General features: G+C 40.4%; 82 protein-coding genes and 9 pseudogenes (1 of these 91 only partly in view). 39 read left to right on the top strand and 52 right to left on the bottom strand.

The genetic code is table 11. The annotated features are described in order from the left end of the window. The 3 genes from AVJ20_RS03835 to dxs all read right to left on the bottom strand — a co-directional run. Nucleotides 1-1347, bottom strand: a 1347-nt coding sequence (locus AVJ20_RS03835; protein ID WP_111884199.1) for a DEAD/DEAH box helicase, incomplete at its 3' end; no start/stop codon positions are given. A gap of 457 nt (nucleotides 1348-1804) precedes the next feature. Then, nucleotides 1805-2635 carry an inositol monophosphatase family protein gene (locus AVJ20_RS03830; protein ID WP_078189303.1) on the bottom strand — a complete coding sequence of 277 codons (831 nt, stop codon included), beginning with the start codon at nucleotides 2633-2635 and terminating at the stop codon, nucleotides 1805-1807. A 108-nt stretch (nucleotides 2636-2743) separates the two neighbouring features. Beyond that, complete coding sequence (dxs, locus tag AVJ20_RS03825) at nucleotides 2744-4654, bottom strand: 1-deoxy-D-xylulose-5-phosphate synthase (protein WP_111884198.1); 1911 nt, start codon at nucleotides 4652-4654, stop codon at nucleotides 2744-2746. A gap of 311 nt (nucleotides 4655-4965) precedes the next feature. On the opposite strand from dxs, the pseudogene ribA reads away from it, so the two are divergent. Continuing rightward, nucleotides 4966-5567: pseudogene (gene ribA, locus AVJ20_RS03820) on the top strand (GTP cyclohydrolase II). A gap of 94 nt (nucleotides 5568-5661) precedes the next feature. Here the strand turns inward: ribA and hemN are convergent. Then, nucleotides 5662-7035: an oxygen-independent coproporphyrinogen III oxidase gene (gene hemN / locus AVJ20_RS03815; protein ID WP_111884197.1), complete on the bottom strand. Its 1374-nt coding sequence runs from the start codon at nucleotides 7033-7035 to the stop codon at nucleotides 5662-5664. Nucleotides 7036-7312: 277 nt separating this feature from the next. Here hemN and hemF point away from each other — a divergent pair, with 277 nt between their 5' ends. From hemF to aroE, 3 genes are all read left to right on the top strand, one after another. Next, nucleotides 7313-8254, top strand: coding sequence for an oxygen-dependent coproporphyrinogen oxidase (hemF, locus tag AVJ20_RS03810; RefSeq protein ID WP_111884196.1), 942 nt, complete (start codon nucleotides 7313-7315; stop codon nucleotides 8252-8254). Nucleotides 8255-8485: 231 nt separating this feature from the next. Continuing rightward, complete coding sequence (locus tag AVJ20_RS03805) at nucleotides 8486-8707, top strand: hypothetical protein (protein ID WP_111884195.1); 222 nt, start codon at nucleotides 8486-8488, stop codon at nucleotides 8705-8707. Nucleotides 8708-8809: 102 nt separating this feature from the next. Continuing rightward, nucleotides 8810-9598 carry a shikimate dehydrogenase gene (aroE, locus tag AVJ20_RS03800; protein WP_111884194.1) on the top strand — a complete coding sequence of 263 codons (789 nt, stop codon included), beginning with the start codon at nucleotides 8810-8812 and terminating at the stop codon, nucleotides 9596-9598. An 84-nt stretch (nucleotides 9599-9682) separates the two neighbouring features. Here the strand turns inward: aroE and AVJ20_RS03795 are convergent, their stop codons facing one another. After that, a complete protein-coding gene (locus AVJ20_RS03795) occupies nucleotides 9683-12193 on the bottom strand; it encodes a hypothetical protein (protein ID WP_111884193.1) in 2511 nt (836 codons plus the stop codon). 230 nt (nucleotides 12194-12423) lie between these two features. On the opposite strand from AVJ20_RS03795, the gene AVJ20_RS03790 reads away from it, so the two are divergent. After that, nucleotides 12424-14247, top strand: a complete 1824-nt coding sequence (locus tag AVJ20_RS03790) for an acyl-CoA dehydrogenase C-terminal domain-containing protein (protein WP_111884192.1) — start codon at nucleotides 12424-12426, stop codon at nucleotides 14245-14247. Nucleotides 14248-14600: 353 nt separating this feature from the next. Beyond that, the gene (locus tag AVJ20_RS03785; protein ID WP_228157150.1) at nucleotides 14601-14891 is read left to right on the top strand and encodes a hypothetical protein; all 291 of its coding nucleotides are present in this window, start codon (nucleotides 14601-14603) and stop codon (nucleotides 14889-14891) included. Between the two features lie 41 nt (nucleotides 14892-14932). Here the strand turns inward: AVJ20_RS03785 and AVJ20_RS03780 are convergent, their stop codons facing one another. Together AVJ20_RS03780 and hemW are read right to left on the bottom strand one after the other, a co-directional pair. Continuing rightward, nucleotides 14933-15340, bottom strand: a complete 408-nt coding sequence (locus AVJ20_RS03780) for a hypothetical protein (RefSeq protein WP_111884191.1) — start codon at nucleotides 15338-15340, stop codon at nucleotides 14933-14935. A 133-nt stretch (nucleotides 15341-15473) separates the two neighbouring features. Continuing rightward, nucleotides 15474-16628 (bottom strand): radical SAM family heme chaperone HemW, encoded by a 1155-nt coding sequence (gene hemW, locus AVJ20_RS03775; RefSeq protein WP_111884190.1) that lies wholly within the window; start codon nucleotides 16626-16628, stop codon nucleotides 15474-15476. Between the two features lie 124 nt (nucleotides 16629-16752). Here hemW and AVJ20_RS03770 point away from each other — a divergent pair, with 124 nt between their 5' ends. From AVJ20_RS03770 to AVJ20_RS03760, 3 genes are all read left to right on the top strand, one after another. Then, nucleotides 16753-17211: a DMT family transporter gene (locus AVJ20_RS03770; RefSeq protein ID WP_111884189.1), complete on the top strand. Its 459-nt coding sequence runs from the start codon at nucleotides 16753-16755 to the stop codon at nucleotides 17209-17211. A 41-nt stretch (nucleotides 17212-17252) separates the two neighbouring features. Continuing rightward, nucleotides 17253-18611, top strand: coding sequence for an MATE family efflux transporter (locus AVJ20_RS03765; RefSeq protein WP_111884188.1), 1359 nt, complete (start codon nucleotides 17253-17255; stop codon nucleotides 18609-18611). A 122-nt stretch (nucleotides 18612-18733) separates the two neighbouring features. Continuing rightward, the gene (locus AVJ20_RS03760) at nucleotides 18734-19159 is read left to right on the top strand and encodes a hypothetical protein (protein ID WP_162689723.1); all 426 of its coding nucleotides are present in this window, start codon (nucleotides 18734-18736) and stop codon (nucleotides 19157-19159) included. A 361-nt stretch (nucleotides 19160-19520) separates the two neighbouring features. On the opposite strand, the gene AVJ20_RS03755 is transcribed toward AVJ20_RS03760, so the two are convergent. Next, nucleotides 19521-19733, bottom strand: coding sequence for a DUF1737 domain-containing protein (locus tag AVJ20_RS03755; protein WP_078189319.1), 213 nt, complete (start codon nucleotides 19731-19733; stop codon nucleotides 19521-19523). A gap of 201 nt (nucleotides 19734-19934) precedes the next feature. Between AVJ20_RS03755 and AVJ20_RS03750 the strand changes: the two genes are divergently transcribed. Together AVJ20_RS03750 and AVJ20_RS03745 are read left to right on the top strand one after the other, a co-directional pair. After that, nucleotides 19935-21233: an ABC1 kinase family protein gene (locus tag AVJ20_RS03750; RefSeq protein WP_111884186.1), complete on the top strand. Its 1299-nt coding sequence runs from the start codon at nucleotides 19935-19937 to the stop codon at nucleotides 21231-21233. 104 nt (nucleotides 21234-21337) lie between these two features. Then, entirely contained in the window at nucleotides 21338-21592 is a 255-nt protein-coding gene (locus AVJ20_RS03745) for a type B 50S ribosomal protein L31 (protein WP_078189321.1), read from the top strand. Between the two features lie 121 nt (nucleotides 21593-21713). Here the strand turns inward: AVJ20_RS03745 and crcB are convergent, their stop codons facing one another. Beyond that, nucleotides 21714-22097 (bottom strand): fluoride efflux transporter CrcB, encoded by a 384-nt coding sequence (crcB, locus tag AVJ20_RS03740; protein WP_111884185.1) that lies wholly within the window; start codon nucleotides 22095-22097, stop codon nucleotides 21714-21716. A gap of 168 nt (nucleotides 22098-22265) precedes the next feature. On the opposite strand from crcB, the gene AVJ20_RS03735 reads away from it, so the two are divergent. Next, a complete protein-coding gene (locus AVJ20_RS03735; RefSeq protein ID WP_078192490.1) occupies nucleotides 22266-22598 on the top strand; it encodes a HopJ type III effector protein in 333 nt (110 codons plus the stop codon). An 89-nt stretch (nucleotides 22599-22687) separates the two neighbouring features. Here the strand turns inward: AVJ20_RS03735 and AVJ20_RS03730 are convergent, their stop codons facing one another. Continuing rightward, nucleotides 22688-23137: a protease inhibitor I42 family protein gene (locus AVJ20_RS03730; RefSeq protein ID WP_228157149.1), complete on the bottom strand. Its 450-nt coding sequence runs from the start codon at nucleotides 23135-23137 to the stop codon at nucleotides 22688-22690. Nucleotides 23138-23209: 72 nt separating this feature from the next. Continuing rightward, the gene (locus AVJ20_RS03725) at nucleotides 23210-23770 is read right to left on the bottom strand and encodes a hypothetical protein (RefSeq protein ID WP_111884184.1); all 561 of its coding nucleotides are present in this window, start codon (nucleotides 23768-23770) and stop codon (nucleotides 23210-23212) included. 283 nt (nucleotides 23771-24053) lie between these two features. Here AVJ20_RS03725 and AVJ20_RS03720 point away from each other — a divergent pair, with 283 nt between their 5' ends. Further along, nucleotides 24054-24680: a class I SAM-dependent methyltransferase gene (locus AVJ20_RS03720; RefSeq protein WP_111884183.1), complete on the top strand. Its 627-nt coding sequence runs from the start codon at nucleotides 24054-24056 to the stop codon at nucleotides 24678-24680. A gap of 47 nt (nucleotides 24681-24727) precedes the next feature. Here the strand turns inward: AVJ20_RS03720 and AVJ20_RS03715 are convergent, their stop codons facing one another. Both AVJ20_RS03715 and AVJ20_RS03710 read right to left on the bottom strand, forming a co-directional pair. Beyond that, nucleotides 24728-25321 (bottom strand): hypothetical protein, encoded by a 594-nt coding sequence (locus AVJ20_RS03715; protein WP_111884182.1) that lies wholly within the window; start codon nucleotides 25319-25321, stop codon nucleotides 24728-24730. Nucleotides 25322-25376: 55 nt separating this feature from the next. After that, entirely contained in the window at nucleotides 25377-25847 is a 471-nt protein-coding gene (locus AVJ20_RS03710; RefSeq protein ID WP_078192492.1) for a Holliday junction resolvase-like protein, read from the bottom strand. A 132-nt stretch (nucleotides 25848-25979) separates the two neighbouring features. On the opposite strand from AVJ20_RS03710, the gene AVJ20_RS03705 reads away from it, so the two are divergent. The 6 genes from AVJ20_RS03705 to AVJ20_RS03680 all read left to right on the top strand — a co-directional run bounded on the left by AVJ20_RS03705 (nucleotide 25980) and on the right by AVJ20_RS03680 (nucleotide 31864). Further along, on the top strand, nucleotides 25980-26624 hold the full coding sequence (locus tag AVJ20_RS03705; RefSeq protein ID WP_078192493.1) for a ParA family protein: 645 nt from the start codon (nucleotides 25980-25982) through the stop codon (nucleotides 26622-26624). Between the two features lie 150 nt (nucleotides 26625-26774). Beyond that, nucleotides 26775-27896 carry an AI-2E family transporter gene (locus tag AVJ20_RS03700; RefSeq protein ID WP_162689724.1) on the top strand — a complete coding sequence of 374 codons (1122 nt, stop codon included), beginning with the start codon at nucleotides 26775-26777 and terminating at the stop codon, nucleotides 27894-27896. Between the two features lie 116 nt (nucleotides 27897-28012). Continuing rightward, nucleotides 28013-28561 carry a superoxide dismutase family protein gene (gene sodC, locus AVJ20_RS03695; protein ID WP_111884180.1) on the top strand — a complete coding sequence of 183 codons (549 nt, stop codon included), beginning with the start codon at nucleotides 28013-28015 and terminating at the stop codon, nucleotides 28559-28561. A gap of 124 nt (nucleotides 28562-28685) precedes the next feature. Continuing rightward, entirely contained in the window at nucleotides 28686-30836 is a 2151-nt protein-coding gene (yccS, locus tag AVJ20_RS03690; protein ID WP_416240532.1) for a YccS family putative transporter, read from the top strand. Between the two features lie 286 nt (nucleotides 30837-31122). Beyond that, nucleotides 31123-31329 carry a hypothetical protein gene (locus AVJ20_RS03685; protein ID WP_111884178.1) on the top strand — a complete coding sequence of 69 codons (207 nt, stop codon included), beginning with the start codon at nucleotides 31123-31125 and terminating at the stop codon, nucleotides 31327-31329. Nucleotides 31330-31564: 235 nt separating this feature from the next. Then, complete coding sequence (locus AVJ20_RS03680; protein ID WP_078189335.1) at nucleotides 31565-31864, top strand: DUF3817 domain-containing protein; 300 nt, start codon at nucleotides 31565-31567, stop codon at nucleotides 31862-31864. Nucleotides 31865-31943: 79 nt separating this feature from the next. Here AVJ20_RS03680 and AVJ20_RS03675 read toward each other — a convergent pair whose 3' ends face one another. From AVJ20_RS03675 to AVJ20_RS03660, 4 genes are all read right to left on the bottom strand, one after another. After that, nucleotides 31944-33173: an MFS transporter gene (locus AVJ20_RS03675; protein ID WP_111884177.1), complete on the bottom strand. Its 1230-nt coding sequence runs from the start codon at nucleotides 33171-33173 to the stop codon at nucleotides 31944-31946. Between the two features lie 250 nt (nucleotides 33174-33423). Continuing rightward, on the bottom strand, nucleotides 33424-34305 hold the full coding sequence (locus AVJ20_RS03670; protein WP_111884203.1) for a pirin family protein: 882 nt from the start codon (nucleotides 34303-34305) through the stop codon (nucleotides 33424-33426). A 344-nt stretch (nucleotides 34306-34649) separates the two neighbouring features. After that, nucleotides 34650-35021, bottom strand: a complete 372-nt coding sequence (locus tag AVJ20_RS03665; RefSeq protein ID WP_111884176.1) for a hypothetical protein — start codon at nucleotides 35019-35021, stop codon at nucleotides 34650-34652. Between the two features lie 190 nt (nucleotides 35022-35211). Next, entirely contained in the window at nucleotides 35212-36621 is a 1410-nt protein-coding gene (locus AVJ20_RS03660; RefSeq protein ID WP_111884202.1) for an FAD-binding oxidoreductase, read from the bottom strand. 372 nt (nucleotides 36622-36993) lie between these two features. Here AVJ20_RS03660 and serA point away from each other — a divergent pair, with 372 nt between their 5' ends. The 3 genes from serA to AVJ20_RS03645 all read left to right on the top strand — a co-directional run bounded on the left by serA (nucleotide 36994) and on the right by AVJ20_RS03645 (nucleotide 40311). After that, on the top strand, nucleotides 36994-38226 hold the full coding sequence (serA, locus tag AVJ20_RS03655) for a phosphoglycerate dehydrogenase (RefSeq protein ID WP_078192852.1): 1233 nt from the start codon (nucleotides 36994-36996) through the stop codon (nucleotides 38224-38226). A gap of 117 nt (nucleotides 38227-38343) precedes the next feature. Further along, nucleotides 38344-39213, top strand: coding sequence for an EamA family transporter (locus tag AVJ20_RS03650; protein ID WP_111884175.1), 870 nt, complete (start codon nucleotides 38344-38346; stop codon nucleotides 39211-39213). Nucleotides 39214-39432: 219 nt separating this feature from the next. Further along, nucleotides 39433-40311 (top strand): EamA family transporter, encoded by an 879-nt coding sequence (locus AVJ20_RS03645; protein ID WP_111884174.1) that lies wholly within the window; start codon nucleotides 39433-39435, stop codon nucleotides 40309-40311. Nucleotides 40312-40393: 82 nt separating this feature from the next. Here AVJ20_RS03645 and AVJ20_RS03640 read toward each other — a convergent pair whose 3' ends face one another. From AVJ20_RS03640 to truB, 3 genes are all read right to left on the bottom strand, one after another. After that, nucleotides 40394-40855, bottom strand: coding sequence for a hemerythrin domain-containing protein (locus AVJ20_RS03640; RefSeq protein ID WP_078192502.1), 462 nt, complete (start codon nucleotides 40853-40855; stop codon nucleotides 40394-40396). Nucleotides 40856-40990: 135 nt separating this feature from the next. Beyond that, a complete protein-coding gene (locus AVJ20_RS03635; RefSeq protein WP_111884173.1) occupies nucleotides 40991-41764 on the bottom strand; it encodes a sulfite exporter TauE/SafE family protein in 774 nt (257 codons plus the stop codon). A gap of 26 nt (nucleotides 41765-41790) precedes the next feature. Then, nucleotides 41791-42699, bottom strand: a complete 909-nt coding sequence (gene truB, locus AVJ20_RS03630) for a tRNA pseudouridine(55) synthase TruB (RefSeq protein ID WP_111884172.1) — start codon at nucleotides 42697-42699, stop codon at nucleotides 41791-41793. A gap of 153 nt (nucleotides 42700-42852) precedes the next feature. Here truB and AVJ20_RS03625 point away from each other — a divergent pair, with 153 nt between their 5' ends. The 5 genes and pseudogenes from AVJ20_RS03625 (at nucleotide 42853) to AVJ20_RS03605 (ending at nucleotide 48633) form a co-directional block, all read left to right on the top strand. After that, on the top strand, nucleotides 42853-43881 hold the full coding sequence (locus AVJ20_RS03625) for a lipase secretion chaperone (protein ID WP_111884171.1): 1029 nt from the start codon (nucleotides 42853-42855) through the stop codon (nucleotides 43879-43881). Nucleotides 43882-43959: 78 nt separating this feature from the next. Further along, on the top strand, nucleotides 43960-44904 hold the full coding sequence (locus tag AVJ20_RS03620) for a lipase family alpha/beta hydrolase (protein WP_228157148.1): 945 nt from the start codon (nucleotides 43960-43962) through the stop codon (nucleotides 44902-44904). Between the two features lie 366 nt (nucleotides 44905-45270). Next, a pseudogene (locus tag AVJ20_RS03615) lies at nucleotides 45271-46281 on the top strand (esterase/lipase family protein). 202 nt (nucleotides 46282-46483) lie between these two features. Beyond that, a complete protein-coding gene (locus tag AVJ20_RS03610; protein ID WP_111884169.1) occupies nucleotides 46484-47449 on the top strand; it encodes an esterase/lipase family protein in 966 nt (321 codons plus the stop codon). Nucleotides 47450-47673: 224 nt separating this feature from the next. Next, the gene (locus AVJ20_RS03605; protein WP_111884168.1) at nucleotides 47674-48633 is read left to right on the top strand and encodes an esterase/lipase family protein; all 960 of its coding nucleotides are present in this window, start codon (nucleotides 47674-47676) and stop codon (nucleotides 48631-48633) included. 63 nt (nucleotides 48634-48696) lie between these two features. Here AVJ20_RS03605 and rplS read toward each other — a convergent pair whose 3' ends face one another. From rplS to ispH, 12 genes and pseudogenes are all read right to left on the bottom strand, one after another. Further along, entirely contained in the window at nucleotides 48697-49068 is a 372-nt protein-coding gene (gene rplS / locus AVJ20_RS03600) for a 50S ribosomal protein L19 (RefSeq protein ID WP_078189351.1), read from the bottom strand. 139 nt (nucleotides 49069-49207) lie between these two features. Beyond that, nucleotides 49208-49948 carry a tRNA (guanosine(37)-N1)-methyltransferase TrmD gene (gene trmD, locus AVJ20_RS03595; RefSeq protein ID WP_111884167.1) on the bottom strand — a complete coding sequence of 247 codons (741 nt, stop codon included), beginning with the start codon at nucleotides 49946-49948 and terminating at the stop codon, nucleotides 49208-49210. Between the two features lie 42 nt (nucleotides 49949-49990). After that, a complete protein-coding gene (gene rimM, locus AVJ20_RS03590; protein ID WP_078189353.1) occupies nucleotides 49991-50539 on the bottom strand; it encodes a ribosome maturation factor RimM in 549 nt (182 codons plus the stop codon). A gap of 17 nt (nucleotides 50540-50556) precedes the next feature. Continuing rightward, a complete protein-coding gene (gene rpsP, locus AVJ20_RS03585; protein WP_078189354.1) occupies nucleotides 50557-50814 on the bottom strand; it encodes a 30S ribosomal protein S16 in 258 nt (85 codons plus the stop codon). A gap of 145 nt (nucleotides 50815-50959) precedes the next feature. Then, nucleotides 50960-51370, bottom strand: a complete 411-nt coding sequence (locus tag AVJ20_RS03580) for a type IV pilin protein (RefSeq protein ID WP_111884166.1) — start codon at nucleotides 51368-51370, stop codon at nucleotides 50960-50962. Continuing rightward, nucleotides 51370-51930 (bottom strand): pili assembly chaperone, encoded by a 561-nt coding sequence (locus AVJ20_RS18875; RefSeq protein WP_111884165.1) that lies wholly within the window; start codon nucleotides 51928-51930, stop codon nucleotides 51370-51372. The genes AVJ20_RS03580 and AVJ20_RS18875 overlap by 1 nt, the downstream gene beginning before the upstream one ends. Before the next feature lie 134 nt (nucleotides 51931-52064). Further along, nucleotides 52065-56146 (bottom strand): annotated as a pseudogene (locus AVJ20_RS03570) (pilus assembly protein PilC). 62 nt (nucleotides 56147-56208) lie between these two features. After that, a complete protein-coding gene (locus tag AVJ20_RS03565; RefSeq protein WP_111884164.1) occupies nucleotides 56209-56895 on the bottom strand; it encodes a pilus assembly protein PilX in 687 nt (228 codons plus the stop codon). Beyond that, nucleotides 56895-57854, bottom strand: a complete 960-nt coding sequence (locus tag AVJ20_RS03560) for a PilW family protein (protein ID WP_416240533.1) — start codon at nucleotides 57852-57854, stop codon at nucleotides 56895-56897. Before AVJ20_RS03560 ends, AVJ20_RS03565 begins: the two co-directional genes overlap by 1 nt. A gap of 25 nt (nucleotides 57855-57879) precedes the next feature. Continuing rightward, nucleotides 57880-58368, bottom strand: coding sequence for a type IV pilus modification protein PilV (gene pilV / locus AVJ20_RS03555; protein WP_111884162.1), 489 nt, complete (start codon nucleotides 58366-58368; stop codon nucleotides 57880-57882). Between the two features lie 17 nt (nucleotides 58369-58385). Further along, nucleotides 58386-58808 carry a pilus assembly FimT family protein gene (locus tag AVJ20_RS03550; RefSeq protein WP_111884161.1) on the bottom strand — a complete coding sequence of 141 codons (423 nt, stop codon included), beginning with the start codon at nucleotides 58806-58808 and terminating at the stop codon, nucleotides 58386-58388. Nucleotides 58809-58972: 164 nt separating this feature from the next. Next, entirely contained in the window at nucleotides 58973-59923 is a 951-nt protein-coding gene (ispH, locus tag AVJ20_RS03545; protein ID WP_111884160.1) for a 4-hydroxy-3-methylbut-2-enyl diphosphate reductase, read from the bottom strand. Between the two features lie 133 nt (nucleotides 59924-60056). Between ispH and gmk the strand changes: the two genes are divergently transcribed. The 6 genes from gmk to bfr all read left to right on the top strand — a co-directional run bounded on the left by gmk (nucleotide 60057) and on the right by bfr (nucleotide 64931). Further along, nucleotides 60057-60680, top strand: a complete 624-nt coding sequence (gmk, locus tag AVJ20_RS03540; RefSeq protein ID WP_078192517.1) for a guanylate kinase — start codon at nucleotides 60057-60059, stop codon at nucleotides 60678-60680. A gap of 76 nt (nucleotides 60681-60756) precedes the next feature. Then, nucleotides 60757-61038: a DNA-directed RNA polymerase subunit omega gene (gene rpoZ / locus AVJ20_RS03535; RefSeq protein WP_067762989.1), complete on the top strand. Its 282-nt coding sequence runs from the start codon at nucleotides 60757-60759 to the stop codon at nucleotides 61036-61038. A gap of 218 nt (nucleotides 61039-61256) precedes the next feature. Beyond that, a complete protein-coding gene (locus AVJ20_RS03530) occupies nucleotides 61257-63362 on the top strand; it encodes a RelA/SpoT family protein (protein WP_111884159.1) in 2106 nt (701 codons plus the stop codon). A gap of 52 nt (nucleotides 63363-63414) precedes the next feature. Then, entirely contained in the window at nucleotides 63415-63798 is a 384-nt protein-coding gene (locus AVJ20_RS03525) for a RidA family protein (protein WP_078189365.1), read from the top strand. A gap of 216 nt (nucleotides 63799-64014) precedes the next feature. Then, on the top strand, nucleotides 64015-64209 hold the full coding sequence (locus AVJ20_RS03520) for a bacterioferritin-associated ferredoxin (protein ID WP_078192519.1): 195 nt from the start codon (nucleotides 64015-64017) through the stop codon (nucleotides 64207-64209). 257 nt (nucleotides 64210-64466) lie between these two features. Further along, on the top strand, nucleotides 64467-64931 hold the full coding sequence (bfr, locus tag AVJ20_RS03515) for a heteropolymeric bacterioferritin subunit Bfr (RefSeq protein ID WP_111884158.1): 465 nt from the start codon (nucleotides 64467-64469) through the stop codon (nucleotides 64929-64931). 51 nt (nucleotides 64932-64982) lie between these two features. Here bfr and tfpZ read toward each other — a convergent pair whose 3' ends face one another. The 7 genes and pseudogenes from tfpZ to AVJ20_RS18970 all read right to left on the bottom strand — a co-directional run. Continuing rightward, a complete protein-coding gene (tfpZ, locus tag AVJ20_RS03510; RefSeq protein WP_111884201.1) occupies nucleotides 64983-65714 on the bottom strand; it encodes a TfpX/TfpZ family type IV pilin accessory protein in 732 nt (243 codons plus the stop codon). A 59-nt stretch (nucleotides 65715-65773) separates the two neighbouring features. Then, nucleotides 65774-65992 carry a pilin gene (locus AVJ20_RS18485; RefSeq protein WP_323581308.1) on the bottom strand — a complete coding sequence of 73 codons (219 nt, stop codon included), beginning with the start codon at nucleotides 65990-65992 and terminating at the stop codon, nucleotides 65774-65776. A gap of 193 nt (nucleotides 65993-66185) precedes the next feature. Then, nucleotides 66186-66285, bottom strand: a pseudogene (locus tag AVJ20_RS18975) (pilin); the annotation flags it as partial. Between the two features lie 130 nt (nucleotides 66286-66415). After that, nucleotides 66416-67177 (bottom strand): sulfatase-like hydrolase/transferase, encoded by a 762-nt coding sequence (locus tag AVJ20_RS03500; protein WP_162689722.1) that lies wholly within the window; start codon nucleotides 67175-67177, stop codon nucleotides 66416-66418. Nucleotides 67178-67195: 18 nt separating this feature from the next. Further along, nucleotides 67196-67855 carry a hypothetical protein gene (locus tag AVJ20_RS03495; protein ID WP_111884156.1) on the bottom strand — a complete coding sequence of 220 codons (660 nt, stop codon included), beginning with the start codon at nucleotides 67853-67855 and terminating at the stop codon, nucleotides 67196-67198. 71 nt (nucleotides 67856-67926) lie between these two features. Beyond that, nucleotides 67927-68175 (bottom strand): pilin, encoded by a 249-nt coding sequence (locus AVJ20_RS18870; RefSeq protein WP_265735970.1) that lies wholly within the window; start codon nucleotides 68173-68175, stop codon nucleotides 67927-67929. Further along, nucleotides 68099-68284 (bottom strand): annotated as a pseudogene (locus AVJ20_RS18970) (hypothetical protein); the annotation flags it as partial. The gene AVJ20_RS18870 and the pseudogene AVJ20_RS18970, both read right to left, overlap by 77 nt. Here AVJ20_RS18970 and AVJ20_RS18965 point away from each other — a divergent pair. Continuing rightward, nucleotides 68229-68351: pseudogene (locus AVJ20_RS18965) on the top strand (hypothetical protein); the annotation flags it as partial. The pseudogenes AVJ20_RS18970 and AVJ20_RS18965 overlap by 56 nt on opposite strands. Nucleotides 68352-68650: 299 nt before the next feature. Here AVJ20_RS18965 and AVJ20_RS18410 read toward each other — a convergent pair. After that, entirely contained in the window at nucleotides 68651-68821 is a 171-nt protein-coding gene (locus AVJ20_RS18410) for a hypothetical protein (RefSeq protein ID WP_171319186.1), read from the bottom strand. 359 nt (nucleotides 68822-69180) lie between these two features. On the opposite strand from AVJ20_RS18410, the gene AVJ20_RS18860 reads away from it, so the two are divergent. Together AVJ20_RS18860 and AVJ20_RS03480 are read left to right on the top strand one after the other, a co-directional pair. Continuing rightward, complete coding sequence (locus tag AVJ20_RS18860; protein ID WP_111884155.1) at nucleotides 69181-69666, top strand: pilin; 486 nt, start codon at nucleotides 69181-69183, stop codon at nucleotides 69664-69666. 334 nt (nucleotides 69667-70000) lie between these two features. Further along, complete coding sequence (locus AVJ20_RS03480) at nucleotides 70001-71710, top strand: DUF262 domain-containing protein (RefSeq protein ID WP_111884154.1); 1710 nt, start codon at nucleotides 70001-70003, stop codon at nucleotides 71708-71710. Between the two features lie 43 nt (nucleotides 71711-71753). Here AVJ20_RS03480 and AVJ20_RS03475 read toward each other — a convergent pair whose 3' ends face one another. The 7 genes and pseudogenes from AVJ20_RS03475 to AVJ20_RS03450 all read right to left on the bottom strand — a co-directional run bounded on the left by AVJ20_RS03475 (nucleotide 71754) and on the right by AVJ20_RS03450 (nucleotide 78297). Continuing rightward, a complete protein-coding gene (locus tag AVJ20_RS03475; RefSeq protein ID WP_111884153.1) occupies nucleotides 71754-72113 on the bottom strand; it encodes a hypothetical protein in 360 nt (119 codons plus the stop codon). 3 nt (nucleotides 72114-72116) lie between these two features. Beyond that, on the bottom strand, nucleotides 72117-74174 hold the full coding sequence (locus tag AVJ20_RS03470; RefSeq protein ID WP_111884152.1) for a hypothetical protein: 2058 nt from the start codon (nucleotides 74172-74174) through the stop codon (nucleotides 72117-72119). Then, nucleotides 74171-76107, bottom strand: a pseudogene (locus AVJ20_RS03465) (hypothetical protein). Before AVJ20_RS03465 ends, AVJ20_RS03470 begins: the two are co-directional and overlap by 4 nt. Further along, nucleotides 76104-77530: pseudogene (locus AVJ20_RS03460) on the bottom strand (tyrosine-type recombinase/integrase). Before AVJ20_RS03460 ends, AVJ20_RS03465 begins: the two co-directional pseudogenes overlap by 4 nt. Nucleotides 77531-77721: 191 nt before the next feature. After that, on the bottom strand, nucleotides 77722-77895 hold the full coding sequence (locus AVJ20_RS18405; RefSeq protein ID WP_171319184.1) for a hypothetical protein: 174 nt from the start codon (nucleotides 77893-77895) through the stop codon (nucleotides 77722-77724). Next, entirely contained in the window at nucleotides 77879-78082 is a 204-nt protein-coding gene (locus tag AVJ20_RS03455) for a phage antirepressor N-terminal domain-containing protein (RefSeq protein WP_111884151.1), read from the bottom strand. Before AVJ20_RS03455 ends, AVJ20_RS18405 begins: the two co-directional genes overlap by 17 nt. 17 nt (nucleotides 78083-78099) lie before the next feature. Then, complete coding sequence (locus AVJ20_RS03450; RefSeq protein ID WP_104425630.1) at nucleotides 78100-78297, bottom strand: hypothetical protein; 198 nt, start codon at nucleotides 78295-78297, stop codon at nucleotides 78100-78102. 74 nt (nucleotides 78298-78371) lie between these two features. On the opposite strand from AVJ20_RS03450, the gene AVJ20_RS03445 reads away from it, so the two are divergent. Continuing rightward, nucleotides 78372-78968, top strand: a complete 597-nt coding sequence (locus AVJ20_RS03445; protein WP_162689721.1) for a LexA family transcriptional regulator — start codon at nucleotides 78372-78374, stop codon at nucleotides 78966-78968. Nucleotides 78969-79102: 134 nt separating this feature from the next. On the opposite strand, the gene AVJ20_RS03440 is transcribed toward AVJ20_RS03445, so the two are convergent. Next, nucleotides 79103-79330 (bottom strand): helix-turn-helix domain-containing protein, encoded by a 228-nt coding sequence (locus tag AVJ20_RS03440; protein ID WP_071851506.1) that lies wholly within the window; start codon nucleotides 79328-79330, stop codon nucleotides 79103-79105. A 158-nt stretch (nucleotides 79331-79488) separates the two neighbouring features. Here AVJ20_RS03440 and AVJ20_RS03435 point away from each other — a divergent pair, with 158 nt between their 5' ends. Together AVJ20_RS03435 and AVJ20_RS03430 are read left to right on the top strand one after the other, a co-directional pair. Further along, nucleotides 79489-79755, top strand: coding sequence for a hypothetical protein (locus tag AVJ20_RS03435; RefSeq protein WP_111884149.1), 267 nt, complete (start codon nucleotides 79489-79491; stop codon nucleotides 79753-79755). A gap of 104 nt (nucleotides 79756-79859) precedes the next feature. Continuing rightward, the gene (locus AVJ20_RS03430) at nucleotides 79860-80480 is read left to right on the top strand and encodes an HAD family hydrolase (protein WP_111884148.1); all 621 of its coding nucleotides are present in this window, start codon (nucleotides 79860-79862) and stop codon (nucleotides 80478-80480) included. Nucleotides 80481-80512: 32 nt separating this feature from the next. On the opposite strand, the gene AVJ20_RS03425 is transcribed toward AVJ20_RS03430, so the two are convergent. The 4 genes and pseudogenes from AVJ20_RS03425 to AVJ20_RS03410 form a co-directional block, all read right to left on the bottom strand. Beyond that, nucleotides 80513-81298 carry a hypothetical protein gene (locus AVJ20_RS03425; RefSeq protein ID WP_111884147.1) on the bottom strand — a complete coding sequence of 262 codons (786 nt, stop codon included), beginning with the start codon at nucleotides 81296-81298 and terminating at the stop codon, nucleotides 80513-80515. A 250-nt stretch (nucleotides 81299-81548) separates the two neighbouring features. Beyond that, nucleotides 81549-82085, bottom strand: coding sequence for a hypothetical protein (locus AVJ20_RS03420; RefSeq protein ID WP_111884146.1), 537 nt, complete (start codon nucleotides 82083-82085; stop codon nucleotides 81549-81551). A 321-nt stretch (nucleotides 82086-82406) separates the two neighbouring features. Continuing rightward, a complete protein-coding gene (locus AVJ20_RS03415) occupies nucleotides 82407-82967 on the bottom strand; it encodes a TPM domain-containing protein (protein WP_111884145.1) in 561 nt (186 codons plus the stop codon). Beyond that, a pseudogene (locus AVJ20_RS03410) lies at nucleotides 82961-83249 on the bottom strand (TPM domain-containing protein); it runs 732 nt beyond the window's last position. Before AVJ20_RS03410 ends, AVJ20_RS03415 begins: the two are co-directional and overlap by 7 nt.

Raw genomic sequence — 83249 nt, 5'->3', positions numbered from 1 at the left:
GTATTCGCGACGTGGACGATCTTCGCCACCGAATGAACGACGTTCGCCATCACGGTTGCCTTCACGACGTTTGAAGTTTGACTCACCTTCAAAACGACGACCGCCACCGAAACCACCACGACCACCGCGACCGCCATCACGACGACCACGACCGCCATCACGGCTACCACGTGCAGGAGGTGGAGATGGCTCAAGACCTTCAATTTCAGATACATTTAAACGTGCATCTAAGAAGTCTTCTAAAGCACGAATTTTACCGCGTTCACGGTAAGTCGCTAAAGTAATCGCGTTACCAGTACGGCCCGCACGACCTGTACGACCGATACGGTGTACATAGTCTTCATTCTTCATTGGAAGACCGAAGTTAATTACGTGAGAAATAGTTGGTACGTCTAGACCACGTGCAGCAACGTCAGTCGCAACTAAGATTTTTGCACGACCTTCACGAATGCTACGTAAACGACGGTTACGTACAGTTTGTGGCATTGCACCGTGAAGAGCGACAACTGAGTGACCTGCTTCTGCAAGTTCTTCAGCCAACATATCTGTATCTTCTTGAGTAGATGCGAATACAACTGCTTGATCTACAGACTCATCAGATAACCAGTGAGTCAAAAGTTTTTTCTTGTGTTCGAAACCGTCAGTCCAATGAAGAGTCTGAGTAATGTCAGTATTTGTAGAGTGACCAGTTTCAATCGCAATACGCTGTGGATCATTCATCATGCGTTCTGCAAGTGTAATGATACGCGGCGCAAATGTTGCAGAGAACATTAATGTTTGTTTACGGTTAGCAGCCAAGTCGCTGATCGCTTCTAGGTCTTCAGAGAAACCTAAGTCAAGCATACGGTCAGCTTCGTCAACGATTAACGCATCAACGTTGTCTAGTTTAATTTGACGACGGTTAACCAAGTCAAGTAAACGACCTGGAGTCGCTACGACAACTTGTGCACCTTTAAGCTGTTGAATTTGTTTACCGAAAGGCATACCACCCATAATTGCAGCAATACGAACACCTTTCATATGACGTACTAAAGCAATTGCGTCTTGGCTAACCTGTTGAGCCAATTCACGTGTAGGGCAAAGTACAAGAATAGACGGTGCAGTTACCGCTTTCATACGCTCTTTGAAAGACATCAAAGTGTCTTGACCAGCCAAAGCATTCACAGTTGGGAGTAAGAATGCAGCAGTTTTACCAGAACCAGTTTGGCTTGATACAAGAAGGTCTTTACCTTCTAATGCAGCTGGAATTGATTGTTCTTGCACTGGAGTCGGAGTAGTAAAACCTAGACCTTGTAATGCTAGTTGTAACGACTCATGTAAAGGAAAATCAGCAAAAGTTTTGCTCATAGAGTATTTCACCCCAAAAATGGGTGCTCCATTAAAAATATAAATTCAGATGGACATCGGCAAAAAGCGGCACAGCAAAAAACGCTGAAAATATAGAATCAGCGGCGATCCGAGAACGACGATGTGTATAACGCACACATGATTACAGCCGCAACCTGAAGGAATCGCTTAGCGATTGGGTGGGGCGCGAAATATCGTCCTCTCTTTGGACCGGAACGCGCATACACAATGATAGAAGAGAATGTTCAGGTAATGAACGAAATTTAGTGCGTGCGGGGATTATAGCAGAAAGTTTTTAAATGTCACCTGTTTTAGTCAACTTCAGAATATTTTTTGTAAGAAGCTTTAAATTATAGGTGTTTAAGCCTTTATTTTTGACCGATTAGACAAAAATAAAGCCCTCACAAAGAGGGCTTTATTTCATTATTCTGTCAATAAACTCGAACTAAGTGTTCTATTATTTAGCAGCTTCACCCCAAGCTGGAACAACAGCTTGCATAAGTGGTTTAAGCATTTTCATAGAACATGCAAGTACTTGACCATTGTCCATTGAGTCGTTACCACCACGAGCATCAACCACAGTACCACCCGCTTCTTTCACAATAAGTTCACCTGCAGCGATGTCCCATGGTTTCAAACCAAGTTCGAAATAACCATCGAAACGACCTGCAGCAACATATGCTAGATCAAGAGCAGCAGAACCTGAACGACGGTATTGAGCACCGGCTTCAGTCACATTTAACAATGAGTTGAAATGGTTTTTCGCATAAGAAACCACTTCGCCATTACGAATTTTACGATACGCATGACCCACTGAAAGGAAAGTGTTTTCTAAGCTGTCTTTTACATTTACACGAATACGGCGTTGGTTCATCATCGCACCGCGACCACGGCTTGCAGAGAACAACTCATCTTTCACAGGGTCATAAATAACACCGTGCTGAGTTACACCTTTATGTTGAACTGCGATAGAGATGCAGAAATGTGGAACACCATTAACGAAGTTTAATGTGCCATCAAGTGGGTCGATGATCCAACACCAATCAGCATCGTGACCTTTGCCTTCTTGAAGACCAAACTCTTCGCCTAGGAAACTGTGATTTTTATAGCTTTTACGTAGGGTATCGATAGTCAATTGTTCCAAATAACGGTCTACACGCGTTACTGGACCATCAATTCCTTTTTCTTCGACTTGTAGATCGAGTTTATGACGATTTTGATGCGCTTTTAAAAGCTCTTGACCAACTAATTGAGCCGCACGCGCAGCCATAACCACCATAGGTTCCATTGAACACCCACTACAAATTTGAAGATACTGATAAAGAATAATGCATAAAAGTATATCTTATCAAATATAAGGGCTTTTAGGGAAAAAATGTTTCTAAAAATTAGAAATTCAGCAAACTACAGTTGACTTATGCTTTATCCAGCTTTGTGTCACAGAAGTGATAATGCCTTCAGCATCTAGTCCAGCTTGTTGTAGCATTTGAGCATGTGTCGCCTGATGCATAAATTCATCTGACAAACCTAAATTTAGCATCGGTTTAACAATACTAGCCTGCGCTAAATATTCATTTACCGCACTACCCGCACCCGCCATCACTGCATGCTCTTCAACTGTCACAAATAGTTGCGTGCTTGCCGCGATTTGATCGATCAACTGTGTATCTAATGGTTTTACAAAACGCATATTTAGCACACGAACTGCAACATCCAGTTTTTCAGCCAATACTTTAGCCGCCTCAACCGCTGCCTGAACACGGCTACCAAATGCTAAAATCGAAATTGTTGCATCTTGCTGATCATTAAAGCTTATAAGAATTTCACCACGGCCAATTTCAAGCTCGGTCATCTCTTGCTGAATCTCGACACCTAGTCCATTACCTCGTGGGTAACGTACTGCCGCTGGGCCTTTATACAAATAAGCCGTATGTAACATTTGACGACATTCATTTTCGTCTTTCGGCGCCATGACCACCATGTTCGGCACGGTACGTATAAAGGCATAATCATAAGCACCGGCATGCGTTGGGCCATCTTCACCAACCAAACCTGCACGGTCGATACCAAATGTCACATCGAGATTTTGCAAAGCGACGTCATGAATCAGTTGATCATAACCACGTTGTAAGAAGGTTGAATAGATTGCAACAACCGGTTTTACCCCTTCACAGGCCATACCCGCAGCCAAAGTCACCGCATGTTGTTCTGCAATAGCAACATCAAAAAAACGCTCAGGGAACTGCTTTGCAAATTGCACCATGCCTGAGCCTTCACACATCGCAGGAGTAATCGCTAATAAACGATCATCCTGTGCAGCTTCATCACATAACCACTGACCAAAAACATCTGAATATTTCGGTGCAGTTGCCACAGCAGCAGGTGCATTCAGTTTACTGATGGCATGGTATTTAATTTGATCTGCTTCGGCAGGTGCAAAGCCTTTACCTTTTTTGGTATAGACATGCACTAAACGTGGGCCTTTGCGTTTTTTTAAGGCTTCAAACACATGTGTTAATTGTTCAACATCGTGCCCATCAAAAGGACCAAAGTAGTCAAAGCCAATGGCTTTAAATAGATTATCTGCAGCATCGGTCGCAGCACAATGTAGGCGTGAGTTATACGCCCATTCAGGATGAGGTTGAATATAGGCTTCGCCATTTTCAGAAATATTCACCGATTGACCACTTTCCCAAATCGCAGCCAAATGCTTAGCAAAACCACCAGTACTGCATGAGATCGACATATCGTTGTCGTTCAATACCACCATAAGGTCAGCATTGTGTGCCACCGCATCGTTCATTGCTTCAAAAGCCATACCCGCTGTCATCGCGCCATCACCCACGATTGCAACCACATGACAGGGATCTTGCTTGAAGCGACGTGCTAATGACATTCCAAGGCCAGCAGAAATCGCTGTTGATGAATGGCCTACGCCAAAGGTGTCAAATTCAGATTCTTCACGGGCAGGAAACGCAGCCAAACCATCTTTGGCACGAATCGTCACTAATTGTTCACGACGACCCGTTAAGGCTTTATGCGGGTAGGCTTGATGACCCACATCCCAAATCAGACGATCACGTGGTGTATCAAAACAGTAATGCAATGCCACGGTTAATTCGATCACCCCAAGATTGGCACCAAAATGCCCACCACTTTGTCCGGCCGCATACAAAATAAATTGACGTAACTCATCCGCCACTTGCTCTAATTGGCTGCGCTCGAGTAAACGAAGTTGTTGAGGATGGTTAATCGTATCCAGCAACGGTGTTACAGGGCGTTGAAATGGTATTTCTTTATACAGCATAATGTGGCAAAGCCTTCTAAAGCCTGGCAAATTCCTAAGCTCGGTCTAAATGGGTAACTCGATCATATCGTCGAATTGTATCACCTTACAATCAGCCAAACTTGTAGCGATGTAATTTTTAGCAATGATCTCGTTGGGGAGATTTTGAATGAGTCAGATTATCCTGAATAATCTTCCTATTTATCAACTATTATCGTTCGCTTTATACAAAAAAGAAAATGTTCTGCATAAATTCGTCGTTGCAATTCTACCAATGTCCAAGCATTACGCTATACTTTAGCCAATTTATAATCGAATAAACGGGTTAAGCAGTGCCTATAGAATTTGTCGCAACGTCAAGATTACCGACCGCTTTTGGTGAATTCAATATTACGGTTTTCAGGATCCTGAAACCGGTGAAGAACACGTCGCACTCTCTAAAGGACTAGAACAAGCTCCCACTGAACCTGTTTTAGTTCGTATCCACTCCGAATGCCTCACCGGTGATGCCTTCGCTTCACTCAAATGTGACTGCGGCCCACAGCTTCAAGCGACCCAAAAATTAATTAATGAAGCAGGTCAAGGGGTGATTTTATATTTACGCCAAGAAGGTCGTGGTATTGGCTTGACCAATAAAATTCGTGCTTACGCCCTACAAGACCAAGGCCATGACACAGTGGATGCCAATTTATTATTGGATCTTCCTGCCGATGCACGTCGTTATGATATGTGCCCTATCATGTTGAATCATCTCAACATTACAGCTGTGCGTCTCATTACTAATAACCCATTAAAAATTGAAGCGCTCCAAGAGCAAGGCGTGAATGTCGTTGATCGTGTTCCGCTGACTGTGGGTTTAAATCCCTTTAACGAACAATATTTAAAAACCAAACATGATCGTATGTCGCATATGTATCAAAAGGACGATTTTTAAAAGTCCTTTAAATTCTCCATCTATAAATCCCTCCAAACCTCCCTTTACAAAAGGGAAGCTTTCCCCTCTTTAAATAAAGAGGGGTTAGGGGAGATCAAATCGTCATCGAAAAAATACGATTTTCAGGAACACGACGTTTTAATCGTAAATCAAAAGCCATGCAGATATTACGGACAAAAGGCTTGCCTGCATCACTCACCTGAATGTGCTGATCAAAAATCTCGAGCAAGCCATCTTCTTGCATTTCAGCCAATTGCGCTAATACTTCATCAAGCTCAGGAAATTGCATTTCTGGACCTGCCCACGAAGTATGGAATGTACACATCAAATTCAGAATATGTTTACGGATAATCAAGTCTTCTTCAGTCAGCACATGACCTCGATAAACAGGAATTTGGTTTTGCTCTAAACGTGCATAATAGTCTTCAATTTTCTTTTCATTTTGTGCAAAGCTGTACCAACTATCACTGATCGAAGATAAGCCGAGACCAATCATCAGTTGGGTTTTCGATGCGGTATAGCCCATAAAATTACGGTGCAAACTGCCCTGCTGAAAAGCTTGATACATCGGATCTTGGGTTAATGCAAAATGATCCATCCCAATTTCATGATAGCCCTGCGCCAGTAGCTGTTTTTTACCTTCTTCATAGCATTGACGCTTTAAATCATCTTTCGGGACATCGGCATCTTTAAAACCACGCTGACCATTGCCCTTAATCCATGGTACATGTGCATAGCTATAAAAGGCTAGACGATCTGGCATCAAACGATTGGTCTGTTCAATGGTATGCAACACGTCGTTTAAATCCTGAAATGGCAAACCAAAAACCAAGTCATGCGAAATAGAGGTATAGCCAATATCACGTGCCCACTGTGTCACTTGTTCAACATGTGCAAAGGGCTGAATACGGTGGATGGCTTTTTGCACCTTCTCATTATAATCCTGCACTCCATAACTTACGCGTCGAAAACCAACATCATACAAAGCTTGTAAATGCTCACGTGTGGTATTGTTCGGATGCCCTTCAAAGCTAAATTCATGTGTATCGGCAATATCAGCATGCACTAGAATGCCTTGAATCAACTGGGTGAGATGCTCAGGAGAAAAGAAAGTAGGCGTTCCACCGCCCAAATGAATTTCTTTAATTATTGGCCGATCAACCAAGAGTTGACAATATAAGTCCCATTCTTTCAGCACCGCCTGAATATAAGGCAGCTCCATCTCATGTTTTTTTGTGACTTTTTTATGGCAACCACAAAACGTACATAAGCTTTCACAAAATGGTAGATGGATGTACAGACTGATGCCTTCGCTGTGATTGGTCTCATCAAATGAACGCTTCAATCCCTGTTTCCACTGTTGCAATGAAAACTCAGCTTCCTCCCAATACGGCACGGTTGGATAACTGGTATAGCGTGGACCTGGTACATTGTATTTTTGAATTAAAGAATTCGCCTGCTGAGACATCGATGCACCATTTCAATCAATGAGATTCAATTTAAATCTACCTGATGATTATTGTGCTGAGCTTCAGAAGTGAATTCAACCTAGCAAATTTGTCGGAATAAGCCCAATTTGAGTCTGAGCAATTGCTGCTAACTTTGCATGATCTTTTGGTTTAATCACTAGATTTCCAGATTTAAAGTAAAGAGCCGATGCTGAGTATCGGGAAAAATGCCTTAAGTTTTCACGTAATTTATGCTTTGATGACACTTATCTTTAAATTATTTTAATAAAGGTCACCATGCAGAATCCAACTTCAGCCGATATTCAACGTGTAGATGAATTCCTTCGCGATTTACAGGCACGGATTTGTGCCGCATTGGAACAGCAAGAACGTGCTGGTGGCGGAAGTGCCGAATTTGCGATCGATGACTGGGAACGCCCTGAAGGTGGTGGTGGTCGCTCACGTGTTCTTCAAAATGGAACGGTGATTGAAAAAGGCGGTGTGATGTTCTCGCACATCAATATTTCAAAATTACCCGCCTCTGCGACTGAACGCCATCCCGCTATTGCAGGTGCAAAAGCACAAGCCATGGGCGTGTCGTTGGTAATTCACCCGAAAAACCCCAACGTCCCAACCTCACATGCCAATGTGCGTTTATTTGTCGCCGAAAAAGAAGGCCAAGATCCGATTTGGTGGTTTGGCGGTGGTTTTGACCTCACTCCATTTTATCCAAATGATGAAGATGTCTTGTCTTGGCATCAAACTGCCCATGATCTTTGTGCCCCATTTAGCGATACACTCTATGATGAACATAAGAAATGGTGTGATGACTATTTTTATCTCAAACACCGTGATGAACAACGTGGTGTGGGTGGTTTATTCTTTGATGATCTCAACCAATGGGACTTTGAAACCTGTTTCAAATATATGCAGGCCGTGGGTAATGGTTATTTAGAGGCAATTTTACCGATCTTCCAAAGAAACCAAGACAAAGCCTATACCGAAGCACAACGAGACTTCCAACTTTACCGTCGTGGTCGTTACGTTGAATATAACCTAGTGTATGACCGTGGCACCTTATTTGGTTTACAAACTGGTGGGCGTATTGAATCCATTTTAGTAAGTATGCCACCTTTGGCGGGCTGGTCGTATCGTCCTGAATGGGAAGAAAATTCTGCCGAGAAAAAGCTCACCGACTTTTATTTAAAACCGCATGATTGGCTTAATATATTGAAATAAAATAGATAGACATGTATTTGCCTCTGTCCATCAGGGGCTTTTCATTGCCTTTTAATTAAAGTATTTATATTTCTAGGTAATATCTTGATGCATAAATAAATTTTTTAAGCATTTACTTTGTAATCATATTGCTCAACAATGACACATCTTTTAAACAGCTTTACGCTATGTCATTGCACAATGTGTCAATAAACTCATGGCTGTAACTTTCTTGTACGGAGTACAACGCACATGACACATCAAACACTCAATAAAAAAGCAATCAGTCTTACTGCCTTGGTGTTTTGGAGCTTTGCTGTTGTGCTGATCAGCGCTATCAGTACTAATATTTTTTCCGAAACGTCTTTGAATGACAATTTGGCTATTGGCTTCATGGTGGTTGCCTTGATTGGTTTAGTCATCAGTGCTGCCAGCATCTTGATTCAAAGCGTCTTAGATATTTGTAATCCTTAATTTTCCTCCTTTATTTCACGATTTTAAGACTGCCCGAACTTTAGCCATCTTCGGTTTTGGCGTATATTGTCTGCTCTTTCACATCTACATGGACGCTGTGCAATGAGCAAACAATTTGCCGTGATTGGCAACCCGATTGAACAATCACGCTCACCTGAACTTCATCATGCCTTCGCTGAAAAAACAGGCCTCGACATTCAGTACAGCAAACGACTTGCGCCACTCGATGGTTTTCAGCACAGTGTCGAATCCTTCTTTGCCGAAGGTGGCATCGGTATGAACGTCACTGTTCCATTTAAAGAACAAGCCTATGCACAATGTGCCGTCCTTACTGAACGTGCCAAAATTGCAGGTGCGGTCAATACATTATGGATGCAAGATGGCACACTCCATGGTGATAATACCGATGGACAAGGCCTAGTCGATGCCATCCGTGCCTTAGATTGGAATTTAGAACAGACCGATATTTTAATTATTGGTGCAGGTGGTGCGACACGTGGCGTGATTTACCCACTGGTACAAGCCGGGGCCAAAAAAATCGTCATTGCCAACCGTACTTTAGCGCGTGCTGAGCAATTGGTCGCTGATTTAAAAAATGCCGTCCCCAATGCCGAACTTGCAGCCATTGCCCTCACCGACTTAGCTGGTCAATTTGATCTGGTGATTAATGCCACATCGGCAAGCTTAACGGGTGATCCGCTAATTTTGCCTGAAGCATTACAATTCACGCACGCCTATGAAATGGCCTATGGCAAGCCGTCGACATTTTTGGATCAAGCCAAAGCACGCCATGTTCCAACCTCAGAAGGTTTTGGCATGTTGGTTGGTCAAGCGATTGAATCTTTTTCCATTTGGAATGGCGTCAAACCTGATCTAAAAGACTTTCTATAATTCAAAATGATTTGCTCAATTTACTTTCAGAGCAGTCAATACACCTAAAAAAAGAACCTCGATTGAGGTTCTTTTTTATTCAACTTAGTTCTTGTGTTTTTGAATGGCCTTATAGGTTTCATAATAAGCCGATTGGCTGAACAACTCTTTGTGTTCTGCTGCTAGGCCTTGCAATGACGCTTCTGATAATTTTCCTTTGATATCATCAGCAAAGGCTTGCGCGTAGATTTTTGATGCTTTCACCAAATGCGCTTTTTCAGTTCCTTCCAGTTCATAGCTAGCTAAAAAGTTTTGTTGATATAAATGTGCAAAAATCGCCTGATCAGTTTTATAGGTTTTTTGCAACTGCTTCCATTCAACCTGAGCTTTGTACTCGCCAATTCCTGACTGTACATAATGGTTGACCGAAGAACCTAAGTCATCAAAGTCTTGATAGCGATGCAAAGCATGCTTATCACGTAATTGATTTAAACGTTTCAGCGCATTGCCTGTTGGCTCTTTTAAGCCATCAACAAATCGATATGCATAAACTTCAGCAATTTCATTCAAATCATTGGCTGAGTAATAACGCACATACTGAGCGCGATAGTTAGCAAATGCCACGACAAATGCCGCTTGATAGGCTTTCACTTCAGATTGATGGCGCTTATAACTTTGCAAAGCCACAGTACTTAGATATTCAGGAAGTTCGATTTCTTCATTTGCAGCACGGACATCATCAACCGATGCAGTTTCTGCTTCAACAAGCAGAGGATCATTTCCCGTGATTGGCGCAAGCAGGCCTTTCAACATATTTTCAAAGAGTGAATCTTTACTGACTTCCTCAATGGATTTTGCCTGTTTCATGGCTTGACGATCAATTGGAGTCGCATTGCCATAATTCAAAATTTGGTTGCTACTTTTCAGCTTTAATTGACCTAAACGTGGCTCATTAAAGGCCAATTGATAGTCCATTACTTGGACGCGGCCTTTGTGATCTAAGCCTACATCCATCACAACATTCGAAGATGATTTATCCTGTGCATTCAGCACCTGCGCAATTTCAGCTTGATGCTTTTGCCATAATTGCTGAAATTGTTTTACATCGATAAGTTGTTCACTTTGATATTGCTGGAATACCGGCTTTAACTGCTCAACAGCGTCCGCAATCTCAGAATCTGTATTGGATGCGTCCGCAGCAGAGGCCGATGGTACAGCATCTTCTTGCAGCGGTATCACCCGAACATCTTGATAATCCTGACACAGCGTGACTTTACCAATCGGCACCTGTTTGGTGTTCATCAAGGCCTGACAGGCTTCCTCAGATAAGTTCGCTGTTTCGTCATCTTCTTCGGAAGCCGCATAAGCTTCGGTTACTTCAGTATCCGAACTATAGGCTTCTTCGTCATCACCCGCGGTCGCCTCCGCATATGCACTTGCAGTATCAATCGCGTATTCAGCAGATTCAGCGGCAGAAGACGTTTGTTCTTCTTCCGTTTCATGTTGGTGATACATCAGGCCATGCATTTTCGCATTGAGCAGCTCATTCACACGTTCTACAGATGCATAAGCCTCATCAAAGTCTTCATCCTCAACTGCTGCCGCTACTGCAGTCCCTCCCGCCGCTTCAGCCGCAGCCATCGCCTCTTCGGAAGCACTGTGATGCACAGCAGCGTCCACAGATTCATCTTGCTCGGCGTCACTATTACGCTGACCTTTGATTTGCGTGGTGTAATAGTTGGCATTCACAAAATCGAAAAGTTCAAGCTGGGTGTATAGCGCATCAAGATCACCCACATAACGGATTTTTTTAGTCAGCCCTGCATTTTTTTCATCACGTGTTAAAGCAATATTTTGCACTTGATTCGGTTCTGCCAAGACATAGGGCAAAGCATTCATTTGTTTTAAATAGTCAGCAAATTTTTTCAAATCGTACTGAGCAATCGTATCTTTATGTTTTGAAAAATCCACATAAGCCAAGCTGCTTTGGCTTTCACGATTTACCATAAACGGCATGAACGCAAAATAGTTGGTATAAAATTTATGTTGATTAAAATCAATGATCATCGGCAACTGTGCATTCACCTGCAAAGTCGGTTTTTGATAACTCAGTTGTAAGGTTAAGGCAGCAAGTTTTTCTCTAAAATGTACTGAACCGCTATAGCTAAACTGTAAATCATTCAACACATTCAGTAGTGATTGTGCAATTTTGGATTGCGGAGAAACGCCATCATCTTCATCGCTATAGCGCGCTGATGGTGGGATCGATTCATTGGCAATCGCTTGATAGAGCTGTTTCTTTTCTTTTTGGCTAAATGGAATATTTTGGGTTTTAATCAACTGATCCAGTTGTTTTTTAAGTTTAGGATCCAGCTCTGGCTGTGTGCTTATCGCAGGTTTTGACTTGGTTTCAGGCTTTTTTTCATCGAACTGAATATCTGTCTGAATTGAAAATTGCCCTTTCATGTCATAACTGGCATTTTCAAACATTGCGTTTAAGCCTTGAGTGGCTTGTTGCCCGAGAGACTGCTCTGTTGAATTGGTTTTTATGACATGTTGAGCACACCCAGTAATACTCAAACCCAGTAAACAAAGTGTTATATATTTTAATCGCATAATTGTACGAAAGACCTAAGTTCTTTATGATTTATTAAAAGAAAAAAATGATCAAAAGATCAACATCAAGTCTATCAGAAGTTTACTTTTCACATGTTGGTTAAATATTACAATTCGCCTTTCTGACATTTTTTAAGGGCGTATTCATCAATGTTTTTTAGATGAAATTATGAATAATCAAATCATCAATACAGATAATCCAAAAAAATTTAGATATTAGGATTAAGACTATGCCTGCATATAAAGCGCCTTTACACGATATTCGTTTCTTAATGAATGAAGTGCTCGATTACCCAGCACACTACAAAACTTTGTCTAATGGTGAAGCTGCTGATGCAGATACTGTCGACATGATTTTAGAAGGTGCAGCGGATTTTTGTGAAAACATCCTTTCACCTTTAAACCAAACGGGTGATGAAGAAGGCTGTCATTTTGAAAATGGTGATGTGAAAACACCAAAAGGGTTTAAAGAAGCCTATGACCAATTTGTACAGGGTGGCTGGCAAGGTCTATCCTTCCCTGAAGAATTTGGCGGTCAAAACTTGCCACAGTCGTTGAATCTCATCAAATCTGAAATGATGGGTACAGCAAACTGGTCATTCCAAATGTATCCGGGTCTCAGCGTAGGTTGTATCAATACCATTCTACAATTTGGTTCAGAAGAACAGAAAAACGAATATTTACCGAACCTTGTTGCTGGAACTTGGTCAGGCACCATGTGCTTAACTGAACCTCAATGCGGTACCGACTTAGGTCAGGTAAAAACCAAAGCGGAACCTCAAGCTGACGGTAGCTATGCAATTTCTGGTACAAAAATCTTCATCTCTGCGGGTGAGCATGATTTAACAGATAACATCGTGCATATCGTACTTGCACGTCTTCCAGATGCTCCTGCAGGTACTAAAGGGATTTCATTGTTCATCGTTCCAAAATTCCTTGTGAAAGCAGACGGTTCAGTGGGCGAACGCAATCCTGTAACGTGTGGTTCGATTGAACACAAAATGGGGATCCGTGCTTCAGCAACAGCCGTACTGAACTTTGACAATGCCATTGGTTACTTGATCGGTGAAAAACACAAAGGCCTACATGCAATGTTCACCTTCATGAACACTGCACGTATTGGTACAGCAATTCAAGGTATTGCACATGCTGAATTGGCATTCCAAGGCGCACTTCCATACGCGAAAGAACGTATGTCTATGCGCGCACTTTCAGGTAAAAAAGATCCTGAAAAAGTAGCCGATGCGATTATTCACCATGCAGACGTACGTCGTATGCTTTTAACTCAAAAAGCGATCGCTGAAGGCGGCCGTTCAATGATTTACTATGCAGCTCAAATTGCGGACAAAATGACTGATGCTTTAACCCGCGGTGATACAGCAGCGTTTGAAGCACATGATGACCACTTAGGCTTCTACACCCCGATTCTCAAAGGTTTCTTAACCGAAATGGGTTATGAAGCTGCAAACCATGGTATGCAAGTATACGGAGGTCATGGTTATATTAAAGAATGGGGCATGGAACAAATTGTTCGTGACTCACGTATCTCTACTCTCTACGAAGGCACAACCGGTGTTCAAGCACTAGACTTGATTGGTCGTAAAGTTCTGTTGACCTCTAAAGGTAAAGTGATTCGTGACTACACAGCAGAAATCTTGAAGTTCTGTGGTCAACATGCACGTAACAAATACATGCGTCGTTTTGCGTGGGACTTAACGAAGCTTTGCGCACAGTGGAATGCATTAACTGTTCGTATCATGCTTGCTGCACGTAAAGACCGTGACATCGTATCTTCTGCATCTGTAGATTTCTTGATGTTCTCTGGCTACGTGATGATGGCTTACTTCTGGGCACAACAAGCCGCTGTAGCTTCTGAAAAATTAGCAGAAGGCAATGGTGCAGAAGTTCCTGAGTTCTATAAAGCAAAAATCAAAGTGGCTGACTTCTACTTTGAACGTCTATTACCACGCTCACAAGGTCACGCTGAAGCAATGGTTAACCCATCGAAGACCATGACTTCTTTGGCTCCTGAACACTTTAGCTTTGACTATTAAGCTTTAAACCGAGTTAAATGACTCTATAAAAAGACCGCTTCGGCGGTCTTTTTTGTCTTCTCTTTTAATTTTGATCTATAGGAATTACGAGTAGTATTCTTAATTTCTTCATGAGGTAATAACAATGTATAAAGATGAACTTTATATGGAGAAATATTGTTGTATTTTACAACAAAAATAGAACACCTTATCGCTAAAACATAATTTTATTTAATAAATATTAAATACTTAAAGTAAATTTAACTTCATAATTTTAGCTTTACATTTGTATCTCATACAACTTCATATCTTCTCCATAGCCTCCCCCTATGATGACTTCATTGATTCATAGAGAGCGTAACCATGAAAAATTGATGTCTTCATTAATGATTGGTCTGATTGCAACAACTGCGACAATGTCTGCAATGGCAGCGCCTGCATTCGATCATAAAAATCCGCCACCTGCTGCACACTTCGATAAAAAACCTGTACCGCCTAAAGCAACACATCACAAACCTGCTGGGCCGCAAATGGTGAAAAAAGAGCATCAACACGCTCATGCAAAATTTGCCAAACAAAATCATAAGACAGTAGCTTTTAAAGGCAATCAACACAAACCTGTTTCGCAGCATAAATTACCGCCAATGCCACCGAAACATCGTTAAGCTAAATTAAAAAAGACCGCTCATGCGGTCTTTTTTAATATTTACTTTGCTTTATCAGCAATAAATTCTTTAATCTCTATGGGTTTATCTTTTACCAACTCAACTGTCCCTTCATTCACACCATTAAAGTTCTTAAAGTGAATTGAAACACCTTGGTCGTTGGCAAGTCGTACACCACTTCCTGAAACTCCTCGTTTCAATTCATACACACGATCAGAATTATCAGTCAATTGTGCGGTTTCAAAATTATCTTTGGTTTTTAACTCAAGGCTTAGATCTTGTGGCCCTGTAAAGTGAATCACTTGCTCATCTTGAGCTACTGCAACATCGTTTGTTTGTGCAGTTGTGGCCGTTGCCTCTGTTGCAACATTTTGTTCTGATGGCGCTTTTTTATCGGTGCAACCCACCAAAGCTATAGTTAATAACGTCGCAGTTAAAATATATTTCATTTTCTGAAGTTCCTTTATGCCATGTAAATTCAATTATCAACTGAATAATTTCATACACATTCTGCAAATTACATTCGAAATATGAAAAATTACTTGTGGCTCAAATTTTAAAACAAGTTTGACATAGCTTTCATTACAGGAATTCTTCCAATACGGAATTTAAAAAGATATGCCCCTGCTCGGTACAAGACAAACGTGTTGGATCATTGACCATCAATTTACGTTTTTGCAAGGAAACCAATAACTCGGCAATCGGCTCTAAACTTTCCCCTGTACGCTCGCTATATAGCTTGGCTTCCACCCCATGATTTAACCGAAGCGCATTCATCATAAATTCAAAAGGCATGTCGGCTGCTTCGATGCGCTTAAACTGAAGATGTTCAGCAGGTACTTTGGCTAAATAGTCTTTCGGCAATCGGGTTTTTTGGAAACGATACACCCCGTCTGGCATGGTCACTTTGCCATGTGCGCCTGCGCCAATCGCCAAATAATCGCCAAACTGCCAATAATTTAAATTATGTGCCGACGGCTTTTCTTTACGCCATGCCGATACTTCATAATTGATAAAGCCTTGCGCTGTTAAATAGGCTTCGCCCTGTTCTTGAATATCTTCAAGCACATCATCGACAGGTAAAATTGGTTTTGTGCGGAAAAAAACTGTATTGGGTTCAATGGTCAATTGATACCACGACACATGGGTTGCCCCATTTTCCACAGCCAATTTCAAATCCAAAAGCGCTTGCTCAATGGTTTGTTCAGGCAGGCCATGCATCAAGTCGACATTTACTCGTTCAAAACCCACCTCTTTTGCATGCTGAATGGCAGAAATCGCATCATCATTCGAATGAATCCGCCCCAGCTTTTTCAGCTGGTCGGTATTAAAACTTTGCACACCGATAGATAGACGATTAATCCCTGCATCTAAATAACCGGCAAAAGGATCGTGCTCAACCGTGCCCGGATTGGCTTCTAAGGTAATTTCACAGCCCGCTTCAAATGGCACTAACGCTTTGAGTTGAGCAAATAACCATTGATAGCCTTTGGATGAAATGAGCGATGGTGTACCCCCACCAATAAATACACTATGAATCAAGCGACCCTGAGCAAAATCGACTTGCGTTTTAAAGTCTTCAACCAACGCCTGTAAATATTCTTGTTCTAGGTCTAAAGACAATTCACCATTCGGCACCGCATGCGAATTAAAGTCACAGTATGGACATTTGCGCACACACCACGGCATATGAATGTATAAAGATAACGGAACAACTGCAGGATTTAATTCAGCCAAGGAAAATGCTCAAAAGGAACAAAAGAAGTAAGCGCATTTTAACATGACTGCATCAGAGCGCTTATGAAAACTCATCCACAATACAGTAGACTAATAAATTTAAGAAGAATTAGATGATTAGAAGATGAAAATAAGCAGCCATTTATTGTACTTACTGCCGCTCGCGATGGGTGTTGGTATCGCTATGACCATTCAAACAGCGATCAACAGCCAATTGCGTGAATATTTATATTCACCGCTGCAAGCTGCCCTTTTTTCTTTTTTGGTTGGTACAATAGTCCTCGCCTTTATGGTGTTTTTTCAATCGGCCGAAAAACCGGACTTTGCAAGTTTTGCTCAAATCCCTTGGTATTTATGGTTGGGGGGATTTTTGGGTGTTTATGCCATCAGTATCAGTATTTATACCGCACCGAAACTGGGTTTTTTATCCCTCTCCGGTCTGATTATTTTTGGACAGATCTTAATGTCGATGGTATTTGACCATTTTGGCTTGCTCGGCACTGAAAAAACCCCGATTAACTGGCAACGCTTATTGGGTGGCGTGGTGATTTTTATTGGTGTGCTTCTCACTTTCCAACGCTAAGACCTCATTCCTAAGCACCTCACAAGAAATGAGTACATTCTGTGTCTACTGTCACGGCTGTAACAAGCAGCAAGTATGAATTAAAACAACTGTTTCATTTAATGATCCCGATATTGATTACGCAGTTTGCGCAAGCGGGATTTGGTCTAATTGATACCATCATGGCTGGACACATGTCCGCCAATGACCTTGCAGCTATTGCGGTCGGGGTCGGTTTGTGGATACCGGTCATGCTGCTGTTTAGCGGCATTATGATTGCCACCACCCCATTGGTGGCCGAAGCCAATGGTGCGCGCACGCCTGAAAAAATTGCCACCATTGCCCGTCAGTCCTTATGGGTCGCATTATTTTTAGGGATCATTGCTGCATTAGTCTTACAAGCTATGCCGCTGCTTTTACCGTTATTGGGTGTCCCTGAGGCATTACTTCCGAAGGCGAGCTTATTCTTACACGCCATTAGTTTAGGTATGCCTGCTGTCACCATGTACGCAGCTTTACGTGGTTACTCAGAAGCATTGGGGCATCCACGTCCAGTCACTGTGCTGAGTCTGCTGGCCTTATTGGTGTTAATTCCACTGAACTTTATTTTTATGTATGGTTTAGGCCCAGTCCCTGAATTAGGTTCTGCAGGATGTGGTTTTGCCACCGCGATTTTGCAATGGTTAATGTTCTTTGCTTTGGCGATGTACGTTTTCAAAGGATCGGCCTATCAAAAGACCCAACCTTTCGCTGCCTTTGAAAAAATGAACAGTGAATGGATCAAACGTATCTTAAAACTTGGCTTTCCCATTGGCTTAGCCATTTTCTTTGAAGTCAGTATTTTTAGTACAGCCGCTATTGTGTTGAGTCCCTTGGGCGAAGTCACCATTGCCGCGCATCAAGTCGCCATTTCGATTACCTCGCAATTGTTTATGATTCCCATGTCACTAGCGATTGCGCTGACTATTCGGGTCGGTACCTATTATGGGGAAAAGAACTGGCTAGCGATGCGAAAAGTCCAGAAAGTCGGTATGTTGACAGGGACGGTATTTGCCCTGATTACCATGCTACTGCTTTGGCTTTTACGTAATGAAATTGTGTCACTCTATACCAATGACTATGATGTGACTCAGCTTGCCGTGTATTTGGTCTTGTTCGCGATTGCCTATCAGTTGATGGACGCATGGCAAGTCAGTGCCGCAGGGTGTTTACGCGGCATGCAAGACACTAAAGGGCCGATGTGGATCACCATGATCGCGTATTGGATCATTGCCTTCCCTGTAGGAATCTATCTTGCACGCTTCACCACGACTGGTGCTGCAGGCGTTTGGATTGGCCTAATTGTGGGTCTGACTGTCGCCTGTATACTGCTACTTACACGTTTATTTATGATGAATAAACGTTTAGCACATGCGGGATAAGCCCTAAAAAATCATCTAAAAAGTTACTTAAAATACGGCTACGCTATGCAGAAGATTAATGCAAATTAACACCCTGCATAGCAATGCCATAAATAAAAAGCACGAAGAAGAGGAAAATAAACATGTCCCATGTATTTCGCTCGATCAGTCTCTGTCTGAGCTTAGGCTTTTCCATGTCACTACAAGCTGAACAAACGATCAACCGACATGAATTTCCTTTATATCACGCACCCATCAAAGTCCAATCACAACCCGAATTTGATTACATCAATCAAGCACTTTGGACAGCCTTTCGCTTTTATCATGAACAACAAGCGGACTCATATACCGCACGTTTAAAATTAAGTTGTCAGCAGACTGGTATGGCATACACCTATCAGGACTTCATCAAGGCCAATCAAAAGTTTGTCTCTGCGGATGATCAGGATTTTATCGTGACGCAAAACCTCATCACCTTGAATGAAAATTTACACCATAATCAATGCGGCAAATATCTCAGTCCACATTTAGAACTGGAAAAAACTGAAGCAACTGATGTTACGGAGTAACATCAGTTGCTTCAGTTTGATTCAAAAAAAGAACGATACACGAAAATGTCATCTGCAATTGTTTGAGACAGGACTAGTTCTAATCAAAAGTGTTTTTGCGATACTTTAAATAATTAGACGCTAGCGAACGAGTTTTGTCGGTGAGGTGATTGCACCGCCAGATGGTTTCCTTGCGAAGCACGCTTCTCATTTTGCCGAATGAGAAACAACGTTTCGTAAGAGTACCTCCAGCTGAAGGCTAATCCCTTTATTCAATCCCTAGATGAAAGACTCCGTCGAATAAAATTAAAAATCTTTTTTTAAATGCGTAAATACTTTTACAGGCATAACATCAGTAAAGCAACTAAAGCAGCAAAGCCAACTAATTAAGCGCCTCAATGGCATTTTTTAAACCTTGTGGCACTTGGCTGTCATCCTCTACGTCTTTCACGATCGCCTGCCCGACGATCACATCTGTCCCATTAAAACTCATGGTTGGTGAGCCATACAATTCATAGCCTTCATTTAAAGCTTTGGTCACACGGGCACAGAAATTGACATCATCTTTACCGGTTAAATAGCGATACACTTTCATCGTTCAGTTCTCTTCTAGCGACGCGATATTTTAAACCATTCAGCGCGTGGCTTAAATTTGCCTGAATTATTTTCAGTATTTACATTTTTGCCCATCATTTTATCAATGGAAATAAAGTCTTAACAATTTAAAGTAGGCAGTTTGTGTTTTGTCGCCTATGATCGGTATTAGATAATAAATGATGATCTTGAGGAACATCACATGGCAAAAACGGCTAGCACACCGGGTCGTCGCTTTATGAAACTTGCCAGTATGACGGCAAGCATTGCTACTAAAACCGTTTCCAATTCCATCCGCAATATCACTGCCGATGAAGAACAGAAAAATGCATCTCGCAGTAAACTTTTTCAGGACATCGGTCTGCAAATTGCAGACACTTTGGGTGAAATGAAAGGTGCGGTGATGAAAGTTGGACAAATTGCCTCGCAGTACAAAGACATTTTTCCACCTGAAGTCGCAAAAGCCATTAGTAAATTACAACGCCAAGCGCCAGCCATGCCCTTTGCTGAAATTAAGGCTCAAGTAGAACAAGAACTCGGCAAGCCCCTCGCGCAGATTTTTAAAAGTTTTGAAGAACAACCTTTTGCAGCTGCATCCATTGGGCAGGTGCATAAAGCCGTGTTACCTAATGGTCAGCAGGTGGTGGTGAAAGTGCAATATCCGGGTGTCGAAGAAGCCTGTGAAAGTGACTTAAAACAAGTTCGGCTTGCACTTCGTTTGATGGGCGTATTGAAAATTGATCGGAAGTTACAAGACAAGCTATTTCGTGAAATTCAGGACAGTTTAGACAACGAATTGAACTATGAAATTGAAGCGCAAAACTTAGATGTGGCCCGTGCTTTTCATAGTGCGCTGGATGACAAAATCATTATTCCACAGGTCTATAAAGATTATTCTTCACGTCATATTTTGACTCTAAGTCTAGAGCTTGGCGACAGTATAGAAACTGCCAGTACGTGGTCACAAGAAACCCGAAATGCCTTGGGAAGACGCTTATTCCGTGCCATAGGCCGTGAAATTTTCTTCCTTAAACGTTTCCACTGTGACCCACATCCGGGCAACTTCGCCTTTCGTGAAGATGGTTCAGTCATCGTATATGACTACGGCGGTGTGAAAACCCTATCTCCTGAAATCGTGTCGCACTTTAAGCAATTGATCAATGCTGCACGCAAGCACGATATTCCACTGATGGAACAGCAACTCGATGCCTTACATTCACTCAATGAACTCGGTAAATTCCCTGCGGAGTTGTATGAACAATGGCTGGAAGTGCTGATGCGTCCGCTGACCACACAATATGACTTTGCTGAAAACTCAGCGCACCATGACGGGGTAGAATTAATTAAGCCATCTCTTAAATATTGGGATGTGTTTAAACCGTCGCCAGACACCCTGATGGTGAACCGGACTGTTTCAGGACATTATTGGAATTTGATTCATTTGAAAGTGAATGACAATCTGAATGATCTCTTTGATGAATTAGTTCCACCTAGCGCTTAAGGGAACATGAAGCGCTAATTGCCTGATGAGTTTCGGGCAATATTTGCATTTTTGATTGTTATGTTATAACATTTCTTTAATCAATAAATTTAAGGAACAGAAGAATGCGTGCGAACATCCATCCCGAATACCGTGAAGTACTCTTTCATGACACCAATGCCAATGCCTTTTTTGTGATTGGCAGTACCTTAAGCACCAATCAAACCAAAGAGTTTGAAGGCAAAACTTATCCCTATGTGACACTCGATATTTCAAGTGCATCACATCCTTTTTATACAGGTGAACAACGTCAAGTGAATAACGAAGGACGTATTGCGAACTTTAATAAACGCTTTGCGCGTTTCAAACGCTCACAATAAGTTCAGTTTCGATTAAGTTTTTTCTTTTAAAATTAAAACATTAAAGAAGTTCAGGGTTCCCCTCCTCCAGCCTGAGCTTCTTTTTTTTATGTCTGAAATTTTGTGGTTTTCAAGCGTTGTTTTAAACATCTATTTTTAAAATCGACTGAAATAAGTAATATCCCAGCCCCAATACGATGACACCAATTACCACACTAGAAATGGCATAACTGAATGCCAGCCCACTTTGCCCTTGTCTGAGCAGTTGAAAGGTTTCTAAGCCGAAACTGGAAAAGGTGGTAAAGCCACCTAAGATCCCGACCATAAGCAATAAGCGTGCTTCATTTTGTAGAACGGGATATTTTTGGCTAAATGCAAAGAACACACCTGCACAAAAGCAACCTAAAATATTCACCCACCATGTTGCCCATGGAAAGAGCACGGTTGACTTAGCTAATAACAGTCCTGCTGCATAGCGAAGTGTTGCCCCAATTGCGCCGCCACATGCGACCAAAAGCCAGTTCATAGTTGTCCTACTTCAACATCATTGGTATCTACAATTTAGGCAACAGACTGCCTAAGGTCGCCCTTCAATATACACGCATTTAATTTACGCAAATAGTGTTAAATGTTTGGGCCAAAGCTTGCTATAGTCTGCAACACTTTGCGGTATTTTTTATTGAAAGAGGACATTATGGCTCAGGAATTATTAGATCAACTTCAAGCAGGGACTGCGAAATTTTCAGATGTGATTGCATTTATTGAAGCGCGTTATAACCACACACCAACTGCTTTTACCAATGGCAAACAAGCCAATGCAGCGACTGAAAACCAAGGCAGTGCCAAAGTATTTTCTTTTGCCCAATTGAATGGTCTAAACCAAGCTGAAACCTTAAGTCTTTTTGCTGAACATTATGCTGCTGTTTTGGCGACACCAGACGCAACTGACCACCAAAACATTCGCCAATTTATGCAAAATGGTTGGGAAGGTATTCAATTTGACGGTCAAGCGCTGAGCGCGAAATAATACATACGTGGACGTTTTAAATCAGTTCATCTGCAATAAAAAAGCCAGTATAAATACTGGCTTTTTTATCTTTTCATCATTGGTTCAAATCAAGATACTCGAACTCTGCAAGTCCATTCAGCCATCGCGGTTTTTTCCCAAGCTCGTGCATGCTTCAAATGTAGTAATTCTTCACCCGCAGTCGTTGCGGTAAAACGATAAGTTTTTTGACCACCGGCACCAAGCACTGGTGTCGCATCTGCAGCAGCAGCTTGTTGTTGTTGTTGTTGTTGTTGTTGTTGAGCTGATTGAAACACTTCTTCAACTTTAAAAAGTTTCGGTTGCTCAGCCAAAGACCATACATATCCGGTACTTGGATTTTCGTTTAACAGTACTTCTAAAGTTTGTCCACGATCCATCTCAAGCAAGGTCGGACAACTTTGCTGCTCAGTAAATACATGGGTTTTCCCATCTACAGTTGAACTCATACTGGTACATCCACCAAGCGCCAAACCACTCGCCAACATTAGACTCAAAATAAGCTGTTTCTTTATCGTCATTTTCATCATCAAATTATTTTACCTTGAATCTAATGCACACCGATTTCAATACGATCTCGATGTAATCGAAGTTTAGCCTTTGACTTTTTCAATCCACTGAATCGAACTTACACGAAAAACTTCACAAGCCCCATCACCCGTATCTGTTGGGGTCAAAGATGAAGTCCAAACCAAATCTTTGTCTTTCACCTCAACCAAATCCCCTTTTAAACGCACAAGATCGCCACGTTTTACTTGAGTAATTTGTTTAGCAATTTGCGGGTTTGCAGGAATGATGTGCATATTCGACACCATCATCATGGCTTGCTTTTGCGGTACAGGAACACGATCCATTTTCCAATTTAAGAAACGGTCATATTGATTGACTGAAATCGTACGAGCAATTTCTGGCTCTGCAAATAAGCCCCAACTGACTGCATAATCGATCGGAGAAAATTTTGCTTGTTCATCTGTTTGATAGGTTTTTGAACCTAAAATTCGGAAATCACCTTTAAATTCTTTCAAGGTAGAAATTGACTGGCCTTTGGCAACAGGTGCTAAGCCTTTGGCAATATTATAATCTGAAGACGCTTGGACACCGACATTCAATAAAAAGCCTGCAAGCACAGTACTTAATGCAATTCGCTTGATCATCGCGTTATCCTCTTACCCTGTAATACTTCACATTACTCAATTTTCATTCTGCAATTGAGCCGACTTCATCTATACATAATGCCCCAACCTGAACATGAGCTTAAAATCCCGTAGGTTGAGCGTGATGAATGTCGTTTTTACTAGTTGTAACTCTATATTACGCACACAGTCTGCATAAACCTTATGAACTTGGTAACAAAATGCTGTTATTCAGTCAATTGGCCCATATCCACGCCCTACCACATGATTTACACTTTAAAAAAAGCCAACAACAATACCCGCTATGATTTATAAATTTTATCAACAACACATTTTTCCGCATCTTTTAAATCAAGTCATGCAAGTACCGAGCCTGATGGATAAACGACGCGAACTCCTTTTAGCCGTGTCTGGTGAAGTACTCGAAATTGGCTTTGGTACAGGTTTGAATTTAGCGTTTTATCAAAATGTTGATACGGTTTTTGCCCTTGAGCCCAATCCTGATATTTTTCATTTAGCTGCTGAACGTGTACATGCGGCACCCTTTGAGGTACAGCATATTTTAGCCGGTGCTGAAAAATTACCCTTTGCAGATGAAAGTCTAGATCATGTCGTGAGTACATGGACCTTATGCAGCATTGCCGATATTGAAACTGCGCTTGAAGAAATCTACCGTGTCCTTAAACCAACAGGAACATTTCATTTGGTTGAGCATGTACAACACAATGAAAATCGGAAAATTAAGCAGTTACAACACTTATTGACGCCCATTCAAAAGAAAGTCGCGGATGGCTGTCATCTGGATCGTAATATGCAAAAGTTGCTTGAAGATGCCCAGTTTGAATGTTTTGAAACGCAGTATTTTGATGCTGAAGGCATTCCAAAAATTGGACAACGCATGTTGCTTGCCCGCGCACGGAAGTTGAGTTAAAGCACCCAAGGCCATGTTTAAGCACAATCAAATCTAGATAAAATTACCTAGTCTTTGATTAGTCGAATGGCATTAATTTTTAGGATATGACAGGGCTTTTTATTCAACACATTATAGGTGTGATACGACTTGCCTGTTTTGGTGGAATGCACATCCACCCATTCACCCAAAATCTCCACACGATCCCCTGATTTCAAACGCCGAATACGATTTGCGACGTCTTCGGATTGAGCAATCACACTGACATTTTGCAATTCAGACTTGAGCTGTTCAATTTGTGTCGAGGGCACGTCTTTCGCTTGTACGTTAAAACAGCGGTTCTGCTGCGACCATTCAAGATGATATTTTAAAGACTGGATATTATTTGAGCCTGAACTCAGTAGCAGATCAATATTGCTGACATAGGCCAAGTCTTGAAAGCCACCCACCACGGTCGGTGCTGCCGGATGTAATGTACGACTACTGGCACTGTAGTAGCGTTTATCCAACAGCAAATATTCACCGGAAAATGCCTGAGTCGGTGTGACCTGAAAATTTTTCAGTACACCAGTCTGCTCTAAATGTGGAATGGCACGAAAATATTCAGACCATATCCACAGCATGAGCGCAAAAACGGCTGCAGTCGCTAAGAGTTTTTCCATGTGGATATTCTGTCCTTATTACTTTTCGACGGTTCTGAGCCTGAATCAAGCGAGCTTAAATATGCTCAAAATCAATTCGGATGGTTTCAAAACGCACTCGCCCTTCAGCAATGGCTTGAGCAATCGCTTGTTGCCCTTTGGTCAAACGTGCCCCACCACTTTTAATATCAATCAGCACCACTTCAATGTCTTCAGCGAGTCCATCACCATCACGAAAATCAGTGTAACCATCAAAAACCACATAATCGATCGGGTCACCGAGAAACTTTGCATCGCTAGGTAAATACTGAAATTCAGGCATGATCGGCGCCATTTGTTCAGCCATTTTGCCTTTTAAAACAGCACGACTGGTATTTACACTGCGTTTTTGTGCATGAGCCAATGCCTGCTGATGTTCCAATTCTAGTTCTGCAATATATTGCTCGTATTCTGCCTTTATCCTTCCATTGCGACTGCCACTTAAAATTAAGGTGGTCAGTACAATCCCAATACACGCGCCAATGAGCATGGCCATCCAGACAGACATTTAAAATTCCTAATCTTTTTAATATATTACAGCGAAACCTATAGAAAAAACTTAGACTTTGGTTCTTTGTCATATTCCCCGCATTAAACAATGATATGCTAGGGATGAGCAGAATAAAATCTATTTAGGTCGATGAAAACGATATTAATTGCCAATCAAAAAGGTGGTTGTGGCAAAACCATCACAGCAATCAGTTTAGCCTCTGCACTTGCGCAAAAAGGTTATAAAGTGGCCTTGGCAGATGCTGACAATCAAAAGTCTGCACGTCAATGGCTCAAACAGCGCCCAGAGACTGCAGCCCCAATTCAGAGCCTAGATTGGCGTCATGAAAAGTCGATTGGTGATGTGCCAAAAGGGATTGAATATCTGATTATCGATGCACCGGGTGCGTTATCGGGTGAACATGCAGATCAGTTGGTGAGTGAAGCTCATGCCATCATTACCCCGCTACAACCATCTTTCTTCGACATCGACTCGACCCGTCGTTTTTTAAAGCATTTGCAAGAAATTAAGCGGATTCGTAAAGGTAAAGTCCAAATCCTATTGTTGGCCAATCGTGTCAAACCCAATTCTGCTCATTCCAAAGAAATTCAAGATTTTTTCAATAAAGTTGAACAACAGCCCGTTGCTTGGATTTCTGAACGTACCGCTTATGGTCAACTTGCCATGCAAGGTCTTTCGGTTTTTGACAAAACGCAAAAATTGTACCTCGGTATGCAACAACAATGGCAACCTGTGCTCAATGCCATTATTGAAGACGAAGCCGAGTGGTTTTAACCCATCATTCCACATTTTGTTGATATAAAGGCCAATCTTGCAAGGATCTAGCCTGAAAGATATTCACCATAAGTTAACAAGCTCTCGTTTTCGGGAGCTTTTTTTTCGGTTAAGATTGAACACAACATGATGAAAAAATCAGAGCACGCATTGCCAACGTTCGCACCTACATTACAAAAAGTCTTATTGTTCGGATTATTTTTTATCCTGATTTTTTTGAGCTTTAGCGTACTCAAATACTTTATTGTGCCCGTTGTTTGGGCAGCGATTATTGCCTATATGACTTGGCCGCTGTATCAATCGGTGCATCGTTTTTGTGGCAATCGTGCAAATCTAAGTGCGGCGCTGATGATCTTACTGGTGGTGCTCGTGGTGGGTCTGCCGGTGATTTTTGCGATCTTCTTGCTACAACATGAAGGCCGTAACTTGTATTTTGAATTACAAAAGCAGGTCTTCTCAGGTCATGTCAATGTGCCTGATTTTATTCGCCAACTACCGTTTATTGGTAAAGAAGTCAGTCGTACCCTGCATGAACTGAACAATGATCCAAACAGTATTATTCAATCGGTACAAATTTGGATTCAGGGGCATTTGAACTACGGTAAAGTTCTGGTCGGCGAAGTCAGTAAAAATATCTTTAAGCTGTGTTTTGCCGTGATGTCTTTATTTTTCTTCTATCGTGATGGTCAAACTATTTTAAGTCAGGTCAGTAAAGCCCTCGAAATGGTGATCGGGCCACGTATTCATCATTATCTTGCCACCATCTCGGATACTACACGTGCCGTAGTGTATGGCATCGGTCTCACCGCCATTGCCCAAGCTTTACTTGCCGGTCTCAGCTATTTTGTTGCCGATGTGCCTAACCCAATGTTATTAACCATCATTACCTTCATGTTGGCACTGATTCCTTTTGGTCCACCGATTTCATATACCGCTGTGTCGTTGTGGTTATTTTCACAAGGTCAAACCATTGAAGCCATTGGCGTCATGGCTTGGGGTGTATGTATCGTGAGTACAGCCGATAACGTGATTCGTCCTTTAGTGATTTCAGGGGCAACGCAGATTCCATTCTTATTAATCATGTTCGGTGTTTTAGGTGGTATCGCCAGTTTCGGTCTTGTTGGTTTATTTATCGGGCCAGTAATCTTGGCAGTATTGTTAGCTATTTGGCGTGAATGGTTGCATGAAACCCAAATTGAAGCCGTCATGATGCCCAAAGCAACATTGGCACATGACTTAGACAATATGGATGATAAGCCTGAACAACCTTAATTCAGGCTTGAATTCATTAAACAAATATTACAATCAAATACTTAAATTATCTGTCATCCTGTATTCGCATCTGTTTCAATGGTTGAAACTCCATAAAAACAGACAGGATGCCAAACATGTCTTCACTATTTAAATTCGGTGCGCTTGCTGCGGTCAGTGCCCTGATGTTTACAGGCTGTGCGAGTACCTCGACTTCAACAGGTCTGAATGCAAAAACCGTGACGGTCAATGCCGTGACTGCTCAAGGTATTGGTCAAAGCATCGGTCAAATTAACTTGGTTGATAGCCCTGCTGGCTTGGTTATTCATACCAATTTAACCCAGCTTCCTCCGGGTCCACACGGTTTCCATATTCATGAAAAAGGCTCTTGTGCCCCAGCTGAAAAAGATGGAAAAGCGGGTGCTGCTCTTGCTGCAGGTGGTCACTTTAACCCTAAATCTGCACCTCACCACGGTACGCCGCTAACAGGTCACTTGGGTGACTTACCGATCCTTCAAGTTCAAACCGATGGCACAGCAAAAGTGAATTTAATTGCACCGCGTTTGAAATTGGCGGATGTACAAGGCTTAGCCATCATGATCCATGCTGGTGGTGATAATTACTCTGACGACCCTAAACCTCTAGGCGGTGGCGGTGACCGTATTGCCTGTGGTGTGATTCAATAATCAACCTTGCATATAGATTTGAACAAGCGGACTTTAAGTCCGCTTTTCTATTGAATAAAAATTGACAGTTCACAGAAAAAAGCTCAGTCTAATTTACAAAATCATTCGAATACTTCATAACTCTGTGAACACGCGACTCTCTTGGTTTCAACAGTTTCAATCCAGTGCAATCATTATGTATTGCCTGCAAATTTGTATTGTTTTGAGTGGCACCACGCTCGGATTATATTTTCTCGGTTTTCATAGTTTTATTGTGCCCGTCACCTTAGGTGCGATTGCCACCGCGCTCACGGACTTTGATGACCGACTCAGCATCCGACTGCGTAATTTGCTCTATGTCTGCGTACTCTTCTTTAGTGTCAGTAGTATTTTAGATTTTCTCTATCCCTATAAATTTTTATTTATTCTCTACCTATCGCTATCCAGTGCAGGCTTTATTTTACTTGGTGCATTGGGGCAACGTTATGCCGTCATTTCCTTCGGTACAATCTTGCTCTCTATCTATACCATGTTCGGCTTGGGCGAATATGACACCTGGTATTTTCAACCTAGTTGCTTTGTTCTAGGGGCCTTATGGTATGGCTTGACCTCGATTCTCTTTTACCTGATTAAACCCACCCTCCCCGTACAGGACAATCTCTCGCGTTGTTTTTTACAAATCGCCGAAGTACTGAATGCAAAAGCACGCTTATTTGACCCAGATAATGTCAACAATGTGGAACACTTACTATATGAATTATCACTCAAAAACAGTGATGTCATTCCGAGTTTAAACACGACCAAAGCTTCTTTACTCACCCGTTTAAAAGCCTCAAGAGCAAATAAAAACACCATCTACTGGCTGAATTTATATTTCTTGGCACAAGATATTCACGAACAGGCCAGTGCGAATTATTTACACTACGAACAAATTCATCAAAATTTTAGCCGTACCGATTTAATTTTTCGTTTTCAAAAAAATATTCGATTACAAGCGCAGGCTTGCCAACAGTTGGCCTACTGCATTTTGCATCGACAGCCCTATCAGCCTGATCCTATTACTGCGCAAGCACTGGCACATTTGCATGCCTCTTTGCAGGAGTGGATGGCCAATAATCCGCAAAATATAGAAGTGAAAAATCTACAGCTGATCTTGAGTAATTTGGACAGTGTGCAAGAACGCTTTTCGCATGTGCAGGATTTAGATCATTCACAGCAACAGGCCTATCAGCAGCATATCGACAACCTCAATTTACTCGACGACGACATTCACGGTTTGCACGATTTATGGCTCAAACTGAAACAGCATTTGAGTCCAGAATCTGCCTTATTTCGCCATGCTGTTCGCATCGCCTTTGTCTTTGCTATGGGCTATGCCATTTCGCTACTGCCCTTTGCAAAAAATGGCTACTGGATATTATTGACCAGTTTATTTGTCTGTCAGATGCGCTATTTTGCGACCAAAAGTCGTTTAAAAATGCGGACTTTGGGAACCATATTAGGGGTCTTACTTGGCATTCCTATTTTGTATTTTGTGCCAAGTGTCGAAGGTCAATTGCTACTGACAATTATTTTTGGCGTATGCTTTTTCTATCTGAGTGCCAAAAAATATGCCATGGCGACCCTCATGGCAACCTTAATGGTCTTGCTGATTTTTAATTTAAAAGGCGCAGGTTATGCGGTTATTTTACCGCGTATCGTTGATACCCTACTCGGCTGTTTTATTGCATGGTTCGCAGTCAATGTCATCTGGCCAGATTGGGACTTTCGCAATATTTCCAAGACCATTCAAAAAAGCTCTGCTGCGACCCTGCATTATTTTGATGCCGTGGTTGAGCAATATCTCCATGGGAAAACCAATAGCATTGCTTATCGGCGTGCCCGTCGTTCAGCCCATAATGCTCAGACTGAACTATCGAGCATGATTTCAAGTTTAAGTACGGAACCTGATCCTGACCAGAACTTGATACAACACGCCTTTCGCTATTTGGTGTATAGCCATAGTCAGCTCAGTTATATTTCGGCACTGGGGAGCCACCGTGAACAAGTACAAGACCAACAAGTCCTTGAACTGCTGCAATGGTGTCAAAGCACCCTAGACGACGTCTTAATTCAGCAAAAACCGCTCAACCCTGAGAAAATTCAGCAAAAACTTTTCGAAATTCAAACACTCAGCACTGAAGAAATGCGGTCTAATCACCTACAACTGGTGCTCAAGCAAATCAGTTTATTATTAGAAACATTAGCCGAACTGATTCAGCTTCGAACACAGCTGATTCAGGCGGAAATTAAATAAAATCATTCGAGACTCATGATGAAAATGCTTAGTTTAGGTTTTAGACGCCTCATATTACCTACGATTGTGGCGACCTCTTTTTTAGCTGCGTCTTCTGTTTTTGCAGCACCGACAGCACAAGATTTAAAGCGTATTCTGGAATGTCAGGCCGATTACGACACCTACCATGACACTTTGCTCGACTATGAAAAGGCTCTGGGGCAATTGGGCTGGAAACGCCATGATGACCCACATCAACCGTTTATTTATATCTATAAAAATACGCAAGTTGTTGAATTTTTTTGGCATGCCGACCCAAGAAATTGGCCTGTCTTCCAATGCAGTATTCGCGATCTATCGCCAAGCCGATGTGAAAAAACTTGCCCAAAAATATGGTATTGAACAACATCCGATGTTTGCCGATATGCCATTTTTCCGTGGTGAAAAAATCCTACGTACGGAATCCGAAACAGATGATCTACATGCCATCAATCACAAACTAAGCCTGTCTTAAATGACCGGAAAAAGCCCGATGATTTTACTCGGCTGTAACTATGAATTTGATCAGGGTTCGATTGAAGATGCGTTAACGGATCTAGAAGGTTAATCCGAGCAGACGACTCAGAATTAACTTTAAATACATCAACTTAGATTCAATATGCGGATCAATTATTTCAACGGGAATGCTTCGTTCCTGCAGTGCTTTCAGGTAGACTCAAGGCTGAAATCACTTTGAATTTAGACTTCGCATGAATATCAAGACCTTACGCTTTGTGGGCCTACTCGAAGGCATCTCCTTTTTATTATTGTTGTTCATTGCTATGCCAATGAAGTACCTGATGGATAATCCAATATTGGTCAAATACGTCGGTATGGGACATGGCGTCTTGTTTATTGCCTTCTTGGTGGTGCTATTTGTGGTCTGTGAAAAGCAAAAATGGTCTCTTAGCGTATTTCTAATGGGCTTAATTGCATCGATTTTGCCTTTTGGTCCATTTATTTTCGATCGTAAATTAAAAAATGCAGAACAACCTGCAACATCAAATTAAGACGGTATACAACAAATAAAAAAGCCCAATGTTGTTCTACACAGCATTGGGCTTTTTCTATAATGGCATGGACTCGAATTTAAAATTCACCCGTCAATTTACGCTGTCGCATAATATCTCGTACCACCAAGCGTGGTAGGCTGAACCACAAGATAATGAGGGTAAAACCCGCCAAACTATAGGCCCAAAGTCCAAAGTTTTCATATAGCACGCGCACGATTTCGATCACAGCAAAGAACGTCAGCATCATGATCACAGACACTGCTGCAGCCACTGTGCCCTTCGACATTTCAGACGACATTAAGGCAAAACGATAGAGCACAGAAAAGCTAATCCCTTCACCAAAACTGACCAAGCTCATGCCGAGAATGAGAAAGGTCAGAAAATAACTTTCAGTCATCGTCCCAATGACCACGAGGCTCGTTCCGAGTAACATCAGCGGTAGCCCGATCATCACAGACTGACCTAGAGGCAGTTTGTCGATGATTTTAATCAGAACAATATTACCGAGGATTAGTCCGCCCAAAACGGGAAACTGTGCCATGCCGTATTGCATGCTACTCAGTCCTAGCTGCTCCACTAATATGACCGGAGATAGCGCAATCCATAGCATCAGTGGCATTGCCAACATCGGTAGACCCAGTGTCAGTGCCAAAAAGCGTTTGTTTTTTAACACCTGTTTAAAGTCATCAATGATATAGCCCACCGGTTGCTTTGGAATGCTGATGTGCTGAGTCGGCATCTTGGCTTTTAAACCAAACCAACTCAGAAAAGATAAAAATGCGATTCCAATAAAGCCCCAATGCCATGACACGTGATCAATCATAAAGGCACCGAGGACAGGACCGATCAGTGGTGCCAGTAGTGAAATATTCGCCATGATCGCCATGACTTTGATGGCATCTCGCTCTTCAAAAGTTTCCTGAACAGCAGCATAGCCCACGGCTGAAATAACCGACAAGCCAAAACCTTGTAAAAAACGCAACGTTAAAAAGCTTTCGATATTATGTGTGAGCAATATCGCTAAACAGCATAAGCTAAAGAATGCCACACCACCCAACAAGACTTTTTTACGGCCTAATCGGTCTGACAAGGGTCCTAATATCGCAGCGACACAAGCACCTCCCAATAAGTAAAATGACATCGACGAGGGTGCCCATGCACTACTCACACCAAACTCTTGGGTAATTGCAAGCATGGCGGGTTGGACTAAGTCGTTTCCGATATAGACAGAAAATTCAAATAAAACCAATGCCAAGGGAAACATTAAGGTGGCACGACTTAATTTTGTGGTTTGTACGTTTTGCATTGTTATCTACATATCAAATGTGTGCTGTCGAGCTTGAAATGACAAATAGGGAAAGACACTTCAGCCCAATGACGAGCATTGTAATATTAATTTTAAAAATGAATTTTCGGCGTATCCGCCATATGTGCGTCGTATTCACAAGACGCTAGATAGAGATAAAATGAACTTCAACGAACCGATCTGTCGGTTTGAGTCCGACTATTTTAACAGTGTTTGCTGGCGTTGTATTGGTCTTTTTATCTAGCCACTTTTATGGCTTTTCATTGTCTGCTTTTTGGATAAAGCGACCTTGTTTTAGGTCCTCATAGGCTTGCATGACTTCTGCAAAATGATTCATCACAAAATAGCCTCGCCCATAGATGGGTTCATTTAAAGGCTGCGCCGATAAATACAATATGTGGCTATCTTCGACTGCCGTCAATTCGACATTTTCACCTTGGCTCGACATGACTGCCATATGCTGTGCATTTAACTGTTCATCTGTTTCAGTAAATTTCAGTTTGCCTGAGCGTAAATACACAAGTGTGGTATCCCCTTCTTGTGCAGGTAGTGTGATACTTTGATTGGCACTGACAAAGACATCAAATACTTGCATGGGTGTATGTGTCTCTGCAGGGCCATGGGCTGTTAAATATTGCCCTGCAATCACCCTTACATAACCAGCATCTTGGGCTAAATTCATAATAGGAATACTGGCTTTGTCTAAGCTCTGATAGCGTGCAGGATTCATTTTATCTTTAGCAGGTAAATTGACCCACAATTGCAATATTTCAAATGCTCCGCCCCGCTGTGCAAAGGCATGGCTAAAGACTTCTTCATGCTGAATGCCTGAAGCAGCAGTCATCCACTGTACATCGCCCTCACCAATGACACCACCGCCGCCAGTTGTATCATGATGTTCAAGTTCACCTTTAAACACCAAGGTGACGGTTTCAAACCCTCGATGTGGATGTTCCAATACGCCTTTTTTCAGTTTGGTTGGTTTCAAAACCCCAGGCCCTAAATGGTCGAGTAATAAAAACGGCGAAACGGTATTGCCCAACTCATAATGGGAAAATACTGATGTGACTGGAGCAAAGTCACCAACGGGTGAACCTGAGTCATTGACGTGGATGAAGGCTAGGGTTTTCATCATAAATTTGAAATCTGATCATGATTTGAATTCGGTTTTATATTATTAAAAACTATACGAACTCACGAGAAAATTTTTAGGATTGAATATTCTATGTTTAGGATGAAAATTAAGATACGCGGAAACTCATCCGCAACTGTCCGAGTCAGGACACATTCAATATGTAAAGTTTCTGCGACCTACACAATTGAAGATGGTATTTGACGAGTTTTGCGGATGAAAGATGGTTTTGCTACTTTTGCCGAAACAAAAGTAGATACGAGCTCCAATCATCGAATTTAAAATGAAAGGACCCCGTCATGCTGAATATTTAATAAGAAATTTAGACCTTAACTTTTTATAATTTAAGGACACTTCGCCGATTGGAAAGTCTTGGTATTTTTACCACGTTGGCACTGATATTCCTTTTGCGTATTTACACGCTCCCAGTCACCATCCACCAATCTAAAACTATAAATAGTACGAATTGATTTCACCGAATCATCCATCAAACCCGTTTCAGTCACTTTCACCTGCCCCGCATTTGGCGACTCAACACGGTTAAAGTACTGACGAATTTCCACAGTCGACAGCTCTTTACGTAAATCAGGACGTTCTTTTAATACCTGATCGAGTGGCGTAGCAGAAGAACCGACTTTAGACACAATTTTCTGCGTTGTCGCACAACCCGCCAACATCCCCACACACAATGCAGACACAGCAATTAAACGATACATAGAACCAACTCAAATTTATTATTCAGCCCTATCATGCCGAACATTTGTCCAAAACACTATTTAAGCAATGTAAAAGAAGTAGTCCAGTCCACAAAATCAATGTGCTGTTTCTCATCCATAGGCGGCTAAAAAGCATGCTATAGCCATAAAAAACGCATCCGAAGATGCGTTTTCAATCGTCTTTAAAAAATTAAAGATCGAACAATTTACTTGGGTTCATAATCGCATTTGGATCGAATACTTTTTTCAATGCTTTCATATATTCGATTTCTTCTGCTGAACGTGTGTAATCGAGGTAAGGCTTTTTAGTCATACCCACGCCATGTTCTGCAGAAATTGAACCGTCATATTTTTTCACAGTTTCAAATACGTATTTGTTTACCACTTGGCATTTTGCAAAGAATTCGTCTTTACTTAAATCCGCAGGTTTCAAAATATTTAAGTGCAAGTTACCGTCACCAATATGACCGAACCAGCAAATTTCAAAGTCTGGGTAGTTCGCTTCCACAATTGCATCAATTTCTTTAATAAATGCAGGCACATGTGTAATCAGAACTGAGATGTCATTTTTGTATGGAGTGAACGGTGCGATTGACTCTGAAATGTCTTCACGTAAACGCCATAAGCTATGTACTTGGTCTAAGCTTTGGCTCATCACGCCATCCAGTACCCAGCCTTGTTCCATGCAATGTTCAAAGATTTCCATTGCCGCATCCATGATCGGTTCAAATGGTGCTTCAAACTCAAGTAAAACATAGAACGGACATGGTGTTTCAAATGGACGTTGTACATGACCATTGTCCAATACTTTTTGCATTGCAAGCTCACCAAAGAACTCAAATGCAGTCAGGTCGATTTTCTTTTGGAAGGCATGTAGAACAGGCATAATCGCATCAAAATCAGGCACACCGAGAACCAATACTTGTAAGTCATGGGGTTGGCGTTCTAGTTTGATTTCAGCTTCAGTCACGAGGCCCAAAGTCCCTTCACCACCAATAAATAAGTGTTGAAGCGCATAACCCGTCGCGTTTTTGATCATGCCTTTGTTCAAGCGCAGGATGTCACCTTTACCTGTAACCACGGTCATGCCCAACACCCAGTTACGAGTCATGCCGTATTTAATCACTTTAATACCGCCGGCATTGGTACCAATGTTACCGCCAATTTGTGATGAACCAGATGATGCAAAATCGACTGGGTAATACATACCTTGTTCTTCAGCATAATTCTGAAGTTGTTCAGTCACCACGCCTGCTTGTACGCGTACCATCCGGTCAGCTGGGAAGAATTCCAAGATTTGGTTCATCTTGTCCATGCTTACCACGATTTCACCGTTAGCAGCCACAGCACCCGCAGACAAACCTGTACGACCGCCACTTGGGGTAATCGCGACATTAAATTGGTTTGCCAGCTTAACAATTTGTTGAACTTGCTCTGTGCTTGAAGGGAAAACGACGACCGACGGGTTTGGATCGAAGTGCTTAGTATGGTCACGACCCCAATTTTGGAGACTATCCGCATCGGTTTTAATTCGGCTTTCGCCAACAATAGCGGTCAATTGGGTCAATAACTCTGGGGTTAAAGCGACTGGAGCATTCATCGTTTTCAGACCTTGCAAGAAGTAAACAAGTTTTTTTAAAGGTCCAGACTTCATTCAGTCAAAACTGCGGTAACGCATATTTCAAGGGAAAAAGCCTGAAACAGAGCGCATCAAAATGTCAGGGACTTGGTCATGATGATTTTGAGCGGCACCATTATAAGCTATAACTGGGCTTTTTTTGACAAAACCCAAAGAAAAACGTGATTTCAAAATGTCACGAGGAATATGACCAAGTTAATTAGACCAAATCTAAAAAAATTGACTCATCATTCGCCAAAATAGCCATGACGTCAGTCATAAAGGAAATGTATATCAGGCGACTTCCTATGCTATTATATGCGCACTAAATTTGGCCTTTGTAGCGGAGCCGTAATGAGCCAACATCTTTCTTTACCTAAAGATAAAATTCGTTTCTTGTTGTTAGAAGGCGTTCACCAAAACGCAATCGACACTCTAAATGCTGCTGGATACACCAACATTGACTACCGTAAAACTGCGCTTGAGGGTGAAGCGTTGAAAGAAGCGGTTAAAGATGCTCACTTCATTGGTATTCGTTCACGTACTCAATTAACTGAAGAAGTTTTTGAAGCGGCGAACAAACTGATTGCTGTGGGTTGTTTCTGTATCGGTACAAACCAAGTGAACTTAAATGCTGCAATGATTCGCGGTATTCCAGTATTTAACGCACCATACTCAAATACGCGTTCAGTTGCTGAACTAGTACTTGCTGAAGCGATTCTATTACTTCGTGGTGTTCCTGCAAAATCTGCTTCAACTCACCGTGGTGGTTGGAACAAGTCTGCAGTCGGTTCATTTGAAACTCGTGGTAAAACTTTAGGTATTGTTGGTTACGGTTCGATTGGCTCGCAACTTTCTGTACTTGCTGAAAGTTTAGGTATGCACGTAATTTATTACGATGCCGTAACTAAACTTCCAATGGGTAATGCACGTCAAGTCGGTTCTATGGGTGAACTTCTTGCCAATGCAGACGTCGTATCTCTACACGTTCCAGACGTTCCATCAACTCGCAACTTCTTCGGCAAAGACCAATTTGCTCAAATGAAAGAAGGCGCAATCTTCCTCAATGCTGCACGTGGTACATGTGTCATCATTGAAGATCTTGCTGATGCAATCAAATCTGGTCATATTGCTGGTGCGGCTGTAGACGTATTCCCTAAAGAACCTAAAGCAAACGGTGAAGAATTCGTTTCTCCACTTCGTGGCTTAGACAACGTGATTTTGACTCCTCACGTGGGTGGTTCTACGATGGAAGCGCAAGCGAACATCGGTCTTGAAGTTGCTGAAAAATTCGTTGCTTACTCTGATAAAGGTATGACTTTATCTGCAGTGAACTTCCCAGAAATCGCGTTACCGTTGACTGAAGGCAAACACCGTTTACTTCATATCCACAAAAACGTGCCAGGCGTTCTTTCAAAAATCAACAACTTGTTTGCTGAACACGGTATCAACATCTCTGGTCAGTCTTTAATGACTAAAGGTGATGTGGGTTACTTAGTGATGGACGTTGACGCAACTGCTTCTAAAGAAGCATTGGATACACTTCACGAAGTTGAAGGTACAATCCGCGTTCGCGTATTGTTCTAATTTAATTAGACACTGAAGCCACAGCCTTCGGGCTGTGGTTTTTTTATTGTTATAAAATTTTAAAATCTGGCTAGTGCCACTCTCCCGCTCTTCGAGTCATCGAAACAAATTTAGTTTATGCCAAATTTTAAAGTTGCACCGGCTGTCCAAGCACCGCTGATCTTGCTTATTGCCATGATCAGCATGCAAAGCAGCGGTTCATTTGCCAAATATCTTTTCGGTCAATTTCCCATACTGACCGTCTCGGCCATGCGTTTAATGCTAGGCGCTTTGATTTTGGCGATTATTTTTAAAATTTGGCAGATCAATTTTAAACAAGTCAAATGGTCTGCGATTATCAGTTATGGCTGTGCTCTTGCAGGCATGAATATGCTATTTTACTTGTCGATTGATCGTCTCCCGCTCGGCATTGCCGTGTCTTTTGAATTTATTGGCCCTTTAAGTGTTGCACTATTGGCAGCAAGACGAAAATTCGACTTCGTCTGGGTCGGCCTTGCAATTCTAGGCCTAATTTTGCTGTTTCCATTTGATCAAGCAGCACAACGTCTTGACCCAATTGGGATCTTGCTTGCCCTCGGTGCAGGTGCGTGTTGGGCACTCTATATCGTGGCAGGTCAAAAACCATCAGGGGTCTCAGGCAATCATACCGTTTGCTTAGGCATGTTCGTCGGCATGTGTGTTCTGATGCCCATCGCAATCTTTGCAGGTATGCCGGCACAGGCGTTTGAGCCAAGTAGTCTGCTGTATTTTATTGCACTTGCGACCTTAGCTAGTGCTTTACCTTTTACTCTAGAAATGATTGCGCTACGTAACATGACTGCGCTGAGTTTCGGTACACTCATGAGTTTGGAACCCGCTGTTGCCGCTCTCTCGGGTTTTATCTTTTTGCATGAACAATTGTTATGGACACAATGGTTGGCATTGGCAGTGATAATCAGTGCTTCGATTGGCTGTACTTATACCACGCAAAAGGCCAAATCAATTTAAATTCAAACCGCCTTAATCTTTTGAAAATATCTCCATTTTTATTTTGAATTTAAAAATGGTGGCGATTTAAAGACGATTTTTTATATTCAATTTTTTTTTAAATTCAAAACCTGCAAATTGCATTTCTGCCTATGAAAAGTCATCAATGATTCAACATTAACCGCTATACTGTACTGACTCAAAAATAGGGCTTAACACCGCCCAACAACTGTGTGCCGCATGCCAAATTCACAACTTCTCGCTGTTGTTTTCATGGTGCTCTCCATGATCTCCTATCAAATCAGTGCATCATTCGCCAAACAATTATTTTTGGTGCTTGATCCACTCAGTGTGACCATTTTACGACTCTGTTTTGCCTCGATTATTATTTGTTTGATGTTCCGCTCATGGCACATTTTAAAACGACTGTCGTTTTTAAAATGGCGTGATCTGCTCTGCTATAGCGCAGCACTGTGCCTCATGAATGTCTTGTTCTATATGTCACTGGGCAAACTCCCTCAAGGCATTGCCGTAGGACTCGAGTTTATTGGGCCGCTAGGTTTGGCACTGCTGTCGATTAAAAATCGTAGTGACTATATTTGGGTGTTTTTGGCGATCTTAGGGATTGCGCTGATGGTACCTTGGGGACAAGCTCAAAGTGGTAATTTCTCAATATTTGGAGCAGCCTGTGCCTTAGCAGCGGGACTCTGTTGGGCATTCTATATTTTCTTTGGACAAAAAGTGGTACATCAAAATATTGGTATGCATGCGCTAACGATTGCCATCACACTGTCCGCACTGACCTTGCTCCCGATTGGACTATATAACAATGCACCCGCCCTACTCGATACCCAATATTGGCCGAAAGCCTTATTGATTGCGATTTTAGCTACAGCCATACCTTATGCCCTTGACCTCAAAGCATTGAAGATTCTAAGCAAGCTGAGTTATGGCACATTGTCGAGTATCTCACCTGCTTTGGCAGCCATTACGGGTATGGTGGTATTGGGAGAACGCATTAATATAGGGCAATGGCTTGCTTTGGTGTGTATTATGCTTGCCTCGGTCGGGGTGACAATGCGCTCCTCTCGCACTACAACGACTAGCGGATCAAACTAATTTTCATCTTAATCGCTGAAATAAAAAGACGGCCTCTGCCGTCTTTTTTAATTTGGAATTTGTCCTCAAAACTCACTAATATTTATCCCGTCAAACTGTCTTTATCCGCCTTCTTGTATTTTTTATATTCTGCCAAATATTGTTTGGCTAAACTTTCCTTTTGTTTTTCATCTAAGATTTTACCCGCTTGCTGAAAAAAGCCATGTTCTTCTTCCTGCAAATGATGATGTACTGTTTCAGATAACTTTTTCGCAATTGCCAACCAACCTGGATTACTAAATTCAGTTTCCGTCAGTTGCTCTAATAATTCATCCATCTCATGATGTTCCGCCAATGCATGACGGGTGATGTTTAAGCCTGAATCAGTCATCATTAACGGGATGTAAAAATAACGATCTTCGCCAACAGCATGAGCAAATAACTCATTTTTGAGCAGCTCAAATAAATCTCGACGCTCAGGTGTATCCCCTGATGTTTGAATGAGTTTTTCAGCAAGTTCACGTTGCTTTTCATGACTTTGGCGTAAAGCTTCAAATATATTCATTGTAGTGATGACCTCTGATGCTTAGCTAATTGTGTATTATGAAATTTAATTATTATCCACAACTCAAACGAGTCGCTTATTTTCATACTAATCATTTCAGCGACAGAATTCAGCAACGCTCTGTTAAGATTTGTTTTATGCTTGTCCCGTAAAGGTTTGATAACCCAACCGTACAATCAAAATACTCACCAAAATCAAAAATAGAATTCGAATAAAGCCACTACCGTATTTAATTGCCGCACGTACACCAACGATCGAGCCTAAAATATTTGCTACAGCCATCATTAAGCCTATCGCAAATAACACATGGCCAGTGGGCGCAAAAAAACTCAGTGCTGCAAGGTTGGTGGTTAAGTTGGCGACTTTTGACAAAGCAGAGGCATGTAAAAAGTCTGCTTGTAGATAACGAATAAAAAAGAAAATAAAGAAACTGCCAGTGCCAGGTCCAAAGATGCCGTCATAAAAGCCAATCACCAGACTACCAATAGCGGCAAAACCGAGGATTTTAGGAGTCAGTTCTTGGCGTACATGCACCTGACCAAATTGTTTTTTGGCAAAGGTATAAATTGCAATCACAATCAACATGACCAAAACGAAAGGACGTAAGACTTCTTTTGGAATCATTGATACACAGGCTGCTCCCACAAAGGAAGCAACAAATGCACAGCTTGCAATGACCGCAAGTAATTTCCAACGGAGTTTGACTTGGCGTAAAAAAGAATAGGACGCCGAAGCCGTACCAAAGATCGAAGACAACTTATTGGTGCCAAATACGGTCGCTGGAGATAAGTGCGGCATGGCATTCATAATGGCAGGAATTTGAATCAGTCCGCCACCGCCAACAGCTGCATCAATTGCACCAGCAAAAAATGCAAAAAATAGCAGGCTTAAGATGATTTCAATTTCCATAATTTGGCTTCAGTGGCTGTTGATGACTATTCAAGATTTAATACACGTTTTGGTACTAAGCGCTTACGATCGGTAATTTCCGCTAGACCTAAGCAGCGTTCCCCATCAAATACCAAAACCTGCGCTTCCGCAGCATGCTCAATATTACTTTCCATTCCACGACTAAAATATTCAGCTCGACCTTCCGGCGCTTGCACTTTGCAGAAATGATCGACAGGTGAATACACCGGCAGCAATAATGCTTCACGCTCAGCTTCGGACAGACTCTCTAAATATTCAATGGTAAAGCTTGGGTTAAGATCAAAATGACCCGTTTGAATACGGTGTAGATAGGTTAAATGTCCAAAAGTACCCAATGCTTTGGCAATATCTTCGCCTAATACACGAATATACGTGCCTTTGGAACAGGTGATGTCGAGTGTAATACTATTCTCATTAAATGATAATAACTCGATGGCATAAATCGAAATTGGACGTGCTTCTCGTTCAATTTCTATCCCTTTACGTGCCAATTCATATAAAGGGCGGCCTTCTTTTTTCAATGCCGAATACATGGGTGGAATTTGTTGAATATCCCCTACAAATTGCGCCAAGACATTTTGAATATTTTCTTCAGTCAATGTTGGAACAGCTTGCTCTAATAGTACTTCACCTTCCACATCACCCGTCGTGGTACTGTGTCCTAAAAAGACCGTGGTTTTATAACGTTTAGTCGAATCCAATAAAAAATGCGAAAACTTTGTTGCTTCACCTAAGCAAATTGGTAATAAACCTGAAGCCAGTGGATCAAGCGCACCAGTATGCCCTGCTTTTTGCGCACGAAACAGCCAACGAACCTTCTGTAAGGCTGCATTCGAGCTAATACCTAATGGCTTATTCAAAAGAAATACACCATGTACAGGACGACGTTGGATCTTAGGAGAGGCTTTTTTCATGTCAAAATTTGGCTAATACAGGAACAGCGCAATGGTAACAACCCACCTCTAACGTTTACAACTCTTCTATGTTTTTATCTGCGTTTTATGTCATATTGAGTTCGCATTTAGAACTCTAAAACAATTAAAAACGGAATAAAGGTGCATTGGGATATGCAAAAAAATAAACTTTGGCTCATCATTGCCTTGGTCGTTATCGCAGTTGCTGCATTCATATATTGGCTTGCGCCAAAAGCATCACAAAATGATCCTTCAGATCAATCGATTCAACAACAAAATAGGCCTTTAGCTCAGGGCGAAAGCGCTACGGCTCAAGCAACAAGCGGTTCTTCGCTGCTCAGTCCAAGTCAACAAGACACGGAAGTTAACTGTCAAATCAGTATGGATGGTTCAAACCGTTTGATCGTGAATGAACAAACACGGAATTGCTTTGAATATTTCATTACTCAGTATGGTGAAAAGTCGATAGATCAAATTAAAAAGGATTTTAAAGCCTACATTGCACAAGGTCATAAAGAACCTGCGCTGTCCCAAATTTATGATTTGTGGGATCGTTATATGAAATATCGTGAACAGTTAGGTCATTTACAGCCACCAAGCGACGACAAAGAATCACCACAATACTATCGCTCGATCTACAGCAGCACCCAGAATTTAAGAAAACAGTTCTTTTCTGATTATGAAATTGAAGGTTTATTTGGCAAGGAAAATACTTATCACGAATACACGCTAAATCGCATGGAAGTAGTAAATGACAAAAAACTGTCTGAATCAGAAAAAGCCAAAAAACTAAAAGCCCTGTTTGATGAACTCCCAGAAGATTGGAAAGAAAATCTGGGACAAATCAATAAACTTGAAGATTTACGCAAGCTCACAGCAGACATTAAAGCCCGTGGTGGTTCAAGCGAAGAAATTCATCAAATGCGGTTAAATTTAGTGGGTCCAGAAGCTACTCAGCGCCTTGAAAATTTAGACAGCCAGCGCAGCTCTTGGAAATCTAGCGTAAATCAATACCTCACAGAGCGTGACAGCATTGTGAAAAGCAATATGAGTGACAGTGCTAAACAACAAGCGGTGCAGCAACTCCGTAATCAACATTTTAAATCGAAGGAAGATCAGCTCCGCGTCAGTACCTTTGAATCTGTACATGATCAAGGTGGAAAATTACCTTTCGCAGAATAACTGCAAACAACAATTTAAAAACAACCTCAATTTCAGGATGAAATGATGAAAAAACCACAAGCTCTTTTATGCGCAATTATGGCTGTATCAGCAGCGATCGCCAGCACACAATCCCAAGCTGCAGCAGGACTCCAACATGTCACCGCCAACAGCTCGGCAAACTATGCCAAGACCAAATATCCGATTGTGTTTACCCATGGTATGTTCGGGTTTACTCGCATTGGTTTTGACAGCTTTGGCATGGATTATTTTTATCAAATTTTGCCAGATTTAGCTCGTAATGGGGCCAATACCTTTGCTGCCCAAGTTTCTCCGCTAGAGTCCACTGAAGTCCGTGGTGAGCAATTACTCTCTCAAGTCGAAGAAGTCCTTGCTCTGACCGGCCAACCCAAAGTGAATCTCATTGGTCATTCACATGGTGGACCGACAACTCGCTATATTGCAGCGATCAAACCTGAATATGTAGCTTCGGTGACTGGGGTTGCAGGCACTTATCGTGGCTCTCTAGTCGCAGATAAAATCCAAGCGAATAAAACCATTAATTCAGTCTTTGAGGTCCTTGGCGATCAACTCTTAGCACCGATTATTACTTGGGCTGAAGGCAACTCGAGTCTACCCAACAGTGTTGATGCATCACTTACCGCGATCAGTGAAAAAGGTTCTGCTGAATTTAATGCAAAATTTCCAACCGCAGCACTGGCTGCGAACTGCAATCAGTCGGGTGCCAAAGTCGACAATGGCGTGTATTACTACTCATGGACAGGTACAGCGCAAACCACGAATCTATTAGATGTACTAGATACAGTGATTAGTCAGCTTGCCCCTTTGGCCTATGGAAATCGTGACAATGACGGTTTGGTTGGACGCTGTAGCACCCACATCGGACAAGTAATCCGCGACGACTACAATCACAACCACTTAGATGAAGTGAATATGATCTTTGGCCTACGCAGCCTATTTTCACCTGACCCAGTTGCGCTCTACCGCCAACATGCCAATCGTTTAAAATTACAGGGACTTTAACTCAAAAGTTAGTTCCCTTTCAGCACTGAACAGGACGTCTTTGGACGTCCTTTTTTGTTTACAATTTTTTTATTTGTACGCATTAAACAATTTAATTCAATAAGTTCTTAAATCATAACAACTAAAATAAACGATAAAAATAAAAAACGAATGTATATAAATATACTTGTCACCTCAACGCCGTCCCTGTCCTAAAATGACATGGAATTTCAAACCGAGCATGAAAAAATGACAAGGCATCTTTGTCTATTCAAACTCTCTAAAATCAAAGATATGGCCTAGCCAATCACAAAGATGTTGCTTAAAAACAGAGAGTATTTTCATTATTAAAAAGTAATAAAAACAACATCAGATCAAGGAACATTTATGCGATCTTTAGTAAACACGGCCAAGATGGCCTCTGTAGCTACAGTTGCAGGCTTAGCGATGAGTATATCGGCAAGCACTCAAGCTGCGCCTAGCGTCCTCCAGGTGAAGGAAACGGCAAATTCTGACTACGCAAAAACCAAATATCCAATTTTAATGGTGCATGGTTGGCTCGGTTGGTCACGTATCGGCACTGACACCATCGGACTAGATTATTAGTACCAAATCTTGCCAGATATGGCACGAAATGGCTCAACCGTATTCGCAGCGCAATTATCTCCTGCAAATACCACAGCACATCGTGGTGAGCAGTTAATTGCACAAGTTGAAGATGTTTTGGCTATTACAGGGAAGCCAAAACTTAACTTAATCGGTCACTCTCATGGTGGTCCAACTGTATTGTATGTTGCTCAAACAAAACCACAGTACATTGCGTCTATTACAGGTGTTGCAGGAACCTATCACGGCTCTAAAGTAGCGGATGATATTCAAGGCAACTCACTTTCTCGCACTGCCTTTAATATTTTAGGTGACTATATTGTCGGCCCACTGATTGCTTTGGGTCAGGCAAAACCAGAGCTTGAAATTGATTTCGATGCTTCTATGAAATCATTATCACAGAAAGGTTCTGCTACATTTAACAGTACGGTTGCAAAATCTGCTGTAGCTGACGGTGTTTTGGCATCTTCAGAAAATTGCAGCAAAAACTTAAAGCAAGTCGACAGCAAAGGCATTCAGTACTATTCATGGACTGGTGTTGCGCAAACCACGAATCTACTTGATATCGACACGATCCTAATGCAACTCGGGCCATTGTCTTATGGCAATAAAGACAATGACGGTATGGTTGCACGTTGTAGTGCTTATATCGGTAAAGTCATTAACGATAGCTACAAACTTAACCATACCGATTTAGCCAATATGATGTTTGGCTTAACAGGGCTATTTGCACAAGATCCTGTGGCGCTGTACCGTCAACATGCAAACCGTTTAAAACTGCAAGGACTTTAATTCTTATCGTTGAAATTTAAATGCAATAAGGGGGCTTCGGCCCTCTTATTTGCTTTTATCAATCTGAAAATTCATGATCTTTTATTTTGTTACATTTAGCGTCACAGTTAATCTCTTTCAATTTGCAACAGGTGATCTTTATTGCTTTATTAGAAGTGACAATAAATATTGTCATAAAACAATAATACATTGAGGATCGCTCATGAAATACGGATCATTTTTAGCAGGTTTAATTGCAGCTACGTTCATCAGTAATGTATCTGCATCGCAAACAACCCAAGTCACTGCCAAAGCTAGTTCCAGCTATGCAAAGACCAAATATCCAATCGTATTCAACCATGGTATGGGTGGTTTTATTACCGTTGGTACGGACTCATTTGGACTCGACTATTGGTATCAAATCCTTCCTGATCTTGCCCGAAATGGTGCAAATGTTTGGGCAACTCGCGTATCGCCTTTTAACTCTACCGAAGTGCGTGGCGAACAGCTTCTACAACAAGTTCTTGAAATCCAAGCACTCACAGGTGCGGATAAAGTGAATTTAATTGGACATAGTCATGGTGGACCAACGATTCGTTATGTTGCCGGTGTTCGCCCAGATGTAGTTGCTTCATTAACCAGTGTTGCAGGACCTCATCAAGGATCCCCTGTTGCAGACTTAATTTTAAAAGCTGAAGGCACCGCTGTCGAAGCACCCTTGGTTGGAGCTGTGAATTTTGTCTCTAAAGCCATCGTTTGGGCGCAAGGTCTAGATCCAAAGACTTATCCTCATGACGCATTGGCAGGTGGTTCAAGTTTAACGCTAGCGGGTTCTGCAAAGTATAACGCCGCATTCCCTCTGGGCTTACCTAAATCCAATTGTGCTGATGGCAATAGCGTGGAAAAAGGCATTTACAACTATTCATTTACAGGCGTTGGCCAAATCACCAATATTTTAGATTTAGACTCAGCCCTAAAAGTGACCGCATTACTGATCGATGGCGGAAAAGACAATGATGGCCTCGTATCACGCTGTAGTGCCAAGTTTGGTAAAACCATTCGTGATAACTACAACTGGAACCATTTAGATGAAGTCAACCAAGTGCTTGGTCTCAAAGCGTTGTTCGCACCAGATCCTGTCGATGTTTATCGTCAACATGCCAATCGTTTAAAACTTCAAGGTTTATAATTTAGTAAAGCTATACATTAAACCCTGTAAATTCAGGGTTTAATGATATTTTCATTAATCTATTTACAAAATATCTTTCATTCTGTCGATTAGTTCTCACATTTTGCTTTCCTTTTTTTATAATCCTTAATGACAATAAAAATTGTCAGATAGGCAATTTTGTCTATTTCCAAACTGAACTAAATCACAGTTTGAATACCAAAACAAAAAGAAAGGAATGAAAAATGAAAGGAAAATTGCTCTGCGCCACGCTCCTTGCAAGTATGGCAGTGACCCAAACGCATGCTGAATTGGGTATACAGCAAGCGACCACTAAAAAAGTCATCGACAATTATGCTGAAACCCAATACCCCCTAGTGTTTGTACACGGGATGTTTGGTTTTAACCGCTTAGGCGGTGCCGTTTTTGGTCTAGATTATTGGTATCAAGTTCTCCCCGATTTGGCAAGCCATAAGGCAACGGCCTTTGCTACTCAAATCTCCCCATTGGAATCCATTGAAGTTCGCGGTGAACAACTGTTAGACCAAGTTGAACAAGTGGTTGCAATTACAGGCAAACACAAAGTGAATTTAATTGGTCATTCACATGGTGGTCCTACGGCTCGATATATTGCTGGTGTACGACCTGATTTGGTTGCCTCTGTCAGTACAGTTGCAGGCACCAATGACGGTTCACCTGTGGCGGATTTAGTACAGAGTGTGCCGATTTTAAATGGCGTATTAGCGACAGTTATGGATGCCTTAATGACCCCAGTGATTAACTTCGCCCAGCAGTCGAATCTGCCTTCAAATTTTAAAGCTTCGATCTACAGTATGTCTCAACCAGGTGTGAAAGCTTTTAATGCAAAATTCCCGCTCGGTATGCCTACAACCAAATGTGCTGATGGCCCAAATGTAGCCAATGGCATTAGCTTCTATTCATGGACAGGTATATCTAACACCACCAACTTACTTGATCCAGATACGATCTTTACTGCAATGGGGCCAATAGCATTTAGCGGACAACCGAACGACGGCTTAGTGAGCCAATGCAGCAGTAAATTGGGTAAAACCATCCGTGATAATTATAAGTGGAACCATTTCGATGAAGTCAATCAAGTATTAGGCTTGAAAGGCTTATTTGCACCAGACCCTGTTTCAGTCTACCGTCAACATGCCAATCGTTTGAAACTTCAAGGGTTATAATTTTCTTTCTTGCATAAAAAAATGCGCCTAAAGGCGCATTTTTTTACAGCGTTGTAAAACAAATTATTTTGCTTTACGAGCTGGTAATTTTTCACGAATACGTGCAGCTTTACCAGACAATTCACGTAGGTAGTAAAGTTTAGCACGACGAACGTCACCACGACGTTTCACTTCGATACCAGCAACGATTGGTGAGTGAGTTTGGAATACACGCTCAACACCGAAACCGCTAGAAATTTTACGTACTGTGAACGCAGAGTTCAAACCACGGTTTTTCTTAGCAATTACAACACCTTCAAATGCCTGAAGACGCTCACGCTCACCTTCTTTTACTTTTACTTGAACAACTACTGTGTCACCAGGAGCAAAAGCAGGGATGTCTTGTTTCAACTGTGCATTTTCAACAGCTTGTACTAAAGGATGTTTACCGCTCATGGGGTATCTCCGATTATGCGAGTTAGAAGAGGTCTAATCATCGCTGGGGCTAGAGGCTAAAGCGCATAGACCCGATTGACTTTCCCTTTATGCTTGACCGCTTCAATGCATAAAGAGCCTAATATAAGATTTAAAAAATTTAAACCTGGGAATCTTTTAGCCATTTCTTTTGCTGCTTGGTCAATTCAACTTTTTCAACCAACTCAGGTCGGCGCTCTAAAGTGCGTTGATATCGCTGCAAAAACCGCCACTTCTCAATATTGGCATGATGTCCTGATTTTAATACTTCAGGAACATCTAAACCTTCAAAATGGTCTGGCTTGGTATATTGTGGGCAATCTAAAAGACCATCCACAAATGAGTCTTGCACATGTGATTGCTCATCAGACATTGCACCCGGAAGTCTCCGAATCACACTATCCAATAAAACCATCGCAGGGAGTTCACCACCAGATAAAACGTAATCGCCTATTGACCATTCCTGATCAACATATTGTTGGATCAAACGCTCATCAACTCCTTCATAACGACCACACAATACAATTAATCCATCATATTTGACGAAATCTTGTACTGCAGGTTCATTTAAGGTCTTACCTTGCGGTGACATATACACCACAGGTACATGAACAGCACCCGCTTGCTTGGCAAGCTCTTTGGCACGATGAATTGCTTTCGCTAATGGCTCAGCCATCATCACCATACCTGGACCACCACCAAATGGACGTTCATCCACTCTTTTGTAGTTGCCCTCAGCAAAGTCGCGTGGATTGATACAATGAACTTGCACAATGTCACGTTTTGCTGCGCGCCCGCTAATACCGTAGGCTGTAATCGCTTCAAACATTTCAGGAAAAAGCGTAATGACTGCAAAAAACATCGCAGACTCCTCTATTTTCCTGCTGCGTCAATCCTTAAAGGATTAATAATCTACGCCCCAATTTACGTAGATACGACCAGCTTCGAGATCAACACGCTGTACTACATCTTTATGCCATGGAATCATTCGCTCTTCGCTATCGACACTGTCAGCAGTAGCGCGAACTACCATCACGTCGTTAGCACCTGTTTCAAACAATTCGTGGATTTGACCGAGGTTGACTTCTTGTTCATCTTCTCCAAGACCTAACACTGTTAAGCCCTTCAAATCTGACCAGTAATACTCGTCCACGCCTGCTTGAGGCAGTTGCGATTTAGAAATCCAGATATTTGCGCCAACCAAGTTATCTGCCGCGGTACGATCACTCACACCTTTTAGCGAAACAACCAAGCCTTTGCCATGTGGTTTCCAACGTTTTACATCTACTGTTTGCCAACCTGCTTTGGTCTCAATGTACCAAGGGAGGTAGTCAAAAATATTGCTCATAGGTTCTGTATTGGAATAGACCCAGAGCCACCCATTTAATCCATATGCTGAACGTAGCTGTCCAATCTGAATACGATCTTCGGGAACATTCTGTGTTGGTGTCATGGGTAACCTACTACTAATTAAGCAGTAGCTGCAGCTTTCTTAGCTTCAGCAGCTAAAGAAGCAACACGTTCTGAAGGTTGAGCACCTTGTGAAACCCAGTGAGCAAAACGGTCAGCATCTAAACGAAGTTTTTCTGCTTTACCTTGAGCTGTAGGGTTGAAGAAACCGATACGTTCGATGAAACGACCGTCACGTGCATTACGGCTATCAGTCACAATGATTTGATAGAACGGACGTTTTTTAGCACCACCGCGTGCAAGACGAATAACAACCATGATAGAACCTTATAGTTTTTACGGATTATCCCTGTACCGACCATCGATACATTTCAAACCCCTTTCATAGAGGGCAATATTTTACGTGAAATTTGCCCTGAATGAAAGATCAAAAAGTGTTTATCCACAATTTTGAATTTGGGGGTTATTTGCCGTCCCATGGTTCACATGCACCCGAAGTTTTTTCCCAGCATTGTTTGCCGGTGCTATCTAAGGTTAAGTTACCAGTATTTTTCATAGCGCTAGTATTTTTAGGAGCCGCTGTGAGTGTCCAAGTTTGATCCCCAGCATCTAAATCTATAGAGTACAGTGCATCATGGCTTGGGAAATCTACTGTAGTATTTGAACCATCTATTGTTGCGGACGAATAATTATGGTTGATGACATAATAGCTCTGCATTTTTTGTGCAATTTGCATCATTTCTGCTTGTGCATCAGCACGTTTAGTTCTCTGTACATAGTTTTGATATGAGGGATAAGCAATTGCTGCAAGAATTGCAATAATAACCACAACAATCATTAGCTCAATTAATGTAAATCCTTTCACACTCTTCATTACCATGACTCACTATTATCTTCATCACCACAGTCTACGAATGTTGTCACAACATTTTTTACTTTGGTCATACAGCGAAGGCCTGCATTAGTTAAAAGCAAATCATAATTACGTGGCTGTTTAGGCTCAGTGCCGTCTTTAGCACGTTCCACAGAAATAGCCCAACTCAATCCCTTAACGCTTTCAGAATCAGTTGTTTCTGCACCTTCACTATTTTTTTCAATTGTCAAAGGTTTATGGTCAGTACCACCATCAACTAAGGTAATGATATATTTAACATCTGAGCCACTCGCCCCTAAAGGCAATGATAATTTCCCTGTAGCTTTATCATAATAGCTTTCACTAGTAGAGTTTCCATCGGAATCAGTACCTTGATAACCATATAAGTATGTTGCATCAAAACCTTTATAACTAAAATTTTTAGATTTAAAGCGCTCAAGCTCTCCTGCCAGACGCAATGCTTCCTGGCGAGCGACAGCAAGATCTTTACGTTCTATATATTGACTGTAACTTGGAATCGCAATTGCTGCCACAATTGCAACAACAACAACCACGACCATCAGTTCAATTAATGTAAAACCTTTTACCTTTTTAAATTTTGCTAGCGAATTTAACTGTGCATCTGAAGAAGAAACAGCCAGCTCCGTAACATACGTTCGTATTAAACTAGAAAAAAAAGTTCATCTCTTTACTCCTAGCGTGTTTCATACCAACGCAATTGTCTTAAATTTGCTGTCGTACTAAACAATTGACATTCAGGTAAGTTTTTATTTGCAGTAGCATCACAATCCACACTATCCGGACGAGTTACTACTAAGCCAGTATTATTTTTATTGTTGTTATGACCCAATCCAAGGCCAGAACCTAAAATACCAGCACCTATTTTAGCTTTATTCGGCTCACCAGAGGTTGTTGTTGCAAACGGACATTTACCTGTTGGTAAGCAGAACTGATACACATAGGAATCACCTTTAACACCAGCACCACAATTACCACCAATACCCGTACATCGCGATGGAATACGTTTACATATAGCATGCTATCCAGTGCATAAAGTTCATTCATGCCTTTATACACACCTGCCTTGTCAGAATAAGTATACTTCCAACCATCATTATCGGAGACAGGAACACCGTCATCCATTACATCATTTAACGATTCTAAGGCTATATTATTCGTTACAAGTGTCAATTCACCATATAGTGCTGGTTTAGCAACATCTTTGTCGTAAACAACAAATACACCATCCTCTGCACTAACCGTTGAACCATTCTGATTTGTACCTGCAGCACCTACTAAAGGCTTACTTCTATTCCCAGAGCTAAAAGCAACAGCGGCAATATAACCATCATTACTTTCATGAATAGAAACACTTGGCATTTCGTAGAAACGTGGGCTTGTTCCTCCAGTTTTATACTCACTAAATAAGCGAACAACACGTTTAGCAAAGTTAGCTTTTTTAGCATTTTCATCTGTACCCGTTGCAAGATTATTTAAATCAACACGAAAGCCTTGCCCTGCTAAATCCCCAAAATAAAGATTATCCACTAAACCATCATTATCACGATCGACTGCATTAATCTGACTCACAACACTGTATTTCATATTGATATTTGCGTCGCTCGCATCGGTGAATGCTTGAGCTCCTAAGGCTTTTGTAGCATTTGCACTTATCCACCACAGTAAATCACCAGTATCTGCATCAAACATATAAACACCAGCACCACCACCTTTGGTTGTAGTTTGATTGTAATCAGCAGCTTCATAACCTGCATCATAACCACCACCTACAAACATCACTGGACGTTTTTCCCCCCCAAAGTTTACATAAGCCAGCGTCGGTTTAGACCAACTTTGCCCCATGTAATCTAGCGCTTCTACAGACACTGTTGAGCCAGATTTATAAATTTTTGAGTCAGTTAATTTTGGATCAATATGGAATTTCAAGCTCGGCGTATCTAAATTAGTAAGATCCAATGCATAGTAACTGTTACCACCCATGCGCAGACCACCATATACCCATTGTAAGCCTTTGAGTGCTAAATCTGTGTCCGTACTACCATCACTTGTTTTATCCGATGCTTGTACTGTTAATGAACCATCCTCTTTTGAAACATATTGAGTATACGCAGTCCATGGTGCATCAATCCCATAAAACAAATTAGCAGATCCACCAGTGGTCGAATTCTCAGCTAAAAATGCATCTCGCTGTCTTTCCATCATCTCATGAGGAGCAAATGCAAATTTTTCTTTACCTGTTTTAACATCTACAACATGTAAAAGCCCTTGTGAGCTGCCAAAGAGTAAATAATCATCACGATCTGTTGTATCTAACGCGCCCGTTGCAACATCAACTTTAATTGCACCACGTTGGGTAAGTAATATTGGTGTTGAGTGCATTACTGTACCAAACTGACGAAGTTCAGCAGCAGAAGATAAACTATCTAAGGTAATCCCCGTTGCATTAGCAGCAACGTTGTAACCCAATAAATTCAACCAATAATTTTTTTGCGGATCATTAACAAAAGAAGCATTCGCACCTGTTCCAAACAATGCATTTACATTTAATTCTTTTAAAGAATTTGTTTCAGTTGCAGTATATGGCGTCGTCGAACTAATTGTCCTATTTGTAAAAATAGTGCGTCGAACATAAGTTTCATTATCAGAATTAAGTGCAGTACCTAAAGCCAATTGACCAAGCACACCACCACTCCAAAGACCATTGGCATTTGAGTTAAGTGAACCATCGTCTTTAATCAATTTAATAGTGTTGGAACTATTATACAGTTCACCATTATAGACATTGTATTTATTAAGATTACCCATCCACAAACGATATTGCGCCTGAGGCTTTGGTGTAAAAGACGCATAATAACCATAAGGTTGAATCGTTAATGGATTTAAAGCATCTTGAGGTAATGTAGGTGAACCTGTTGCAATGGGTTCAAAATCAGGTGTTACATTCGTAACGAATTTTTTAATACTGTTTTTAATATCGGCTGAGTTTTCAGCATAATAAAATCCACCATCACCATAAGCTGAACTACCCCATAAGCAGGCATTTTTAGCATCTTCATTTGGCGCACTTGCACAATTATATGTGCCATCTGCATTCTTAGTTAAACCAGCAAATGAAGCACCAAAACCAACAACTGCAGTTTTAATATTCATATCAGCAGGGTTCTTTTGCGTATTTGATGTTGCAGTTCTATTACGCATTTTTTTGGCATATTCACCAATATATTCCCAACCACCAGTTTCACCAGCAAATAAATCAGACTTTAACGTCGGTGAAACTAAAACGCCTGTACCAGATGGCTTTGCCGAAAATTTATAAGTATCAGTTAATGATCGATTTAAAATTGTTCGCGCCATGTCATCTTTCGTCGAGTTTGGTGCACCATCTGTTAAGAAATAAATCCCATTCCCATCACAACTATTCGTTGAACCGCCAGCAATATAATTACTGCTATTTTTCGATTCAGGCACTGAATATGCAAAACCACCAACATTATTATCACTAGTTCCATCTAGTGAAAAAGGATTAGTACGATACGATACCAAACCATTGATACTATCTGGATACCCCCAAACAGTACCAACAACTGGTTCAATATCCATTGGTTCTGTAGGTACTTTCACCCAACCATCAAAACGCCAACCAACAGGAAGTTTTTTATACGCATCCCATAACGATGACATTCCTCCACCAACTGCGGTTCTAAAATTATTAAAGTTAACAGTACACCAGTTCTGGTTGGGAGCATTTGCCCTCGTACATGTACCATCATAAGGCTTATAAATAGTTGTACCTTGAACTGTCTTATCATTATTATTCCATTCAGGCCAGTCACTTGGACACTGTTTCACAGTTGCACCTAATGCTGTGGTTGTCCCTCCCCCAGAAGTCGCACAAAGGAAATAAACCTGTTCCGAGCCTTTTTGCTTCAACATATAGCCATCATAAATATAGCTAACTTTTGTTGATGTTGTAGCAACACCTGTATTTGTCCCCATCATATAGGCAGCAGCTTCTGCATAAGCGTGTGCTGTTGGCGTACCGCTGGCTGCCTTAATTATATCTGGATAGGTTTGACTGGATATTTTTAAATTACTATTTGGAGTTCCATCTTCATTTGTTGATGTATCAATGGATTTAATTGCTGCTAAAGCTTGAGCTATTTTGATACGCTGCGCTGTTGTCAACGGAGCATTTGGCACAACAATCCGACCGGAATGACCATCGACTAATTTTGTAGGTACATTACCAATAGTCAACTCTGTTCTAGATGAAAACTGGCCTAGCCCCATAACTACACTATCAGACAATCCTGTTGTTGGACTTTCTGCCAACAGTGGTAAAATTGCATCCTTGAGGCGAGATAGTCGATCGTATTGAGTTACACCTCCACTAGTACATCCGCGAACGTAGTAAGTTATGGTAGTTGTACCAATTGTCACTGATTTTTGGATTGATGTTCTATTAGTTGCAGTATCCCTTAAATTATAGGCCCACTCCTTAAAATTGACCGCCGTGGAGTCCTTATAATCATTTTTAAATTCTTTTACATCAACTTGCGCACACAACGGGCTATCCACATCACCTGGACTACCATAGCTATTATTTTTGGGCAATACTAGAGAACTTATACCCATACTGCCCGATGTATCCAACATTAATAAAATAGAAGTTTTACCACCAGTTGTGCTGCTATAAATATCAATATCACTCGCTTGAGTTGCGGCACTTTGACATAACACCAATGTCATCACCATTGATACCGAAGCCGAAAGTATATTTTTTTGATATAACTTTTTCATCACTAAACCCTCTTTCCTTACGATACCAATTTCGGCTGACCGCCAACGACATAATCAGAATGTTGCATATTGTATGGAATATTTAAATTTTCAAAACACGCCGCCACTTCAGAACTTTTCTTTTTAAAGCAAGCCTCGATTTCAGATTTAGATGCAGCAGAAAAACTTGGTAATATAGAAATTACTGTCGCACCAATATTATTGGTGCTTGATGGAACTGAACTTTGACCAATACTGGTACCTTTAGGAACACTACTAAACGGTGTTTCAGTTGTTGTATTTTTCATTAAATAAATTTGAGAAATAACGGCTGAACGCCCCATTGAAAACTGATTGGCTTTACAAAACCCACTAACACCTTGTTTAGTCGTTGAACCATCTGCTGAGATTGCACTTGCTTTAGACAGTTTAAAAAAACTACTTTCACTTGCTCTATAGCAAAAAACCAATTCATCCTTTGCATTTGCAGCAGAGTTAAAATAAGCAAACATTCCATCAAGTGCCATTTGTCTTGCAATTTGATCTGGGTTTTCAATATTAAATAATGCTGAGTCAGAATTCCCCATAAGTAGTGAATTAACTTGGCTATTTGTTGCGATTTTAAGCCCCAAAATTCCTGACTTCACCGCAATTGTTCCTATTAAAGTAATAATGACCAAAATAATTAATACTGTAATTAATGTCGCACCTTTTTGTTGATTCATTACGATGCCCCCAATGTATTACGAATAGCAACGACTTGATTTACAGCTTGGCGAAGATATTTTTTATTTAATGCTTCATCACCTTTTAAAGTCACATTTTGCCCCGCCACATCAAACGTCTTTTTTGTATTTAGACTTGCATCTGCCCCTATTGTTCCAGTTGAACGAGATAGCACGCCAACATCAATTGAAACCACATTTAAATAAGTACTTGTACATGACGTAGCATATTTATCAGCCTCACAAGGCTCGGCATCTAGAATATCATCCATGTCTTTTTTATAATCGTTTATGGTCATGTATCTTAAATTACCAGCCGGGTTCTTAACACCTAAACGTATTTTAAATGCATCCACTCGTTGCATAAGTTGTTGTGCATTCACGCCCAAACCGTCTATCGTTGTGCTAGTCGATTCGTAATAACCTGCATCACAATATAAAGAATAAGACGTTGGCTCTCCCTCAACTTGTTGTGGTGTTTCAGCCAAAAAATAGCGTTGTACAATAATCTTTGACGAAGCATCGTCAATATTATTTCCTTCACAATCTGTAATTGTTTCTTCCACTGGAACATACTGCATCGTAAATTGGTCACTATTCCCCGAAGTATTATCAGCATCTTTATCTTGTGCAGTTGCGTATTTACTTTCTAAATCACTAAAAGCAGATAAAGTGGTTGGAAGATTTTCTTTAGTAAAAATGACACCTGAACCATTAGTGATATTGTTTACGCGCTGAGAAGACAATGTATTTAGGTTTGTATGACGAATATCATGCGTAACTACAGATAAACCAAAATTCGCATTTTGTTGTAATTCGCCCATGCTATTTTGTAAATTTAAGGATCTTGAGCTGCTTAAGAAGATAGCCAATCCTGCAGCAACGATAATTAGACCCAATGCTAATGCAATCATAAGCTCGATTAAGGTAAAACCAGCATTTACTCTATTACCGTTGATCGGGTGATAAGAAGTCGTATGTCTATTAGCTTCCATAGTTATAGACCTCCATAATGATACATTGTGCATTTGGGATATATGCCGCACCGTTTGTACAGTCTGTTGCTGCCGTGCCATTTGTTGCTGTAGTACCGCCCCATGCAACATATACACATTTACGAACCAATGTTGAGCCTTGGCAATTTAAAACATTCATATTCATACCTAAATCGGTAGCATGTTTACTTACTTGCGCATAGTCGTATTGAGCCATTTCTTTAGGTGTACAAAATTCTGAAGCACATTTCGTTGCCGCACTCGCATCACTTTTATATTCAAGCAGACCATCCCGATTCATACGCATTCTTTCTGCCAAATCACGGGCAATATTAGTCGCTTGAACATTCATACTGGCTTCAGTCGTTGCTGTAACCGCTCTAATCTGTAATGCAACAAAACCCAATACAGCAATACTTAGCAGTATGAGCGCGACCAACACCTCAATCAAACCAACACCTTTTTGAGAATTTATCATTATATTTTTCCCTAATTTTAGGTTGGGCAACTGGTTAAAGATTTGTTGTACACAACTGTTCCACCCTTTTGTACATAAACATAAGCCTTTAATGTTGAATCATTTTTATGGGAAAAAATAAAGCACTCTGCATTATCTGTCTGACCTAAGCGTTTAAATGTTATAGACGTCTCACCACTATCTTTTTGCATATGAGACGGCACCCACGTTTTATATGCATCAGCAACCGTTGTATTTACGGCTAAAATTTGTGGTTTCTGCTTAAAAATTGCTTCCGAGCGAGTTTCAGCCAACAGATCAATAAAATCACGAGTATCTGTGGTTAATTGATAATTTCGAACTAATTGAATAAATGAAGGCGCAGCCATCATGGCGATAATCGCCATCACAGCAATCGTCACCATCAATTCAATTAATGTAAATCCTTTATTTTTCTGCATACTCCCCCCAAGGCGCGCCAAACTTTACCCTATTAAAAATAATATCCAATTAAATTACAAAACAAACACAAATAAGGATAAAAGGCATAAAAAAACAGATAATTGCCAAAAAGCAATTATCTGTCAATTCTTAAAAAAATTCAGAATGTTAAGTCATTAACACTTTATGCCTGAGTTACAGGAATACGTAACTCTTTTGGCAAACTAAATGTAATATTTTCTTCACGACCATCTAACTCTTGCGGTGCTTTCGCCCCCCAATCTTGTAGGCGCTGAATTACCTGTTTAATTAAAATTTCAGGTGCAGATGCTCCAGCAGTTACGCCAATTTTAGTGTGTTCATTAAACCATTCTTGCTGCAACTGATCTGCATTGTCCACCAAATACGCATACTTACCCATCCGTTCAGCCAATTCACGTAATCGGTTCGAATTCGAAGAGTTCGGTGAACCCACAACCAATACAACATCACATTGCTCAGCCAGATCACGTACGGCATCTTGGCGGTTTTGAGTGGCATAACAAATATCATCTTTACGCGGCCCCTGAATTTCAGGGAACTTCTGACGTAGGGCATCAATCACTTTTGCTGTGTCATCTATAGAAAGCGTTGTCTGAGTTACAAACGCTACTTTTTCAGGATGCACCACTTTTAGATCAGCAACATCTTGTTCATCTTCAACCAAATAAATCGAACCACCATTTTTGGTGTCATATTGGCCCATTGTCCCTTCAACTTCTGGGTGACCTTCATGACCAATCAAAATCGCTTCCACGCCTTCACGTGCGTACTTGGTCACTTCTATATGTACCTTGGTCACCAAAGGGCACGTCGCATCAAAAACTTTTAGCCCACGGCGCTCAGCTTCTTGTTGCACCGCTTTAGATACACCATGCGCACTGAAAATCACGATATTGTCATCAGGCACTTCATCCAGTTCATCCACAAATATCGCACCGCGTTGACGCAAGTCATCCACCACAAATTTATTATGTACTACCTCATGACGCACATATATTGGGGGGTTAAAGCATTCCAGTGCACGGTTCACAATCGCGATGGCGCGATCAACACCAGCGCAGAAACCGCGTGGATTAGCTAAAACAATTTCCATAGAATCCTCAATGCCCACTCAATTTTACGGGTATCACTTGAAATAAATGTAAACAATAGACGTCTGACTATTTTGTTTGGCGCGCGTCTGCTCTAAAATAGAGAAGATATTTTATCATATCAGGAAAAATATCATGTCGGGTCTCTTGTTTGTCGTTTCTGCTGCTTCGGGAACGGGCAAAACATCCCTCGTTAAAGCCCTGCTTGAACGTGTAAACAATTTACATGTCTCTGTTTCTCATACCACTCGTGGTCAGCGTCCTGGCGAATTAGACGGCGTACATTACCATTTTGCTAAAAAAGAAGATTTTCTATCTTTGGTAAATGAAGGCGGCTTCATTGAATATGCAGAAGTTTTTGGTAATTATTACGGTACTGCACAGCGCACAGTAAAAGAACAATTGGCCAAAGGTCATGACGTTTTACTTGAAATTGACTGGCAAGGTGCTGAACAGGTTCGTAAACTTTTTCCTGAATCTAGACAAATTTTTATTCTTCCTCCGAGTCAGTTCGATTTACGTCAACGTTTATCCAATCGTGGTACAGACTCTGTCGAAGTAATTGAACATCGTCTCAGCTGTGCCGTAGAAGATATGCAGCAATACGTTAATTTTGACTATATCATTATTAATGATGACTTTAATAAAGCACTGCATGACTTAGAGTCTGTGATTATTGCCAATCGTCTTGTTTTAAAACAACAAGCCATGCGCCATGAAAAACTGATTGAGAAATTAATCACCCCTACGGAACAGTGATTAAAACTTGAGTCTATAGACAAAGCACCTTATACTGCACAGTCTGTTAAAAATTTATATTCAAACGAGAATTCTTATGGCACGCGTAACCGTTGAAGATTGTTTAGACCATGTAGACAACCGCTTTGAGCTTGTACTAGTGGCAAGCAAACGCGCGCGTCAATTGGCACGTCAAGGTATCGAACCTACTGTTGAGTGGGACAATGACAAACCAACCGTTGTTGCTCTTCGTGAAATCGCAGCGGGTCACGTTTCTAAAGACATTTTGAAACAACGTGAACAAGACTACCAAACTTCAAGTTTAGACCTTGCACTTTCTGCAAACAACCTAAACTTAGACGGTTTTTCTTTCCAATAAGATCAACCTGACCTTAAAAGCCTAGTTTTTAACTAGGCTTTTTTTATGGATTCTCTTTAATATTTTACTCAGAACAGTTATAACATAAGCTTAAGAAGTGCAAAGCAAGCGAAAAAGATTTTCATTTTTTTAAACTAAAAAATTGACAAGTCATGCAATATGCATTTCATTAAAGTATTAACCGTTTCATTTGTAAATCAGTAGTAAAAGGGTGTTCTATGCCAGGCCCAATGGTCAGCCAAGCCAAGCAACAGTTAAATGTGATAATCGACGCTTACCTTTCAGTAAGTGATGTCGAACGCGTGCTTGAAGCTTGCGACTATGCGGATATTGCCCATGATGGCATTACACGTAAAAGTGGCGAACCCTACATCCTTCACCCAATTGCGGTGAGCTGTATTTTGGCGCATATGCGTCTGGATGCGGAAACTTTAATGGCCGCTTTACTGCATGATGTCATCGAAGATACCGAATTTACCAAACAAGATATTACTGAAAAATTTGGTCTGACGGTTGCTGAACTCGTCGACGGTGTCACCAAACTCAGCCATTCTAGTGATAAAGAATATAATAAAGCTGCATCCTTCCGTAAAATTTTGCAAGCCACCCTACAAGACCCACGTGTCATTATTATTAAACTTGCGGATCGTTATCACAATATGACCACACTGGGTGCTTTACGCCCTGACAAACGTGCTCGTATTGCCCAAGAAACCTTTGAAATTTTTGTACCAATGGCACGCCTTGTCGGTATGAATGAAATGGCCGACAACCTTGAACATTTGTGTTATCAAAATCTAGATTTGGATATGTATAACAATGTTCAAGAAGCGTTATTGCAAACCAAACCGAAACGCTGCGAATACCAAACCAAGTGGGAAAACAACCTCACTACCCTACTTGAACAGCACCATATTTCAGGTCGAATTAAAAAGAAAAATAATAATATTGAATTACTTCGCCACTTCGTAAAAAACGATATCGATCTGCAAGAGCTCACTCATAGTCATGCCTTTGAAATTATTTTACAAAGCATCGCAGACTGTGACCGACTTGCTGACATCCTCAAAGAAAGCTTTAAAGTCCTTAATTACGCCGATCATATCCGTCGCCCACTCCCAGGTGGCAACCAGTCACTGATGATGCGTTTAAAAGGTGAAAAGACCATTTTATCGCTGACCATCCAAACAGAGCTAATGCGTAAAGCGGCGCGGTTTGGTGTGGTCCTCGGTGAAAATGCACCGCAAGCTTGTCGTTCAGCGATCCAAGCCTCCATGCAAAATTTAAATGTGTTAGTCGATGGCGCATGTGCCAAGACCACATTTAGTGAATTACTCGATTATCTACATCAAGAGAAAATTTGGGTTTATACCCCACATGGTCATTTGCATGAACTCCCTCAGGGTGCCACAGCGGTTGATTTCGCTTATTCAGCAAGCTTATTTTTGGGCAACCATGCCGTTGGTGCGAAAATTGATGGGGAAACCAAGCCCCTTTCAACACCATTACTGAGTGGTCAAGTGATTGAAATTATCACTGATGTTCTTGCAACACCAAACCCTGACTGGCTAAGCTTTATTAATACCCAAAAAGCCCGCCGCGCATTACAAAATATCCTCCGTGACCAAGACCAAGATGAACAACGTTTAGTTGGTCAGCAAGCTTTAAATCGCGCATTAAAACTCTTTAACCGTTCTGTAAGTGATTTGACATTAGCGGATTGGGAAAATGTGCTGAATTGGCGTCATTTAAATGATAAAGAACAATTATTTGAACAGATTGCCGTGGGGGACTTACTACCTCAATTGGTTGCCAATCATTTATATGCTCAAGATACCATTCAGACTTCAAACTCTGCACGCTTAATCTTGGGTACTGATGGTGTCGACGTTAAATATGCGCACTGCTGTAACCCGGTTTTAGGCGATCCAATTCAAGGTCATTTATCGCGTCGTGGTTTGATTGTGCACCGTTCACGTTGTCATAATTTATTGCATGAACAGCATTTACATCCTGAAAATATCATGCCTTTACACTGGACAACAGAAGACAGTGAAGACATTAGTTTTACAGCCTATTTATGCCTAAACATCCTGTTAAATGATGAGCAAATTTCAGAACTGATCTATCTATGCCGTAAAGAAAAAGTCGGTGTAGAAACTGTCCGCTCACATGAAGAAAAAACCTATGTGAATATTGTTGTACATAACCGTAAACAAATTGCCGAAATTATCCGTAATTTAAGAATGCATTTTGGCTTCCCACGCATCAGTCGTTTGGCACAACCTGTTGCCATTGCTGAGCCTGCGAAAGTTGCCAGCTAACCTGACACCATATGTATATGTGACGTGTCTGTGATGATAATAGGAGAAATAGATGTCCCGCCAGGTAATCCATACTGAAAATGCACCCGCTGCAATTGGTACTTACTCACAAGCCATTTTAGTGGGCGACACTTTGTATTTATCAGGTCAAATTGGCTTAGATCCATATAGCATGGAGCTGGTAGAAGGCATTGAAGCTCAAATTCGCCGTGTATTCGACAACTTAAAAGCGGTATGTGAAGCTGCAGGTGGTACGCTAGCAGATATCGCTAAGTTGAATATTTTCCTCACTGACCTTTCTAACTTCCAATTGGTCAACCAAATTATGGGCGAATACTTTGCTCAACCCTACCCTGCACGTGCAGCACTCGGCGTAGCAAGTCTACCAAAAGGTGCTTTGGTTGAAATGGATGGCGTGGTGATTATTAATCAATAAGTTAGTAAACACCGCTTAAGCCCATCACTGAATATCAAATTCTAAAAGAATAGAAGTCTCATACGGAAATCTGAGCATTACTCAGATTTCGCTTAAATGACATTTTTTATTCAAAAACTCAATCAGCATAAAAGTATTTTTAGATGATTTTTATTGACAAACGATAATAATTATCAATAATATTACTTATCCCATTTATTCACTTGGTTTGATTTCATGTACGTTTGTTTGTGCCGTGGTATTACTGATCAAGACATTAAAGATGCAATTGCTAATGGTGCAGAAAGCTATCGTGAAGTTCGCGATATGCTCGATTTAGGCACCTGTTGTGGTCGCTGTGCTCCTGAAGCTCGTATGATCATCAGTGATGAAGTTGCGCAAATTGCAGCCCGTATCGCAATTGCTGCATAAACCAATCTTTTAAATTTTCTCAACAATCATAATTATAAAACCAATGGTCCCAGACCATTACTCCTCCCCCGCTTCTGACTCTAAGCGGGTTTTTATTTATTAAAGATCTAAAAATTAGCGCCTTGTTTTGATTGTGATTTTCATTTGCTGTTCTATAAAACACTCGCTAAATTACACTTTGTTGTTTAAGATATTTCTATTCTAATATCGAATTTATATTGCTTAGTTCGAGCTTTATTGCAGTTAAGGAGTCAGACATGAAAGGCAATCGTGATGTAATTAATCAGTTAAATCAGGTGCTTTATCATCATTTAACTGCAATCAACCAATATTTTCTTCATTCACGTATGTTCAATGATTGGGGCATTGAGCAACTGGGCTCTGCGGAATACAAAGAATCTATTCGCCAAATGAAGCATGCCGATAAAATTATTGAACGTATTTTATTTTTAGAAGGTTTACCTAACTTACAACACCTAGGTAAGCTCTATATCGGTCAGCATACCGTTGAAGTTTTAAACTGCGATGTACGTAAAGTCAAAGAGAACATTGAAGCCATTCAAGCTGCGGTTAAACTAGCAGAAGAACAGTTAGATTATGTCACTCGAGATCTGGCTCAAGAAATCTTAGAAAAAGAAGAAGAATGGTTGGATTGGGCAACAACTCAGCTTGATTTGGTTGAATCTTTGGGTATAGAGAATTACATTCAGAGTCAAATTTAAACTTATTAAAAAAAAGCCCGCGGATGCGGGTTTTTTATTATTCACAAATCACTACCAAGGGCGAAGGTCAACGATTTTTATCACTTCACCTGTTTGTTTATTGACTAGCACAGTCATATCTACAGCATTGGCTTTTAAAGGGACATATCCGGTCGCTTGAGGATATTTCACCAATATCTTTCGCACCTGTTCATGATCATTAAATTGTTCTAAATTATTAAGGCTTTTTGCACGTTTTTTTATTTGTGGTAAGGCTTTTGTAAAATCCACATAACGTTCAGGCTTTTGAGCAATTGAAATTCCGCCTAATGCCTCAGCAAACATGTCGCTTTCGCGTTGTAATTTATCTTTAGAAAATTCAACAGATACATATTGAGGTCTTAAAAATGAAGTTTTTTGAAATTGTTTTTTCGCTTGATCTAGATGCTCTGTAATTAGTTCATTTTTACGTACCAACTCAAAACGGTCTACGTTGTAGGCAATCCACACAGGGCGACCTTGTGCAATGCTATACACCCCATAGCTCAGTGCTGACAGTTGAATCAAAATAATAATGCTTAAGTCCATTTTTAAGGTTTTTTTGCCTTCGTTATAGACCACAAAGCCCAATACAGGTCCAATAATGACATCAATTGCTAGTAGCATCAAAAAGATGTGCGTCACCCCAACAGCCTTTGCTAAGGGCGAGGGATACCAGACCAAGAACACCAGCAGCATACTGAATAGTGCAATCAGGATAGATACGCATAGGTGGCTAAGAAAGAATTTGAGACGCTTTGACATAATCATTTGAGTTAGTCGATATATGGATGAGTTTATACCAGAATGATTCTAAATCAACACTAGCAACATTCTGGAGGGGCATATTTTGCAGGCAATGTTTCAAGGTCTGCAACCAATCCTTTAGTTGTTGCATTACTGTTAGTTGTTGATGCACACGCCCAATCCACACTACCCGTATCACTAGCAATTTTTGCACCTTTTACATTTGGCGTGAGGACAAGCGTTGCACCTAGGGCATCTGTTGGAAAACCTAAACTGCTGCTACTTGTTAATGTCACCGTGACTACGCCATCATTATCTATTTGAATATCATCGACATATTTTTTCGCTTTCTCACTAGCTAAAATTGCGTTATAACAGGTCCCAGACCTGTAACAGCAGGAAGACCATCTGCAATAAACGCTTCACTCACCTGTGCTTTTGCTGAACTCGCTTTCATAAGTGCTTCGCTTATTTTTGCCCGAACAGTATTAAATTGATACGCAGGAATTGCTATAGCCACTAAAACACCAATAATAGCCACTACAATCATAAGTTCAATGAGAGTAAACCCGTGTTCTAATTTTGTCATGTCCTCGCTCCAAATGATTATTTTAGTAAGATATAAGCATGAAACATGCCAAAAAATAAATTCCATTGCAATCAATAACTTATTTATAATCCATAATAAGTTCTTGCCAAAAAGTGCCAACTACTGCACTTTATGGTACGGCTGTGGGTTTTATTTTAAAATGAAGATGGCTCACTGTCCAAGGGATGATGTGGACGAGGTCTTCTTCGCCCCATAAGGGTGGGGGGTGGTCACCCACGACAATGACTTCGACCCCCTGCATTTCTGGACGTTGAATTAATTTTGCGAGTTCATCAAAAAATTGGGTTTGTAGCTGTGCGTTGTGGCAGACGTCGCTATCGGATTGAATATTGAAACGCTCACAATCAAAGCGTTTATTGTAGATATCCTTTTTGGCATAAGGTTGGTGTGAGGTGAGTGTCATCCAATATAAAAATAATTTATTATTTTGGTGTTGTTTAAAAATATCCCCAACTTGCGTCATAAGCTCGCTATCGCAAACACCTTTGAAAGCAGCACAGCGCTTTAATCCGAGAAAGTGCTCACCAAATAAAGTACGTTGAAAACCTGCTTTAGCATACCACCTTGTACGGTCGTATAATAAACCATTTGTACCATGTACCGAAATGGTTTGATAGCCGCGCTGTTTAAACTGGTTGGGTAGGCAGCTGTGAAATTGTTCAGCGGCTAAATTACCCAGTGCAAAACCGCCTTGTTTTAGCTGTAGCCCGCAAAGCTCGCGTAGTTCACCTGCTACTGTAGCAGAATAGGCTTTGCTATAACCTGTGCTTAGATGATCTAGTCGTTCTTTTTGTTGGAAAATATGCTGTAAAATCGCCTGGTGTGCTTGAGCATTGGCTAACTGTCCCCACGATTCGGCAACAACATACAAGATACGCGGGGAAGTTGGCTAGATGAGCTGATCTGCAATGCGTTCTTTATTACTGGCTAAAGTGGTAAGCTGGGGTGTGGTTGCCATGAGACTATAAAAGTCATCGCTAATTAGCTGCTTATAAAGTAGGCTCTGACTGTGTGCATAATAAAAATTGTCACGCCCTAAAATAGCAGTAAACGAGGTATAAGTGAGCCCTGTTTGCATAACCACGTAGCTAGTGATTAAAAGGCAGGTGGTGATGAAAGTGGGATAAGGTGGCTTTAGATATTTAGGTCGAGAAAAGAAAAAGATTAGCCCAAATAGCACTACTGTACAGCAGAAGAGAAACAAGCTGATCACAATATAATTCAGCGGAGCAATAGGAATAAAACGCGCTAGATAGCGAATTGCTGCTAAGTCCATAAAGGGAAAGAGCTGAATCACCAGCATCAACACATCGCTAATCAACGCGAGTACTAAACATACACCCCCCAAGAGACGTATCGGTCGCCAAGGTATCGTTAGAAAGAGTAAGGCAAGCAAATAATCGATATTCAGGAGCGGGCGAGATACCCCAGCATAATGGGTAAAAACCAAAAATACGACATTGGGTAAGAGAATAAGCAGGAGTGAATACAGCCATGTACCGAGTGTAGGTGCTGCTAAGTCTTGTCGAAGATAGGTAGGTAATTTCATTAAAGTAGAATAGTCAATAAAAAAGACTGGCGAACCAGTCTTTTACTCAATGAGCAATCTAACTGAATGGATTAACGACATTCAGATGGAACATATTTTGCTGGCATATCCCCTTCATCAGCAGAAGTTAAGCCACGAGCAGTAGCAGTGGTGTTATTTGTAGATGCGCATGCCCAATCAATTGAACCTGTTACACCGTCAGCCAGTGCTGCTTTTTGTACGTTAGGAGAGAAAACTAAAGTCTTACCAGCAGCATCTGTAGGTAAACCTGCTTGGGCTGGCAGTCTCAGACGTAACTGTAATTTGACCAGTCTCTTCATCAATCGCAATATCAGATACGATCTTACTTTTCTTTTCACTTGAAGCACGAGTATTATATTCCGCTGCCGCCGCTTTCACTCCAGCTAGACCATCGCTTTGGAAAGCCTCGCTGATTAAGCTTTTAGGGGATGATGCTGCTACAATCATTTCAGACACTTTGGTGCGCACTGTATAGTCTTGGTATGCAGGAATCGCAATCGCAGCAAGAATACCGATGATAGCGACCACAATCATCAGTTCAATACATTCCATAAGTGACTTTATATGGACATACATTAAACTACTGAATTGTATAGTTTTACGTCATTATCCACGTTGTCCATATGGACATGCTTTTTAATAGACAGAATTTTGAGTTTTGTCCATATTACAAAATGGCTTTTACTGAGTGCGATAGCATGAATTTTATGGAGCAAACTAATCGTGAGATATTTTAAAATTTTGTTAAGCTAAAATTGAATAAAAAATCCAGACTCATTTATAAGTCAACTTCTGTATTTCTCCTTTAGGCTGATGGATGACATGTTTTGCATGATGGATAGCAATACGACGAGTCGCTTCGTTATCACCAAATTGCATGGACATAACTTTTACACTTGGACGAGGTATTCGCTTGGTAATGTTGAAGTCTTTTAGCCGTTTCATTCTATGACTCTCCTATAAAAAAATTGGAGGAAAAGCACTTTTCAATTTTAGACCATATTCAGCACTACAAATGACCATAACTTAGGAAAATTACTATAGATTGTTTTTTAGCAACCAAACATTGAGCTATTTCCACTGCCCCTTACAATATGGCCTTTCATAAAAACAGCAAAACTGACATTTTTTGTCACTTAATTACATAAATTTACTTTATGAATTTTTAAGATTTTTAATTCATTAAACAATGTATTGATTTAATAAGAAATAATTAGTTAATATACTTTGGCACAGTTTGTGCAGACTATAAATTAGCTTACAAAGCTTATAAATAAATTAACAAAACATTTGTGGAGAATGTTATGAACGCTCAAAAAGGCTTTACATTGATCGAACTGATGATAGTTGTTGCTATTATTGGTATTTTGGCAGCAGTAGCAATACCTGCATATCAAGATTACACAAAACGCGCTAAAATGTCTGAAGTAATTGGTTTTGCCGCATCAGCTAAAACTGCTGTTGCTGAAGCTTTCCAATCTACTGGAACATTACCTGCTGATAACCAAGCAGCAGGACTTGACACTACAGCTGAAAACATTAAATCGACGTATGTAAAAAGTGTTACTGTTACCGATGGTGCTATTGCACTTGCAGTTCAAGGAACTGGTGATGCTGATTTGGATAAAGCAACAGTGACTTATACTCCATTAGATAATACAGGCAAAGCTATAGCTAAAAAAGGCGTAGGCTACACTGGGGCTTTAACTTGGAAATGCTCTGTTAACGATGCTGCTGTTGCTAAATTCTTCCCAGCAGACTGCCGTACTACAACTGCGACTGCACCTTAATATTTAAGATTTCTACTCAAAACGCATCAAATTTGATGCGTTTTTTGTTTTAACTCAAAATTTTCCAACAACAACGAATTGCACTTTTGCAGCAGTTTTTCATAATCTTCTTGAAGCTGCTCATAATCACTTTTTATCGCTTTGGTCTTACTTTTCGCTTGCTCAATTTGCTGTGCAGGTGAAGATAAATATCATCTTAGAACTTAATCCTACAAAACATATCACCCAACCTCCCTTCATTATATAAAGAATTATTTATAAAACAAAAATATAAATATACTTAAAATTAAAAATATGCTAAAAGTTGTTTTTTAACATGATCTTAGAAAAAATCATGGCTGAGCTGAATGTAAGCAAAAAAAGTATCACCGCACTTTTCGGAAATATGCAAAATCGACTATTTCTGATTCCTGAATATCAACGCCCATACCAGTGGACAACGGAACACTGCGATATTCTTTGGGAAGACATCAAGTACTTTTCCGAAAATTCAACTGATAAAGAATACTTTTTAGGTACATTAGTTTATGCGAAGAACGGAGAGAACCTAGATGTCATTGATGGGCAGCAACGACTAACCTCTTTCTTTTTATTACTCAGAAGTCTGTATTTCAAATTAGAAAACATGAATTCAAGTAATAGTGATGAACAAGATGCCATTAATGGCTTAAAAAACCAAATTGCACCCTGCATTTGGGATACTGACGAGTTTTCAGGAAAGGTTACTGATAAAAAGAAAATTCATATTCAATCACTTGTCGCTACTAGCTCAGACAATCAGACCTTACATTCTATTCTAGAAACAGGGATCGCTGATCCTGAAGCAAAAGATACATATTCAAAAAATTATTTATTCTTCCAAAAAAAGAACAATGAATACGCCATGGATCATCCACTACAGTGGAAAAATTTATGTTTAAATATTTTAAGAAAATGCATTTTATTACCGATAGAATGCGAAGACCTAGACATGGCACTCACGATTTTCTCTACACTTAATGATCGAGGCTTACCATTAACAGACTCAGACATTTTCAAAGCACAAATTTATAGCCTTGAAACAACTGATCGTAAAACATTTACAGAAGATTGGAAAAATTTAACCAATATTACCGAACAAGGTTTATGTACAATTGATGATATGTTCCGCTACTATAGCCACATTCTTCGTGCAGATACTGGAGATAAGTCTAAAGAAATTGGTCTACGCAAATTTTATGCTCAAGACAACTATATCCGTTTAAAGAATACCTCTCTGATGGATGACATTCTAGACTTGGCTTATTTTTGGCGCGAAGTAAATACAGGTATCACACAAGATCAAGAAGATAAGAAAACTTACACTATTTCCAATCAAGCACGTAAATATCTACAATGTTTAGGTTTTTATCCTAATGAGTTTTGGAAGTATGCTGTAACAACCTACTTCCATAAAAATAAGATAAATCCTGACTTTGAATTGGGTTTTGAACAATTATTAAAACAGCTTACAGCATTTCTTTTTGCAAAATTTATTGAGTTTCCAACGGTTAACAAAATCAAGGATGATATCTATTCTGCATGCATCACTATCGCACAAGGCCAACCTGTACAGTTCAACTTCACCATTCATGATGAGAATGACTTTAAGACATTATTATCACAATATAACTCATCGAAATTAACTCGAAGCCTTTTATTACTTGATGCTTATCTCACACCAAATCAAAATGAATTAATTACGACTATTTTAGATATAGAACATATTTTTCCTAAAAAATGGCAAGATACAAACTATAATGGTTGGTCTAGAGTCGATGCAGATGAGTTTCTTGAAAAGCTAGGGAATAAGGTTATTTGTGAAAAGAAACTCAATATTCAAGCGGGCAATGGTTATTTTGGCATCAAAAAATCACGGTATGCCCAATCAAAAATTCAAGCTGTTTTAGACTTAAGTACTCTACTCCAAAACGACTGGATGAAAGATCATATTGAACAACGAGAGATCGCCATACAAAATCGTCTAATTCCATTTTTTAAAGAGCATTTATCAATAAAAAATTAAAATCAGATAGCCACTAAATTACAAAATTTAGTGGCTATCTCAATTATAAAGTCCGAGCACTTTGCCTCAACTTAAAATTCTCTAACAACAGCGAATTACACTTTTCCAGCAGTTTTTCATAATCTTCTTTCAGCTGCTCATAATCACTTTTCACCGCTTTGGTCTTACTTTTCGCTTGCTCAATCCGTTGTGCAGGCGAAAGAACATTTTGCCCTGCTGCCTGCGCAGCCAGCTCAATCGCCTCTACCAGTGCGGCATAACGGCTCTTCTTGATCGAACCTCGTTTACGTCCCGCCTCCAATGCCACCGTGTCATTATTAATGGTTGAACCTTTTGGCAAAATGCTTGGTTTATTAGCTTTTAAACGCTCTAAAGCGGCATAATATTCATTGAGTGCACTCATATTTTAAACCTCAATATTAATCGTTTGAATTTTTTGAACGGTCTTGTTTAAAGCCATGATGTCGCTGTTCATTTGCTCATACAGCAAACTGTCTTGTACTTGTGTATCTCGCACTCGTTGTAGTCGCTGAACTGCTTTTTGCATCTTCTCGGAACTGCTAGCATCAAAGACTGCATGAGCACAACTCAAACAGCTCGTAATAGCGGTAAAGGAAATTTTTTCGCAAGAGTCTGGATTGGTACATGCACCAAAGAGGCTAGCTTTATAGGCAATTTCACCCTTTTTCATCCGCTTAACCGTTTCATCCCGATCTGGAAAAACTTTCAATAACTGCTCACGGTCTTTTTGCAACTGTAAATAGGTTCCTGCACCGCCAAATAGCCGACTAGAACTATTGATTACACCTTCCTCAAATTGCGCATACGAATGCACTAGACGTTGATATTCCAGCTCTTGAATAAATTCCTTTTGGCTATCACTGGCTAAAATATTTGGAGCAAATACTGCATTATCTCGGTAATATAAAGTCATCGCTTCGGTTAAATGCTTATATTGAACAGATAAAGCTCCTAATCCAATAATTCCTGAACGCGCACCATACACAGCTAATGAGCGCCTAAATTGATGGGTACAAATATTCCAATATTCACCCAGCTGACAGTCCTTTTCTTCTCGCCAATTGCGGAAACCGTCAAAGGCTTCCAGTTCAGCCAAGTCACTTTCACAGATGCGCAACTCATCACCAAGTAATGCCGAAATATGGTTCAAATACTCGTTAAAATTGGACTGTGTTCTAGTCGGAGCACCTGAAAAATTGGAAATAAAATCCGTTTCATTCTCAATATTTCGATTATTTTTATGCCGATGTTTTTGTGAATATCGTGTTGGGAATAAGGGATATTCACGAGGATTAGAAAAATCGTAATGCGGATTAAATAAGGCGTAGATTTCACCAATGCTTTGTGCTGCATTTACACCAAACTGGATATCTTCAAAACTAATCCAATAGGTGGACTTGTTACCGCCACCATGTAATTTAGAGGTATAGCCCATAATGACATGTACAAGATGCTCATTGCTCTGAACCGTTTGATAGCAGTCATATGATAGTTGATTGACTTCATTATCCCGCATACCTGTAAACAGATGAATCCAAAGCTTGGCCATGCCTTGAATCAACGTCATATAACGGGTGAGATTGGCATGTTTTTGAATCTGATTATTTTCAAACAGTGTCGTTAAACCAAGCAAATCTCGAGCATCCACAAAACTCACGGCTTTTTTATAATCACTGAATTCACGTGGCATACGCGCAAAAGACGACTCTTGTTGAATGCGCTGAAACCACTGATGTAAAGCAGGTGCATACTGATTAAACTCATTCAACTTATCAGCTAAAGTATTAATTAAAGCAATATAAATACGTGAAGGAATCAGTTTGGTTTGTGGGCCGATTTTGCCCGACTGCAAACGTATTTTTGCAGTGAGCTTTGCTAAATGCTCAATCGGTAGATAGCTACTAAAAGCAGGGATCACTAAGGGATACTGCTGTTGTAAGACAAAACAATCAGTTAAAAATGCTTTGATATGGATTGCTTTTTGGTAACTGAGACCAACATACGCATCATTTACTTTTGATAGATAAGCAGCATCACTAAACAACTGCTGTAACGTACAACCATTCTTGTATGCAAGTCGTGCAAACTGACGCAAAACAGTATGCCGCTGCTCAATACTTTTAATAATCGACTTGCCAGATTTTATATAAAGCAAAGCAAAACTGATTTTTTTCATTTCTGCCCGAATTTGGCAGAAGAGAAAGTCATCTTCACTGGCATTTTTAAGCCAGCTATCAAAACTCAGGCGACAATAACACTTCGGTAAATATGGAGAAAGATCCCATATATTGTCTGAATAAACAGACAATATCTCACCGCTCTTCATTCGCGATAATACAAAAGTATTTGGAACAGTCAGCTGATTATTCTGTAAGTTGTACTCATCAGGTAAAAACCGTTCAGCAATACCCAATGAATACAAATATGAATTAAATGAACTCATGATATCCACCCCAATTCGATCAATAATTCAAAGTGATTCAGCCAATACGCATCTAAATCACCACTTTCCACTTCTTCCTGAATCGACAAAATGCGATCTCTTAAAGTTTCATAAGCATTTGACAGCTCAGTCAGTACTTCATCAATTCGATGCAGTACCACACCAAACTGCGACTCCCATTTGATTAAATCAGTCGCTTTTTGTTTGACGTAGCCGAGTAAACTTTTTAGTGACAAAAGCTTACGCACGTCTTCGTCATCGGCATGAATTGCATAGTGTTGGCAGAACAGGCAATGCTCAAATTGTTGGCAGTTAGGTGTAGGAGCTTGCTCGGTTAAACCGAGCGCTTTTTCAGGTTGTGGTGTTGTAGTAGTGCATGCACCGACAGGTAAGATCTGAGTATCTACAGTCACATCAATAGTTTGCACAGCAATACGTTCAATAGTTCGAGTTTGTGCTACTGCAACTTCTCGCAGCTCATTAAAAAATTGAGAAATTTGCTGACCTGCATCTTTAAATGATGTTCGACTGTAATTCTTGCGAGCTGTATCGAGTGAATGCCCCATTTTTCAGCTTCGAGCAAGAGATCACCATCGCTCAATTCAACATATTGACTGCTGACATGCTTCCGCCACTGTTGTGGTGTAATCCAAACCATTTTGGGAAAAATGCGCTGAAAAAACTTTTTAATTAATTGTAATCTGCCGTAGCTGACAGGTCTCAACTGTTGAATTTCGTTGCGTAATGGAAAGATGAAATCACACGGTTCATCTTGAATATACCATTCACGGAGTTCTAAAATTTTCCTAAAAATTGGCTCAAATTGCACCCCAAATTCAGGTTGAACTTCTTTCCCGCCAGCACGGCTTTTTGTACCTGAGAAACGTCGACCTTGGGTGGATGGCAGGACTTCCATCGTATCAAGTTGTAACTGCTGGGCTGTGTCTAAATTGGCCCCAGTTTGTGCGATAAAGAGCAACATGCCGATGACAAGACCATATGAAGCAAGTCTTTCACGCTCTATGTGTCGCTTATCCTCATTACGTTGCTGCAATTTATACAGGGCTTCATTACGGTTTTCACGTAAGCGCTTTCTATATTCACTATCCTCAGCAAGACCAAAATCAGCTAGCATTTTGGAAAAAGCTGGAATAATCGGATATTTGGCTAAATAACTCTGCATATCAAACTGGATATGCTGTTTTTCAGTTTGATGATGAAAGCCCGAGTAAAAATAGAAGTCTTCTTCATTCACAGATTGAAAATGTGCAGGAAAATCTGCTTCTTGTATCACAATACGATGGATTTCAAGAAATACATTCAACAAAGTTGCATAAGTCTTCTGATGATCTTTCTCAGCGACTGGTAAAACAGGAACATCATAACGCTGAGACTGTACTTGCATTGCTTGACTAGCAATATCAATTTCATGACAGTCAAATACATATGCTATTAATTTTGCTGCATTACGCTGATATTGCTTTGCTGTATGCGCAGCCAGGTTTTCTTCTTCAGTATCTGCAAGCAAAGTGCGATCAACTAAATATTTACTGTAACGACAATACGCATCGATCACACTGTCTTTATTAGAAAAATCAAATGTCTTTTTTTGGCTATCTACCCAATCTAAAAAAAATTTACTGGTGTAATAAAATAGTCCTTTTGACAAATCTGATCCGCCCATTTGCAGCAAATAATCGGTCAAACATTGTAAAAAATAGCATCTTTTCTCATCAAAAGATGCAGATAACTGCTGTTCTGACAAAATCTCGCAAGATACTCTTTTTGGGTAAAACAGTGTTCCAATATCTAATATTTTAAAACCAAAAGAAGCAGTTTTATCTTTGCAGACTAGAACAAGTCGCTCATATTCATTAATCTGTTTGTTGATATCGGAGATATGAACAAACAATGGGGTACGTGTGAAGCTCATGACAAATCTCCTACTGAATTGACAGAAGACATCACATATTTCATTAAACTTGATTCATACTCATGCTGAATTTTACTACGCCATTCCAACCGTGATTTATAGTTCAAGTACTGTAAAGTCGTACTAATATTGGTATGACCCATTCTAGCTTGCACATATTCGACAGCTGTCATAGCCGAATGCCTTCGGGCAGGTGCTGTAATTGGCTTTCCAGTAGATTCATCCCAAAACTAGCACGTAAATCATGGAATTTAAAACTTTGAAATTGCGGATCAATCAAGCGAATCTCGGGTAATAACACGACTTTTAAATAACTACGTACCGCTTCACCTTCATAGAGTTTAAGCCTAGTCCCAAATGAGTCAGAAGCTTTGATCTTCTCGGTCAATCCCTGCTGTTCAGCTTTGCTGGTGTAGAAAGGTGTGCCAAGCTTGGTGAGAAACACATAATTTTCATCCGAGTCGCCATAGTTTGACTTTCGTCTACGCTGACGTGCTTGCTCACTATTGATATAAATTTTAAGATCTTGTGCCAACCAATTCGGAATTAGCAGCATCATTGGCTTTTGAAATTTAGTATCAATACCTGTCCCAGCTCCAACAGGCAGGCGGATAAAACCCTGGCTATCAGGTTCACGACCAATTAAGTTTTTGATTCGTAAAGTACAAATTGTTTGCAGGCGAGCACCAGTGAACAATGCAAGATAGAACATCAACTGATATTCACGTGATGATTTTTGCAGTGCTTTTAATATAACAGCCTGCTCTTCAACACTGAGTGGGCTTAATTCACCATTATCATTAATCACTTCAGAATTTGGGGCTTTAGCAGGAACATGAATTGCAAGGTCATGCGACTTAATTGCCATTTTTCGACGTGCGCCAAATTCATTATCCACGGCAATATATTTATAGACATCTTGAAATGGAAGTCCATAACGTTGATGATCAACTAAGTCTTCCGTTACAAGAAATCGATAAAAGTTCACCACTGCATTAATTCGACCACGTGCAGAACTGGCGGAAATGAGACCTGCATTTGCCTGCTCAATAAGACGAGTACGATATTTAAAAATTGCATTCAGCTGTTTTAATTTATGAAATTTCAAACAGTCCAACTGCTCATCTTCTAAAAATCGCTGAAAATCAAGTAATTGGTTAGCAATTGAAGAAAATGTTTTAAAATCATACTGTATTGTTTGTTGTAATTTTTTTAGCAAGTACAGATTAAAAATTTCAGATGGCTGCCCATCTCCCTGAATAATCATGGGGAATTCGAGGTAAGCATCACCATATTTTTCAAATTCTACATCATTTAAACAACGGGTTGCCTTAACCAACGTCAATAACTGAAATTTTTTAATGGTCACAACTTTAGCTTTAGACTGGTAGCGTGACTGACCATTTTTAAGTTTAGTGCTCATGTGAGCCTCCTGTTTATTAAAAAACAGGCAAAAAGCGACCTTGAGATAGGATTGACAAAAATGCCCCTATTCATCAAAATGGGATTGTCTGGACACCAATCAAGACAATTTATAAGAGCTCATGCGACCAACATGGGCTTTTATACTTTTTGCCGAATGAAAATCATTGCTCTACGGAATAAGTAGTGAAATTATTTGGTTAAGCATTTAGCTGCTGCTTGAATAATTTCAGATAGAAGCTCTTTCTTAGGTCCAGATGGATCACCAATGATTCCTGCAATATTTTCGCTATCCAGTATCCAAGAATTTTTTGAAATAAATGATACTTGTGGTTTTCCAAGACGGCTATTAAATGTAAGTGACATATTGTAGGTATGGTGATTTCCACCATACCTTGTGCAAACACTGTTTTAGTTTGACGAATTGCCTTTTCCAATCCAAGCCCATACCTTCAACAATAGTTTGTATGAGGGTGTAGGGTTGCCCTTTATGCTCAACAACATATAATTCAGCATTATGGAAAGGTACTGCGATTTGGGTTAGACTTCTCATGGTTTCGATTCCTTTGGTTAGGGTTGAACGTGGGCAGATTGGTTACTTTGGCGAGTGCAATCTGCTTTTTTGTTGTCTGGATTTTCTAAAAGACCTTCATGCTGAAGGATCAATTTTAAATAGTGGTTGAATTGACCACGATATGTGCGGTTTTCGCGTTTTGCAGCAGCCTTGACAATATCTGCTAATTCGTCATCATAAGAACATGTGTACATGATAACTCCTTTCATAACCTCAAGATAGCAATTGATAATTTATGATAGGTTTTGATAACTGTCAAGGATTTTTTATGGTTGCTGATTTCTCTGAGCGTTTAAGGTTTTTTCGATCACAGCGAGGGCTATCTCAACAAGAATTGGCTAATGCAGTTGGTATTTCAAGAAAACAAATTTCTGATTATGAAGTTGGTACCGCAAAACCACGTCAAGCTACATATATGAAAATCTTAAAAGCGCTTGATATAAGTGATCAGATTTTCAGTAAAAGTGATCTTTGTTCTCTTGATATAAATGATTTAGATGGCGATCAGGTTATATCTTTTAGCAATAGTGATGGAGATAAAATTATGCTCTCTAAATCATTTTGCACTAAAAATCATTTAAATGAAGTAGATATACTAAGCGTTTTTAAGATTAAGGGGGATGCAATGCAGGAAACCCTTTTTAATGATGATTTAGTTTTAGTTGATACGTCAGATAAATACTTTATATCGGGATTAATTTATTTAATATATTTCTATGGTGAAAGAATGGTTGTTCGTTTACACCGTAGCGCTAATGGGTTGATTGAAATAACTAAAGACAATTCAGCTTATCCTGACAACACAGTGAACGAGTCAGAAATAATAGTTTTAGGTAAAGTAGTATACAGGCAAGGGTTGATCTAAATAATAGTTATCAAGTATGAGGGCAAGAGTATTGCGTGATTTCAAAGAAAAAGAATACATTCAGACAATTTGGAATGATCCTGAATTGTATTTAAAGCATCCTATTGAGCTTTAAAAAAAGGGATGACATTTTACTAAGTGTCATCTCTTTCCTCATACTCATCGGTATATTCAAATAAATCCTGCATATTACAATTAAAATATTTACATAAGGTATCAGCAACTGAAAGTTCAATTCGTATTGCACGATCATAGTAAAGGCTTGTTAGTGTATTGCGATTAATACTGGTCGCCTGAGCTACCTCACTTAACTTTAAAATTTTTCGCTCACCCATCAAATTTGACAACCTACATCTAATCATAGCAACCTTTAAATTAAAAAATTAACCTACAGCAGGTTAATTTAACTTGATAAACAACTTTCACCATGATAATTTAACCTACAGCAGGTTATATTGTTCTATTAAAAACAAATTAGCCGTTCTAAATATCATTATATAATTTCTATGCGAGTTCAGCTATGAATAACTATTTTTCTCCAAAATTCTCTATTTCAGAAGAGGTCCGCTCAACTGCTGTTGCTCTAATCAAAGAGTTTAATATTGACCGTACATTTGATTTAGCTTTATTCCTGAATGTTAATCCTAACTTAAATGACCAAGATGCAACTTTAGCCTGGGTTAATTATTTTGAAAAAAATCAACATGATCTTAGTGACTTCAATCATGTTAGACGGCACTTTATGAAAAATTTTCCTAAAATTATGTTTGCAAACTTCAGTGAATAAAATAATCAAAGGGAGATATCAAATATCTCCCTTAATTTTTTATAATAATGCTCTTATGGTAATCTCAACAAGAAGTAAAAATTAATTTAATTGGTTATAAAAATATGAAATTATCAACAAAAGCAGGTCATATTGAGCCATTAGTCATTGCTTTTGACGTATTTGGTACACTTGTAAAAATAGGGGACAGACGTTCCCCATATAGACAATTAATGAAATGGCTTAAGGAAAATGGGCGACAACCAAAGCCTGATGATGCCAAATTTATTATGTCCCACAATTTAAATTTGGCAGAGCTTGCAAAGCGATTAGCAGTAAATATTCCAGACCAATTTCTGCAAGAACTTGAGCATGATTTAGATGAAGAGTTACGCTCTATTAGACTGTATGAAGATACCTTATCAACTTTGGAAGAATTAAAGAAATTGGGAATTAAATTGGCATTATGCTCAAATTTAGCTATGCCATATGGAAAAATTGTTTCTTCATTATTACCGCCCCTTGATGCTTATGCTTGGAGTTATGAAGTTGCTGCAATTAAACCTGAGTCGAAAATCTATCAGTCACTCATTAACCAACTAGGTTGCCAAGCTTCAGAAGTCCTATTTATTGGGGATACAGCACTTGCAGATTTTACAGGGCCGACAGCATTTGGTATGTCTGCTAGATTGATCAATCGTCAAAATGGTCAAACATTGGCAGAAGTTTTAAACGACATCCTTTAACAACTCGTGGATGTCCCCCTAATAGTGAATACTTACAGCTCCTCATCTTTCCATTTTTTAAATTCTGCAATTTGTTCATCAAGCTCCAGAACCCATGCTGGTTTTATATGTGGCACATCTGGACGCTCAACACCTTGATGGTCAAAAAACTTATACACCATTGCCGCCAACTTGATAAATGCCTGTTCAAACGTATCTGCCCAAACATCTAAACGATAATCATGATAATGCTCTTGGTATAATTTACCACCATCTTCTACTTTATTGAGATGTGAGCCAGTCTCTAAATAAATCACTAGTTTCCCATCATCTTCATCATTATATGCACCGTGATAAATATTTTGGCAATGCCCCCATGTATTCCAGTGCCATGATGGTACATCGCCAGTAACCGTCCAAAAAGCTGGGTGTGTATCAATAAAATGATAGGCAGTTAAAAAGTCCGTTGGATTTGCGAGATATGCTTGCTCATTTTCAAAGGCAGTCCGTAAAGCAGATTGTAAATGCTCAAATTTATTTTGATCGGTACAGGAAAACAAACTACTAGAAAAATGCTCAGAGGTTTTAAAAAATAGGCAACCATTTTCTTTATCCTCACCAAAATATTGATAAACCTCTGGTAGGATCTGTAAATCTGTCGGTTTGACATGATGGATCTGGTGTTGTACGTCTTTTAAGCTTTCGTGAATTGCTTCCATACGATCGGGGTAAGTGACGACAAGTTTCGTATCTCGCAGTGATAAAATTGCTGGTTCAGTCATTTGGGGTAACTGTTTTAATAACCAGTCTGGTAATTGTTTTAATTCAGTTTGTTGCATTTTTAATTATCCTATTTTTTAACAATTTCAACTTGTTACATACGTTAAACAACATAATTTGTGCAAGTTGAGTGTAAGTTAGTCCATAGGAGTATATTGTCACACAATGGCTTCGACAAGCGTCCGACTAAGTTCACGCCTAAGTCTCAGCCAACAGTTTCCTGAGCTTATTGAAGGAAAAATATTCCCCATCTATTTTATACGACTCACTTACCTTTCCATTGAGCCATTATAGATTTTTCATCTTGGTTTAGATGTTCAAAAAGCTTGAGTTTCCTTTCTTTAGTTTTTCTATATAAGCCTCACATTGAGCAGCTAAACCAAGATGATATTTTAAAGCGCTTTCCACTCTTGCTGTCACATACTTAATACTTTGAATTTCACGCTGCTGAGCAAAGACTTGAATCGCAGGATGTAACTGTTCTGAGCAACTTGCATCATTGCTAAAATATTTTAAGGTCTTGGTTTTGGCAAAATATATTGCAGCAAACAATCGCCCATCTTTAAACACAATCGCTGATGAAGCATCTAAACTAGTTCCAGATCGACCTTCATAATACAGAGCCTCATCTGTTTTTAGTAAATAGGGCGCTGAGTAATTATCGAAATTAGATTGAAATTTTAGATAATCATGCTTTAACAATGTTTGAAGTTCTGTTTGGATTTTTTGATTTGAAGTAATTTGAGGAATTGATGAAATATCTGAATATTGAATTAAGTCTAACGCTTGTGCATGAATCAATGTAGGAAGAAACAAAAGAAGAGCAAAGGAATATTTCTGCTTCATAGCGGGAACGGGTCTGTCGTTTATTCGATGATGTCCATATTGACTTACTTATGGATTGTTCATTTTATGTGGACACTTATGGAGTATCGATCAAGGTAAAGCCTTTTTGAGCGTTCATAACATTCTCCACAAATGTTTTTTAATTTAATTATTTAATAAAGCTATGTAGCTTGTTTTATAAATAGCACAGAGCGTGCCAAGATTTATTATAGTGAAAATGACAGAAAAAACAGCACTTTAAAAAAATATTTTATTTTTTGTAATCATTACGTCTCTTTTTGTGTTTAAAAGTGACGATTTGTGTCACTTTATCACCGTTTTTTAGCGCAAAATTATTGGCGCATTTGCGATTTCATTATTTCGATCTACAGACTTACCTGCATAAAAGTGATCCATCACTTCACCAATCTCTTTTACACCTGCCGTCAAAGCTATTCGGTATTGTTTATTTTGCATGTTTTGGATAATTCGTGTGCAAATATTCTGCCACACTTGCGCATCGGTTGCCTGTCTCATCCCGCGATCAATCACAATTTCCACCTGACGTTCACATAAGTTTAAATAAAGCAAAACACCACTATTAAATTCTGTATCCCACACACCCAGTTCAGCAAAGAGTTGTTCAGCACGCGCGCGGGTATTTTGGTAATAGGCTTGGTTTGACGGAATGTGCCCTTCGATCACCACCTGTATTTCACCTACATGCCCATGCTCAGCTTCTGTCACCGCTTGCGCAATGGCCTGCTGATCTTGCTTATTAAAAAACCGGTTTGCTGCAGGCATATAAAAGAAGTGCTTCAACCAGCGTTTAAAACTTGGTTGTTGTATTTCCTGTGTTTTAGGACAGGTGACAATTTCTGTTGTTTCTGTTTTCGTTACCATGAACCTGATGCTCCCCCACCGCCAAAGCCACCACCGCCTCCGCTATAGCCGCCGCCACCAAAGCCACCACCTCCGCTACGGCCTCCACCGCCCCCACCACCAGCAAGGAACATTTGAAAAATGGTTTGTGCAATCGCAGTGATCAGTAAAAAAGAAAATTGCTCCCCCCATCAACAGACTGGTGAGTAGACCTGCACCATTGACCAAACCCGCAACGGTACCTGCAACAGCAGCAGTTGACGCACTTAAGCGCTTACCCACAATAAAGGATGCAAAAATACC

This window comes from Acinetobacter sp. CFCC 11171 (assembly GCF_003268405.1).
Classification (GTDB): Bacteria; Pseudomonadota; Gammaproteobacteria; order Pseudomonadales; family Moraxellaceae; genus Acinetobacter; species Acinetobacter amyesii.
The sequence above is the reverse complement of the archived record's forward strand: the minus strand, read 5'-3'. Positions and strand labels throughout refer to the sequence as shown.

Bases quoted from the DNA above. Each gene is read 5' to 3' on its own strand.
- AVJ20_RS03830 (WP_078189303.1), bottom strand. From the start codon at position 2,635: ATGGAACCTATGGTGGTTATGGCTGCGCGTGCGGCTCAATTAGTTGGT.
- dxs (WP_111884198.1), bottom strand. From the start codon at position 4,654: ATGCTGTATAAAGAAATACCATTTCAACGCCCTGTAACACCGTTGCTG.
- hemN (WP_111884197.1), bottom strand. From the start codon at position 7,035: ATGTCTCAGCAGGCGAATTCTTTAATTCAAAAATACAATGTACCAGGT.
- hemF (WP_111884196.1), top strand. From the start codon at position 7,313: ATGCAGAATCCAACTTCAGCCGATATTCAACGTGTAGATGAATTCCTT.
- AVJ20_RS03805 (WP_111884195.1), top strand. From the start codon at position 8,486: ATGACACATCAAACACTCAATAAAAAAGCAATCAGTCTTACTGCCTTG.
- aroE (WP_111884194.1), top strand. From the start codon at position 8,810: ATGAGCAAACAATTTGCCGTGATTGGCAACCCGATTGAACAATCACGC.
- AVJ20_RS03795 (WP_111884193.1), bottom strand. From the start codon at position 12,193: ATGCGATTAAAATATATAACACTTTGTTTACTGGGTTTGAGTATTACT.
- AVJ20_RS03790 (WP_111884192.1), top strand. From the start codon at position 12,424: ATGCCTGCATATAAAGCGCCTTTACACGATATTCGTTTCTTAATGAAT.
- AVJ20_RS03785 (WP_228157150.1), top strand. From the start codon at position 14,601: ATGTCTTCATTAATGATTGGTCTGATTGCAACAACTGCGACAATGTCT.
- AVJ20_RS03780 (WP_111884191.1), bottom strand. From the start codon at position 15,340: ATGAAATATATTTTAACTGCGACGTTATTAACTATAGCTTTGGTGGGT.
- AVJ20_RS03770 (WP_111884189.1), top strand. From the start codon at position 16,753: ATGAAAATAAGCAGCCATTTATTGTACTTACTGCCGCTCGCGATGGGT.
- AVJ20_RS03760 (WP_162689723.1), top strand. From the start codon at position 18,734: ATGTCCCATGTATTTCGCTCGATCAGTCTCTGTCTGAGCTTAGGCTTT.
- AVJ20_RS03755 (WP_078189319.1), bottom strand. From the start codon at position 19,733: ATGAAAGTGTATCGCTATTTAACCGGTAAAGATGATGTCAATTTCTGT.
- AVJ20_RS03750 (WP_111884186.1), top strand. From the start codon at position 19,935: ATGGCAAAAACGGCTAGCACACCGGGTCGTCGCTTTATGAAACTTGCC.
- AVJ20_RS03745 (WP_078189321.1), top strand. From the start codon at position 21,338: ATGCGTGCGAACATCCATCCCGAATACCGTGAAGTACTCTTTCATGAC.
- crcB (WP_111884185.1), bottom strand. From the start codon at position 22,097: ATGAACTGGCTTTTGGTCGCATGTGGCGGCGCAATTGGGGCAACACTT.
- AVJ20_RS03735 (WP_078192490.1), top strand. From the start codon at position 22,266: ATGGCTCAGGAATTATTAGATCAACTTCAAGCAGGGACTGCGAAATTT.
- AVJ20_RS03730 (WP_228157149.1), bottom strand. From the start codon at position 23,137: ATGACGATAAAGAAACAGCTTATTTTGAGTCTAATGTTGGCGAGTGGT.
- AVJ20_RS03725 (WP_111884184.1), bottom strand. From the start codon at position 23,770: ATGATCAAGCGAATTGCATTAAGTACTGTGCTTGCAGGCTTTTTATTG.
- AVJ20_RS03720 (WP_111884183.1), top strand. From the start codon at position 24,054: ATGATTTATAAATTTTATCAACAACACATTTTTCCGCATCTTTTAAAT.
- AVJ20_RS03715 (WP_111884182.1), bottom strand. From the start codon at position 25,321: ATGGAAAAACTCTTAGCGACTGCAGCCGTTTTTGCGCTCATGCTGTGG.
- AVJ20_RS03710 (WP_078192492.1), bottom strand. From the start codon at position 25,847: ATGTCTGTCTGGATGGCCATGCTCATTGGCGCGTGTATTGGGATTGTA.
- AVJ20_RS03705 (WP_078192493.1), top strand. From the start codon at position 25,980: ATGAAAACGATATTAATTGCCAATCAAAAAGGTGGTTGTGGCAAAACC.
- sodC (WP_111884180.1), top strand. From the start codon at position 28,013: ATGTCTTCACTATTTAAATTCGGTGCGCTTGCTGCGGTCAGTGCCCTG.
- AVJ20_RS03685 (WP_111884178.1), top strand. From the start codon at position 31,123: ATGCCGACCCAAGAAATTGGCCTGTCTTCCAATGCAGTATTCGCGATC.
- AVJ20_RS03680 (WP_078189335.1), top strand. From the start codon at position 31,565: ATGAATATCAAGACCTTACGCTTTGTGGGCCTACTCGAAGGCATCTCC.
- AVJ20_RS03675 (WP_111884177.1), bottom strand. From the start codon at position 33,173: ATGCAAAACGTACAAACCACAAAATTAAGTCGTGCCACCTTAATGTTT.
- AVJ20_RS03670 (WP_111884203.1), bottom strand. From the start codon at position 34,305: ATGAAAACCCTAGCCTTCATCCACGTCAATGACTCAGGTTCACCCGTT.
- AVJ20_RS03665 (WP_111884176.1), bottom strand. From the start codon at position 35,021: ATGTATCGTTTAATTGCTGTGTCTGCATTGTGTGTGGGGATGTTGGCG.
- AVJ20_RS03660 (WP_111884202.1), bottom strand. From the start codon at position 36,621: ATGAATGCTCCAGTCGCTTTAACCCCAGAGTTATTGACCCAATTGACC.
- serA (WP_078192852.1), top strand. From the start codon at position 36,994: ATGAGCCAACATCTTTCTTTACCTAAAGATAAAATTCGTTTCTTGTTG.
- AVJ20_RS03650 (WP_111884175.1), top strand. From the start codon at position 38,344: ATGCCAAATTTTAAAGTTGCACCGGCTGTCCAAGCACCGCTGATCTTG.
- AVJ20_RS03645 (WP_111884174.1), top strand. From the start codon at position 39,433: ATGCCAAATTCACAACTTCTCGCTGTTGTTTTCATGGTGCTCTCCATG.
- AVJ20_RS03640 (WP_078192502.1), bottom strand. From the start codon at position 40,855: ATGAATATATTTGAAGCTTTACGCCAAAGTCATGAAAAGCAACGTGAA.
- AVJ20_RS03635 (WP_111884173.1), bottom strand. From the start codon at position 41,764: ATGGAAATTGAAATCATCTTAAGCCTGCTATTTTTTGCATTTTTTGCT.
- truB (WP_111884172.1), bottom strand. From the start codon at position 42,699: ATGAAAAAAGCCTCTCCTAAGATCCAACGTCGTCCTGTACATGGTGTA.
- AVJ20_RS03625 (WP_111884171.1), top strand. From the start codon at position 42,853: ATGCAAAAAAATAAACTTTGGCTCATCATTGCCTTGGTCGTTATCGCA.
- AVJ20_RS03620 (WP_228157148.1), top strand. From the start codon at position 43,960: ATGGCTGTATCAGCAGCGATCGCCAGCACACAATCCCAAGCTGCAGCA.
- AVJ20_RS03610 (WP_111884169.1), top strand. From the start codon at position 46,484: ATGAAATACGGATCATTTTTAGCAGGTTTAATTGCAGCTACGTTCATC.
- AVJ20_RS03605 (WP_111884168.1), top strand. From the start codon at position 47,674: ATGAAAGGAAAATTGCTCTGCGCCACGCTCCTTGCAAGTATGGCAGTG.
- rplS (WP_078189351.1), bottom strand. From the start codon at position 49,068: ATGAGCGGTAAACATCCTTTAGTACAAGCTGTTGAAAATGCACAGTTG.
- trmD (WP_111884167.1), bottom strand. From the start codon at position 49,948: ATGTTTTTTGCAGTCATTACGCTTTTTCCTGAAATGTTTGAAGCGATT.
- rimM (WP_078189353.1), bottom strand. From the start codon at position 50,539: ATGACACCAACACAGAATGTTCCCGAAGATCGTATTCAGATTGGACAG.
- rpsP (WP_078189354.1), bottom strand. From the start codon at position 50,814: ATGGTTGTTATTCGTCTTGCACGCGGTGGTGCTAAAAAACGTCCGTTC.
- AVJ20_RS03580 (WP_111884166.1), bottom strand. From the start codon at position 51,370: ATGAAGAGTGTGAAAGGATTTACATTAATTGAGCTAATGATTGTTGTG.
- AVJ20_RS18875 (WP_111884165.1), bottom strand. From the start codon at position 51,930: ATGGTCGTGGTTGTTGTTGTTGCAATTGTGGCAGCAATTGCGATTCCA.
- AVJ20_RS03565 (WP_111884164.1), bottom strand. From the start codon at position 56,895: ATGAATCAACAAAAAGGTGCGACATTAATTACAGTATTAATTATTTTG.
- pilV (WP_111884162.1), bottom strand. From the start codon at position 58,368: ATGATAAATTCTCAAAAAGGTGTTGGTTTGATTGAGGTGTTGGTCGCG.
- AVJ20_RS03550 (WP_111884161.1), bottom strand. From the start codon at position 58,808: ATGCAGAAAAATAAAGGATTTACATTAATTGAATTGATGGTGACGATT.
- ispH (WP_111884160.1), bottom strand. From the start codon at position 59,923: ATGGAAATTGTTTTAGCTAATCCACGCGGTTTCTGCGCTGGTGTTGAT.
- gmk (WP_078192517.1), top strand. From the start codon at position 60,057: ATGTCGGGTCTCTTGTTTGTCGTTTCTGCTGCTTCGGGAACGGGCAAA.
- rpoZ (WP_067762989.1), top strand. From the start codon at position 60,757: ATGGCACGCGTAACCGTTGAAGATTGTTTAGACCATGTAGACAACCGC.
- AVJ20_RS03530 (WP_111884159.1), top strand. From the start codon at position 61,257: ATGCCAGGCCCAATGGTCAGCCAAGCCAAGCAACAGTTAAATGTGATA.
- AVJ20_RS03525 (WP_078189365.1), top strand. From the start codon at position 63,415: ATGTCCCGCCAGGTAATCCATACTGAAAATGCACCCGCTGCAATTGGT.
- AVJ20_RS03520 (WP_078192519.1), top strand. From the start codon at position 64,015: ATGTACGTTTGTTTGTGCCGTGGTATTACTGATCAAGACATTAAAGAT.
- bfr (WP_111884158.1), top strand. From the start codon at position 64,467: ATGAAAGGCAATCGTGATGTAATTAATCAGTTAAATCAGGTGCTTTAT.
- tfpZ (WP_111884201.1), bottom strand. From the start codon at position 65,714: ATGTCAAAGCGTCTCAAATTCTTTCTTAGCCACCTATGCGTATCTATC.
- AVJ20_RS03495 (WP_111884156.1), bottom strand. From the start codon at position 67,855: ATGAAATTACCTACCTATCTTCGACAAGACTTAGCAGCACCTACACTC.
- AVJ20_RS18870 (WP_265735970.1), bottom strand. From the start codon at position 68,175: ATGAAGAGACTGGTCAAATTACAGTTACGTCTGAGACTGCCAGCCCAA.
- AVJ20_RS18410 (WP_171319186.1), bottom strand. From the start codon at position 68,821: ATGAAACGGCTAAAAGACTTCAACATTACCAAGCGAATACCTCGTCCA.
- AVJ20_RS18860 (WP_111884155.1), top strand. From the start codon at position 69,181: ATGAACGCTCAAAAAGGCTTTACATTGATCGAACTGATGATAGTTGTT.
- AVJ20_RS03480 (WP_111884154.1), top strand. From the start codon at position 70,001: ATGGCTGAGCTGAATGTAAGCAAAAAAAGTATCACCGCACTTTTCGGA.
- AVJ20_RS03475 (WP_111884153.1), bottom strand. From the start codon at position 72,113: ATGAGTGCACTCAATGAATATTATGCCGCTTTAGAGCGTTTAAAAGCT.
- AVJ20_RS03470 (WP_111884152.1), bottom strand. From the start codon at position 74,174: ATGAGTTCATTTAATTCATATTTGTATTCATTGGGTATTGCTGAACGG.
- AVJ20_RS18405 (WP_171319184.1), bottom strand. From the start codon at position 77,895: ATGTCACTTACATTTAATAGCCGTCTTGGAAAACCACAAGTATCATTT.
- AVJ20_RS03455 (WP_111884151.1), bottom strand. From the start codon at position 78,082: ATGAGAAGTCTAACCCAAATCGCAGTACCTTTCCATAATGCTGAATTA.
- AVJ20_RS03450 (WP_104425630.1), bottom strand. From the start codon at position 78,297: ATGTACACATGTTCTTATGATGACGAATTAGCAGATATTGTCAAGGCT.
- AVJ20_RS03445 (WP_162689721.1), top strand. From the start codon at position 78,372: ATGGTTGCTGATTTCTCTGAGCGTTTAAGGTTTTTTCGATCACAGCGA.
- AVJ20_RS03440 (WP_071851506.1), bottom strand. From the start codon at position 79,330: ATGATTAGATGTAGGTTGTCAAATTTGATGGGTGAGCGAAAAATTTTA.
- AVJ20_RS03435 (WP_111884149.1), top strand. From the start codon at position 79,489: ATGAATAACTATTTTTCTCCAAAATTCTCTATTTCAGAAGAGGTCCGC.
- AVJ20_RS03430 (WP_111884148.1), top strand. From the start codon at position 79,860: ATGAAATTATCAACAAAAGCAGGTCATATTGAGCCATTAGTCATTGCT.
- AVJ20_RS03425 (WP_111884147.1), bottom strand. From the start codon at position 81,298: ATGCAACAAACTGAATTAAAACAATTACCAGACTGGTTATTAAAACAG.
- AVJ20_RS03420 (WP_111884146.1), bottom strand. From the start codon at position 82,085: ATGAAGCAGAAATATTCCTTTGCTCTTCTTTTGTTTCTTCCTACATTG.
- AVJ20_RS03415 (WP_111884145.1), bottom strand. From the start codon at position 82,967: ATGGTAACGAAAACAGAAACAACAGAAATTGTCACCTGTCCTAAAACA.